Origin of the sequence: Pseudomonas fluorescens (assembly GCF_040448305.1) — a bacterium.
GTDB classification, from domain to species: domain Bacteria; phylum Pseudomonadota; class Gammaproteobacteria; order Pseudomonadales; family Pseudomonadaceae; genus Aquipseudomonas; species Aquipseudomonas fluorescens_BH.
Genome location: NZ_CP148752.1, coordinates 2239951 through 2355293, shown reverse-complemented (window position 1 = coordinate 2355293; position 115343 = coordinate 2239951). Strand labels below are relative to the sequence as shown.

Genomic DNA, 115343 nt, shown 5'->3' with positions numbered 1-115343 from the left:
CGCCGGTGCTGCAGTGGCCACCATTGCGCCCCGAAGCCTCGCCAATCACTCGCCCTCCTTCCAGCACCACCACACTGGCCCCCTTCAAGGCCAGGGCTCGGGCCGCCGACAGGCCGGTGAGACCACCACCGACGATGGCCACATCGACCTGCCCGGGCAATGCGCCGAGCTGAGCACCGGTGAATTGCGGTGCGGTATCGAGCCAATAGGACTCACTGCCCATGTCTAACCCCTTTTGCCTTGAAGAGTGCCCTGAGACTTAGAGACCGACCAACCCGGGCAATGCGCCGATATCCGGGATCTGGTGGTAGCCATAAACGGCATTCGCCGGCTGTTCATGACCACGAGCAACGAAGGCTTTGTTCTTGATCTTCATGTCGTTGGCCGGCATCAGGTCGTAACGGAAGCTCGAGGACACGTGCAGAACGTCTTCTGGGCCGCAGCCGAGGTTATCGAGCATGAACTCGAAGGCGGCCAAGCGCGGCTTATAGGCTTGGGCTTGTTGGGCGGTGAAGACTTTATGGAAAGGTGCGCCGAGCTTGTCGACGTTGGACATGATCTGCTCGTCCATCGCGTTGGAGAAAATCACCAAGGGAATCTTGTCGGCGATTTTTGCCAGGCCGGCCGGTACGTCGGCATGTGGCCCCCAAGTCGGTACGGCGTCGTAGTAGAGTTGGCCTTCACCCCGATACTCGACACCCCAACGCTTGCAGACGCGCGCCAGGGCGGTCTTGATGATCTCATCATATGGCCGCCAGTCACCCATCACCTGATCCAGGCGATAGGCGGAGAAGTCCTTGACGAACTGATCCATTTGCTCAAAAGGGACACGATCGGCGAACAGTTCGCGCGTCATATTTCCCATTTGAAAGTTGGTCAACGTGCCATAGCAGTCAAAGGTAATAAACTTGGGTCGAAGAAAGCTCATGAGTGCGGTCCTTAATGATTGTTGAGGTCATGACGGGGCAAGCAATTACTCCGCTCTGGAAGCATCGGAGCAACGCTGCATCACGGATTTATTACAACACCAAGAGACCATGCATAAACTGTTAAAAGTATAGGCTCCTTGGTACAAACCACCGTTTTGCAGGGCTTGCTCAGCAGACTTTGCGGGATGCTCCAGACTCGGGCGCTCCACCCCCTGTTCTTAAGCCTTTGCGGGCTTTTATGGTGCGTTTGTAAGCCACGCACAACGCCATGTGCGGCAGTATTTATGACTGGCGGTAGGAGAAAGAGAGCTTTCGCTGAGGATGCGCCCGCTGATTGTGCTGCGAGGTGAAGCGGGGCTGATTAGGAGTCATGCGCTATGGGACAACCTTGCTTCTATCAGCGATAGGCGTGAAATACCGGTCAAAGCAACATCTATATGCGTCGCGATAGCTCTACAAAGGCGGCGCATCGCACGATGCATCACCACGCCCCCACCTGCCTATCTATATGACCATCACCGCCACCGATGTGACTACGAATGCACTGACCAGGAATGGTCTCACTGAGCGGTTCATCAGAAGGTTTACTGACGAAATCGGATCAACTTGGTTTCATACAAAGTCAGCCTGACAGATACGGCAGATTCTCCCTTGCAAACCTCAAGAACAGCACATTTTATCTGGCACGCTTTGCTAGCTTATTGAGAAGACCCGGCATAGCGATGTCCTGGTCGCCACGGCGATGTTCTGGTGATTTCCACGTTCGGCTTGATCTTTGTTTCAGCGGCCTTGCAAGGTCGCGAGCCAGACCGCCCTCTGCTGCTTGCAGTGCCTATTACCGCTCAAGGGAGCCAGTTGGATGACAATACAATCTTCGAATAGCTACAGCGTTGATCCGCAAACGTCTCACAAGTTTTATATCAATGGCTGTTGGTCTTCCCCGGCGATCCCGGCAAGTTTGCCAGTGGTCAATCCGGCAACTGAAGAGGTCGTTGCGCAGGTCGCGCAAGGCTCCGCCGAGGATGTTGATCGGGCAGTAGCTGCGGCGCGTGCAGCGTTTCCTGGTTGGTCTGCTACCTGCGCAGAGTCGCGCGCGCTTGTCCTTGGAAAGATCCATGAGCTCATCCTTGAGCGAAAAGAAGTGCTCGCGCAGGCCCTCTCTCTCGAAATGGGCGCTGCCATCGGTTCCGCCCGGGCAATGCAAGTGCCTCTCGCGGCCGAACACGTTCGGGTCGCCCGCGACCTCCTGTCCACTTATCGTTTCCAGACGGTTGAAGGTGGAACCGCGATTGAACGCGAACCTATAGGCGTCTGCGGTCTCATCACTCCGTGGAACTGGCCGCTTTATCAAATCACCGCGAAAGTCGCCCCGGCTATAGCTGCCGGATGCACTGTGGTCCTCAAACCAAGCGAACTGTCGCCTCTGAGTGCCCTGCTTTTTGCACAACTGGTCCACGACGCAGGCCTTCCACCTGGCGTCTTCAATCTCGTGAACGGAAGTGGTCACGAGGTCGGCGCAGCGATGGCTGCGCACCCTGATATCGATATGATTTCGATTACCGGCTCCAACCGCGCGGGCGCGCTGGTCGCACAGGCGGCCGCCCATACGGTGAAGCGCGTCACACAAGAATTGGGAGGCAAATCCCCGAACATTCTGCTTCCCGACGCCGACTTCGCCAAAGCCGTCCCACTGGGCGTGATGTCAGCGTTCCGCAACGTCGGGCAATCGTGCAGCGCCCCGACAAGAATGATCGTACCTAAGGACAGGCTGGCAGAGGTCGAATCATTGGCTGCCGCCACCACCAATGCGATCATCGTGGGTGATCCGCGATCGGAAGATACGGTGCTCGGTCCCATTGCCAACGAGGCCCAGTTCAATCGTGTGCAAGCAATGATCGAGGCTGGCCTGAGTGAGGGCGCAAAACTCGTTTGCGGCGGACCAGGACGTGTGCCGGGTTTTGAAAAGGGCTTCTACACTCGACCGACAGTTTTCTCCGAGGTAGATACCGCAATGCGGATCGCCCAAGAAGAAATTTTCGGGCCAGTGCTGTGCATTATTCCGTATGAAACGATCGATGAGGCGGTCGTTATCGCGAACGATACGGTATACGGCCTGGGCGCCCATGTTCAGGCTCAGAACCTTGATCTGGCGCGTGCAGTGGCCTCTCGTATCCGCGCGGGACAAGTGCATCTGAATTACCCCGCCTGGAATCCAATGGCTCCATTCGGTGGTTACAAACGTTCTGGTAATGGTCGTGAGTATGGTATCTACGGCTTAGAGGAATACTTGGAAACCAAGGCAATCATTGGATTTGGCGGAACACTTGATAATACTTCCCGCACGTAAAACTCATTCAAAAGTTCGGTGCCGTCCAATTCGGCTATCCGGTAGTCGTCTTGCCTGAGATCAGGCGAGCCGAAAATCCGACTTTTCAATAAAACCAGCCAAAAGGACACTGGAAAGAGATGACATAAACCCGGTAGCCGCCGATGGATTGCAAGCCGTCAGCGGAATACCGGAATCGTCCCTGACGCCGTACGACCGTCCCGGCAGCCTTCAACTTCTTCCACAGTTCGGCTATGCGACGCTCGCCCTCCTCAAGCGCCTGCGCAGTGGTATGCACCGAGTAGTATCCAAGGTGTAGCGGATTGGGATGGGGTACAGCCGAACCCAAGACGAATACTGCGTCCCCTTGACGAGCGCAAGCCATCCGACACTGTGCCCAGCAGGCGGCTGATACACCCAACGCTCTCCTGGTTTTACAGTGACCAGCAAATAATTGACGCCCTCAGGCGCGGGGACGGGACTTTGCACGCCTTGGTAGTTGCCGAAGATGACATGAGCAGACTGCCCCTCATTGGTACCCACTGACTCGATATAGCGACTTTCAGGCTCACCGTTTTCGAGCTCAGCAGGCAAGGCAATCCCCAGTTGAAACCCCTGAATGCGAGGGACTTCCTCGGCAGTCAGCTCTTTGCCATGCCAGATACTTCCGCCGGCCCACATCCATTCGACACCACCGTAACCGATTGTCCCCTCCCCATTATCCGGATCGTTATAGCGCACACGTCCTTCCGTAAAAACCTTCACTGTGGCTTTGCCCGAATGGGGATGCAAAGGCATGCTGGACATCGCATGGATACCCTCTCCACTGACGTCAAAGATGCCGAGAAACACGAAGGACTCGAGAGTCTGACCCAGATCAGAAGGAGACTGGCGTCGTTCGTCCATTGAGGGAGTAGTGGTATGGCGAACGAGGACAGATTTTTTACGGGTGCGGCGCACCAGCCAAAAAATAAACCCGTCCTCACTGCCCTAGCTGTTTAAACCTCTGCAATGGCCTCGCGAACGAAGTCTTCGTAGGTGCGCAGTGAGTGCCCGATGATGGTCTGAAGCTGTTCTACGGTTCCTTCGGTTGCTTGCATGCCGAACGTCTGGATACCCGCCATCATCAGGCGCATGTCATAAGCCAACCAGGTGGGACCGTACGAAGCCAGCTGTCCTTCGAAGGCCGCTACTTCGTCACCGCCGTAGGCAATGTCGCGACCCAGGGCGGAGCTCCAGATCTTCGCCACGGAGGCACCGGTAAGTGCCTGCGGTCCGACTAACTCCAGCGTTACACGATCCAGGGCAGAAGACGCTTTGTCGCGTCGCAGCAACTCTGCAACGGCGACATCGGCGATGTCACGCGCATCAATCATCGAGACGCCCGCCGAGCCGATCGGCATCGGGTATACCGAGTAGTTCTGAATCGTCTGCTGGACCATGAGTTCGTTTTGCATGAAGTAAGCCGGACGCAGAATGGTTGCGGGGATGTCGAGGCTTTCGATCATGCGTTCAACCGTATGCTTGCCGGTGAAGTGCGGAACATTGGTGAACTTGTCGGCATGAATCACCGACAGGTAGACGATGCGCTCGATACCAGCCTCCTGAGCGAGGTTCAGCGTGATGAGGGCTTGCGTCACCTCATCGGGCGTAACGGCGTTGAGCAGGAACAACGTCCGCACCGACGACAGCGCGACGCGCATCGAAGGTACATCGGTGAGGTCTGCGACAACTTCAGTGACGCCGGCCGGGAAGTCCCGCTTACCCGATTGGCGCACAAGGGCTTTGACCTCGGCGCCCGCGTCGGCAAGGCCCTGAGTGATGAGTGAACCAATGGTGCCCGTAGCACCAATAACGAGAATGCTCATTTTTGAATCTCCTACAGTGAATACTTAGGGTGGGTCAGCGAGAGAAGTCCGCAACGACCTTGCCAGTCCGTGAAGCGCTGCGATTGCGTTCGATGGCCTCAGGGATGTCGGCGAAGCCAACGACCTTGCCGATCCTGGAATGCAGCGTGCCGCTGGCGATTTCCTGGGCCAGCGTCTCCAGCAATTCGGGGTCGGGCTTGTTCATGAACCAGAGGCCTCGGCGATTCGCCGGCGTGCGCGCCAGAATGTCAGGGGATGACGTGCCGACAATGACGCCGTTTTCCGCCAACACCTGCCACGAGCGATCCAGTACCTCACCCCCGACGTAGTCGAGCACCAGGTCAATGTCCTGGACGACGTCCTCGAAACGTTGGGATTGATAGTCGATGACATGATCCGCGCCGAGGCTGCGCACATAATCCAGGTCAGCCGTGCCCGCAGTTGCGAAGACCTCGGCGGCTGCCCGCTTGGCGTACTGCACGGCATATCCGCCCAGCCCACCGGCAGCGCCGTGAATAAGGATTCTCTGGCCTGGATGAATCGGACCCGCATGATGGAGGCTCTTCCAGGCGGCCACGGCTGCGACGGGTACAGCGGCAGCATGGACGTCTTCAAGGTTTTCAGGCGTAAGGGAGAGGCTCGCTTCACTGACGGTCACGAAATCGGCGTACGCGCCCAGTCCTCCCACCGCGCCCATGACGCGATCGCCAACACGAAAGCGAGAGGCACCGGGACCGACAGCCTCGACAACACCCGCCATTTCGGCGCCCAGTACTATTGGCAATGGAAGCGGGAAGGCATTTCTCACATGGCCTTCACGGACCTTCCAATCGATGCCGTTCACGCCGGCGGCTCGAACTCGAATCAGAACCTGGTCTTGTCCAGGTTCTGACTTGTCGATTTCGGCCACTTCCACGGCGTCAGCGCCACCGTATGCCCGGATCAGTACAGCGCGTTGCATGGTGCTCATAACAATTCCTCGTATCGAGTTCCGATGACGAGAAGATATGCTGTTGCACAGATAAAGCAGAGACACCAAAATACAGACACTTCGTTTCAAAAATGGAACACAATGAACCTGAACGCGCTGATCGATTTCACGCTCGTCGCAACGAATGAGGGGCTCGGAAAGGCGAGCCGTGCGAGCGGCATATCCAAAGCCACCTTATCGCGTCGCATTTCCGACCTTGAGGAACAACTGGGCGTGAGGTTGATCGAGCGCAGCGCACGCGGTCTTAAGCTCACCGAGGCTGGAAAGATACTGATGGCCAGAGCCGAAGGGCCGTTGGCCGAGGTGGCCGAAGCCATGACGGCGGCCCGTGAGGGCGTATCGACGCCTCGCGGACACTTGCGTGTTGCTTCCCCAGTTCTGTTCTCGCAGCTTGCGATGGGGCGCATCGGCGCAGAATTTTGTGCGGCCTACCCTGAAGTCACGATCGAGGTCGTGGCGGAGGATCGCGTGGTTGACCTCGTCGAGGAACAATTCGACGTCGCCATTCGGATCAACCCCAGCCCAGACAGCAGTCTGGTCGGCCGCTGCTTCGCCAAGGACCGGCTGGTTGTGGTGGCCGCGCCTGGAATACCGATGCCTACACCCGGCGCAATCAGGTCAGTTCCCAGCATTGTGGTTTCGAGTTTCGAGCCCACTAATTGGAAACTCGATGAAGGGCACTTGGTCCTGGAGCCCATCCCAAAGCTGCGGTTCTCTTCGTTCCTGATGATCCGCGATGCTGCTATCGCTGGCGGTGGTGCTGCCCTCATCCCACAGTCCATCGCATGGAACCAGCTTGCTAGTGGCGAACTGGTCCAGTGGGGTACGGTATCGGGTGTAGAACCCGAGCTCTGGGTCTTGCACACCTCCAGGCGCCTTGCTGCTCCGAAGGTTCGAGCATTCGTCGATTTCATGTGCGCTAAATACCCGGACATGTCTCTGGTACTAAAGGGATAGAAGACCGTTCACTGGTCACCGTTCAGGTCGCCTGTTGGCGGATGGGTATTCTTGCCGTAGCCAAGTTAAACGCAAGGAAGGTGTGACGATTTTGCACCCGCTGAAGGCTCTTCTCGCTGTCGTGCGGGAAGAAACTCACTAAGTTAATGCTATCTCATGTCATTCGCATGAGGCAGTTCAACCGCATCTCGTATGAAATACAAAAAGGCCCTTGAAGGGCCTTTTGTACTCAAACCAAGATCACTTGGTCAGCCAAGACTCAACGGTCGCGGAGCCGTGCTCTGCTTTCCACACCTTCAGAGTCTTGTGGTTGCCACCCTTGGTTTCGACGACTTCGCCGGAGTAAGGACTTTGGCAGCCCTTTACCGACCAAGCCCTAGGTGAGCTCTTTCGGGTTCCCGATCACGTATTTGTGTGCTGGAACGCCCCTCTTCCAGGCCAAAGACCTCACCGTAAAAGGTGCGTGCCGAAGCCAGGTTGTAAACGGGGATTGCGAGGTGGAAAGTCACTAGGCCTTTTTCAGGCCCTCGCCGGCCAAGCCAGCTTTCGACGCTCGGCTACTGCGTTGCGAACATTGCACGACTGGACGGGGGGTTCAAATCCCCAAGCTCCACAAAATAAGCGTTACAAATCAGTCAATTAGTGATTATCGCAAGTGCCTTTTTGTGCCTGGATGGGCCGTTTTTGCTCAGTAATGCCAGCTTAATGACAGCCTTCATCCAAAGGGAGCAGTGATAGATGGGGTCGGAAGTAGCGCGAATTCGTGAGCGGTCAAAAAGCCGAAAATTTATAGAGAGCTTGTATGAGTCGGCACAGCAAGCTTACGTCATCCATTATTCCTGCGAGTCGTTTTACGAGAATTCCACAGGTGGGTTGCTGGGCATCGCCTTCGAGCGAAATATGGATAGGGATTCGAACCCCTCCTTGCGTCCCTGTAGACCGCTTCAGGCCAGTAAATACGGCACTTTCGCCCTTTACTCATGGTGTCCTGCGGTCCATGGCGGCCCTGAATCTGCCCTAATTTTGCCCTAAACCTCTTCACCACTACCGCTGCTATGCTTGGGTCTTCCTCGGAAGGAGTCGACCCCATGCCAGGTGATTACTCACTACCCGATGTACTGGAAAGGATCTACCACAATCAGCTCGCTCTGGAGGCGGCGGTAATGGAGCTGACGCTGTGGGTGGAACAGCAGGACTCGGCTGAGGTAGGTAGCAATGTCCGTGGAGCTCTGGAAGCTGTTGGGGAAAACGCGGGCCACATCAAACAGGGCTTGGCCAAGCTCAGGGGCACGAATCTAGGCTAGGCATCAGCCTTCCCGAGACGATTAAGCCTAACGATTCCCAATATGATGTTTCTCGTTAGACCGCTTTCGCAAAATGCTGACGCTCGACACACACAACAGTGGGGCTGCATCTGTGCGTTCAATGATTAACGGTAACGCCGTGGGCTGCCGTGCTCCTCAAAGGTTAGGTCACAGAAAAGTTTATGACTCTCGATCAACATATCCAAATTTGGAACGCCATCAGCACTTGGGTTGCCGGGGTGGCCACACTGACCGCAGTTGTCGTCTCGCTACATCTTGCACGTCGAGCCGATCGAGTCCGCGTACGTATCTCTGTGGGCCAGAGGCTCGTATTCGCAGGTGATGGAACCCCTACGGAAGAACACGTTGGTTTCACCATCGTCAATCTTGGAGATCGGTCAGTTACCGTAAATGCAATTGGGTGGCACGTAGGGCCCGCCAAAGCATTCAGCCTCTCTATGGGCAGTACACGCAGCATTATCCAAAGCAGCTCACGCATGGCGAGCAAGCAAACTTCATGGTTTCACTTCTGGTTCTACCATCCTGGCCGAAAGAGTTCGCCACAGGCTTCGTACAAGATCTATCACCGAAAAACCTCCGAACGCTACGAGCCCAGATTCACACGTCTTTGGGTCAAACGATTCAAGTCAAACCAGAAGAAAACTTACTACAGCGGCTTCGCGACGCTGGGACCAAACACTTAATGTCGTGCCGACGCGCTCTGGCAAGCCCATTCCCACTGATCGTGCTTTTCTTGGTGGCCAGCGCTTGGGATACACGCCAGACTGCTTCACGCCCTGAGAAAGTCAGTCGCGAAAGGCATGAATGAGTCGTTTGCGGCCCATAGCGACAGACAGAAATCGGCCAATAGCGGCCCCCGCTCAGCGGCTGCTCACGACCCAGCTGTGTGAAAACGCATGCATCGTTTCAGTGTCTGCGTTGCTGGAGTGGGGGCTTCTTATTCGAATACCCGCCCCCTACACTCTGAACCTTTTCGAGCTCAGAGAGTTGGTGGCCATGCAGATCAGTGATTTCAGATCAGTGGATGATCTGAGCCATAAGGATTTTGAGTATTTCGTGAGGGATCTGTTGCTGGCCTCGGGTTGGCAGGACGCTGTCGTTACGGAAGCGGGAAGCGAATATCGACACGGGGACGGCGGCGTTGACATTTTTGCCTATCGAGGTGGGCGCAAGTTCGCAATAGAGGTCAAGCAACGCCATATCGATACTACGGTAGATGTCAAAGCTCTTAACCAGTTGGTTACCGGGGCGCGACTGGCCGATGTGAAGTATATGATCCTAGTCACCAATTCGTACTTCACTTCCGAAGTCAAGGTTCGGGCTTTGCGCCTTGGCGTCGAATTGATAGATCGCGATGAGCTGAAAAACTTGCTCATTGTCCGTGGTTCAGAAATTGGCCGAAAGATCAAACCGCGGGAGTACCAAGTCCAGGTCATTCAAGAGGCCATAGAAAAAATCGACGCCGGTAAGAGCAAGATCCTCATCGAAATGGCGACCGGCCTAGGTAAAACTTATACCGTGGCTCTGCTGATTAAGGCACTGCTTGAGCGAGGCAAAAGCGGGCAGAGAGTGCTGTTCATTGCTCACCAGATCGAAATACTTCTGCAATCTGTAACGGCGTTCAAGAACGTACTGGGGCTGGGCTCCTACAGCTTTTCAGCCTGCTTCGCCGGTGCCACGCCGGAAGACACCGATCTTGTTTTTGCCAGCTTCGATACGTTGTATGGAAAACTAAGTACGTTACCCCAGGGCGAGTTTGACTACGTCATTGTCGACGAAGCCCACCACACACCGGCACGGACTTACGCTGGAGTCGTGGAGCATTTTATGCCACGCCTGCTCATAGGTCTGACGGCCACACCTTGGCGAGCCGACAGCAAAAATGTGAATGACTTTTTTGGTGGGGCGGCCGGGCATATCGGCAAGTATGATTTGGTCTGGGCGTTGCAGAACAGAAAGCTTGCGTTCCCGAAATACATGGTTTTGCTGGATGATATCGACCAAGACAAGATCGACCAGCTGGGAAGTGGGTTGTCTGTCTCGGACCTTGATAAGCGACTATTCCTGCATAAAAAGGACCATGAAGTCGTCCGGCTAATAGAAGCGACAGTAAAAAATAAGCAACTGGAAGCCGTTAAGGGAATAGTTTTTTGCCGGAATATCAAACATTTGAAACACCTTCTCGGCTTCTTCGAGATGGGCACGGCCACCTGTGTCCATTCGAAGATGTCAGAGCAGCAGCGGCGGGAAAACATCCGACATTTTCGTGAGGATGACATTAAATATATTTTGGTATGCGATCTGTTCAATGAAGGAATCGATATTCCCGAAACCAACGTGCTTGTCTTCATGCGCTACACGGGATCCAAAACTGTTTGGCTGCAGCAACTGGGTCGAGGGTTGAGAAAAACCAACAACAAGGATTGTGTTCACGTTCTCGACTTCGTCGGTTCGCTGGACAGGCTCAAGGACGTTCAGCAGTTCGTGAAGGCCACTCAGAGCAAGCGACGAGTACTGGCGGCAGACGAAGATCTCGGCGAGGTCAGCGATTCACATCAGAGCCTGCATGACGACACGATCGAAGTTACCTATAGCCAATCTGCTGCTAGGGTGCTGGAATTGATCGAGCGTTTGAACTATCGCTTGAACAGTCGTGAGGCGTTGATCGAGCAGCTCAGAAGTTATCGACGTGCCACAGGCACAGTCCCGTCAATCGAAATGCTAGAAACAAGCTTGGACGATATCTCTGTTGACCAGATCGCCACACATTTCGACTCCTACATGGGATTTCTCTCTGCAGCGTTTGGTTTCCAAGCGGATGCATGGGCGATCACCGAGGCCGTTAATGCGGCACAGGCAGCCGACTTCGAAAAATTTGGTTTTTTGCCCAGCCCAAAGGCCATTGCCTTGCAGTTTCATTATAAAACCTTGCCATGGTTCACTACTGCAGAAGTGGCTCGTATCCTCCGCCCAATAGCAAAAAACGACCGCCATGACCTGACAGCCACCTCCATTGACCAGCAGGAAGAGGTGGAAGCCGTTCCTGAACCTAAATCAAAGGTGTCGGACATGACTCAGGACAGGCAGGAGGCTTTGCTGGCAATGTATCGTGGAACCATCAGAACGCGTGCGGATCTGGCTGCGTTGTCGAAGGAGCAACAGGAAGAAATCACCGGGGTGTTTCGTTCAACGTCGGTATTTCTCATGCGATTGAGGAGCGGGGAACATGCCTGATACGACGGCTGAAATAGACTTGGTGAGTGTCATCGCTGAGAAGGTAAAAGCGCTTGAAGGTCAGATGAATGCTGCGGGGTTGCTGCCGACTACGGAAGCCTTTCACAATGCGAAACAGCTCCTGTTCAAACTGGATACCGAAGCTTTTTTAAAGCTCAGAGAGTTGCAGAGCTTCTGGGAGTTACTTGCGCTTATGAAATTACCACCTGATGCCCTTTTGCCGGTCGCTGAGTGGAGGGGCGCCGCTGAACTGCCGTCGGTCGCTGAACCGATGGTGGTAGTCGAAGCACAGTCTATGGACGGTGAGGACTTCCCCGACAGTCCACCAGCGGCTGAAGTTCAGAAACTACCACCTCCCGAAACGCCGATCAGCGATGTTCGCCTGGGTGGACGTTTCGATAAGTTGATAGCTAAGATTTATAGAAGCGCGAAAAAAACTTCCGCCCAAGTGGTGCCAATAGAACGGCTAGCGGATATCTTGAGTTTGTCTGAAGAAGTACTGATGAAACTCGAGCGGGTTGGCAGTAAGTATCGAGAGGATTGGCGGGCACTGCAAAAGCTCTACACAGCACCGACGAGCGAATTTTCGCCCATGCAGCAACTGGAACCGTGCTATCGCGTGCACGATGACATGATCATCAACATCATGGTACTTGACCCGGCAGAACGAAGTGCGCTCTCTAAGCTTAATCGAACGTTAGGTACGTGGGATATCCAGACCATTTTGGACTTCGACGCTTCAGGCGGCTCTGCGATGGTGTCACTTGGCAAGACATCGATTTCCAGGGTGCTCAAGATTCAGCAACGGTTGATCAAGGACCTAGTGCACATTGAATCAGGTGCTTTGGATTATCGAAAAAACGAGAAGTCCTTGATTGCTCTCAAGATGCAGTCGTTTGATTCTGTGGCGGAGCTCGGTATCCATGTGCTGGCACGAGTGGATATTTATCTTGCCGAACTCGACGAAACTCGTCAGCTGATTTTCCAGCACCGCTGGGGCTTTGTGGATGAGTATCTGACGCTCTTAGAGATCGGTGAGAAGTTTGAGTTGTCCCGCGAACGCATCCGTCAGTTGGAAAGCGCGGTCAACGAAGATCTCAGGGCTGTCCTGATGCTCGACACCGACGAGGTTTGGCAGCCAGCACAAGCGATGACGTATGTCGACTTACGTCTGCATATGGAAGATTTATGCTCTTGCTTCACCAATACATCCCATTTCCATGAGTTTCTGGCGTATATCAGTCATGGCCGATTAGGAGTCCCATCGTCGCTGACTGAACCGTCGCCAGGTGTGCTGGACCGATACTTTGCGGTACATGGCACCACGACGTCCCAGGAGCATGTACTTCAGCATCTGCAGCAGTGCCTAAACCTCGAGGAAAAGCATGCCTACGACGCATTGTTTTACCTGCAGGCGCAGGACCAAGTCATGCTCAGCGACGGGCAGGTGCGCCCGTTGTGTCTTAAAAAGCATGATGCTGCAGCTGCGGTGCTGAGCGAGCATGCTAGCGGTTTGCCCTGGAAGGACATCGCCAGGCTTGCCAATAAAAAGGGCATTTCGAAGTACGCCTTTTCAGAACAGGGAAAAGGGAGCTGGCTTCAAGATTCGGACCTGATGTATGTATCGGGTACCGGGGTTTACCGCCATACTCGGTACATTAATTTCGCTGAGATTGACGACGAACTGATCTTCGATACGCTGCGTAACTATTTTGCCGGCGCATGTCGAGAGGTCGTCCATTTAAGTCAGGTGTGTGGGGAATCGGTCGCTCTCTCTAAATATGACTACTACATCGTCCGGTATATTGTAAAAATGAGAGGAAGCCCACATGGGTTCTTTTTCAATGGTAAGTCTCAAACTGATTCGGTTAGTGTGAACCCCGAATTCAAATTGTACTCCCAGAAAGATGTGATTTTTCAGGCGATGCAGTCTCGTAGGGAGCCGATGACTAAGACAGAGATTGCTCAACTGCTGAAAAGCAGGAGCTTGGAGCATGCTTCTTTCTATCTATTGGAAATGCTCGGTGCCAATCTTGTAGTCCAGATTGATCGTATGCTGTATACCAGTCCGGATTTGGCCTATGAAAAAATCGATCTAAATGCAATGCGCCAAGCCATCGAAGCGATTCTCCAACGCCACGAAAAGCCGGTCGACCCCTCGGTGATCCAGCATGAGCTGAACTTAAAGCACGGTGCGACCTACTCAAAGTACTTCTATGGCTCATTAGCGCGTTATTTTGCGCAGCAAAACTATTGGCAACGCCGACAAAACCTGTATTCAATCCAAAGTATTCCGTTCAAGAGCCTTACTGGTGCGATTGAATTTTTATGTAGTCAAGAAGCCAGTATGGAGGCGAGTATAGAGATTTTGCGGAGTCATATTGCCATTACGGATGAAGCTGCACGGACATCTATATATAATTGGAAGGGGGCCAAGGTTCGATTGCAGGCAGACCCCACACACATTAACGCGGATGATGAGACTAAATCTGGCGGAATAGAAACGTCCGGCAGAGGCGCGAGTTAGTTTGAGTCTTAGGGTTTCAGCGGAGGACTGCCTAGCTTGGCGGAGGTATCTGATCAACCCAGACGAGCTAGGTGAATGTGGCTACAAGTACCCGCAAATTGCCGATTTCTGCCTCTCGCCACCGTCAGTTCAGGGTCGGTTTCTGCCCGTCACGGTAGGCAGAAACCGGCCAGGAGCGGCCGGGTGATACAGACATGGCTGATGGCTAGCGCCACTTATACCGCTTTCGATTCTAGGGAGGCTCGCCGTCACCTGAAAAAATCAATTGTCGACTCAGAACTTTTGGGTAGGCCTCTCTACGATTACATCCATAATTTCGGCCTGTAGCAAATACTGGGGTGATTCATTTCAGCTGAGGAGTCGCACCAGATCCGAGCGGACACCTTGCCAAGGCTGGCCTAGGTTAACGGTACAAACTGCGACATCGAAGCCTTGAATCTGGTAGACCTCGTTTACCGCCTTATCGACCTGAGGGTAGATCAGCATACCTGAGAGTTTTTCGCCCTCACGACCTATAGAGTTAGTCAGGTAGCTCATCAACTGATAGAGGTTCTCGCTGTGAACCTTCTCCGCGCCCCAATACTCAGTCATCGTCCGCTGATAGTACTTCGCATCAATAATCTTTCGCTCCGAACCTCGCCTCAGCGAAATGTCCGTCGTCATCCGGGGCAAGAAAATCAAGTTCGGGTCAGTCATGCTCACCGCTTTCCAAGCAATGTGTTCGCGTTTGACATCCCAAGCTGGGATCTCAAGCCTGATGAAATTGAAGAGGAAGTCTTCGAATACCCGCGCCATCGCACGTTCGTCGCGGATAAAATCCCGAAACTGGTATGTCCCTGACGCGGGGTCGACTAAGGCTGACTCTTGGATGAGTTTGCAGACACTCATTAGAAATCGGTAAAAGCGGTTGTTCGAATGTAATTGAACTTGCCTGAAGGTTTGGCTCGTCAGACGTATTTCCCCGATATCTGGCAACGATTGGCTCAGCAACTTTACGTGCTTCTTCAGATCACCGTGAAGGTCCGGAACCTGGCTGAGTAGCCTCAGGGTGCTCTTTAGAATCCTGTTCGGTAACGTATCCGGACTTAATTCATCAAAGGAGCAAGCGGCGCGACCATGCGCTAACAAGAAGCGGCGCCCTGATCTCAACACGTCTATGCGGCCCCGCACACCCGCGAGATCGTCCTCGCGTCCTATGTAACTTTGTTCAAGGCCACGTCTCGCAAGATGCTCGACGCCCTGGCATAAAACGACCGCGAATAGGTCCACCAATTCAGTGCTAGGAACGTTCGATACATCTACGATTTCTCCCTGTTTGAGGTGGTTCCAGGCATAACAAAGCAGGTAGTAAAGATTCTGAACAGGGATCCGAGGCATATCCATTACTCAGGCTCCGAGTAACCGCTGCGCCCAATCCTCAAGTTTTGACGGATCGTCGAACCAGTACTCACGCAGTAACGGAATAATCTCCGAATGGATAACCTCGTGATACCACTCAATTTCAAGCGGGCCGCTCTGTGATGCGTCCGGACAAAAGTAGCTATGCCCAATACAGAAACCCTCGCCAAGGTTTGCCTTGTCTAGACGGATATCTTCATTTAGGGTGCAGATGTCCTGAGAAAGTCTGTCGATGGTACTTTCCACGACTCCGCGTTTCCGGAGAAATTCCTTAAATTGTACGGTCTCGAAGCCAGGGCTAATGTCCATGAACGCAAACCGCCGCCGCAGCGCGTAGTCAACCATGGAGAGTGAGCGATCTGCTGTATTCATTAACCCGACGAGGTAGACATTCGATGGCACGAAGAATTTTTCGTCGGGAGACTTAGAATAGGTCAATGGGACTGCCCATTCCGGCCCACGCTTGTCTCCCTCCATCAGCATCATCACCTCGCCCAGAACCTTGCTTAAGTTGGCGCGGTTGATTTCGTCGATGACGAAAACATAGTCGTTTTCAGAATCACGCTTTGCACGCTTGCAGAAGTCGTGGAAAACACCATTTTTGCGATGAAAACCTGTTCCGCTCGGACGATAGCCTTGGATGAAGTCCTCGTACGAATAGGCCTGGTGAAACTGCACCATGCCAATTCGATGCGGAGCTTTTATACCCATCAAAGCATTAGCCAGGCGTTTTGCCACAAACGTCTTGCCCACACCAGGCGGCCCTTGGAGGATGAGGTTCTTCTTGCGGCGAAGGCGGCCTACCATATTCCTAAACACCGACTCCGGAATGAAAAGTTCAGCCAGGGCGTCTTGAATGGAGTAATGCGTGGCGTCAACCGAGAACTTGCTATCTAAATGCACCTGACCCGATTCTTCGAATAAAAGACGATAGCGGTCGATCATCTCGTCGAGAGACTGGGTCAACGAATCGAAGTCGATCCCGCCCTGAACATCAAAGGACAAAGCCACCCGAGACTGGCCATACTTTTCCGCTGGGCGCCCAAAGCGCTCCAGAAAATACTCATTGACCGTCTTCGCCGACTCTACATCCTTCCAATGCTTGTTCGGCTTCTCGGTCTCGCTGATTCCATATGCGAGAATCAGTACACCTGATTGCTTGAAGAGCAGAAGAACAGGATATATCCCATTTGATGTCTTCTGGTCGCGCCCCAAAAAAGACACCCAAGGTACATGTGTTGCCACCCCTTGCCCGAAGCTGACTTTTGTGTCGAGCCCACGATATTGCTTCGGGTAATCTGCGGTTGTCAGCCTGGCAACCTCCTGCGCCTGCGCGAGAAACCTCTCCACCAACTTGCGGACAAAACTCTTTTCTACGATTTCAAAGCCAAGTTGACAAAGCAATTTGAATGCGGGTGAGTTTTCGCCACCGGAGAAGTCGTCTCTATCGTAGGTCTTGCCAGATGCGTTCTTCACAGCAAGTGACAAAACCAATTTTGGCGGATAGCGACGAGTCTTATGCAGAAGATCGTAAATAGTCGATTTTGAGCGCTCCGGAATATTATGTTGGTCAATCTCTACCAAAGCGTCCAGAACATGCTCGACCTTGACGACCTTGGTAACAGCTTCGAAGTCGGGCTGGCCCCAACGATCAGACAGCGGGGCACAATAAAAATCCAAGTCGCGAGTGCCATACACCAGCTCGAGCTCTTCCCGAATTTTGAGCAAGACCTTATCGGTCGCCAGAGGAGACATACGAGCAAGCTCTCCCCTACCCCCCCCTCCAAACGCGAGCACAACACTATCCCTTTCGCCGCCACTAAAGATGCGTTCGAAGGTGTCTGGAAAAAGCAGATAGACGAGCATGTGACGCAACTGCCTGGATTCGCTCTCTGCAATAGCCTGGAGCCACTCGCCAAACCGCCAACCATCTTGGAGAATCTCGGTACGGTCCTCTATGGAAAGCCTTTTGAAAGCAAGGCAGAAGTTGATGCAGTAGCTAAGCTCACGCCACCGGTAGTTGTTGTATCCTGCACCGGCACTACCAATGCCCGTCAGTATCGAGTCGTCGAGCCACTGGTTTGCCGAATCCGGAAGCTGCTCGTTTGACCATTCCCACGTTTTGCGAATTGTCTTCCGTTTCGAGTCCGCTTTAATTTTGCTGGGGCACAGAAGCATCAGCCAATTCATTTCCGCAGCAAGCTGTCGCACATTGGGCGGTGTCGCCTGCAACTGATCGTGTAGTTTTTCCCAATACGTCCCTTGCCCTTCATCGGGGTTGTTGATGAAGTGGGTTTCGAGAGATTCCATTCCATCCAGCGTCCAGAGTTTCCGCTCTGAAAATACCGACCCATCGCGCAAGAGAGCCGTTTCCCGCCAATGCTCGGCAGCAGCAAAAATTGGGGCAACATCCTTACCACCACAGTAGCGGCTCATGGGAACTCCTTTTGAGTCTCGGCTTTTTGAAAGGAGAGCATAAACGAACAACCCACCGATAACGCGAACCTGAACCCGTAAATCACTCCTTATGGCGTGATTCAGTTACTCCTTTAGGGCTTTGCGTCCACCGAAAAATGAATCGCTCCTAGCTTCACAGCCACGTTGACTGTCCGCAAAGGGAAGCTGCCCTTCGTGAAAGGCAGTTATCGGCCAATCGATGACAGACATATCGGCTCCTGGAGATGTATTCAGATTTGAGTGTATCTCTGCAAGCTAGTCAAAAGCCCTGCGAAATCGCGCTCCCATAGTGAAATATCGCGCAATGTGAGGTTTTGGTCTCAGTAAGACAGTTCGGTCTACTGGGCATCAGTGATCCCTGCTCTGAGACATGAACAACCAAGTGTGGCTAGTGAACCTTAGTAGTCATCAAAATTAGGTATCCCAAGGATCGTCATGCCATGGATAATGGTAAGGTGATATCACCATTTTTGAGGGAACAGAATTGATAATTCCGATGGATGTGACGATTGGAACAGGTGAGGCAAATTTTACTGATCTCGACTTCTATTATGGCGCTAAGGCATTAGAGGGAACTTCAGAGGTCGTTGCTCTAGTAGCACATACCATTTTAAATAGAACACTTGCAAAGCAAGTCCCCTCGATAGAAGGAATAAGAGCCAACTTCAAAAGATCCTTCATCGGATCTTTCGGGCAAAAATTTGAGCTGGCAATCACTGGCGCCGAACAAGTTCGAGTGCTGGAGTGGATTGGAGAAGATGGATTCTTCCAAATAATGAAACACTATATAGGCCAAGCCGTAGGTATCGACCATCAAATAATAAAGCCTATCGCAATAAGTTGGGCCAGAACCTACATTGAAGACGAAGTTGACTTAATTCAGAGAATTCGTGAACCTTTGCTGAGAATACATAAACCTATAGAAAACCAAGGCTACCGAATAGTTTTAAATAAAAGACGATCGCCAATTTCAGTATTCAATAACGACACGTTTCAGTATATATCGCATGAGTTCACAGAAGATCAACGCATTCAAATAACTGCTGTAATTACCAGATTTAACAAACTAACAGGAACTGGCCGTCTAATTTTATCAGAGGACGAAAAATCTGTAAGTTTCGCTCCTGCGAGAACCTGGCAAATGTTTCCTGCAGATCAAAGAAAAGTCTTTTCAAGAAACCTGCACCAGAACAATGGAGCTGATGATTTTTCGCCTTTAACATTGGAAGTCACCCGAGTTATGGGGCGAGATGACATAGTCAAGCATTACAAGGTCCATAGCGTCATCCTTGACTAAACAGGTATAGGACCATGAGAAAAGAAATAGTGATTGGCGCTCTGACGATAGCCGGAGCATTATTAATATACTCTCTAAACTTCAATGAAGGCCTTGGATTATCTTCTGACAAGGGTGACTGGGGTACATTTGGTGACTTTATAGGCGGACTTTCTAATCCAATTATAACTTTTATCACGATGTGCATGTTAATCAAGTCTATCGACCTGCAAAAAGATGCCAATGAAAGCATTATTGAACAAAACAATCATATAAAAAGCTCTGAGGAAAGGCAAAAGGAACTCGAAGACTTGAGATCTTTTGAGTCTACTTTCTACAGCCTTGCGGAAGTTTCCAGGCAAGAGTACGGCCGTCTTACCATAAAGGATTCATCCGGCAAAGAGCACTGTGAATCCTACGCTGTTAGCTATATCGAAGAAGAGATTATAAAACTATATAAAGACAACATCGAAATGGATGTACAGCCTGACTTCGAAGCGATGTTCGACAAACTAGACGAGCAATCATCGATGGGCCTCTTCTCTTCGGTGAGGAGCTTTTACATACTCTTTAAAATAACAACCGAAGTATGCCCTCCCCGCCACCAGGAAAAATATATAGAAATCTGTAACTATACGATGCCCGTTAGATTCCTGAACTTAGTATGCATAGCACAAGCATATTCCGGTTGGGGCATACTAAAACTGCTAGAGGATCGCGCCTTTTTCGAAAAGGAGGGGCTCAAAGAATATCTCAAAGCATGGCACGATTTGAAACAACAGCTCAACGATTAATCCGCGAGCTCACATTTGAAAATTTTTTGAAGAGTGCGTCTGACCAAGAAATTCAAACATCGAACCTAACTCACGGTGAAAAATGTCTAAGATACAAAATACGGGCAAGGATTTTGAGAGTTACGTCCAGTACGTCTACAGCACGCTACTCAATCTCCGCGGCGAAAAAACACAAGTATCTCGCCGAACCACCTTCCAACTACCCACCGGCGATAGTTATGAAGTTGATGTATACTATGAATTTACGAGGGTCGGCGTTCGACATAGGGTAGCTATCGAGTGTAAAGATTGGAAGCGCCCCATTGACCAAGGAAAAATCCTCGAATTTCACCAGAAGATTAAAAATATCGGACATGATGTTATTGGAATAGTTGTGTCTCGATCTGGCTATCAAGCAGGTGTTGAGATGGTAGCAGCTAGACACAATATATCACTGCTCACCGCGGACGACCTGCCATCACTTCCAGAGTTAGTAGGTCGGCAGCTCATCAGTTCTGGACTGCATGAACCTGATTTATTAGGCGAGCCTTTCTGGATTATCGCTGAACGGAGTAATAGTCCAACCCAGTACAGTACTGGAAGCTACCATGCTCCAGTGGCCGACGGCCGACCCACAGTCCCTTTATTTTTATCGAAAAGGTATGCAGAACTTTACTTAGCAAAGCTTAAGGCTCGGGAGCCATGGTCGGTTTACGGCATGCCGCAATACAAGTTGAAGGTATTCCTTGCGCTCGCGAAACTTCATGATTTGAATATTGCGATCGTTTACGCCCCCCCAGAATCAAACGGCACCATTTCTGCAGTAAAAGCTTCGGTGAGCGAACTAGAGCGCGACTTTATCGTTTGATCCCCCTGACAGCAGGCTGGAGCAGGCGCGTTACCGCGTGTACCGAGACGGTAAGGGGTTCGGTCAGCGCCGCGATGTACGCCGGCACATCGCCCGGCACGGGCCTCAACATCTGCTCGACCAAGACCATTTGCTCGCCGTAACCACCTGAGCGGTTGAAAAACCGATGTGGTGGAAATGTTGCGGAGTGATCACGAACGACAGTAAACGTACTTGGCAATGGCTTGGCTCCGTTGGTGATCGCCAAATGGGAGGGCCGCGCTGCGCACTGTCTAAAGTGCTACGCCAGCCTGAGCTTAAGAAATCCTGCCCAGGGCACTTTCGACATGAAGTACCTATGGCAGCCCTCTCAAACGCCAACTTCAACGACACCCTCACCACCTGGTTAAGCCGACTCGCTGTCATAAATTGTCTCAGCTCAGCTCAGCTCAGTTCTCGTCGAGGGAGGCTCGACTAGCAAACATGGTGTGTTCAAGGTCAGCCGACGGTTTGAAGGGCGATCTCATTCGCCGCAACTGGTCGCTTTGAGTTGAGCAATTATCCGGTCTCCCCCGGTGGTCAGCTCGTAGATCTTGCCCGGAATGAAATTGATGCCTTGGTGGTGGCTGAAATCGTCTGCATCTTCGATAGACGTCCAGGGATCGTTGGTGAGCATGCCAATGGCATAGAGTCGGTCATCTTTACCTCTGGCCAGCAGCGGGCCACCCATCTGGCTGGTTGTAGTTTGGCAATGGTGGGCGAAAGTGAAGCGGATGATACTCAAGCCCTCCGCCTTGCACTGGCTGTCGAAATACGGCTTGTCGGTGGCACCTAGCATGCCGGCGGCAGTCAGGGGCCGATCCTTCAACTGTTCCTTGCTCATCTGATACAACGGGATGACCGGGGCATCGGCTGGGAGTGCCTGGTCCAAACGGATCAAGGCCCAATTGTCGTTGGCGTCGTACATCTTGCCTGCATACCCGCCGTAGGCCACGACCCTACCAGCAAGCGACCTCGCGGATGCGTGAGCTGGACGAAAAGTCACCTGTGCATTGATACGGGCCAGATGCGCCGACGGGAACACTGCACTCTTGTTGGTCAGCACTAGACAGCGGCTTACCAAGTAACCACTCGCTGCCTGCGGCATGGAAGGCGTAGAGACTGTCCCTATTGCACCCAGTGCCAGGTTCAACCGATCGGTGAGATCGACTGGTTGGCGACGGTCACCCTCCAGCATTGCGTCGCTGGAGGCGACCACCATCGGTTTAGGCATTGAAGCCGGATCGTCAGCAGAGGGTTCTCCGGCCCAAAACTCTGGATCGAAAAGCATTTGTTCAGGCCGGCTGTGCATGTAGACGTCACGAAGTTGGGCGGCTACCTCACGGGTTAGGACCGCTGGCCGGAAGCCCACCGGATCGAGTATGGAGTCAGCGATCGTGAAGCCATGTCGGCGCTCCCATAGGAGTTCCAGGTAAAAGCCTTGGCGAGGCAAGCCTGCTTTGTAGAAATGCTCGATCAGCGATGCGAAGGCGTATTCCTCCTCGTTATCAGGCGTCTCGCCTGTCACCTTGCCGAGGAGCAACCGCTGTAGCGACCGAAGCCTGGTGCCCTCGTTGGCATCCCCCTCGATTTTCAGGACCAGTTCCAGACCTTCCTCAGTGCCTAGCGTCGGCGGCCACTCCACGCTGCTGGCATTCTCGCGGTACCGGTACATCCACGGCCAGTCGCGCATGCGTTCGCACTGTTCGGGGGTAAAGCTCCAGTCGGTCAGCGCGTAGTAGTGCATGATGCTGGGACGCAAATCATCCGGGTGCCCCATTTCTCCTAACAGGTGGCCCAGTTCGTGCGGCCACACGAGCAAACTTTCTGTTGCTGGAATCAGTTCGTTCTCCATATCTATCTCGCCGATGTGCACTTTTGGCTGCTCTCGACTCGACAAGTTATCGATAGCGGCGACACCATCGGCATCCCTTAGATCCTGCAGAGCGATTGGAAGGACCCAGGCCAATGCATTTGGCGAAGGGAGATCCCCCGGGACAAAGCCATTCGCCTGGTTGTCGACATTGACTCCGGTGATCTGCACGTGACGCATCCTGATGCCACATGAAGAAAGCAGGTCAGCTGTTGCCTGCAATTTCTTTTGTAGCCCATCATCGCTGTTGGCCAGTTTGCCGAAATTGACGACTGAAAGGTCGAACTCGACCTGATAGCTCACACCTGGGTTAGGTTGAATTTCAAGTCTGGATCGGCCGAAAACCACGACCTCGGGGTCTGCCTTATGCCATATGGTTGGTGGTGGTTCTACCAACCAAGACGGACGCCAGTAACGGTTCTTCAACCAATCCGCGCCCTTTCTCAGGTTGTCATGCTCATCGGCGGGTTCGCTCTCCGATACCGGCTCGCCATCCTTTTTCGGAGACGACAATTCGGGGACTTTCCCCAAAAGCAGTGAGTTAAGTCGCGCGATCTTAGTACGGTTGCCCTTGCTGGCTGGGGCTTCTTCCAGCGCCAACATGAAGTAATCTATCGCTGGGTAGCATTCAGCCGTGCATGTTTTCGAGTCTAACCCTTTACGTCCGATGTAGTGCTGGGCTGCCCGCTCAAACCAACCAAGCGCCGCTTGCTTGTCGGCAGGAACGCCAAGACCACGGTGAAGCAACATTGCAAAGTTGAGCTGAGCCGGGACGTCCCCGGCAGCGGCAGCTTTCTTGAACCATATCGCGGCCTTCTCCGGATCGCGTTTGATCATTTCTCCATTGAGAAGGTATTTGGCAACCGTCCTCATCATTTTGGGGTCGTGATGGTTGGCTGCTTTGATAAACCATTGTTCTGCTTGGTCCGGATCGGCCGCAACGCCAAGACCTTTACCATAGAGTTCACCTAAGGCCAACTGCGCCAATTCACTGTTCTGCTCGGCCGCTTTGAGATACCAAATGCGGGCTTGTACATGGTCTTTCGCCGTACCTTGCCCTTGTTCATAGGCAATGCCCACCGACGCTTGGGCCGTGGCATGACCCTGACGGGCGGCCTTCATATACCATGTAAAGGCCTTCTGCTGGTCGACCGGCACGCCATAGCCCCTCTCGTAGATAATTCCCAGGGCAAACTGGATTGAGGCGTTACGGGTGGAGTTCTCGGCTCGCAGGCAAGGCGCCAAAGCCTGATCACGGTGACCGCCATTGTAAAGACGCGCGCAATCCTCTGAATCGTCTGCAAGCACTGCGGCAGCACAACAAAGCATTGAAAGGGCGAGAACGAGGGGGCCACAGAAGAATTTTGCCATGATGCAACGTCCCGCATAGTGAATGCCGCTCACTCCTCATCAACACGCTAGTACAGTACTGAGCCTCCTGCACATACCAGTGTCGGAAAATGGAACGCAGGGTAGTCCCTATACCCGCTCAACTCCTTTGGCGGCCGAGTGGATGTGTGTCTGAGACTATTTGAGTGAAGGTAGCCCTCGGAAAACAGGCGGCTTTCGGCCAAAAGCAGTCGGTGAACAGATTAGTGGCAATTCGGTAGCGTCGACCTGCTACGCTGAATCTTTGTCGCAGTTGAGCTTGCCGTCATCCATGTCACTTTTCTCTTTGGGTTATGCCGCGCTTGCTGCGACGCCCCTCCCAACTAGACAAGGGCTTACAGGACGACAAGGAACGTTATATAAAAAAGGAAAGTATCATGAACCCCATTCTCAAAATAATTACTTGTATGCTCGCCATAAGCATTATAAGCGGCTGTTCCTCTACGATACTGGAGAGTAAGCCATATAAAACATACTCAATTGGGAGCACCGTCACTGCGAGTGTTGGAATGCCATTCATCGAGGCTCAAACAGGAACGATTACAAAAGTCAAGCGCTGGGTCGGCGTGCTAAATTCGCCAGACGGATGGAAAGTTGATGACGTATACTCATCCGACTTCATAAAAAAAGAGCTTGTTTATTCTGGTAAATCCGGAAGTACAATTGAGATTGGTTACCGTGAGTACAGAAGCGGGCTTGCTGCGCCAGCATTTTTTCAGTCAGTAAAATACGACTTAAATGAGTCCAAAGTGATCGGATTTCAAAATTTTCAATTTAAGGTTGATTCGGCGGACAATTCATCAATTAGTGTTGTAATTATCCGGGATTGACGCGTTGCGCTCTTACAGAGGGTTCGTGCCGTTCGCTTTCCTCACTTGGGACGGGCTAAATCCTCCCCTTGACCTGAACGTTATGAATGTCTGTAAAGGGTCGGATAGCGACGGTCTAGCGTCGACCGTCGCGATGGGTGGTCAGACTTCCGTCTGTTCTGCCATTTCCAGGGCATCATCGACCTCGATTCCCAGGTGTCTGACGGTACTTTCAAGCTTCGTATGCCCAAGCAAGAGTTGAACTGCTCTCAAGTTCTGTGTTCTGCGATAGATCAGCGATGCCTTGGTTCTCCGTAGCGTGTGAGTACCGTACATGGTTGGGTCAAGGCCAATGGCTGCCACCCACGCTTTGACTATTCGAGCGTATTGTCTGGTGGATAGATGATCTGAGTCGTGCAATCGGGTTGGAAACAAGAAGTCCTCGCTGCGGAGGCGAGCCTGACGCATCCAAGCCTCCAGGACCGTTCGGGTTTGCTCAGTAATTTCAAATTGCACCGGGTGCTGGGTTTTCTGCTGCATCACGATGGCCCGTGACGACACATGTTTCCCCATGGGCTATGTCTCGTACTCGCAGCTTGGTTAAGTCACAAACACGCAGTTTGCTGTCGATGGCCAAGTTGAAGAGCGCCAAATCTCGTGTCTTCTCAGCAAGCTGAAGTCTTACCCGAATGGCCCAGATATCTCTGACTCGGAGCGGGGCTTTCTGCCCGACAAGCTTTCCTTTGTTCCAAGGCTGATGGCTGTATGTAGCGATACCGTTCATGGCTTGTCCTCCACATTGAGGGAGGACAAGGGTGGATCAGTCATAATGAGTGACGGTCGCTGTCCGGCCAGAAGCGGTCTCTCATTGTCTCTGCTAAACCAAGGTCAATTCATGAGTTACAAGCCCAGATAGTCAATCAAATGGGGAATACTCATCTCGTAATGCACAAAGGTACCGTCGATAAAGGTCTCTGGCGCCTCCCAAAGATCTACAGTCGCATCGGTTGCCTGCATCTTTAAATTCAGCGATTCCACTTGGCTATCGAAGCTGGGTATCAGGGCGAAGAACGCTTCAACGTCCCTTTTGGCAAGGGCGTTAATCACATCTCTGGAAACCCCGGAGATGTAGTATCCCCTTGGATTAAAGCAGGGGGTGCGCCGAGGTGGTGGAATCACTGCACGATCACTGTCATTGGTGAAAATACGGTAGTAGGCCACGCCAGATTCTTCGAACACATTATGGGAAAAAGCGGCGTCGGGATTGTCCCAAACATCACCGATGTACCCCAAAAAACCCAATGCTCTGATTACGTCTTCGTAGTAGTTGCGTAAAAACTGCGCCGTGTTGAACGGGCGGCCGTCATCTGGGAATTCGGGATCGACGTAACACAGTCGAGTCTGATTGCTAGATTTTTGGTCGCGAAATGATACGAGTGTTGTGAACGATTTTTGCGGAGCGGTTAATCCCGATTTTATCAGGTGTGCGGCGCCAAGTTCGCACTGTCCGACTCCCTTCCTGAGCTCTGTTTTTATTGATGTGGACTCCAGATTACCCTTGGCTTCGATGAGCCAATATCCGCGAGAGTTTTGACAGCCGACAAAGTCTGGTTTTGACAAGTTAGAGGTAATCCGCGGAACACCGGTGGTATCGCAAAAGTGATCGAAGTCGACCAATGCCGGCACTTTTAGGCAGTCCTGTGCGAACAGAAAGGACAGGCCTTGAGCGTATTCTCCTATAGTTGAAGTCTTGGAAAAGTCTCGCAGTCCATATTTCCCAAAAAATCGCTCATTGAGTCTTAAATTACGTTCAGCTCCCGTGGCGTGTGAAACCATATGTCGCTGTAGCGCTGAAATTTGTTCGAGAACGACGAACGGTAATACGAACCGCTTGAGCGGCTGGCAATGCTGCGTTTTAGCGATCGCGGTGGCCAAGCGAACCAAGCTAACTCTTAGTCCTCTGGGCTGGCATCTGATAGGATTTATTTTCGATTTGCTCAGAGCTAAAACGTCAGAGTTGGCATATTCATAGGTATCTAAAAAACAGTTCAACAGCAGCATGTATTGATGACCCTCTGTTGTTAATGAATCGCCCCGGGTTTCGTAGGCACATCAAAATGACCGCTGCTGGCCGAAAGCAGATCTACTCCAAGCAAAGAAACTGCCTCCCTCTCCCATTGACTCTCTACCAACTGAATCAGGCTGACATCACTGCACTGGGGTATCGAGCGTCAGAAGCAGCCTCCAACGCCCTACTACCGAATCCATTGGCCACCCCTAAACATCAGGCAAAGCACCTCGAAGCATTCCCCTCAATTCAGGATCAACCACATAAATAAAAACCCCCTTCTTGGCTCGGGTCATTAACACGTAGTAAATATTGCGAATTATCCGAGCAAATGTAGCTTTCTTCTCTTCCTGGGAACCGCTGTGGGTGTTCATGTATCGCTGAAGGCCCGGGTCTTGTTGGGCTGATCTGCGAGCGCATACGCGACCGTTTCTGTATACGAGGTCTTCTCCGATCACTACGCCCACGTAGTCGTATTCGAAGCCTTGGACTGTGTAAATTGCGCCTACTTCTTTGTGCAGGCCAGGGAAGCGGTTCCAGGTGGCGTAGGATGCTCGAGCATTCCAACGGGCTGTCCAGTCTCCAATTTCTATGTCGTGCCCGATTCCCGGTTTTTGTTCGGTAGCCCAGTACCAGCAGTAGCCTGCAACGATGCGGCAACTGGTGTTGTCTTGTGCTCGCACCGTCAGGAGTTCTGTCATTTGGTGTGGAGTGTCGACGACTTTGACTTCAAAGCTTTCTGTCGAGTCAAACCGGGTGATTTTGCCTGCGTTCAGGAAGTTGTCGACCCACTCAATGTAGGCGCCTGCATCCTGGCAACGCAGTTGTTTGACGAGTGATACCTCAAGAATATGCTGGCCAGCCTCTTCTGCTGCCTGCTGAATGTCGTGGCTGCGGCAATTTTCCTGCGGTTGAAGCCATTGGTTGTCATCTATAAAAAAGACGGTGAGCCTTTTATCTCTGACGATCTGAGGCAGCTCTCTTTTATTTAAGCGGTGCGCCTCGTCGACCATGTAGTACTCGGTCCTTCCGTGACCTCTGGCGTAGAAATCAAGTTGTCTGATGCACGCACCGATCGCAGCTGAGCGCGCGTAGTACAACGGTTGTTTGCCCCGCTCCATAAGGTGCCTGATCAGCAACATGGCCAGTACTGTTTTGCCAGTTCCAACGATGCCCTTGACGATGACGCAGGTGGGTTGTTCGACTTGGTCCAGAGTGGCTGCGATGTTTTTGAATGCCTGAATCTGCTCGGCCGTTGGCTTGAACAAGGCGCTGCAATTTAGTTTGTCGCTGAAGTTGGAGATGAAGGATCGAGAATATTTGATCTTTGGTGATACCAGGCGCTCAACGATTGGGCTTTCGGTCTGAAGCTGGCTCAATAGTAGGCTGGCGTCCTGGATGCCCTGGTTGCGTGTCAGTAAGTACGTTTCGCGCAGGCATCCGTCAAAGTGAGGTAGCCGAAGCAATTCGTCATCGCTCTCGGTGTATTCGTGCAAATAGGCCAGTGAGTGGAAGGTGGGAGTTTCGCCTCCGAAGTCCAGTTGATGCTCGAGCGCCGCGCGATAGACGTGAGCCTGTTCGCAAGGATGGTCAGTGGGGTACGGGGGGGTGGCGTCGACCGTCAGCCAGCCCATATCGAAAGTTTCGTTGAGGCGAATTCTTCCCTGGGACCATTGTTTTAGCTCAATCACAATGATGTGCATTTTACCCGAAGCATCCGCCCCAACCAGTACGCAATCAGCGCGTTTCTCGCCGAGAGGCATGAGGTATTCGATCAGAATATGCCCTGCGATTGGCAGTGTCTGAAGTAATGTCGCCAATTTAGGCAGCGAGTTGGCCCACGATGCTTTTTCCTGTGGGGAGACGCTTCCTTTGCCGTACGCCTCAGAGAAACGTAATTCCAGGTGGCAAGCGAAATCAGGGTGTGTGGCCTTCTCGCAAAATTCCTTGATGGTTAATTTTTCCAGTACTGCCCTGTCCATAGGCTAAAGAACCAACTCATATTTAAGTGCAAGGGCCTCCACGCTGGGCGCATTGGCTTGGGTGGCGGGCTGTTTGATACGTTGCCCCTGATATTGCTCATAAACAGTGCCAAACAACGTCTCGTGAAGCTCGATTCGGCCATCAGGGGTGATTTTCAATTGGCCAAGGTCAAAGAGTGTATGAATGTCAGCCCGCAGCAAAAGACCGTTTTGAACCGTGTTAGATTCTGTCCCCAGGTAAGGCGCGATGTGAGCGGCTTCGAGCACACTTTCCACATCACAATCAGTGATCACGCATTTGCTGTTATAGGCCGCCAACAACACTTTGCGGAACTTGGGTTGCCCCTGACGTCGCACAATTTCCTGGAGTACTTTTTTCCGGCCATCGACCATATCTCTGGGCGCAAAAGCGGCTGAGACGTCGGCCTCTTTCTCGGCCAGGCCAATCTCGCGTGCGATATGGCCCTGTGGGATATGCGCTTGGAAAACCTGCGCCACAAACGTTTCCAGGTTGCCAAAGTGCTTAACAAGGGCTTGGGTCTTGTCGTCCGAGATGCGAGTGAAACCTCGATAACCCTTGTTCAGATAATCGACTGCGGGAGCACTCAGTACGTCGACTGCAATGTTCTGCGGCGAGCTGAGCAGGTACATGTACTCCCAGGTTTTACCCTCGTCGTCATTGCCCCAGATGCGACTGGCTAGCGGCTTATTGTGGAGTTTGCCAATGACCGTGGACAGAAAGTGATACTGGTTGGCGTAAACCGTGAGTACCAAATCTCCGACCTGCATGGTCGTCCAGGTGCGCTGGTTAACAGGCCCTGGCACTGCGCCCCAGGCATAAAAACCTGTTTGATCCGGCATCAGCGATCGGTAGTACCCAGTTTGCTCCTGGCCCAACGCCTCCAGCATCCAGTCGAAAGACACTGGGTTCAGTATGGAGTCCGTCAAATGAACGCGCGCTTTCTTATCACCAGCAGTGAAGATAAATATTTGGCGCATCGGTCAGTAATCTGAGTACTTGTCGGACTTGCCTTTCACCACACCAGCCGGGTACTTGGCATCGTTCAGCTTGAGTTTTTCTTGGGCCGCTTTAAGTGGGTCAATACCCGTGACTGAACAGAAACGCATCAAGTAGATAAATACGTCGGCCACTTCATGGGCGACAGCTTCTTTTTTGCTCTCCGACAGTGAGGCGTAGTCTTCATTGCCCACTTGCCACTGGAAGATCTCCATCAGTTCAGACGCTTCCACACTCATGGCCATGCTGAGATTTTTGGGGGTATGAAACTGGCCCCAGTCTCTGACTTCGGAAAATCGATCAATCTCAAGACGTAGCGATGCCAGTTGATCTGCCGGGGGGATGGAGCTACTCATGGGCGGGTCCTATGACTCAAACCTGCTGCGCTGCTCATCACAACCAACAGGCTTGAAGCGGGAATGGGGCAAGCTAGAGCTATTACAGACGGATTGAATGCCAGCTCGATGGATGGTCAAACGATATCTCGTTGCCATCACCCCGTCCATCGTGTGCCGTTGAGATTGTCCGTCGGGGTTCCTGTTAGGGTTCGCACCAGAGTGAATCGCCCCTGATTGAGAAGAATCCTCAGACTGACTGACTCATGTAAATGCCTCCCAGTTCAAGGCGCCTCTTATCAGATGGTAGTAATGCAAGGATTTACCCAGAAATGCCACCGCTGCGAGCACAGTCATGACTGGGATGAGGTTCATGAATATCGAGACTTCTGACGCACCTAGGTGAGCTACAGCGGTCATCCAAGCAATAGGTGCGATCACTGAATCGGCTATAGCCGCTTAGAGAAGGACTACACTCAAGCCTTTGGCGGCGCTCAGCATCGACGGTGAACTAATCACGTCGGACCACAACTTCAAGCGGCACCTCACCACTGGCGGCTTATGAAACTCGTACTCTCCCGCAAAGGTTTCGACTCCTCCGCCGGCGGAGTCCCTAGCCCGCTACTGGAGGGACGACCAATCTCGCTCCCCATCCCCACACGTATGCCGACGCCCATCACCTTCGGCGACCTGAGCGAACCGATCCCGACACTTATCGAACAGCTCACCCGAGGCCGATACACGAGAGCAACTCCTTGCCACCTCGATCCAGATCTTGATCCCCGCGTGCGCCCTCGCGCCCCTGGATGGCGCGGCGCGCTCGGTCAACTTGCCGCAGCTCAGAGTCATCTCGCCGGGCAAGGTGTCGGCGTTGGCGATTTGTTCCTCTTCTGGGGCCTGTTCCGGCCGGTGACGCAAATCCAAGGCCGCTGGTCATACGAGGGGCAACGCGAACATCGCGTATTTGGGTGGCTGCAAATCGGGGAGGTCTTCTCTCTGGGGGTCGATGGAACGCACGCGGCTGAGCGCTACCCTTGGCTCGAAGAACACCCGCACACCAGGGCCGGCTGGAAGGAAAACAACACGCTTTACATTGCCGCCGACCGTCTGATGCTGGACGGGCGCATAGCCCAGCGGCCGGGCTTCGGCCTGTTCAAGACGGGCTTTCGACTGACCGAGAGTCATGCGCCGCGTCCGTCCATTTGGTCGGTACCTGACTGGTTGAACCTGGCACGCGGCGGAGTCGGCCTGACCTATCACCCATCGCAGCGCTGGGCGTCGTCCGGGACTCTGGAGGCCGCCGCACGTGGTCAGGAATTCGTCGCAGACATCACGAATCGTGCCGATGCGCTCGCGTGGCTCGATCAGCTCTTTGCGCAGGAGGCATGTTGATGCGAGTCCACACGTATGTGATCGCAACGGACGCGGGCTCCGCGCCAAACTACGATCCGCCGGCCGTTACGCTGGCTGTCTGTAAGCCGCGCATCCGCAAGAAGGCAAAGGTCGGCGAGATCGTGCTCGCATTTGCAGGTTCGGAAGTGAATCCCACCTCCCGCCACAGCGTTGTCTGGGCCGGCATCGTCTCTGAGGTACTGACCTTCACCGAATACTGGAGCGACCGCCGTTTCGCCTCAAAGAAACCTGACCGTACCGACGTACCGGACAATTTCTATAAGCCTACCGGTAACGGCGGCTTCGCCTGGCAATCCAATCCCGTTCACGGGCCTGAGGCCCAAGTTCGCGACACCGGCGGGCTGAACGTCCTCGTGTTCGATCATGCTTGGCGCTTCGGTGCCTTCGGTCCCCTTCTACCGGAGGACTTTGGTCTGCGTATGATCAACATCCGGCGCGGGGAGAGGGTTGCCGATCTCACCGACTCCGTGTGGCAGCGCCTCGAAACCTGGCTGAATGCCCAGCCGCAAATCTCCATTGAGGTTGCCTGTAACCGCAAGTCGAGTCGCGGTTACAGGGCCTGCGCGCTGTCGGTCTCACCGCAGCCAGTCCCCCCAACACGACGGCGATGCTGACAGGCGGCAGCATCTACAGGGAGTTCTCTTTGAGCTAAAGGGCAGTAATCCACGCCCAACGTGCGGACGCGCATGGTCTCTACTGGGTGTCGCGGCAGGATGACACCGCAGTCGCCAACGTGCAGTTTGGCGACAGGGGTTCCAGCGGGGACAATAATTCCGCAAGGAGATGAACGCGACCTGCTCGACGATGAAGCGGCTACACGGACCTCATTTCGCTAGCGGAAAAATCGGCGTGCTCATAGTCCCTAGTGAGTAACTGAAGACATTTCTATTATGGGGAGTTGTGGTCGGTAGTGCCTAAACCGAAATGGATGCAGTGAACTACGGCACCGCGGTGCTGGGCCTGATCAACAGCGAACTACCCAACATGGCATCACCGGCATTGCATGAAAAGCAGCCGCAGGGATTGCCGGTGTAGTTCCTCGCCAAACAAGCCGCAGATCTCAGGCTTTCAACTCAGGGCCCACGACGCTAACGTATCGCACCGTGTTCATGGAGCTCCACCGTATGCAGTACCTCAACCTAGACCGACGCTTTGTTCAACGAACGAAGTACGACCAGGAGGAACTGCTCAAGGCAGAAATCCGCGATCGGAAGTTGTCGTGGGATGACGTTCTGGCGAAACGCTTTGCAATTGTCGTCGCGCCGGCCAACTTCGGTAAGACCACTGAGCTCAAAGAACTGGCGAACCGTGAACGGCAGACGGGGAAACATGCTGTTTTCGTGGAGCTGCGCAAGGTGCTCGACCGCAATAGCCTTGAAGAGGCGCTGCATCCGTCGGAGGTTACTGCCTTCGAGACCTGGCAGCAGGTCTCAAGCGCACCCATTACCTTGCTCATAGACTCATTGGATGAGGCCTCTCCCACCCAACGCCAGGACTTAAATCACGCGCTGAGGAAGGTGCGCCAGGCGTTCAACTGGCCAAACAGCAACGCTCGCTGGTTAATTTCGACTCGCCCTGCCGTGCTTTCACTCGATGTCATGGGCCAGTTGTCTACTATTCTCGGAGTCCCCATCGAGGTCACTGGTACGGAGGATGACGACTTAACGGGGCTCCTCGATGAACATGCAGAGCGAGCAACAATAAATAGATCAACCACCCAGGAGCCCTTGGTAATTTTTTCCATGGCCCCGCTCACCTCCAGGCAAGCCGTCACCTACCTGCAGAGTAAACATTCGGTTAGCGCTGCGCCCACACTCCTTGAAGTGGCGCGAAAGCGGGGGCTGCCTGGGTTCACAGAAAGCCCGGGCGGGCTTGACGTGATTGCCCACCTCGATCTGGTGAGTCGACCACCGGAGAGCCTGACGGATGTATTCAGGCGTGTGGTGCAGGCTGTCGAAAATCAGCAAAGCGGCGATCATCGGCTGACTGATGCCGGGCCACCCTCAGCGCAAGTGGAAGTCGTACGCAGAATCGCAGCCGCTTCACTCGTGTGCCAGCTTCAAAACGTCGAGATGCCTTTGGGCCAACTGACCGCTGACGAGACAGTCCTGTCGGCGAAACTGATAGCAGGTTCGCTCCTTCAAGAATCGGCCTTAACGCAACTTCTGAACTCGCAGCTTTTCATTGATGCCGGACATCACCAGGTCAAACCCTATCCTGAGGAACTGATTCCGTTTCTAGCAGCGCAGCACTTTGCTTCTCTCGTTCATTCGCCAGAGGATGCCAAACGCCTTGTCAATGCGTTTTCCTGGCATGCCCCCACCGGCGAACAGGGCGTACACCGTCGATTGCTGGCAATGTTGGGATGGCTCGCAACCTTGAGCAATTACTGCCGCACCGAGCTATTGCAGCAGGACCCGCAAGTGGTCGCCTTTTTCGGAGACCTGCGAAACAGTGACATCCCGAGAAGCGATGCGCACGAGGCGATCAGACGAAGCATTCATTCCGTGTCCACACAAGGTGATCGAATTGGTCGCAATTTCTTCCGACTCACTCCCGAGAATTACTGGCAAGTAGGGGCCGACAGCAATTTACCGTTGATCAGCGAGTTGTTCGAGCACTATGGTTCAAACCTTCGCGTACGGAGTGCTCTGCTCGACATTGCGACTCACAGCCAGTCTGACATTCTCCGCCAACAGGTTTTAAAGGCTTGCCAGGGCGACTACGCCCTACTCCTGCAACAGAGAATGGACCTCTATTATCTACTGGGCCTTGGTGTCGACGAGGACCTAACGGGCCTGGCCGAGGCGCTGACAACCCAACGTGACCTCAATGAAGAGCGGGTCTCGATTTCAATTACCCATCTTGCCTGGACGCATCTCAAAGTCTCGCAGATCGTTACCTTGATCGAATGGCAGTTCAGTGGAAGTCAAGGGGGCTATCGCATTGCCTCCACCATCAGCGGACCTGTTTTCGACGCTGCAAACGACTTACAGGCATACCGGCTGACGCGGTCCCTTGTAATCCGACTCGCCCGAATCGGTCGTACACCCGGGCGCAAAACGCCTGTCTATGTCGACATACCAAACCGGAAGCTAGATCTGGTTATTGATGTCCTGGCCTCGCTAATAACAAGGTCCGCGACAGTCTATGAATCACGTGTAGCGCTATTGTGTCTCATCATACGACGCTTCTTCCGCAATACTTTTTGCGGGTCGACCGACCTGTCTAGGATGCGCAAGGCATTACAGAAAAACAGCCCTCTGCGCCTAGCAGTGCTACGGAAAATTCTCACGTTGGAGCCTGATGACGATCAGCTCCGCGGCGCCCTCTTCGGTCTTGGCCGGATCTGTACCCCCACCCTCGAGGACGCTACAACGCTCGAATCAGACCGATTGCGCGAAACGATTCAAACTGTTGAGGCAACAAATTCAACGGCCATGCTGTCGCGCCCCCCTGCCAAAATCAAACGGCAGAGCCGGTTGGGCATTGACAAGCCCACACTGGCGAACCTGCACAAAGAAATTGAACAAATACGCGACGGTTCCGCTCGGCATTCTATTGCTTTGCTTGCTGGGTGGCTGCTTCAGGACCATTCAACGTCCCGCTATGGCGAGGTCAGCTTCGATCCCGTGAGAGAAGCCGGCGGGGCTGATCTGGCCGAAGCGTTCAAAGCTGGTGTGACCAGACTTTGGCGAGAGCAACTACCAATGTTCAAGGAGGATGAACCTCGTTCGTTTTACCACATCACCGCTGCCGGTTTGCAGGGGCTGCACCACGAGCTCCGCGATGGCTCCAGTTTGCCCGCCATGTCGACTGCCGAAGTAATACAGGCCATTCAATACGCGGTCTTTGAGATCAACGGCTACCCACATTGGTTCTGGCCATTGGTTGAAGCACACCAGGACGTGGCGATCTCCGAGTTCCAACAACTGGTTGGCCGGGCGGGTATGGGGGCCGTTTCCTACGAGCATGCAGAGGAGTTGCTCATTTCCCTAAATGAGACACCGGAACGTATTCGAAGGGAATTGGCACCTGCCGCTTGGACCTTTTTGACTACACATCCGGTGAACCGTAACCACACTGTAGAGTCGATTCTCAGGCAGGTAACCAATGTGTCCGGCACCACAACTCAAAATCAGTTCGAAACGCAGGCGTGGGACCGCATACAAGCGGCCTTTGGCTCTGGCGCACTCGAAGGCTCTGCTGATGCTGAGTTCACAAACGACTTCCTAGAACCCCAGCAGCGTAGTGCCGCTTGGGGCGCCTACTGGCTGATCGGCTACCCAGATTCATTCACATACCATCTTGAGCAGTGGCTCACTGAGGACAAATCTCAAGCCCAGGCATTTGTGCTCGAGTTGGCGGCATACTTCGGTCAGGATTTTGGCTCGAAATTGATTGGGCTAGCTAAAACGAGCGACCATGGGGTCGACGCTCTCGCAGCACTTTACAAATGCACCCTTGAGGTCGTCCCGCCTGAGGACGACGCGCCCCGTCCTAGTGGTGTTGTGTACACACCTGGACGTCGGGACCATGCTCAGCAGTTACGCGATGCGCTCATCCCCGCAATTGCTGCAGCCGAATCGACCAGAGCATATGAAGTCCTTGATGCCATCCGAAAAGGCGCAGCTAGCAACCATGCACAGTACTTGAGCAGCGTACTGTTCGACATGCAAGAAGCGCGGTTCACTCGACCACCACTCGCACAACGGGATTTTGACCAGTTTGATCGCGATTTTAAGCCGGCGGTAAACGGCACACTCTCGCTGGCTCTGGCCGTTCAGGAGGATCTGCTTGCCGTGAAGTACAGCATTGAGAAAGGCGAATTCAGCCTGCGCCGCTTCTTCAGTGCCATCAAGTTTTCGCGAATCGATACAGACAAGGAAGGCCTGGCGCTGGAAGCCGACTTCCAAGCCCTGCTTGGGAGCGAAATGAACCACCTTGCGGGGTCACGCTACACGGTCACGCGTGAGCCGGAGACTGCAGAAGCCACCAGACGGGACGTGTTATGCCGGAAAGGGACTGACTACGCTTCTATTGAACTCAAAATGTCCATGCGCTGGACCGTATCCCAGTATTTGGAATCACTGGAATATCAGCTGGTGGGTCAGTACATGCGAAACCGCAATGCGACCACGGGGTTCTTGGTCATTGTTCTGCAGAAGGACAAAACCTGGAAGGACCCAACTTCCAAAAAGCGCATTAAATTCAGCAGACTGCTTGAGCTGCTGCAAGCCAAGGCCATTGAATTGGAAAGACAGAATCGTAGGCACTTTATTCGAGTGATTGGGATCGACGCAACGCCCCCGAAAAGCTTTCGAGACGCCTGAGGGCACCAGCGCCGACTAAGGGTTCGTGGCTGCCCATTCCATTGAGGCCAACCTCCTACCCGGGGTGTTAGCGATCGAGTGAAAAGCGCCAGCGCCCTAGTGCAGCTTAGCGCTCTTCTCTTCCTCTGCCCCGGCTTGCTCAATCAATCTGTTCAGGAAGGCGAGATGTGCGTCGCAGTCGATCTCCACAAAGGTTTCATTAGCCTCAATAGCAAGAAACTTCTGGGCGAACTCTTCGCTGTACTCACCCCCATCGTCTGCCAACTCGGCATCTGCGGCCGAGCGAAACACCCACGCTCCATCCCGCTCGTGGGCAGCCAGACTACCCTGCTCCTGTAAGGTGCACAGTGCCTCAAGGAACTCCTCCTATGCGGGCGACCGGTACGCTAGGCTGGCGCGCGCCCAAAGACTTTGAAGCTCAACACCGTCTGGCTCTTGGCTAACGGTGGCCAGAATCGACTGGGCCAGGGATTTCTTGTCTTCCATCAGCACTCCTTCCTAAAATTGAGTAGCGCCCCATGCCTGCGGGGAGGAGTTTCCTGTCCACTCAGCTTGCTACCTACAGCGTGGCCGAGCCGTCGACGCGCACCGTGGCGAGAAGCCAGCCGGATGCCACCAAGGAACAGGTGCGCTGTGAGAGAATAAGTAGATTGTCCGCGCTGCCAGGGATAGGTAATGAGTCTCTTTGAACGTCTGTTCACATTCAGTCAAAACGATACCCGCTCCCCCTTTGAGGACTTCCTCACTGAGGTGCTAGCCGAATGGCTGCGCCAGGTCACCCTGTCCGGTTCTCTCGCAGATGTGCTGACCGGCATGTTCAAAATGCGTCCGGATCAGCTTTGCAACGCAGCCGACCTCAACGCAATTACTTGGGAAACTCAGCACATCGTTGGCCCGGGACACCGCGCAACCGGGAAACGTCCAGATCTCATCGGACGCGGCCCTGATTTCTTTCTGATCATCGAGAACAAAATCTCGGCGGGCTTCACTCAGCACGAAGACCACTTGGGCGAGTTGGAGCAGCTCCCTCTTTACGAGTCCTACTGGGAGGAGCGGAGTGAGAGCCATGGCGGCACTTTATTGCTCACACACACCACGTTGCCCCCCAAAGGCTGGGCCCACCGCACGGTTTACTGGCGGGATCTAGAACAGCATCTGCGCGCATTTTCAGGCTCCAGTCCTAGTTCAAGAACCTCGGCCCTAGATTACCTCACCCGGCAACTGACCTTATTCCTTGGAGAAAATGGCATGAATGGAACCCGCATTGCTTTGGAAGACATCACAGCCTTCCCCGCCTACCAACGGCTCACACAAGGTCTAACCGGACTCGGCAAAATCGCCGAAAACCACCTGAAGCTGGCGCTCCAAAATGTGGACTTATCCGAACTCAAAGCCCCACGCGGTGGTGCCAGCGGTGACTTCATCGCACCGTCCTTCTTTGGCTGGACGTTATCCAATGGCGGCTTCAAGACCCATGACGCCTGCCTGGTACTATGGAGTGGAACCGTCGCTGGCGAGATGTACCACTACATCAAACCCGCTACCGCGGGCATCCCGGAACTCTCTGTCGGTATCGGCCTGTGGTGTGATCCGATTACTGATGACGATCGGGCCCACTTGGATGCGATTGTCCGCCAACTGAATCTCATGCCGGCAGTTCAGTGGGACCTGTGCATCTATCCCCGAAATGACGAAGGCCCAGTCATCCTAATATCCGCCCGGCGCTCGCTAATCGATGCGCATGTTCAATCTGCAGGCGGCGACTTGGACGACATCGCAGGGGAGTTTTACCAAGTGCACTGCGCGGCGTTGCTCCATGTGCTGACCATGCCAATGCCCAACAGTGACAAAAGTGTCGAGCAGTACCTGTACCATCTGACCTATGCGGAATGACCGTCTTTTCTACATCGAGGAACCGGGCCGGCGGCGCTGGCTGGCCCATTGGACTCAGAGAGCGACTACTGGCACCTTCTGGCACCATTTGATTGAGCGCAGAGCCTCCTCGGTAGGGACATGAAGAGATTGCCTAGCAAAAATGATGACGGCTGATCGTCTTCTGTGCCCAGGTTACGTAACTCAATGGTTGTGTTCGGTCTCCCCTGCTGCTTGATTTCGACCATCAACCCATGCGGCTGTAACAGGTAGCCGGTCAACCCACACCGCAATGGCGGCTAGTGCGAGAAACATGAGACAACAGAGCATAGGTATCGACTACGCGACCGAATACCTAGTTTTGAAATATTACGTTTTCGTACTGAGTACTTATCGGCTACCCGACTGATTATTCGCTTGCTATTTATTAGTTTGCTTAAACGAGTAGATATAGTAGCACTGATAGCAATAAACTCTCTCAAAAGCGATAATCAAATAAAACCACCAACACATTGATTCAATTACAAATTACCTAAAAGCACGCGAACAGATCCGCGAAGATCTTGCTTGACAAACAAGTCACCAAGTCACCAAAGAACACTTAGCGACTTAATTTTTGATGGCTTTCGATACGAGCTATTTTCACTTAGAGTGATTTTCGCTTTTTTAGCCTTCTTTTTAATATAAATAAATAATTATTAAATATTTATATATGGATAAGAAAGAATAGCCAGAAGTAGCGGCACAAGATTCAGCCCTGCGAATGCAACTGAGTCCTTCTTGCCGGCCCCCTGCAGGCAATCGGAGCCTTGGGAGGTTGTTGGCGCGGGGAAAACCGGCTGTTTCACCCTGAATCGCCCAGCGATCAGAGTGGTGTCACGTCGAAGATGTGGTGATCCCTGACAGTCACGAGTTCCAACCGACAGCATGTACCAATCGGCCCAAAGAATTTATTCGCATTGATACCATCAAGCTTGCTTCCATCGGAATATACGAAGTCTTGAACAACCTGGTTCCAAATCAGATCCTCAAATACCTGCTTGTTCTCCTTCAGCCACTTCATGAACTGAATGGTCATCGGGGAGTTTCTTGTGGGGCGACTCGTGCCATTAGAGCTTGGCCGGTGAGCAATAGGCTTGAACGCCCTTATTGAGCTCACGTCAAACTCCATGGGGACCGTGCACATTTTTCTATCGCCATCCCATAACTGAACTGCCAGGTTGGCGCTCGCCGTCGGCAATTCTTCAAGGACTCGTGGGACAGCTGAGAGTGCAACCTTGAGAGAAGGAAACGCCGGAAGCACGTGATTGCCTAAGTTGACAGCTCTGCCGATTTTCGTGATGCGAGTCTTTGCAACTCGCGCCCAGCCAAACACGCCTGTCGGCAGTACGCAAAGATAACGCCGCCCAGGGCGAACACCCATAATCCTTTTCTGATAGACGAACAGTTCTGTACCTTCTACATTGACAAGCGTATCCCCCAAGTCCCACTGGTCAAGACCACCCCCTTTGTTGATTTTCAGGGTTGGGCTGAGGTTGATGTCATCTTGCCAAACCTTCCCATGCTTCACTGTTGCTGACCTGGGGGCGTTTCCGACTGAATTCCTCACTCGGATTCCAATTTTGCGCAGCGCACTCTGACGTTTCGCTTCTGCTTTCTGCTGGGCTTTCAGCGGGCGCTCAAGCTCGTTGGCCTCAATTTCGTGCTGGCGATGGTCACAGGCATCACTGAAATCACGATAGGCTTTCCTGAGGTCAGGCAGCGCCTTGATCATGTCCTTGACCATTTCGGGCGAGATCTTCTTGGCCTCGCTGAGCCAGGGCTCAACGAGGGCTCGCACCGTTTCCTGGTCTTTTTCACCCAAGATGCACCCGCTTAACTCTCGGTTCAGCTTGCTGCCTCGATTGGTCAGGTTCTGACTGCCAAGCGTGGCGAAACTGTCTCCATCCATTACGACCTTGGCATGAAGGTTCCTCAGGTGGAACACCTGATATCCTTCTTGAACTAATTTGGCGATTGATTCAATTTCCGATGACCCCGAGGCGAAAACGCTGGCGTCAAACAACGTGTATATCCGCGAATCTAGCCTTCCCTTAACCAAGGAAAATGCTTTATCCCCTGTGATGTAGGGGGAGAGGATGATGAGTGGAGTCTTTGACTTCCGGCAATTGCTCCGCCACAGAGGGGCGATGTCGGTCCTAAACTGCATGCATTCGTACCTTCGAGGGCTCCCGAACATACGACTAGACTGGCTGGTTTTGGAGAAGAGCGCCAGTGTGATCAGTGGCTATGCAGTACGCACACTGGAGGTTCCGTCACTGACTGCAAACCAGCCCCTAGACCCCAGCAATACCTGAAAACGACTGCCATCCCATTTTCCGTGAACACAACACCGGGCCTGCTGGTATGCTTCCTAAGAGGCCCGAAACGCCTCGAGCGATTACCGGCTTCGCTCTATGTCCTGTTCCGAGGTGGCGGCCCGCAAATACGCTCGGACCAGTGTAGTGCGGGTGGGCACAAGGCCTCCAATAATATGGGGAGACGCTTGTACATGACGGAAAAACCCGATTTGACACCTTCATAGTTCTAGCGTACATGGGTCGCCTGTCCGGGCCTGGGATGCGGTTCGGTAAAGGGCCAGTTCACGGTAAACCGTGGCCTGCCCGACGCCAAGCTGCTTGGCAATCTCGACCTTAGTCACGCCCTCGCCCGCCAAGCGCAGTATGGCCGCGCGTTTTTCTTCGTGGATTGGCTTACGCCCCTTGTACTTGCCGGCCTTCTGCGCTTTGTCGATCCCCTCGCGCTGCCGCTCCAGCATCATTTCCCGCTCAAACTGGGCAATCCCACCCAACACGGTCAGGATTAACTTGCCGGTGGGCGTGCTGGTATCCAATCCCAGATTGAGAATCTTGACCTCAACCTTCTTCAGCTCCAATCGGTGCAGTGTCTGCAGCAGGTCGGTGATCGAGCGGGCCAGCCGGTCGAGCTTAGTGACCACAAAGGTATCCCCCACACGGGCAAACTCAATGGCCGCTTCCAGCTGGACGCGCTGGGCCACGGACGACACCTGCTCTTTAAATATTTTTTCACAGCCACATCGTTCCAATTCGCGCAACTGGGACTCAAAGCCAGCCTCTTGTTCGATCGTTGAAGTACGTGCATAGCCTATATCCATGGGTTTTCTCCCACATATGTTTAAGGCTCTGTGATAGCGCACCTCCCAAATAAGTTAACCCTCTTATATGAGAGGTTTAGGTAGGGTTTCGTCTGCTATCACGGGGGCCGGCTCTATTTGGAAAATTGCATAGCGTAATTTGTCCCACTGGTGGGTTCTCGCTAATGCTTAGACGATCAGCTCGCCTAGGCTGGCGCGTTCCTTCGCGGCCGTTTTCACCAGTAACCGTGCCTCGATGGACGCAACACGCGAACGGGTCGTATCTGCTGCTACCCAGAGCGCGGCGCTGTTAATTTTTTCGTGAGCGAACCATTTAATGCAGTCCTTGCTTAGGCAATCCGGATTGCTGTCCCAGGCACTAATAAGAGCGCCCCCGGAACCCTCCCCTCGATATGACTGGCACATCACACAAAAAGCCACTACCCCAACATCTAAGCACAGTTAAAAATATCAAGAAATATATAATGCAGCACCAACTAGATTATTTAGAAATACATTGAAAATGTTAATCGATATATGTAATAAAAAGTATTAACGCACCATCAAACACCCCACCCACGACTTTTTACTACTGTTTTTTTCAAACCTGGAAGTACAGACCAACCCACCACTTCCAGCCAATAAAAAATCCCAACGGTACACAGTACAATTTTCAATAAAAAACACTACAAAAAAATGAAAAAAACATGCCGGCCACCAGCAACCACAAGAGCACATCAAGACCCAACAACAAAATATTTATCTATAATAATCAATATATTAAGAAAATAAAACGCTCTACAACACACTAAAAATCGGTACCTGAACTATGATAAAAGAGCGTTAATCCACACACCGAATAATAATAAATTGGGGCCATTAACATGAATACTAATAACAAGGTCTCTACCGAACCAAGCTGGAATGCTAATGGCATGGTGATTAAAGCAATAAAACCCGACTGCCTAGCCTTCGAGAATTTGACGAAAGATCCTGCAACGCGGGGCACCCAATGCCAGGAATCTACCCTGATCTACGACTCCTTGGCATTGCGTTACAACAAGGCCGAACCGGGTGATCTGCTAATGGTAGAGCTGCCGAACAAGCCGAGTACCAGCAACTTACGCAAAACCATCGAGAATCGCGGGATGAAGGAAGGCGACTACCGCTTGTTCCGTCCGATGCGTGACGAACGCGGCAATCCCTTCCCAAAAAACATGCGTCCTTTGGTTTTGCAGCGCATCACCGACAAAATGATGCGGACCGTACAGCCTCACCAGGCTATCGCTGCGAGGATGGCCGAAGAAGCCGAAAAACGAGGGGCTTCATACAACTTCGCGCAAGGTGAAAATCCAGTAAAACCGGGCCCTGCAGAGGAGATTTCGGCAGGAATTCAAGACATGGTTAATACTTGAGAACGTAAGGATTGATTGCGGGTGACCGTCCCAACTGAGAGGACGGCACTCAAGTTTGATGCTCGGCTTGTCCGGCAATTTTGCCTCTTCACTTCGGTACTAGAGACGGAGCCCCTTGGTTTTCAAGGGTGCGACCTGGAAACCAAAATGACAAAAAAGCCTCCCAGCACCACCGGGGAAAGGATGACTGCTGACGAACGCTTGGCGTTCATCCGCCGCATCGCCAAAACCCACTGTTTGTCCCACCTAGACCTCACAAAATACACCGGATATCTGCTTGACACCGTGTCTGGCTGGTTTACCTCATGCAACTCTCTCCGCCACCGACATGTCTCTGCCCGGGCGGTCGACCGCCTGCTGCTGGAGTTGGCCTTGGGGCATGTCAAAAGTAGCAAATCAGCGGGGGGGGCATAAGCATGTACCACTACTACCAACGCTCTGAACATGACGCCTGGTTCCTACTGCGCTGCCCCCCTGGCGAAGACCCGGTGGTACTGGCCAAAGCGCAAGGCGCGAAGAAACTGACCATCCTCGCGCTGAACCAGATGGTCAACGACGGCACCGAGGCCGAACTGCCGCGCAACCGCGACAAGATCGGCTACCGTGGCCCGCTGTATTTTGACATCGACTGCAAGGATGACCTCGGCCAAGCCATCGCCAGCGGGCAGGAACTGATCGGCAAGCTGACCCGCATGGGCGTGCCGAAAGGCTGCATCGAAATCTTTCTCTCGGGTAGCAAGGGCCTGCACATTCTAGTCAATGAGACGTTTTTCACGAGCAAACGCTTCATCCTGCGCCTGCCGGAAATCTACAAGGAAATGGCCCGCGGCCTGTTCGTCAGCGGCCTCGACTACTCGGTCTACTGCAGCGGCCGGGGCAACAGTTTCCGCATCGTCAATCAACAACGCTATGACGGCAACTACCGGGTACCAGTTACGCCGGATGAACTGGCTGATCTGACCGTTGACCGCTACCGCGAGTGGGTAAAAACGCCGCGCACCGTCGAGGTCGACGCCCCGCAAGGGCAGGTGGCGGAGGAGTTGCGGGCCTTGTTCGATGAATCCAAAAAGCGCGTCACCGCCAAGCCCAAACTGGTGATCATCGCCTCTTCCGCCGACATGGAAGCGATCCGCGAGCCGGTACCGGCGTGTATCCAGATGCTATGCGACAGCGACTCGCTGAAGGCGGATGCGTCGTACAACCAGGTCGCGACCCAGTTGGCCGCCTACATCGTGCGCGCCGGGGTGTCGCAGACGGTGGCCGAAAGCTTGGCGGCGCGGCTGGCCAGCAGTGCCAAGTCGAGCAAGTACAACACCGCCAAGTTGCGCCGCGATCACATCGAGGCGCAGATCCGCTACGTCGAACACACCCCGACGTTCGGCTTTGGTTGCAACGCGATCCGCGCCCTGCTCAGCAAGCGTCCGTGTGAAGGCTGCGCGATCGAGGCCGGGGCCAATCGCGGTGGTGATCAGGACGCCGGCCTGTGCGCCGTGGTCGAACCCGATGGCTATTACATCCGGCAAGGCGACGGCAAGCGGCGGATCTGCAACTTCACCCTACAGCCGATCGACGTGTTTATTGACGTGCCGCAAAACGGTACCCGGCCGCGTCGTATCGGCACCAGCATGTCGGTCCTGCAAAACGGCAACGACCTGGGCAAGATTATTTTCAAAGAGTCGGCTTTCAGCAGTCGCTCAGCGTTCCTGAAGGAACTAGAGGGCATCGAAAACCTGACGTTTCAGGGCACCGACCTCGACGTACAGAAAATCAAAATCGCTGTCTTTGGGGAGGCTCAGGACGTGGGAGAAATTATTCAAGTCTACGCCGCCGGGGTCCACCTGGATTTCGTCGATGACATTCCCCTGTTCACGTATGTTGAACCTGATATGTCGGTGAACACGGTCAAGGTACGCGGCACCCACCAGTTCCTCGGCAACCTGCTGGCCCGTCCTTATTTTGCCGACACCAGCATATGCGAGAAGGGAGATCAGGACGTTGACCAGGCATTGTTCCACCTGCTCAAGATCAACCAGAAATACGAAGTTGGCCTGCTGATCGGCTGGTGTGTCGCGGCACACGTCAAGACCCACTTAATGCGCCTATTTAGCCAGTTCCCGAGCCTCTCGCTGTGGGGTAGTGCTGGCGCCGGCAAGTCGAAGACCGCTGGCCTGATCACATGGCTCAACGGCACCGACTACATGGTCAAAGACTCCGGGGTCAGCGCACCGTCGACCTCGCCCTACGGCATGCTGGATTACCTGTCGAACACCACGACGGTTCCTCGCATCATCGAAGAGTTCAATAAAAGCAAGATGACCAGTAAGGCATACAAGGATGTGGGCGAACGCATCAAGCAGGCATGGAACGGCGAGGCAACCCTGAAAGGTCGGTTGGGAGGGCCCGTCATGGGCCGCACCAATGCAGAAGCCTTCGCCATCCCGTTGTCGGCACCGTTGATTGTCATTTCAGAGCAAGAGATTGAGATGCCGGCGTTGCAGGAACGCAGCATTCGCGTTCATCTGACCAAACTCAAACGGAAGTACTGCCGGGAACACTTCCGGCGAGCTACCGATGGCTGCGAACACCTGCGCAGACTAGGTAAAGCGATCATGGCCACCAGCTTGACCATGTCACTGGAAGAGATCAAGCAACTGATGGAAAAAGCCTCGCTGCAACTTCCAGAAGACATGGACGACCGGCCGCGCTACTCGTATCAGGTGGTCTTGGTGGGTCTGTGGATACTCTCGGAGGTTTGTGGGCAACTTCACCTGTTCAAAGCGTTGTCTGAGTTGGATACGGTGATTAAGGCATTAATCGAGCGCTATGGCGAGGATGGCGATGGCTATGTACAGAGTGAGATTGACCTGGTCATGCAAAAGATCGCGATCATCGTGGCCGTTTCCCAAAGCACTGCCGAGACGGGGCAGGGCCATGTGCATCTGGTGGAAGGCCTACATTACTCGGTAACCCCGGAATACCTGATCCTCGACCCGGTGCTGGGCCATGCCGCGTACTCCCGCTACTGCACACTGGAAGAACGCATCGCGCCGGTGATCAGCAGCGCTGGCCAGTTCACCAAGCTGATCAATGAAGAACCCTATTTCGTGAAGTCCGCGCCGCACGCCGGTATGGCCGGTGGCCGTGCGATGCTCTACCTGTCGCTCAAAGAGCTGCAGGCGAAAAACATCGACATCAGCCTGCTCGGCTGGGGAGGTACGAATGCAAACGCCACCTTTAGCTGAATACTTCCAGCGCGTCGGCATTGATCGCTATCCGGCGTTGGCCCCGTTCGTGCAACTGGACAAGAAACCGTTCAAGTCCAAAGTGCAAAAGCCAAGCCTCTGCGTGCATAACCAATGGTACGGACCGCCCCATGAACCGGGCAGTGGGAAACAATACCGACGGTGGGGGCTGCCCCACATTACATCTGCATGGGCAAGCCCTCCACGCAGAGGTCAATCATGTTGCACTCTGAAGGCCCAAATGCTTGAGCAGGGCGAGAGTGTCGAGTTTTGGCGCGACTGGAAAGCCGAGATCATCCCGTCCTCTTGGGAGCCAGACGAATACTTCGAAGAGATGGCGCTTGAGCAACAGGCAGAGGCGAAACGCCTTCGCGCCTTGGCGATCGAGTACGGCGTCCAGAAAGAGGAGTTGGTCCAGGCACTGAAACTCACCCGTGAAAATCTCCGTGCGTGCCAAGGGACCATTCATCTGGCTGGCGGTTTCGATCCGGCCTACGTGAACGACGCGCAAGGCGCAATGAAGATTGCAGATTGCAGATGCCGCCATAGCCAAAGTAACCGCCTAACTCCCCCACCTTCTGCCACCACGCGCGGTATGGAGCAAGACGCACATGGCCAATAACAGCGCAGCCCAAGTTTCAGCCCCTCCCCCGCGCTTTATCCGCCTCAAGCACGCCTACGGCTACCTCGGCATGTGCCGGGACGAATTCAACAAGTCCGTGCGACCCAATGTTCGCGAGTTTCCCATCGGCACCCAGGGCGTTGCGTTCGACCGGATCGAGCTCGACGAGTGGGCGGATGCCTGGATCGCAAGCAAGTCAGTTGAAAAGGTGGCGAAACAGGACAACAATCGGCCTCGCAGCGAGCGCCATGTGGAAGCCAAAGGAGCAGAACCATGGCCCAAAAAGCAATTACAGGCCTCCAAAAAATGCCGAACGGCATCTGGAAAATCGACAAAAAATACCGAGGAGAGCGAATTCAAGAGAGTACTGGCACTTGTGACCGGGCAGAAGCCGAGCAGTACCTGATCCACATGCTGGAGAAGTTGCGGCAACAGAAGGTCTATGGCGTCAGGACGGTGCGGACATGGCGGGAAGCTTCCATCAAGTTCCTGCTTGAGGTGAAGGATCAAGCTTCGATTCATATATCAGCAACTTATATGGCGCAGCTAGACCCGTTTATAGGTCACCTGCCGATCACGCACGTCGACGACAACAGCCTGGCGTCTTACATTCGCTCGAAGCTGGCACCGGAGATCGGAAAGCCGGTAACGAACAGGACGGTGAATATCGCCCTTCAGCGGGTGATTAGGGTGCTGAACCTGTGTGCACGGAAGTGGCGGGATGATGAGCGCCGGCCTTGGCTAGACGTGGTGCCAATGATCTCGCTGCTGGATGAGAAGACGACCAGTCGCAAGCCCTACCCGCTCTCGTGGGAAGAGCAGTCGATCTTATTCGCCGAACTGCCCGCTCATCTGCAAGCCATGGCGATGTTCAAGGTCAACACGGGATGCAGGGAGCAGGAGGTGTGCAAGCTTCAGTGGGATTGGGAGATTGCCGTGCCAGAACTGGCGACGAGCGTATTCCTGATACCGGCAAGGTTTGGCGGCAGGAGTGCTCGGGCAGGAGTGAAGAACGGCGATGAACGCCTGGTAGTGCTGAATAACGTGGCCAAGTCGGTCATCGAGAAGCAGCGAGGCAAGCATCCGCTGTTCGTGTTTCCGTTTGGCAAGCCAGATGGCGAAGGGAATGAAACGACTGTGCACCGCATGAATGACTCGGCATGGAAGAAGGCGCGGGTCAGGGCTGCGAAGAAGTGGCAGGAAAAGTACTTGAGGCCAGCGCATGACGGATTTTTGCGAATCCGCATCCACGACCTCAAGCATTCTTTCGGTAGGCGCTTGCGTGCCGCTGGTGTGACCGAGGAAGACCGGAAAGCTTTGCTCGGACACAAGAACGGCAGCATCACTAGTCACTACTCGGCAGCAGAGCTGGATCAACTGATTGCAGCGGCAAATAAGGTATCAGCAACCGACTCACGCGCACCAGCGCTGACGATCCTGAAAAGGAGGCAGGTATAGAAAAACCCCTAGGGTCACTCGGAATGTCACTAGAGTAGAAACGAAAAAGCCACCAAAAGGCGGCTAAGTCATTGAAAAATATGGTCGGGACGGAGTGATTCGAACACTCGACCCCTAGCACCCCATGCTAGTGCGCTACCGGACTGCGCTACGCCCCGACTAGGCGTGAAACCTGTTCCTCATCTCGAGGAACGCTCAAGAATATATCGCAAGCTTTTGAAAACTGGAAGTATTTAAAAGCAGGAATTTATTTCTTGAGTACCACCAGAACATCTTCGAGCTCGGCGATCATCTGGCGGATCATTTGCTTGTATTGGGTAGTGTCGTCTTTGGCTTCATCGCCGGACAAGCGCAGGCGCGCTCCGCCGATGGTGAACCCCTGATCGTAAAGAAGCGCGCGGATCTGCCGGATCATCAGCACGTCCTGGCGCTGATAATACCGGCGGTTTCCGCGGCGTTTGACAGGGTTGAGTTGAGGAAACTCCTGCTCCCAGTAGCGCAGCACGTGCGGTTTTACCGCACACAGCTCGCTGACTTCACCAATGGTGAAGTAGCGTTTGCCCGGGATGACGGGGAGCTCGTCGTTATGACTTGGTTCCAGCATAAGCCTCAACTCGGGCCTTCAACTTCTGCCCTGGACGAAAGGTGACCACACGGCGAGCCGTGATCGGGATTTCTTCCCCCGTTTTCGGATTGCGGCCAGGCCGCTGGCGTTTGTCCCGAAGGTCGAAATTGCCGAAACCGGACAATTTGACTTGTTCGTTGTCTTCAAGAGCGTGCCTGATTTCTTCAAAAAACAGTTCGACCAATTCCTTGGCCTCCCGTTTGTTCAGGCCCAGCTCTTCATACAGACGTTCCGCCATCTCAGCTTTCGTCAGAGCCCCCATACGTCACTTCCTTAACGTGGCGTTCAACCTTTGTTCGAGCGAGGTGAGGATGTTTTGCGTTGCGGTATTCACCTCATCGTCATTAAGAGTGCGCGATGGATGCTGCCAGGTCAAGCCGACTGCAAGGCTTTTTCTATCAGGATCAATGCCTTTACCCTGATACACGTCAAATAGCCTGAGGTCTGTCAGCCATTCGCCTGCATTTTCACGGATTACGTCCAGTACAGCCGTGGCTGCAACGTCTTTGTGAGCAATCAGTGCAAGGTCACGACGCACTTCAGGAAAGCGCGATAACTCGTGGAATTTAGGCATTTTGCCCGACGCCACTTCCGCCAGAACCAATTCGAAGACGAAGACCGGACGGTCGAGACCGAGGGTTTTCGACAATTCAGGGTGGATCGCGCCAACGAAGCCGACCAGACGACCGTCACGCTCGATGCGCGCGGTTTGACCCGGGTGCAGCGCGGGGTGCTTGCCCGGCACGAAAGTGAACGCATCCAGAGCACCGGCGAAGCCCAGCACCGATTCCACGTCAGCCTTGACGTCGAAGAAGTCGACGGTATCGCGACCCTGCGCCCAGCCTTCCGGCAGGCGACTGCCGCAAACAACACCCGCCAACATCGGCTCTTGTTTCAGACCTTCAAGCTGGCCAACGAAACGCAGGCCGCTTTCGAACAGACGCACGCGATCCTGCTGACGGTTCAGGTTGTGCTGAAGCGCCTTGACCAGACCCGGCCACAGCGACGAACGCATGGCAGCCATGTCATTGGAGATCGGATTGGCCAGCAGCAACGGCTCCACACCCGGATTAAACAGTTCGAACTGTTTCGGATCGATGAAGCTGTAGGTAATTGCTTCCTGATACCCACGGGCAACCAGCAGGCGGCGCAGTTCAGGCAGGTCGCTACGGGCTTCTGCCTTGGCTTGCGGCGCCAGACGCGCTTGCGGGTAACGAACCGGCAAACGGTTGTAGCCATACAGGCGTGCCAGTTCTTCGATCAGGTCGACTTCCAGGCTGATATCGAAGCGATGGCTTGGCACTTCTACACGCCACTGCCCTGCCCCGTCGGCAGTAATGGTCAGGCCCAAGGCATTGAGCAGACGCTCCACTTCGGCCGAATCCATTTCCATACCCAGCATCTGGGTAATGCGCTGCGCGCGCAAAGTGACCGGCGCAATTTTCGGCAGGTGCTGTTCGCTGACGGTCTCGATGATCGGACCCGCTTCACCACCGGTGATTTCCAGCAGCAAGCCAGTCGCGCGCTCCATGGCTTCGCGGGCCAGTTGCCAGTCCACGCCACGCTCATAGCGATGCGATGCATCGGTGTGCAGGCCATAGGAACGGGCCTTGCCTGCTACGGCGATCTGGTCGAAGAAAGCGCTTTCCAGGAACACATCACGGGTGGTCGCGGAAACACCGCTGTGCTCGCCACCCATGACACCAGCGATTGCCAGTGCGCGGGAGTGGTCGGCAATCACCAGCGTATCGCTACGCAGGCTGACTTCCTGACCGTCGAGCAGCACCAGCTTCTCGCCCTCTTCGGCCATGCGCACACGAATGCCACCGTTGATTTCGGCGAGATCGAAGGCGTGCAGCGGCTGACCCAGTTCCAGCATCACGTAGTTGGTGATGTCGACGGCAGCGTCGATGCTGCGCACATCTGCACGACGCAGGCGCTCAACCATCCACAGCGGCGTAGGCCTGGACAGGTCGACGTTACGAATCACTCGACCGAGGTAGCGCGGGCACGCGGCGGGCGCCAGCACTTCTACCGAACGCACTTCGTCGTGCGCGGCAGGAACCGAAGCCACTACCGGACGGACCACAGGAGCGGCGTACAGCGCGCCGACTTCACGGGCCAGACCGGCCAGGGACAGGCAGTCACCACGGTTCGGGGTCAAATCGACCTCGATGCTGGCGTCTTCCAGGTCCAGATAAACGCGGAAATCCTTGCCTACCGGCGCATCGACCGGCAGCTCCATCAGGCCGTCATTACCTTCACCGACCTGCAGCTCGGATTGCGAGCACAGCATGCCATTGGACTCAACGCCACGCAGCTTGGCCTTCTTGATCTTGAAGTCGCCTGGCAGCTCGGCGCCGATCATGGCGAAAGGAATCTTCAGGCCCGGGCGCACGTTTGGCGCACCGCAAACAACCTGGAAGGTTTCCGAACCGTTGCTGACCTGGCACACGCGCAGTTTGTCGGCGTCCGGGTGCTGCTCGGTGCTCAGCACCTCGCCAACGACCACGCCACTGAAAACACCGGCGGCCGGCGTAACGCTATCGACCTCAAGACCGGCCATCGACAGACGAGCAACCAGCTCGTCGCGACTTACCTGCGGGCTAACCCAGCCACGCAGCCATTGTTCACTGAATTTCATCCTGCTCTCCTAAGAATTCGTTACGACTAGCGAAATTGCGCGAGGAACCGCAAGTCGTTGTCGAAGAACAGACGCAAGTCGTTCACGCCGTAACGCAGCATGGCCAGACGCTCAACGCCCATGCCGAAGGCAAAGCCCGAGAACTCTTCCGGATCGATCCCGGACATGCGCAGCACGTTCGGGTGAACCATGCCGCAGCCCATCACTTCCAGCCAGCCGGTCTGCTTGCAGACGCGGCAGCCTTTACCGCTGCACATCACGCATTCCATGTCGACTTCAGCGGATGGCTCGGTGAACGGGAAGTACGAAGGACGGAAACGTACCGCCAGTTCCTTTTCGAAGAACACCCGCAGGAACTCTTCGATGGTGCCTTTGAGGTCGGCGAAATTGATGTCGCGATCGATCAGCAGGCCTTCGACCTGGTGGAACATCGGCGAGTGGGTGATATCGGAGTCGCTGCGGTATACACGGCCTGGGCAGACGATGCGGATCGGCGGCTGTTTCGACTCCATGGTGCGGACCTGTACCGGCGAGGTATGGGTGCGCAACAGCATGTTCGCATTGAAATAGAAGGTGTCATGCATCGACCGGGCCGGGTGGTGGCCTGGGATGTTGAGCGCTTCGAAGTTGTGATAGTCGTCTTCGACCTCAGGGCCTTCGGCGATGCCGTAGCCAATACGGGTGAAGAACTGTTCGACGCGTTCCAGAGTGCGGGTAACCGGATGCAGACCACCGGAGGTCTGACCACGGCCAGGCAGGGTCACGTCAATGGACTCGGCGGAGAGTTTGGCAGCCAGATCGGCTTCTTCAAACAATGCCTTGCGCGCATTAAGGACCTCTGTGACACGCTCCTTGGCAACGTTGATCAGCGCACCGACCTGCGGACGCTCCTCTGCCGGCAAATTCCCCAGGGTCTTCATCACCTGAGTCAATTCACCCTTCTTGCCAAGGTAGTGAACCCGGATTTGCTCCAGGGCATTGATATCTTCAGCGCTTTGCACAGCCTCTAGAGCTTGAGAGACGAGCGCATCCAGGTTTTCCATGTACAGACTCCAGATACAAAATAGGGGAAGAGCTTGAAGGCTCTTCCCCTATTTATGACGTTTAACACCTGGCCCCACAGATGCGAGGCCGGGTGACTGTCGGGGGTACTTAAGCCAAGGTGGCTTTAGCTTTCTCGACAATCGCAGCAAACGCCGCTTTTTCGTTCACTGCCAGATCAGCCAGAACCTTACGGTCGATCTCGATGGACGCTTTTTTCAGGCCGGCGATGAAACGGCTGTAGGACAGACCGTTGATACGAGCACCAGCGTTGATACGAGCGATCCACAGAGCGCGGAACTGACGTTTTTTCTGACGACGGTCACGGTAGGCGTATTGGCCTGCCTTGATTACCGCTTGCTTGGCAACACGGAATACGCGGGAGCGTGCGCCGTAGTAGCCTTTAGCAAGTTTCAGAATTTTTTTGTGACGCTTACGGGCAATGACGCCACGCTTTACACGAGCCATGAGTTACTTCCTCTATTCTTGACTAAAATTAACGAAGGCGCAGCATGCGCTCGACTTTTGCCACGTCAGACGGATGCAGCAAGCTGCTACCGCGCAGTTGACGCTTACGCTTGGTCGACATTTTGGTCAGGATGTGGCTCTTGAAAGCGTGCTTGTGCTTGATACCGTTAGCAGTTTTCAGAAACCGCTTAGCAGCACCACTTTTGGTCTTCATTTTTGGCATGTTCGGATACTCCGCATTCAGTTGATAAACATAATCAGAAGGCCTGCCGTGCCCTGTTGATTACTTCTTCTTTTTCGGGGCGATGACCATGATCAGCTGGCGTCCTTCCATCTTAGGATGCTGTTCGACCGAACCGTACTCGAGCAAGTCACCTTCAACTCGCTTGAGGAGTTCCATCCCCAGCTCCTGGTGGGCCATCTCACGGCCGCGGAATCGCAAGGATACCTTGGCCCTGTCCCCATCACTCAGGAAACGTACCAGGTTGCGCAGTTTTACCTGGTAATCCCCTTCCTCCGTCCCTGGACGAAACTTGATTTCTTTAACCTGAATCTGCTTCTGGTTTTTCTTGGCCGCAGCAACCTGCTTCTTCTTTTCGAAGATCGATTTGCCGTAGTCCATCAGTTTGCAAACAGGTGGTACTGCATCGGCGGAAATCTCCACCAGATCCAGCTTGGCCTCTTCAGCCTTAAGAAGCGCGTCTTCAATTGACACAATCCCAAGCTGTTCACCTTCAGCACCAATTAACCGAACCTCGCGGGCCGAGATATTCTCGTTGATCGGGGCTTTCGGTGCAGCTCGTTTATCTTGTCTCATTTCACGCTTAATAATAATTACTCCGAATCTGGGCGACCACGCCGGGAAACCGCTTGCGCGAGAAACTCAGCGAACTGGGCGACGGGCATCGAGCCCAGGTCAGCACCTTCACGAGTACGCACAGCGACAGTCTGCATCTCGACTTCCCGATCTCCGATAACCAAGAGATAAGGAACCTTGAGCAAAGTATGCTCGCGGATTTTAAAGCCGATCTTTTCATTTCTCAAGTCAGACTTGGCACGAAATCCGCTTTCGTTGAGGGTTTTTTCAACTTCAGCGGCAAAATCGGCCTGTTTATCAGTGATATTCATCACCACTGCCTGGGTCGGCGCCAGCCACGCGGGGAACGCGCCCTCGTAGTGCTCGATCAGAATTCCGACGAAACGTTCGAAGGACCCCAGGATCGCCCGGTGCAACATGACCGGGTGCTTGCGGCTGTTGTCTTCGGAGACGTATTCGGCTCCCAGACGGACAGGCAGGTTAAAATCGAGCTGCAGGGTACCACATTGCCAGACGCGACCGAGGCAATCTTTCAGCGAGAACTCGATCTTCGGACCGTAGAACGCACCCTCGCCCGGTTGCAGATCGTACGGCAGGCCCGCGCTATCAAGGGCTGCGGCCAGTGCAGCTTCGGCGCGATCCCAAAGTTCGTCGGAACCGACGCGTTTTTCCGGACGAGTGGACAGCTTCATCTCGACATCTTTAAAGCCGAAATCGGCGTAGACGTCCATGGTCAGCTTGATAAACGCGGCGGACTCGGCCTGCATCTGCTCTTCGGTGCAGAAGATGTGGGCATCGTCCTGAGTGAACGCGCGCACGCGCATGATGCCGTGCAAGGCACCCGATGGCTCGTTACGGTGGCATGCACCGAACTCGGCCAGGCGCATCGGCAACTCGCGGTAGCTTTTCAGGCCCTGGTTGAACACCTGCACGTGGCAAGGGCAGTTCATTGGCTTGATCGCGTAGTCGCGGTTTTCCGACTGGGTGGTGAACATGTTGTCGCCGTAGTTGGCCCAATGCCCGGATTTCTCCCACAGGCTGCGGTCAACGACTTGCGGCGTCTTGATCTCGAGATAGCCGTTGTCGCGCTGAACCTTGCGCATGTACTGCTCGAGCACCTGGTACAACGTCCAGCCGTTCGGGTGCCAGAACACCATGCCCGGCGACTCTTCCTGGGTATGGAACAGGCCCAGGCGCTTGCCGATCTTGCGGTGGTCGCGCTTTTCGGCTTCTTCAATGCGCTGGATGTAAGCGGCCAGTTGTTTCTTGTCCGCCCATGCGGTGCCGTAGACGCGCTGCAATTGCTCGTTCTTGGCATCGCCACGCCAGTAGGCGCCGGACAGCTTGGTCAGCTTGAAGGATTTCAGGAAGCGGGTGTTCGGCACGTGCGGACCGCGGCACATGTCGACGTATTCTTCGTGATAATACAGGCCCATGGCCTGCTCGTTCGGCATGTCTTCGACCAGGCGCAACTTGTAGTCTTCGCCACGGGCCTTGAACACTTCGATCACTTCGGCGCGCGGAGTGACTTTCTTGATCACGTCGTAATCTTTCTCGATCAGCTGCTGCATGCGCTGTTCGATGGCCGCCAGGTCGTCCGGAGTGAAAGGACGTTCGAAGGCGATATCGTAATAGAAACCTTCGTCGATGACCGGACCGATGACCATCCTGGCGGTCGGGTACAGCTGCTTGACCGCGTGGCCAACCAGGTGGGCGCAAGAGTGGCGAATGATCTCCAGCCCCTCTTCATCCTTTGGCGTGATGATTTGCAGCGACGCGTCGCCGTCGATGATGTCGCTGGCGTCGACCAGCTTGCCATCGACCTTGCCGGCAACGGTGGCCTTGGCCAGGCCAGCACCGATGGATGCGGCGACCTCGGCTACGGAAACCGGGTGATCGAATGAACGTTGACTGCCGTCGGGAAGAGTAATAGTTGGCATGGCGCCTCCTCTCCTAGTGGTGACCCCTACCAAAGGTCACGTGGGTTGGGATGAGCCAGTACAAGATCCGGTCCAGGCCGTTCAATGACGAACGCCTGCCTTACAGCGGCAGGAGCCTTGCGGCCAACCGGAAAACCGAACCAGAGTGACTGGGATTCAAATCAGGGTTAATCGTGCATCTGCCGCTACCGGGACTGAAGGTCCGTCGGAGCCTGCAAACGCCCGAGCCACGCATGCTAGCACAGATGAACGGTTGCCACGGTGCGCAGGTTTTGCAGCGGGGTAAATTGGCTGTTTTTATGCCAGAGTGCTGAACTTGAAGCGCACTATCCCCCTCAGATAACAAGATATATGACCCACAAGGAGTATCTCAGCATGCGTCTGAATCGTTTATTTGCCGTAGTCGCCCCCGTCATTCTCCTGCTGCCACTGGCCGCCCATGCAGAATGGCCGAAAGGCGAACGAGAGAAATACATGGCTCAGTGCGTTCCTGCCGCTGCCGAGAAGATTGGTACGCCAGCAGCGAAATCCCACTGCGCCTGCGGTGCCGATGCCATCAAATCGTACCCTGCCGCCGATATTCAGGCCCTGATGAACAACACGGCCAGCGACACATTGAAGCAGCAGGCACTGAGCAAAATTGCAGCCTGCAAGGCCACCAAAAAAGAGCAAAAATAAGCCCGCCCCCACGCTTTCAGTCCCTGAAATACTGTTAAAAAGCTGCTGAAACAGGTCCTTTCGTACAATTTATTCAGGTTTTTCAGCTTTTTTTATCGCCTTAACTTTCGGCCGAAAGCCTTATAGAACGGGGCTTTCAGCTGCTAAAGGACACAAAGAAAATACGACTGGATGGCAAACAGTGCGTCCGGGGGGGTCCCAAAGCGAACATTTCGACTATGATACTCGGGTGTGCCCAGTTGGCCTGAGCAGCACAGTACTACTGAAAATATATGTTTCTTGGAGATACACCATGTCTAATCGCCAAACCGGCACCGTTAAATGGTTCAACGATGAAAAAGGCTTCGGCTTCATCACTCCTCAAGGTGGCGGTGACGACCTGTTCGTACACTTCAAAGCTATCGAAAGCGACGGTTTCAAAAGCCTGAAAGAAGGCCAGACTGTTTCCTTCGTGGCTGAGAAAGGCCAAAAGGGTATGCAAGCTGCTCAAGTTCGCCCAGAGTAATTTCCAGGCGCACTAAAAAAACCCCGTCCATGTGACGGGGTTTTTTATGGGTGAAACAAAAGCCGGGCGATCAGCCGCAGTTGACGCGGGTCACTACCCGGCTGGCATCGGTGTTCAGGTTCAGGCGATCGGAACGGTACTCCAGCGTCACCATATCGGTTGGCAGCAGGAACCGTGCACTTTGCGCCCCTGCGCGGGTACGCGCCTGTTCGAGCAGCTGCGGCGACGCCTGTTTACCGATGGTGAACTCGGCAGCCTTTGCCTCACAGCGACTGTGACCCGTGTCAGACGTCGCAACATCAGTGGTTGCCGACTCCGTAGAGGCAGTGCTGCAACCGGCCAGCGTGGCAACGGCCAACAAAGTACCCAATGACGCGAGCTTCCAAGGCATGAAGCCTCCTTTTTCAATGATTGAGCTGAGATCGTGCGACAACCAGACTGGCGTTTGGTTTCACAGGGAGCACTAGGGGGCGTTCTCAATTAGTTTCCCTACCGCGCCGGGTCTGCTGTTGTGCAGGGCAAGGCGTGAGAAGCGCAGTTTGGTCATTCCAAATCAGCTTCGAGCAACACAGCCCTGCACAACAGCAGGCCCGGCCCTTCGGGTTGTGCCTTAAAGCTGGCCATGCTGCGTTGCAGGCCTTGGAAAGGGAACAACCATTCCCAGCGGCCTACGCCTTGCCTGGCCAGCTTTAAGGCGACAACGCGGAGGGGAAACTAATTGAGAACGCCCCCTAGCACCCTGCCCATGATCCGGACGAGCCGCGATTCTGCCTGAGCGCCGCCCTGCCTTTAATCATTGAATCGTGACTGAATATGAAAAACGCTCAATAGATGTCGATATAGTCGAAAGGCGGATTGGGCCAGTTCTCTTTCAAGGCATTGAAGATTTGCATGACCCAGACTTCATCGCTGGCCGCGACCCGCCCGACATAACCGGAGCCCTTGGCCCAGGTTTCGAGCCGGAACAACAACCCGTCGATATCGGTACCGCCCACGACGCCCGAGGAGATGTAGGCAATGCCGCCTTTGGTGACCCGCAACTGGGTGTGCTCATCGTCACTGGCGCCGGCCAGCAACTGACGCACCGCCTCGAGGGTCAGGCCATCCGGGGAGTTCAAATCGATCTGCACAGCGCGTTCCTTGAATATTCGTCAGAGACCAAGTGTCGCACAGCCCTCCTTTCATGCCTAAGTCGACGTGTCAAAAGCCCCGCAAAATGGTTAACTCGGCACTCAGACTTCCCCGACCCCACGAGTGCCATCATGACCACCGTAAGCATCGACGCTGACATCAAGGCCAAGTGGCAAGACGGCCACAGCTCCTACAGCCCAGGTAGCACGGAAGAGCTCGCCATTATCGGTATCGACCTGCTGGTCAGGGACCTTGGAACCGAAGCCGCCCAATCGTTCATCGAGCAGATCTTCGAGAAACATCTGTCGGACCAAAAGACCTAAGCGGTTAGCGCGAGGGAGTGAAACCACCTGCGGGAGATGATGCTTACTTCAGGCGGGCCAGGCGCTCGGTCAGCAGATCGAAGAAGCCCTGGGCGTCGCCGCTTTCTACCCAAAAGGCGTTCTTTGGCGCTTTCAAGCCGTCATACCAGTCAACGATGGTTTGTCCAAAGGTCGGTCCTTCGCGGCTGTCGACCACCACGTTGACCGAGCGACCGCTGAACAATTGCGGCTTGAGCAGATAAGCGACAACCGTGGCGTCATGCACCGGGCCGCCTGGAAGGCCGTAGTGCTCCATGTCGCCCTTGATGTATTCATTGAGAATGTCGCTCACCAATCGGCTGGCGTTGTTATTCAGCGCGGCAATCTGGTTCAGGCGCGCTTCGCTGGTAAGGATCTTGTGGGTCACATCCAGCGACAGGTAGGTCAGCTTCACGCCACTGTTGAGCACCACTTCGGCCGCTTGCGGGTCGGCGAACAGGTTGAACTCGGCCACCGGCGTGATATTGCCGCCGTTGAAGTGCGCACCGCCCATGACCACCACTTCCTTGATACCCTGAACGATACCCGGCTCCTGGATCAGCGCCAGGGCCAGGTTGGTCTGTGGGCCTAGCATGGCGATGGTAATGCTGTGGGGCTCGGCAGATTTCAGGGTATCGATCAGATAAGTGATGGCGCTGCCCTTGGCCAGGCCTTTCCTGGGCTCCTGCACGGCAATGCCCGACAACCCTTCCGTGCCATGAATATCCTCGGCATAGATGGGTGTGCGCACCAGGGGTTTGGGCGCCCCCGCATAGACCGGAACCTCTTCGCGCCCCGCCCACTCCCGGGCCAGTCGCGCATTGCGCGAAGTCTTGTCCAGGCGAACGTTGCCGGCAACGGTGGTCAATGCCCGGACATTCAATTCGTCCGGCGATGCCAGGGCGAACAACAGGGCAACAACGTCGTCAGCCCCCGGATCGGTGTCGATGATCAGGTCGATCTTTGGTGCCGCGTGGGCGTTCGTTGCGGTCTTCAGGGACAAAAGCAGCAGGCTCCAGAGCAATGGGTGCAGTTTCTGAGCATAGCGATACGGGGCGCACGCCTTGTACCGGGAACATCAAAACGCAGACAGCCCATCAAAACGTAACGCCGGCGACCAGCACAATGTTGCAGTACGGTTGGCATTCGCCTGTACGAACAATCGCTCTGGCTTGTCGGCTCAGGACCTTGAATTGCTCATGGGTGAGCAACTCACGCCGACCCAACACACCTTCGCCATCCAGCGCTTCCAGCGCGACCAGGGCCGACGGCTTTTTATCGAAGATTTCCTGAGCCAGCACATGGCTTTCGACCTGCATCTCGCTGAGCACGACCTTCAAGGTGCTGACAAAATCCGGAATGCCATGGGTCAGGGCCAGGTCGATCAATTCAACGCCCGGTGGAACCGGCAGGCCCGCATCCCCGATGACAACCAAGTCGCCGTGTCCCAAAGACGCGATCAGTCGCGACAGCGCAATGTTGAGCAGAGGTGTCTTTTTCATGGAGTTTTAAACGCCTGTACATCGCTCAAGGCGGGAATCGAAGGTTGCGCGCCGGCACGGGTAACCGACAGCGCCGCAGCCACCTGCCCGAAGCGGATCGCCTGCACCTCATCTTGACCCGCGGCCAGCGCCGCAGCGAAACCGCCCACAAACGTATCGCCGGCCGCCGTGGTATCGACAGCTTTTACCACGGGCGCAGGGAAATGCTCGAAGCGTTGGCCATCGGCAAACAGCGAACCTTGCGCACCGAGGGTGATGATCACCTTGCCGGCGCCCAGGGCAATCAGGCGGGTCGCCGCCGCTTGCGCGGTGTCCAGGGAGTCCACCGACAGTCCGCTCAGGGCCGACGCTTCGCTCTCGTTGGGAATCAGGTAATCGATGGACGCGTACCAGTCCGCTGGCAGCGGACGGCTGGCCGGTGCCGGGTTGAGGATAACTGTCTTGCCCAGTTCGCGGCCGCGCTTGAGCGCATGTCCAACAGAAGCATCGGGCACTTCCAGCTGACAGATGAGCACGTCCGCCGCGCGTATCACCGAATCAAAACGGTCAATGGCTTCAGCGGTCAATGCACCGTTGGCACCGGGGACGATCACGATTGTGTTCTGACTGCTGTCATCGACCACAATCAACGCCACGCCGCTGGAACCGTCAACGGTGCTCACCGCCTGGCAATCGATCTGCTCGGCCAACAGCGCGCCGCGCAGCGCCTCACCATAAGCGTCGTTGCCCACGCAGCCGATCATCGACACCCGGGCTCCCAGCCGCGCCGCAGCCACGGCCTGATTGGCACCCTTGCCGCCGGATACGGTGGTAAACGACTGACCAATCAGCGTTTCACCGCCCCTGGGCAAGCGTGGCGCCCGGGTCACCAGGTCCATGTTCAAACTGCCTATTACCACTACTTTTGCTGGCATACATTGCTACTCATCAATTCTGTTTCGGCGGCGCTGCTGGTTCAGCGGCTTTCTGTTTTCAACGGCTGTCTGTTTTCAACGGCTTTTTGTTTCAACGGAATTGGGCAAACACGCCGGCCAGCGGCGCCGTAGATTCACGCATGACGATACTCGGCGTCACGATCCGCTGATCGGTCGCCAGGCCCGGCGTGGCGATTCGCCGTAAAAGCACTTCGGCAGCCATTTCGCCGAGTTGCAGGATCGATTGCCCGACCGTGGTCAACGACGGGTAGACATACCGACTCATCTGGATATCGTCGAAGCCGATCACCGACAACTCGCTCGGTACGCGAATATTGCGCTCGGCGGCGGCCCGCAGCACGCCGATGCCGATCATGTCGTTGGCGGCAAAAATGGCGCTGGGCGGATTGCTTTCCAACAGAATCGCGGCGGCACTGTAACCGCCGGTGCTGGTGAAATCGCTTTCCAGCATGCGCTCGGGAGAGACTTCGACGCCCGCCTCCTTCAAGGCCCGGCGATAACCCGCCAGACGCATCTGCGCCACACTGGTGTTTTCCGGCCCGCTGATGGTGGCGATATCCCGGTGGCCCAACTCCAGCAGGTGCCGGGTCGCCAGATACGCGCCGTATTCATGGTCGATGCGCACCAGGTCCGCATCGACACCGTCCAGTCCGCGGTCGACGATCACCATCGGAGTGCGGACGCCTTTCAGGCCTTGCACCAGGCCACTGTCGCCGCCGGCCGAGGCGACAATCAGGCCGTCGATGCGTTTTTCCAGCAGCACACGCAGGTAGCTGCGCTGCTTGTCCGGATTGTCGTCGGAGTTGCACAGGATGACGCAGTAACCGTTTCGCTCGCAGTAATCCTCGATCCCCCGGGCCAGTTCGGCGAAATACGGGTTGAGGCTATTGGGCACCAACAGGCCGATGGTCGCCGTGGTCTTGGCCTTGAGCGAACGGGCCACGGCACTGGGGACGTAGTCGAGGGTCTGGATTGCCGCCTCGACCTTGATCCGGACTTCTTCACTGACCGGGCGGGTCTTGTTCACCACATGGGAAACCGTGGTGTAGGAAATGCCGGCAAGGGCTGCCACATCTTTGATAGTCGCCATGACTCAGGTCCGCCGGCTTGCGCGTTGACTGCGATAAGTATCCAGCACCACCGCCACCACGATCACCGCGCCGGTAATGATGCGTTTGGTCGGCTCGGTTGCCCCGATCTGCGCCAGCCCCGCGGCCAGCACGGAAATGATCAGGACGCCAAAAAACGTGCTGATCACCGAACCGCGCCCGCCCATCAGGCTGGTCCCGCCGATCACGACGGCCGCGATCACCTGCAACTCAAGACCGGAGCCGGCATTCGGGTCAGCGGCTTCCAGGCGAGAAATCTGGAACAACGCGGCAATACCGGCCAGCAACCCCATCAGGCTGAAGACCAGGATTTTGTATGGCTTCGGATTGATCCCCGCCAGCCGTACGGCCTCTTCGTTGGTGCCGATACCGATCAGGTAACGACCAAACACCGTGCGGGTCAACACGGCCTGGGCAATGAAAATGATCAGCAACGCGATGATGAACGACGGCGAAATGCCGAAGGCGATCGGATTGGACAACCAGGCGAACGCATCGCCGATGTAGGCCGTACGCGAACCGGTCATCTGGTACGCCACCCCGCGAGCCATTTCCAGCACGCCCAGGGACACGATGAACGACGGAATCCGCCACGCCACCGTGATCGAGCCGGTGATGGTACCGGCGAGCGCCGCGACAGCCATACCCAGCAGCGCCGCCGGCAGCACGCCCCAGCCCCAGCCAAGAATCGCCACGCTCACGGTCGAAGCCGCCAGCGCCAGCACCGAGCCTACCGACAGGTCGATGCCACCGATGATCAACACAAAGGTCATGCCGACCGCCAGCACCATCAGGTCCGGAATCTGGTTGGCCAAGGTGCTGAAAGTATCGTAGGACAGAAAATGACTGCTCAGCACCGAGAACAGCACGATCATCGCCAACAAGGCACCCGCCAGCCCCAGATAGGTGCCAAGGCCGTAGAAGTTGCCACTGCGTGTGCCGGCGAAAGAAGCGGTTTTCATGGAAGATCCCTAGGCGCGGCTTCAATGAGCTGCGCATCACGTTTTTGGTAGCCGGCGAAAGCAGCGGCGAGCAACTCATCCTGGGTCCAGTTGTCGCGATCGAATGTATCGATCAGCCTCCCCGCCGACAGCACGCCGATCCGGTCGCAGATCAGCATCAGCTCGCGCAAGTCGCTGGAAACCACCACCAGCGCCTTGCCCTGGCGGGTCAATTCGCCGAGCAGGTTGTAGATATCGAACTTGGCGCCGACGTCGATGCCGCGGGTCGGTTCGTCGAACAGCAGCACCGAGCAATCGCGCTCCAGCCAACGGCCGATGACGACTTTCTGCTGATTGCCGCCGGACAGCTCGGACACCAACTGTGCCGGACCGGAACTGCGAATGCGCATGGCATCGATCTGACGCTGGGCCAAGGCGTTTTCGCCATCGTTGTCGACAAAGCCCGCACTGGAGATGCCGGGCATGTTGCCCAAGGCGATATTGGCGCCGATCGATTGCGTCAACAAAAGGCCTTCGCCCTTGCGATCTTCAGTGATCAACGCGATGCCATGCCCGACCGCATCCACTGGCGAGCGCACATTGATGACCTGCGCCGGCGCCCCCAGGGCAATCGTGCCGCTGTCGGCGATATCGGCACCGAAGATCAGACGCAGCAATTCGGTGCGCCCCGCGCCGATCAAACCGGAAATGCCGAAAATCTCTCCGGCACGGACTTCGAACGACACGTCGCGAACCTTGTCGGCACGGCTCAGGCCCTTTACCGTCAACACCGGAGCGCCGATCTTGCGCGCCCCCATATCGATATGTTCGCCGAGCTCGCGACCGACCATCAGCGTGACCAGTTGCTCGCTGTTGTAGTTGGCCATCGGCTCGACACAAACCAGGTTGCCATCGCGCAGCACGGCAATACGCTGCGCGACTCGCGCCAGTTCTTCGAGGCGATGGGAGATGTAGATGATCGATACGCCGCGAGCCTGCAGGCGAGTGATCTGCTCGAACAGCATTTCGACTTCGCGTGCAGTGAGCATCGCGGTCGGCTCATCGAGAATCAGCACATGACAATCGCCAATCAGGTTGCGGGCGATCTCCACCATTTGCTGGTGGCCGATGCCCAGTTCGCCGACGAGGGTGTCCGGGTCAATGGCGTCGAGCCCGACATGCGCCATGGCCTCGATGGCAGCCTTGCGCAACTGCTTGCGACTGATCCAGCCACCTTTGCTGGGCAGGTTGTCGAGAAACAGGTTTTCCGCCACCGACAAGGTCGGCAGCAGATTGAGTTCCTGCATGACCATGCGGATACCCAGCGCTTCAGCCTGAGCCCGGCTGCCCGGACGATAGTCCTGCCCCTGAAACTGCATCTGGCCGGTGGTCGGCGTGACCAGCCCGCCAATAATCTTCGAAAGCGTGCTTTTGCCTGCACCGTTCTCGCCGGTCAACGCCAGCACTTCCCCGCGCATGAGCGTCAGGTCGATGCCGGTAAGAACCGGTTGGGCGTAGGTCTTGCCGATACCGCTGACCGAGAGGACAGCGTTCGGAGCGCAAACTGACATAAAAACTCTCCATACGCTCGTCCAGCTGGACGAGCGCCGTTATGTCGCCAGAAGGCTACTTGGTGACCAGCTCTACCGGCGTTTCGATCACGCCATTGGCGCCGCCGTCGACCTGCTCGCCCTTGAGAATTTTCAATGCAGTCTCGATGCCGAACACCGCCTGTCTGGCCGCGAACTGGTCCGCCGTGGCCAGCACGCGACCGTCCTTGAGCATTGGCTGGATGGCATTGATGTTGTCGTAGCCGACCACCTGCACCTTGCCGGCCTTGCCCGCGGCGCGCACGGCAGATACCGCACCGACCGCCATGCTGTCGTTGCCGGCCAACAGGGCCTTGGTTTGCGGGTATTCGCTGAGAATCGATGCGGCGACCTTGTTGCCCTTGTCGATCTCCCAGTCACCGGATTGCAGGGACACGACCTTGATCTGCGCCGCCGCCATCGCATCCTTGAAACCTGCGGTCCGCTGTTGGGCATTGGTGGTGGTGGACACACCTTCGATGATGCCGACTTCGTCACCGGCCTTCAGCTGTTTGGCCAGGTAATCACCCACCAGCCGTGCGCCCTTGCGGTTGTCCGGGCCTACGAACGGAACATTGATGTTTTTGCTTTTGACGACGGCGGGGTCCAGCTGGTTGTCGATGTTGATCACGGTGATACCGGCATCGATGGCTTTCTTGATCACCGGGACCATGGCCTTGGAGTCTGCCGGTGCAATCACCAGTGCATTGACCTTGGCCAGGATCATCTGCTCGACGATGCGCGTCTGGCCCGCGGTGTCGGTTTCATCCTTGATGCCGTTGGAGATGAGCTCGAATTCGCCGGAGTGATCTTTCTGGTAGGCCTTGGCGCCGTCTTCCATGGTCAGGAAGAACTCATTGGCCAGGGATTTCATGACCAGTGCGACTTTCGGCTTTTCAGTGGTTTCAGCAAAAGCCGAGGAGACAGGCAATGCAGCGGATGCGGCAGCCAGCATAGCGACAGCGAGAAGACGTCCAGCGAATGGCAGCTTCATGGGTTCACTCCGATCTTATGATTATTGTGAGCAACGCTTGTGCTGGCGTAAGCTTCACGACCCAGCGCGATGAAAAGTCATCACTGGCGTCGCGCAAACGTTTGCGTAAACCAAACTATGCGAACCCTGCCGGTATTTGTCAACGACCGGAAAAGTGCTTTCACGGATGTTTAGCGAAAAACGGCATTCAGTTCATGCCGTGGTGTTGACCACCGATCCCGTGCCAGAACCCTTGGCCAGTTCTTTGATCAGGCTCGCGCTCACTTGCAGGATGGCGCCGTTGGTGTCGGCAACCTGCCCCTCAATGGCCGCTACTGCGGTGGTCTTGGCTTGCGGAGTCGGATAGGACGCCGCCTGGGCTTGCGCCAATTGCTGCTGTTGCTCGCGCAATTGCTGCTGCAGCTCCTTCAGACGCTTGAGCAAGACCTTCACCGTGACGCTGGTGTTATCGCCGGTTTGCGATTCGGCCTGTGCCCCGGCACTTTCTCCCAGACCTACCGGGCCTGTCTTGACCTGAGTGCCGTCGCTTTTCTTTGTACCCAGCGCCTGAGCAGCCGCATCAGCTGTCGCATCGCCTAAAGCACGAATGGTCGTCGCAGACTTTCCCCCGATGGTGATGCCCGCGGCATTTGGGAAGCCAATAGATAACGACATGTGAACTCCTGCAGAAAAAGATCCCTTGAAGGAGCATCGACCGACGTACGCGTTTCTTTAGTCGTTAACGACGATTTGACGCGTTGAAATCTTAAACATGGCTGCCATCCGTTTCGGAGAGCCGAACGCGAAAGTTAAACATGTTCGGTAATCCGGACGCCAAGCCCCGAAACCGCCTCCGGACACAAACAGCAATACCGTTACAAATCATTAAGTTAAGCGTGTTTTTTCGATTCAGGGTATTACTGGTACAGATCCTGCTCTTCCTCTCGCACCCCCGGCGTTCAGATTCGCTTGGGTCGTATCTAGATGAACTTGCATCTGCACCGTCTCACAACTAGAAGAGAAAAATAATGACATCTGCACTCAAGACCTTTGTTCCGGGCGCCTTGGCCCTCCTGCTGCTTCTGCCCACTGCCCTTCAGGCCAAAGAAGCCGAACCCCAACAGAAACTGGCCAACGTAGTAATCCTGGCCACGGGTGGCACCATTGCCGGCGCGGGCGCCAGCGCCGCCAACAGCGCAACCTATCAAGCGGCGAAAGTCGGCATTGAACAGTTGATTGCTGGCGTTCCTGAACTGAGCCAACTGGCTAATGTTCGCGGCGAACAGGTCATGCAGATCGCCTCCGAAAGCATCACCAACGAGAACTTGCTGCAACTGGGTCGCCGTGTCGCCGAGCTGGCCGACAGCAAAGACGTCGATGGCATCGTGATCACCCACGGCACCGACACCCTGGAAGAAACCGCATACTTCCTGAACCTGGTGGAAAAAACCGAGAAGCCGATCATCGTCGTGGGCTCCATGCGCCCGGGCACCGCGATGTCCGCCGATGGCATGCTGAACCTGTACAACGCGGTGGCCGTGGCCAGCAGCAAAGACGCGCGGGGCAAAGGTGTGCTGGTGACCATGAACGATGAAATCCAGTCGGGTCGCGACGTCAGCAAAATGATCAACATCAAGACCGAAGCGTTTAAAAGCGCCTGGGGTCCGCTGGGCATGGTAGTAGAAGGCAAATCCTACTGGTTCCGCTTGCCAGCCAAGCGTCACACCATGGATTCCGAGTTCGACATCAAGACCATCAAGAGCCTGCCTGACGTCGAGATCGCCTATTCCTACGGCAACGTCAGCGATACCGCCTACAAGGCCCTGGCTCAATCGGGCGCCAAAGCCATCATTCACGCCGGCACCGGCAATGGCTCGGTCTCCTCGCGGGTAGTCCCGTCCCTGCAAGCCCTGCGCAAGGACGGCGTGCAGATCATTCGCTCCTCCCATGTCAACGCTGGCGGTTTTGTATTGCGCAACGCCGAACAGCCTGACGATAAATACGACTGGGTCGTGGCCCACGATCTGAACCCGCAGAAGGCGCGGATCCTGGCAATGGTCGCGCTGACCAAGACCAACGACAGCAAAGAACTGCAACGGATGTTCTGGGAATACTGATTCGCCCTCGCCCGACCGGTTCCGGTCGGGCACCCCGTGCGCCATTCGCCAGCCTTGGCGATTGGCTGCCGCTGGATCTGACAAAAAAACTCCCTTCGTCTTACGCCAAACGGAACAAACCGCTGTCAGAGGGTTTTCTTGTTTTTTAAGCAGTTGCGAAATGGCCTACAGTTAAATACTGTATGCACGTACAGCTTAATAAGGATAATTCCGTGGACACCACCTCCTCTTCTCCTGACACCTATGTACGCATGGGCCTGCGCGTTCAGAAAATCATCAACTCTCCCACCGCACAAAAGGCCAGGGCAGCACTGATCTTCCGCCTTCCTGACGAACCGGTGGATGAATGGGAACGCTTGCTGGAAGAAATCGACGAGAACGACAACGTCACCCTCGCCTATCGCGACGATGGCGGCGTGCAGATTTTCTGGGTCTTGCCGAAGGAAGATTGAGTCGATGAGTGTCCGCTGGTTTGCTTTGCTGTTCCTGTTTTTTGTCGTGGGCGCGCAAGCCGACGCTCCGCGCACCTTCACTGAAGCGAAAAAGGTGGCGTGGAAGCTCTACGCTCCCCAGTCCACCGAGTTTTACTGTGGCTGCAAGTACACCGGCAACCGGGTGAACCTTGCCGCCTGCGGTTATGTGCCACGTAAAAATGCCAAACGCGCAGCCCGCATCGAGTGGGAACATATTGTTCCGGCCTGGCAAATTGGTCATCAACGCCAGTGCTGGCAAGAGGGCGGCCGCAAGAACTGCACCCGCTACGACCCGGTTTACCAGAAGGCCGAAGCTGATTTGCACAACCTGGTGCCCAGCATTGGCGAGGTCAATGGCGATCGCAGCAACTTCAGCTTCGGCTGGCTGCCCGAGCAGTCGGGGCAATATGGTTCCTGCCTGACCCAGGTCGACTTCAAGGCAAAGAAAGTCATGCCCCGCCCTTCCATTCGCGGCATGATCGCCAGGACCTACTTCTACATGAGCAAGCAATACGGCTTGCGCCTGTCGAAAAAGGATCGGCAACTGTATGAAGCCTGGGACAAGACCTATCCGGTACAGGCCTGGGAGCGCCAACGGAACCAGAGCGTGGGGTGCGTCATGGGACGCGGCAACGAGTTCGTCGGCCCGGTAGACATGAAGGCCTGCGGTTGAATCCAGATCAATGAAACAAAAAAGGCCTCGGAGCCAAACACCCCGAGGCCTTTTTTGTTTCTTCAACGCCTGCGCTACAGAACGTTATTGAGCGACCGGACGCTCAAGCACCAGCAATTCGATGTTCTGCTTCTTCGCGCGAGTGAGCGCCGCGCGGACTTCATCCTGCTTGGCTTCGGCTTCGGCTTTCGAATTGAACGGCCCCATCAGGACTCGGGTATTTCCATTCTCCTTGACGACGCTGGACATGAAGCTGTGCTCGATCAGCCAGCCACTCAGATCGCTGACCGCTTGAGGGGTTTCACCTCGCACTTCAAGATCCCATTGCGGGCCGGACACTGGCGCGGGTACGGCAGCCATGGCCGGCTTAGGCTTCGGCGCATCCACACTGCTGCCCTCACCACATCCCGCCAGTGCCAATATCGCGATTACCAAAACCATTTTGCGCACGACGCTTCCCTCCAAATGCATAAAGCGGAGATTTTAACATCCATGAATACTTCGCGAGTGCCGTAAAATGGGCTCAAAACAACGAGATTGATGGTTGCGGCCTCTGTATAGTTACGCCTTGGGAATTAATGCCGCGTCTGCGCGTCAGAAAGAGGCACCCAAACCGTGAGACTTCGCACTAATCTATACATACCACCGACCTCTGCACTGTCCGAATCAGGTGCCCCACAAAGCAATCAAGGAGAAGACCATGCTGATACTCACCCGCAAAGTCGGTGAAAGCATAAACATTGGTGATGACATTACGATCACCATCCTGGGCGTAAGCGGCCAGCAAGTCAGGATCGGCATCAACGCCCCGAAGGACGTTGCAGTGCATCGTGAAGAAATTTATCAGCGCATTCAGGCCGGCCTCACCGCCCCGGAAAAGCCGCAACCCTGAATTCTGCTGCAGTCAGTAGCCAGCCCGTTCAGCCCGGAACCACGGCTGGCTAAAGATTCATCACCCCCATCGCCCTCCGCCTGCGCTCCCACTCAAACCTCAGGGGCCGATACTAGCGGCAAGCTCCACTCTTTTGCTGTCAGACGTTTCTGGTTTACCCCAGGGAAGGACGCGTTCGCTGCGTGGTTAACCAAGCATCACGCCACGTGCCATGCCAGTCGCCGCCACCACCATCAGCAGCACCAGCAACGCCTCGATATGACTGATCCGTGCAAACAGCTTCGCCCGGCCGGTATCGATCGCCACTTTACGGCTCAGCGCTATCCGCCATTTGATCAGCGTCACCATGGGTGCAATTTCCAGCAGCAAGATCAGGACAAACAGCGTCATCTTCAGATGAAACAGCGGCTGATGCAGGTAATAGTCCGTGCCTTTCTCGTACCCGCCAAAGGCTCGCATCCCCCCACTGATCAGTAAAACGACAGCTGAAATACCCCAGATATTGTCCGCCATCAGAACACTGCGCACTTCTGCCGCCCCGTCGGCCAAACGCCGAAAAGCCGTGCCTCGAACCAACACCGCCCAAAATCCCAGGGCCAATGCCAGAAGATGAACCGCCGCCAGAAACCAGTGAGTCAGCATCGAGAAACTCCTGCCAGGTCGAAGTTGTATGAGCCTGTCAGTAGTAGCCCATGAAATGGCTGCTTGCACGGCACCTGTGGACAATGTCCGGAACAAAAAATGACAGACCAACTAGACTCCACTGCGCTGGCATTGAGCGTCCGTGGCAGTACCGGCCCCGACAGCAACTCACTCTCACCGCATTGGACTGAGTAAACAAAATCATGTGTGAATCATGTGATTCAAGCTCTGCTTCAAACACAACAGGCCGTCGTCGTTTTCTACAATTTGCCGGATTGAGCGCAGGCGCCCTGCTGCTGACCGGCACACTGCCCGGCAAGATCCTCCAGGCAGCCGAAAAAACGTCAGCCCCACCCAAACCTCAAAACGTAATCAGTCCCGATATGGCGTTGAAAAGACTGATGGAGGGCAATGAACGATATGTAAGCGGTACTTCCAAGACGCATGACTTCAAGGCGGAGCGAGAGGCCCTGGTGTCCGGTCAGAATCCGTTCGTGGCCGTGCTGAGCTGCTCTGACTCGCGCATCGCTCCGGAATATGCGTTTGACACCGCACGAGGCGATCTTTTCTCCATCCGCGTCGCCGGCAACTTCGTTACCCCGGAAGGCTTGGCCAGTCTTGAATACGGGGTTGCCGTGCTTGGCGCCCCGCTGATTCTCGTACTTGGACATGAGAGCTGCGGCGCCATCGAGGCCGGTATCAAGGCCGTCAAGGATCAGACGATTTTCCCCGGCCATATCCCGAAACTGACTGACGCACTCAAGTCAGCCGTCGAGGCAGTACTCAAGCAGCCCGGGAACCTGATGGAAAACGCCACCGCGCAAAACGTCAAAAATTCGGTCAACAGCCTGAAACAGGCCTCGCCACTGCTGACTGATGCGCAGAGCAAAGGCGCGCTGAAGATCGTGGGCGGTATCTATCGTCTGGCAAGTGGCAAGGTAGAGCTGATCGTTTGACCCACAACGCGCACATCACCAGCATCGGTGCATATCCGCACATGCGAAGAGCCCAGCGCGACGGCTGGGCTCTGGTTATTTTCGATTTTCCATCATTTTGTCGGCGAGTGTTTTGGCCCTCTCGATCAACAGGTTCTGCCTGTCTTCGTGAGTAGCCCCGCCAACAACCGGGGCAGTCAAATTGCTTTCGGCAATCAATGCAGCGCAGAAGTATTGATCCCAGACAGCCTTGTCCACAGATGCCGGTTTGATGATTTGATCGACGTTCATAGGCGGCTCCTTTCAATGAGGCAGCACTACTAGTTTACGCCCGAATGACCAAGAATCCTGGCCATCACTCTCAGTGGTCCGCCATTCGTCGCCTGCCAAAACACAACGAGGAATTCGCCCGCATCCGTGGCTTGTGGCTTGCACAGATCGCGTGTTGCAGCGCCGGAGCTTCGAGATACCGTCCTACTTTACTTGTCCGGGCATCTCATCTTTCAAACACAGCGAAGTGACTGCCAACTGGATGCCAGGCTCAGCAAATAACACGCAATGACTTGTGGATTGAAAATCCATGAACTAGACATAACCCCACAGTCAGCTTCCCCCAAAGATCGGTAATGATTCTTGGTACCTACTCACTTATCCGGCTTGACGAATGGAGATGCATGTTCATGAAAAACCCACTACCGAAAGCCCTTGGCGGTACGGTGATATTGCTGGCGTCATTCATATCCACTTTCACCCACGCAGCTGATATCACTCCCGCTGAAATGAAGGCTATCGCCACGGAAGGCTACATCTACGGCCTGCCCATCGTGATGAACTACGCGATCATGTACGACTATGCCGTAGACAAACACTCCGGACAGTTCAAGGCGCCGTTCAACCAGATTCATAACCTGCACCATGTCGCGACCTACATGGACACAGCTGTAATATCGCCAAACAGCGACACGCCCTATTCGATGTTATTCATGGACCTGCGCAGCGAGCCAATGGTGTTATCGGTTCCGGCGGTAGAGAAACCGCGGTATTACTCGGTTCAGCTCATCGACGGCAACACCTACAACTACGGTTATATCGGCAGCCGCGCCACCGGCAACGAAGCTGGCGACTACATGGTAGTCGGACCCGACTGGAAGGGTGCGACCCCGCCGGGCATCAAGAAGGTTTTTCGTTCCGGCACGCAATTCCCCTTTGCGCTCTTTCGCACCCAGCTCTTCAACCCGGCTGACCTGCCGAACGTAATAAAGGTCCAGTCAGGCTACAAGGCACAGCCGCTGTCAGCCTTTCTCAAGCAACCTGCGCCGCCTGCCGCGCCGGCGATCGACTTCCCGAAGATCAACACGGACCTCGCGAAGACCGGCTTCTTCAAGTATCTCGACTTTGCCTTGCAGTACGCCCCGGCCTCACCGGATGAAGTGGCGATCCGGGAGAAACTTGCCCGGATCGGCATTGGCGCTGGCAAGGACTTCAACTTCCAGGACCTGTCCGCCGAGCAAAAGGCCGCAGTGGTTCAGGGCATGCAGGCCGGGCACGCACAGGTCGAGGAAGGGATCAAGAATCTCGGCACGAAGATCAATGGCTGGAACATTGTCGGTGCCGGCGGCGACAGCGCCTTCTACAACGGCGACTGGCTCAAGCGTGCCGCCGTCGCGCAAGCGGGCATCTATGCCAACGATGCCGAGGAAGCCACGTATCCGCTGTCCAAAACCCTGCCCGATGGCGAGCCGCTTGACGGCAGCAAGCACAACTACGCCATCACCCTGCCCGCCGGACAATTCCCGCCAGTCAACGCCTTCTGGTCAGTGACCATGTACGACGGTAAATCGCAACTGCTGATCAAAAATCCGATCAATCGCTACCTCATCAACTCGCCGATGCTGCCCGAGATGAAGAAGAATGCGGACGGCTCGTTGACGCTGTACATCCAGAAGGATTCACCGGGCACGGATAAGGAAAGCAACTGGCTGCCCGCACCGAATGATCTGATCTACCTCGTCATGCGGCTGTATTGGCCGAAGACGCAAGCGCCTTCCATCCTGCCTCCCGGCAAAGGGACGTGGAGTCCGCCCGAGATCGTCAAAGTCAATTGAGCAAGTTGTTGTACCGCCACCCACTCAGGGGCCAACAAAAGGATACGGGGAGTCGGATGCGAAATAAGCGCATTCGATCCGGTCTTAACACAGGGTCATACGTCAATTATGACCCTGTAGCCCTGTTTGCAGAATTGACTACCAGCGCACGCCTTTAAAGGGATTCCATCCCTGCTCACATTTCAACAAAAAAGGGCCCACCTTTCGGTGACCCCTTCCAGACCGCCCGGTAGAGCGGATTTTTTTGTTAGGCACGATGGCCATTTGGTTGATAGCTGAAAGCTACTTCACCACATACCTCGCACCCTGTGGATCGTTAAGTTTTGCCTGCAATATCCCCCACTCGCGCTGAATGATCGAATAAGGAATGAAAATGCTGATCCTCTCAGCCCCCTTTACGCCGGAGTTATTGCTCACATCGTTCAGAGTGGTTGAATAGAAACCGATATTGATGCCGACAACACAGCCGTCACTGGTGAGGACCGGCCCACCCGACATGCCCTTGACCAGCGGGGCATCATGGATGGCATAGAGATCACCGCTGTGTTCATCGGCATTGACGAACGGCGTTTGATACACCTTGCCTTTCCCGGTAGCGGTCATTAGGTAAGGACTCGCCCCAACGGCTGTGATGCTCTCGCCCACACGCGGTGCGCGCCATGATGGGTAGCGGCCGCTGGCCTTGTGCTGGATGAAGACGAGATCGCAGCCTGTGCTGCAGCTGTACTTCACGTTGGGGATGAACGGAGTGTGGCGGGTGGTTACCGCATAGTCATCGTTCCATTGCACGGCCGAGGCCATGTATAGATACGGTGCGGGAAACCCCGAATAGACTGAAAAGTATGAATCATTGGCAGGACCCGAAAAGTCGGGTTTTACGATGCCGTTGCATCCTGCAGTTACAGCTCCAATTAAAAAGTAGGTCATGATCTTGATCATGATATATCACCGACTTAATTGGGAGAATGTGACTGTTTTTTGTTGTCAGTATTTTGGCTTTTGTCGGGTTGCAGTACTCCTCGCCGCTTGTTCTAGTTGGACGTTTTCTTACTTATGGCTGAGTTTGTAATGACGCGTATGAATAAATCGTGCTAAGGCCAATCGCTTTTCGATCAACTCCAAAGTTCAAATATTTGGCGCCTGAAAAATGTTAAAAACGAGGAAAAAAAACAAGAGTTTCTATAGACTCCTTCATTAGTGGTGCCTGCCTGAATCAATCGCTATGCCTGCCACCCACAAGAGCGACAAGAAGCCTGATGGTAGTCCGATCGTCCTGCACCGCAGTAGCGCCGCAACTGGCTTTATATTTAGCCAAGTTGGACACGACTCATCCAACTTAGAAAGCTTGAAAAAACCTTGTCTTGGGGTCGACATAACTTGAGGTTAATATAACTGATAGTAAATCAACTCAGCTGACTGAAATTATTCCACATGTAAAAGGCCTGATTGATCCCGACCAGGAAACTTCTCTTATTCCTTTCGTACCTCGTGGCACAAGCAGTTGCTGCTCTCGGCCCATCTGGCGGAACCGTGCTACTTTGGGCTTGAACGTGCGTAGCAAGCACCCTGGTGATTCCAAGGGGAGTAATTATCCAAGACGAGTCCCCCCCTGGTATCTATCCTCCTATGGCAAGCGGGATCAAACGTAGACTTTGTGACATCTGAAAACTTCTCGACCTTTACCCGCACCGGCCTGCCAGTTGCAATAGATCACGCCGTAATCGGATGGGGCACTCGTGGTGACCGTTAAACCGACTGCGCAACTAACACATCTAACAATGCTTCGGTTGCACGCGACAATAACGGAGACGGCTGGATAAACCGTGGGCCGCATAATGTCCACTGGCATGCGAAATGAAGGCCGGAACTATTTCAGTGAAGTTCTCGAAGGAACATACAAAAGAGCGCCCACTTATTGCACTATTCTACATTGCTTTCAGGGAGACATGAGTTGGACAAGTGCAAGCGGTCAGATTACTGCGGATGGCGGCTCGCTAGAAACTAATGCGGGATCGTGTTTGATCTAAAGTCTTAACCAGTTTTTCGCTGACCAGGGAGCCGACATGGTTACATGTTACGGGCTCTCGCAACATGATTGGAGTGTGGCGAGGCCTCACTCGCGCGGCAGGGCCTACAGCCGAACCAGATGCCTGGGTCACCAGGATCACCGGGGACTTTAACAGCGTCGGTGTTATGCAGAAGCAGAACTAACTGGCTTGTCGCCTGCATCTTGCCTGAATGGGTGCCCACCCTGACCAGTTGCTGGCCATTCAGTAATCCATCTGAAACACACCAGGCCGGGCGAGCGGTCATGACTTTACCCAGCGCAGCGCCAAGTGTCCCGAACACAATCCTGAACAAAATTAACATTGAGCCTGCAGTTGATTGGCGGACGAAGACTGCGTGTGAATACTTATCGACACACCAATCGGCGAAACCCGGCAGGACGGGGCTCGCTTCCTTGCCGGGCGGCATGCGCCGGTGTCGTTCACGTGCCAAAACGACATGGGCATTGTCGCTGCTGCCTGCCAGTCGTTCGTCTTCGACAACAGTGCGTTTTCGATCTGGAAAAAAGACGGCAGCCTGGACGTTGATGGGTACATCCGCTGGATCGAGCAATGGCACCTGGCGTTTTGAGTGGGGCTTTTGCAAAAGTTTTGCAAATCGCAGAATCGAGTAGGAGGCGGCTTCACAGCCGCCGTCCTCTCACACCACCGTACGTACGGGTCCGTATACGGCGGTTCAGGTTATGCGGTTAAGCCGTTTTATCGTATCCAGTATTGGGACCAGCCCCAGGCTGTCCCACAGCTTCTTCGGCAGCGCGTGATTCATATGTGACGCTCCCGAATTCCACCATGGCCCGCGCCCGTTGAACGCTGATTTGCAGGCGCGTGTTTCGCTGATCCCCAGACGTATCAGGTTGCGCGCCCTCGTTGGGCGCTGCTTCCATTGACGCCAAATGACACAGCGAAGTTTACGGCGCATCCAGCCATCCAACTCCTCAAGGGGGCGGTTGCTCTGGCTGAGCTTGAAGTAACCCGCCCAACCACGTAACACCGGGTTAATCCGTTCAATGACGCTTGCCATCTTGTGGCCCCGCGCTCCGCGCAGCAGTTCTCTGAGCCGATCGCGCAAGCGATTCAGGCTCATCGTAGCTACTTTCAGCCTCGGCTGTTTATGCAGGCTCATCCCGTAACCCAAGTAATCACACGCCCACGGCCGTGCTACTCGGCTCTTTTCTTGATTCAACGTCAGTTTCAGGCGTTGATTCAGGAAGCGCTCAACCCTGACCAGCACTCGCTCGCCAGCACGACGACTGCGCACATAAATGTTGGCGTCGTCGGCATAGCGTACAAAACGATGGCCCCGCCGTTCCAGTTCGCGGTCGAGTTCATTGAGCAGGATGTTCGACAACAACGGTGAGAGCGGGCCGCCTTGCGGCGTCCCTTCCTGCCGTCGGCTGGCGATCCCGCCCGACATCATTCCCGCTTCGAGATAACGACGGATCAGCATAAGCACACGTTTATCTTCGATTTGACGCTCGATGTAGACCATCAATACATCGTGGTTGACCCGATCAAAGAACTTCTCCAGATCGAGTTCCACGCACCAGCGGTGGCCCGCCGCCACATGGGCGCGGGCGGTTTCGATGGCTTGATGAGTGCTTCTGCCCGGACGAAAGCCGTAGCTGTAGTCCGAAAACAGCGGATCGAAGATTGGCGTGAGCTGTTGCAGCAGCGCCTGCTGGATCAGGCGATCCACGACGCTGGGGATACCCAGCTGTCTTGTGCCGCCTTTGGGTTTGGGGATATCGACGGCGCGTACACCTTGCGGGTGGTATTCGCCGGCCAGCAGCCGAGTCTTGAGGATCGGCCAATACTGTTTCACGTAGCCCGCCAGCTGGTCGACCGTCATGCCATCGGCACCCGGTGCGCCCTTGTTGCTGACCACGCGTTGATACGCACGCTTGAGGTTGGCGGGTGCAAGCACCCGCACCATCAGCGTGTCCGGCTCCGCGTTCGTCCACGCCACAGACGCCGTCGATGTTTGCGCCCTGTCAGCCTTCATCCTCGGATACCGTCCAGGACCTGGGGTAACAGTTTTCTCTTGGAGAATATTCTGCGTTTCAACATTCGACGAGACTCTGACGCCTACTGGCGGCATAACCTGTTCGGCCCTTGGTGACGCGGTAATCCGCCACTTACTACGGCCTCAGCTGACTTCTGTGGGCTCATCCCGTCGCCTCTCGACGCTCGGTAGCACAGTGGCAAACCCACAGATCTCCCAGGGTAATTCGCGCGACCTTCCTGCTTATGCCTGTCGGATCTACGTCACAGCGTTCCGTGCAAGTATTGGGCTTTGAAGATATTGGCCTTCTTACCCCGCTGCGCCGCCTCTATCCGCTTCCTGTTCGTCAGGCCAGCATTTTGCCTCGGGCTTCCTTCAGATTCGCAGTCGCCCGCGACACCCTTGCCTCTGGCTAACACTTCCCCTTGCCGGGTGTGTAGAGGACTTTCACCTCCAAGTCACCAGCGTGGCCACCACAGCCAAGCTGGTTGCGCTTCGCGCAACGCGCCATGCCTGGCGCACCAACAAAAAAGGGCCCACCTTTCGGTGAGCCCTTCTAGACCGCCCAGCAGAGCGGATTTTGTTTGGTAGGCGCGATTGGACTCGAACCAACGACCCCCACCATGTCAAGGTGGTGCTCTAACCAACTGAGCTACGTGCCTGCTGTGAGGCGGCATTCTACGGAATTCCGGAGGGGTGTCAACACCTTTTTTCGAGCTAACCCTATGAATATGCAAAATATTTAATTTTGCGCGTGCAAAGAAGATTTTCCGGGTGGCTGGCGGGCGATTTTCAACTCGGGTAGGATCGATGCACTCGTAAAATATATTAAACAGAGGCTGCCGGATGGCTAACACTCCCTACCCCGAGTCCTACTACGCCGCATCGGCCAATGCGGTTCCACCGCGCCCGGCGTTGCAGGATGACGTGGAGACCGATGTCTGTGTAATTGGCGCCGGTTATACGGGGCTGTCCTCTGCCCTGTTTCTGCTGGAGAACGGCTTCAAGGTCACGGTGCTCGAAGCCGCCAGGGTGGGTTTCGGGGCGTCCGGGCGTAATGGCGGCCAGATCGTTAACAGCTATAGCCGCGATATCGATGTCATCGAGCGCACGGTCGGTCCCAAGCAGGCCCAGTTGCTGGGGCAGATGGCGTTCGAGGGTGGGCGAATCATTCGTGAGCGAGTCGCCAGGTACAACATTCAGTGTGACTTGAAGGACGGTGGCGTGTTCGCCGCGATGACCGCCAAGCAGATGGGGCATCTCGAATCCCAGAAGCGCCTGTGGGAGCGTTTCGGACATACCCAGCTTGAGCTGATGGATCAACGCCGCATTCGCGAAGTAGTGGCTTGTGATCAGTACGTCGGCGGGATGCTCGACATGAGTGGCGGCCACATCCATCCGCTTAACCTGGCGCTGGGTGAAGCGGCGGCGGTCGAGTCCCTGGGTGGCACGATTTACGAGCAGTCGCCCGCTGTGCGCATCGTGCGCGGCGCGAATCCGGTGGTGCACACGCCGCAGGGCAAGGTCCGGGCCAAATTCATCATCGTCGCCGGCAACGCTTATCTGGGCAACCTGGTGCCGGAACTGGCCGCCAAGTCGATGCCTTGCGGTACACAGGTGATTACCACCGAGCCATTGGGCGAAGAACTGGCGAAGACCCTGCTGCCCCAGGATTACTGTGTCGAAGACTGCAATTACTTGCTCGACTACTACCGCCTCAGCGGCGACAAGCGCCTGATTTTCGGTGGTGGCGTGGTGTATGGCGCGCGGGATCCGGCGAATATCGAAGCGATCATCCGGCCGAAGATGCTCAAGGCATTCCCGCAACTCAAGGACGTGAAGATCGATTACGCGTGGACGGGCAACTTCCTGCTGACGTTGTCGCGTCTGCCCCAGGTCGGACGGCTGGGCGACAACATCTACTATTCCCAGGGTTGTAGCGGCCATGGGGTGACCTACACGCATTTGGCGGGCAAGGTGCTGGCCGAAGCATTACGCGGCCAGGCAGAACGTTTTGATGCGTTTGCCGAGCTGCCTCACTACCCGTTCCCGGGCGGACAAATGCTGCGTACCCCGTTCGCGGCGCTGGGCGCCTGGTACTACGGATTGCGCGACAGGTTCGGGTACTAAGCGGCACGCAATACATTGTAGGAGCGAGCCGGCTCCGGGCGGCGATCCGACGATATCGGTCTAGCAGCCAACGAATATGTTGGATGCTACGACCTCATCGCGAGCAGGCTCGCTCCCACAGGGGTTTTGGGTTAGAGACGATCTCGTGGGATACCGCTTCGAATCCGCAAGATATCGGCCAGCACCGCCAAAGCAATCTCTGCCGGCGTCTTGCTGCCCAGGTTCAGCCCAATGGGCGCATGAATCCGCCCCAACTCGACATCCCCCAGTCCACCAATACGCCGCAAGCGCTCGAAGCGCTTTTGCGAGGTCTGCATGGAGCCCATCACACCGATGTAAAACGCTTCGGTGCGCACTGCCTCCATCATCGCCAGGTCATCGATGCGTGGATCGTGGGTCAACGCCACCACCGCCGTGTCGCTGTGACAGCCGCCATCGGCGATGAACACCGACGGCAGTTGGCGCCGAATCTCCACGTTTTCCAGCACGACGCCTTCCAGCACTTCGTCCCGCGGGTCACACAGAATCACCTCGAACCCAAGCCCCACGGCAAACTCCGCACAGGCCTGGGCGACACTGGAATACCCCGCCAGCAGCAAGCGCTGGGCCGCGCCGACGCGCACGCGCACCCGGTCGATTTCACGTTCGATTCGCACACCCTGTTCACGATCATCGAACAGGCTGCGCGCACCGCTGAGCAAATCAACCTCGCGGATCAACCGACGCCGGCCCAGCAACGCCGACTCAAGCTCCCGCAGATGCGCTTGCACCTCGCAATCGGCGTCAAGCTTCTCGACCAGCACATCCAGCACCCCGCCACAGGGCAGGCTGACGCGCGAGCGTGGATCGTCGCCTTCGCCGTAACGAACAACGCTGACCGGCTCCAGAAACGCGCCCTCGGCGACTCGCTCGAGAAAGTCTTCCTCGACACAGCCACCGGACAACGAGCCAATCCAGTGCCCCTGCGTGTTCACCGCCAGCAGCGAACCCGGTGCGCGCGGTGCCGAACCATAAGTGGCCAGCACCGTACACAACCAGATGCGCTGACCGGCCGCCGACCACTCCAGCGCCCGGCGTATCACTTGCAGATCCAGATGCTGCATATCAGTGGGCCTTGTGCTCGAGCGGCGGCGCATCGGCCCGCAACTTCTGCACGTCGTTTACAGCCAGATCATTCGGCTGACCGCCCCAACCCTGACGCAGGTAGTTCAGTAGATCCGTAAGTTGCGCGTCGCTCAACTTGTCGACAAATCCCGGCATCGGTTGCATGTGTTCGAACCCGGAGAACTTCTGCTCACCGATACCGTCGTCGATCACCCGTACCAGGTTGCGCGGATCTTCCAGGCGCAGTGTGGTGTTGCCACGCATGGCTACCGCGATGTGCGGCTTGCCCTCGCCACCTGGCGCGTGGCAACCGGCGCAGACATTCAAATATTCCTGACGGCCGCGCTGGGCGCTTGGGCTCAGCTTGTCGAAAGGCACTTCAGTGAGGACTTTCGCCGCTGGCGGCTGATCGCCGAGCAGGAACGTCGCCATGGCGGCCAAATCCGGATCAGTGAGGCCCTGAGTGCTGTTGTGGAACACCGGGAACATCTCGTTGAACATCGTGCCCTGGGCGCTCATGCCGTGCTTGAGGAACGAGCTCAGGTCCTGATGATTCCAGCCTCGGGCCGCCAGGTCAGTGGCCAGCAGGCTCGGTGCCAGATAACCATTGAGAATGCCACCGGTCATGCGCTTGTCCATCTGCATCGCACCGGGCAGACCGCGAGGCGTGTGGCACTCGCCACAGTGACCCAGCACGTCGACCATGTACTGGCCGCGTTTCCAGGCTTCGCTCTTGCCTTCGGCAGGCTCCAGCTTCACGTCCTTGCCGTACATCATGTTCCAACCCATCAGGCCCAGGCGCACGTTGAACGGGAAGCTCAGGCTGGTGACCGGCGCGGCGCGCTCGATCGGCTCGACGGTTTTCAGGTAGGCATGAATCGCGTCGGAATCTGCACGCGGGATCAGGTGATACGAGGTGTACGGCATTGCCGGATACAGGTTCGCGCCATCGCGGCGCTTGCCTTCGGTCAGCGCGGCGAAGAACTCGTCATCGTTGTACAGGCCGATGCCGTGCTCTTTGCTCGGGGTGATGTTGGTGCCGTAGATCGTGCCGAACGGCGACACGATCGGCAGGCCGCCCGCATAGGGCGCGCCACCCGGTGCGGTGTGGCACGCCATGCAGTCGGCGGCGCGGGCGAGGTACTCGCCTTGCTTGACCTGCGCATCATCCGCGTGAGCCGCTACCACAGGCGCAGCCAGACCAACCGCCAACGCCAGGCGGCTAAGTAGAAGCTTCATGCTTAACCCTCCTTGACCAGGCCGAGATCGGTCAGCACGTTGCGGGTGGCGCTGTAGTAGCGCACGTACCCGGTGCAACGGCAGATGTGATGACCGAGGCTGTCCTCGATGACTTTTTCCAGCTGGCTCTTGACGATTGGCTGGCGCTGCAGCTTCTCCACCAACACCGTCGCGGCGTTGACGAAACCCGGTGCACAGTAGCTGCACTGGAAGGCGAACTCATCGACGAAGCGCTGCTGGATCGGGTTCAGCTCGGTGACCTTGCCCTGCTCGTCGCGGGTCGCATGGCCTTCGATGGTCCGGACCTTCTTGCCTTCGAAATAGTGTGCGCCAGTGATGCAGGTGCGCACTTCTTCGCTGGTGCCGTCCGGGTTGTCGACGATCACCACACAGGCGTGGCAGATGCCCTGGCCACAGCCCAGGCGCGAACCGGTGAGGTTCTTGTATTCGTGCAGGTAGTCGATCATCGGCAGGTCATCAGGGATGTCCACCGGGCCGACGGATTGACCGTTGAGGGTCAGTTGAAGCGGACGGTTAGCCATTGAGGGCCTCCTTGATGCGTGCAGAAGTGATAGGCAGGTCGCGGACACGTTTACCGATGGCATGGGCCACGGCGTTGCCGATGGCACCGACCACCGGGATCATCACTACCTCGGCGATGCCCTTGGACGGGTCGCTTGGCGACAATGGCGGCAGGATGTCCGCCGTCTGTTTCCACACCGCGACGTGGCGCGCCATCGGCAGGCGGTAACGGTTGAAGTTCCAGTCACCCTCCCCCGGCCCGCCTTCGTACAGCGGCATCTCTTCCATCAGCGCGTGGCCGATGCCCATGGCGATCCCGCCTTCGAGCTGGCCCCTGACCAGTTCTTCCACCAGCACCCGACCGCACTCGACCCACGAGTGATGGTTGAGCACCGACACTTCGTTCGAACCCTTGTTGACCTTCACTTCCACCAGCGTCGCGACCGGGCTGTAGTAAGTCACCGCCGCGTTGTTCAGCTGGGTCGCCGGGTAGGCGATGCCCTGCCGATCCAGCAGATGGAAACCGGCGCTGTTCATCTGCGCCTTCTTCGCCTTCGGTGCACCGTCACCGTACTTCACGGCCAGGCCGTCGAGCGGCAAGCGCTCACGCACGCCGTCGATGCTGAACTCGGCCTCGGCCCAGCTCCAGCGGTTGAAACCGTGCACGGTGGCACCGCTCACCAGGCCACGCTCGTGAACGCGCTTGGCGAGCATGGCGAATGGCAGTGGCTCCATGCCGTTGGCGGTGAGCTTGCCGTCGACCCAATGGGCGTCTTCGCGGCGCACCACGTAAGGGTTGGCCTGGCCGCCGTAAGGGCCTTGGCGCCAGATCTCCATCGCCGCCGGCCACAGGCCGTGGTTGAACAGCACGCGCGCCGCTTCACGGGTGGCGTGGCTGAAGTAGTACGCCGAGTTGGTGGCCGACGAAGCCGAAGCGACCTTGCCGACCCAGCGTGGATTGCGCAGGAAATTGTCCTGCTCGGCCTGGCTCATGATGTACGGGTTGCCGCCACTGACCAGCTGCAACTCTTTCCATTCGGTTTCGCCGGTCTTCACTTCGTGCGCCGCAATACCGAGGAAATCGGCCACGACCATGGCCTGGGAGGTGGACATGCCGGTGCCGATTTCGATACCGATGTGGCGCAGGCTGATGCGACCTTCGGCAGTGAATTCAATGCTGGCCATCGGCGCTTCGGAACCGGTGCCGAAGTCTTTCTGGCAGATGGCGAAACCCACCCCGTACCAGTTGTCCGGATCGGCGGCTTCGCGTTGTTTCTTGATCGCGTCGCGGCTTTTCCAGGTGTCGTGGACGGCCGCCTTGTCGAGAATCTCGTGCAGGCGCAAGGCACCGGCCGGGATCGCGCCCTGGGTGTTTTTCATGCCCGAGCGCAATGCGTTCTTGCGGCGCAGCTCAATGGCATCGACACCCAGGCGATCGGCGATTTCGTCGACCATCATCTCGGTCGCCGCCATGCTCTGCAGGGTGCCATAGCCACGCATCGACCCGGCTTCAACGGCGCGGGAGTGATAGGCCGTGACCTGCAGATCGTTCTGCGGCATGTAGTAGATCGACTGGGCCGCCGTGGCGCCCACCGCCGCCACCGACGGGCTGTAGTTGATTCGCCCGCCACCGTCGACACTCATCTCGGAGCGGAAAATCTTGAAGCTGTGGTCGGTCTTGTCCACCGCCAGTTGGTAGCGGATATCGAACGGGTGACGCTTGATGCCGCTCTGGAACTGCTCGTAGCGGTCGTTGGCCAGGCGCACCGGCACACCGGCGCCGTACAACGCCGCCAGCGCTGCGTAGTAGACGAAAATATTGTGGTCCTTGGAGCCGTAACCGACGGTGTAACCCGGGTGCATGTTCAGGTTGGCCAGGCCGAAACGCGACGGCGCGATCATCTTCGCGGTCTCGGTCGCGGTTTCCAGCGGACACTGGGTGGCGACGACGAAATGCAGGGTCTTGGTGGCCGGGTCGTACCAGCCATTGCCGTTGTCCGGCTCCAGGGCGGCCGGTTCGATCGACGGGGTCTTGTAGCGCTCGTCGAACACCAGCCAGTTGTCCGGCGGCGTATCGATCTGCTGCTTCATGCGCTCGGCGTAGAACAACCCGCGCTCGGTCAGGTTGCCGTGCAGGTTCGGCTGGGAGTTCCACACCGGACGACGGTTTTTCAGCATCGGGAACAGGATCGAATCCTTGAGGCTGGCGAACTCGTCTTCGTCCGCCGAGGTCGCGCCGCCAACGCGCACGTAGCGGAAGCTGCCGTACGGATCGCCTTCGTAGAACGGCGCTTTCTCGCCGTAGCGGATTGCCTTGTCATTGAACTTGAGTTGGTTCTTGGCCTGACGGAAGCGCTCGAAGTCGTTCCAGATCAGGATCGCCACCGGATGCCCGATGAACATCGGCACCTTGCCGGCCGGCAACAGTGGATCCGGGGCGTGCTCCTCAGGGAACACGATACCGTCCTTGACCAGGTCTTCGGCGGTGACGATGCGGTCCGGTTGTAACTCGGCACCGAGCCACGACAGGTCGATGCCAGCAAAGATGTGGTCGGCCTTGATGGTTTTCAGCAGCATGGCGTGGCCTTGCTGCTGCGGCCAGCCCGGCATGTCCTTGGCGCGGATGTCGCGGGCAAAGACCTTGCTGCCGCAGACCTTGGACAAGGCATCGTTACGGGCGCGCGCCTTGCCATTGTTGCCGAGCCACTGCTCGGACGGCACGGTCACGCTGTTCTCCATCAAGGCAGCCAGCGCCTGGCTGCTCAATGGCGTGAGCGTCACGCTCACACCCGCTACCAGCCCGCCCTGAAGGAACGAGCGCCGGGATATATCACGGTTGGACATGGATCATCCTCTGGGCGGTTATGGAGCCCGCCCTTCTGGTTATGTTCTGGAAATCTCGAGTCTTGCAGAAGCCCTTTTCGACGATGCAAAGGGCTGTTGTTGACAGTGCAAAGCTGACCGAAAGGTTAAGTTTATAGGCTTATGCCTTCGCGGAAAACCAAAAACTGACCAAGGAATCAAAAAACCGCGACTTTTCGACGCAGCAGATCGATGAACAACCCCAACTCCCGGCTGATGTGCTCGCCCTTGCGCAACAACAACCCGAATGCGCCATCTGCACATCCAGTTCCACCGGCAGCGCCACCACCAGGCCCATTTTAAGATAGTCGCGCAATGCGGTTTCCGACAGCACCATGATCGCGTCGGTCAGCTGAATCAGTTGCTGCATGGAGTACACCGAACTGCACTCGATGATGTCTGCCGGCAACGGCAACGCCAGTCGCTGCAACGCCTGATCCAGACCGATGCGCGCCGGACTGGTTTCCGGTTGCAGGATCCACGGCCAACCGCTGACCAGCTCCGCCATTTCCAGTTTTTTGCGCCGCGCCAGCGGGTGGCCTGCGTGCACCACCACCAGCAAGCGTTCGTTACCCAATTGCTCGAAGACGTAATGCTCACTGTCGGTGGCGGCATTGCGCCGGGCGATGGCAAGGTCGATGCGGCCTTGTTCCAGCAACTGGATCACCTGGTCGCTGGTGTCGCCCATGATGCGAATCCGCAACTGCGGATTGAGCGCCTTGATCTCGGCAATCGAATCCATGACCAGGTCCGGCGCCGCGCCCATGATGGTACCTATCGACAGATAGCCGTAGCCGCCCTGCTGCCGCGCCATCAGGTCCTCGGCACAACGGTTGAGGCCACTGAGGGCCGACTCGGCGAAACGGATCAGTTCCTGGCCTAGCGCCGTCGGGCGCATGCCGCGCGGCAGACGTTCGAACAGGTCGCAGCCAAACATGTCTTCTATTTCATGGAGCATGCGGGTTGCCGCCGGTTGCGACATGTTCAGGCTTTGCGAAGCGCGGTGCAGGTTCTGGCTGCTGCTGAGCGTCACCAGCATGTGCAGATGCTTGTAGCGCAGGCGATTGAGCAGGCTGCGGGAGATGGTCGGCGTGGTCATGGCGGGCCTTTTTTATCGATACCTTGAGGGTATCAGTTGTTAGCTAGATTCGATTTGTAACGCATCGATCAGCGGCCGTACAGTCTTCCCCATAAGAACAAATGCCCTACCAAAGGAAAACTGCGATGAAGACTCTACCCGCGCCTCTGCTCGCCAAAATTTCCTGGCGGCTACTCCCGTTTCTCCTGCTGATGTACATCATGGCCTTCCTCGACCGCGCCAACGTCGGGTTCGCCAAACAAGCCTTCCAGGCCGACACCAACATCAGCGATGCCGCCTTCGCCTTCGGCGCCGGCGTGTTCTTCGCCGGCTACGCACTGCTCGAAGTGCCAAGCAACCTGATCCTGCACCGCGTCGGCGCCCGCCTGTGGATGTGCCGGATCATGGTCACGTGGGGCCTGGTCTCCGCCGCCATGGTCTTCGCCCACACTGAAACCAGCTTCTACATCCTGCGCTTTCTGCTGGGCGTGGCCGAAGCCGGTTTCTTCCCCGGAGTGATCCTCTACCTCACCTACTGGTTTCCCAGCGCCGTGCGCGGCAAGGCCATGGGTTTCTTCTATTTCGGTGCGCCGCTGGCGTTCATCTTCGGCAGTCCGCTGTCCGGCCTGCTGCTGGAACTGGACGGCTTTGCCGGTTTCCATGGCTGGCAGTGGCTGTTTGCCGTTGAAGGCCTGATGGCCACGGCGGTGGGCATCTGGGCCTACTGGTACCTGGACAACCGTCCGGCCGATGCCAAGTGGCTGACCGTCGAGGAACGCCAGCAAGTGCAGAGCCTGCTCGATCAGGAAGACAGCCATAAACAGAATCATGGCCGCAGCCTGCTCAATGTGATCTGCCAACCCTCGGTGCTGTACCTGTGCCTGATCTACCTGTTGATCCAGGCCAGCGTCTACGGCGTGGTGTTTTATCTGCCGAGTCAGGTTGGCGGACTGCTGGGGACCAAGGTCGGGCTGATGGTCGGCCTGGTGACGGCAATCCCGTGGATCTGCGCATTGATCGCCGCCTACCTGATTCCCGGCTACAGCGACCGCACCGGCGAACGCCGCCGCACCGCCTGCCTGACCTTGTTGATGGCCGCCGCCGGGATCGCCTGCTCGGTGACCTTCAGCAACCCGCTGCTGGGGATCATCGCCCTGTGCTTTGCCGCCTCCGGCTTCATCGCTGTGCAACCGGTGTTCTGGACCTTCCCCTCCAGCTACCTCGCCGGCAGCGCCGCCGCGGCCGGGATCGCCCTGATCAACTCGTTCGGCGCCCTCGGTGGCTTCATCGCCCCGGTGCTGAAGAACTGGGCCGAAGGCGCCTTCCATTCACCGGCAGCAGGCTTGTACGTGCTGGCCGCTACCACCGTCATCGCCGCGTTGCTGGTGCTGGGCATACGCGCGCCCGGCCATAAAGCCTCGAACAAACCGGCCACCGTTTAAACCTGAGGAGTCACACCATGGGCATTCCAACCATCAAACACGTCCGCGCTTTCACTCTGCGAGGCGGCGGCGCGGATTATCACGACCAGGCCGACGGCCACTGGATCGACGATCACATTGCCACGCCGATGAGCAAATACCCCGAGTTCCGCCAGAGCCGCCGCACCTTCGGCATCAACGTACTCGGCACCCTGGTGGTGGAAATCGAAGCCAGCGACGGCACCGTCGGTTTTGCCGTGACCACTGGCGGCGAGCCTGCCGCCTACATTGTCGAAAAGCACCTGGCGCGCTTCCTCGAAGGCGCCCGGGTCACCGACATCGAAAAAATCTGGGACCAGATGTACCAGTCGACCCTGTACTACGGGCGCAAGGGCATCGTCATCAACACGATTTCCGGCGTTGACCTGGCGCTGTGGGACCTGCTCGGCAAGATCCGCCAGGAGCCCGTGCATCAGTTGCTTGGCGGTGCGGTGCGCGACGAATTGCAGTTCTACGCCACCGGCGCCCGCCCGGACCTGGCGCAGAAAATGGGTTTCATCGGCGGCAAGATGCCGCTGCACCACGGCCCGGCCGAAGGCGAGGAAGGCCTGCGCAAGAACCTCGAAGAACTGGCCACCATGCGCGAACGTGTCGGCCCGGACTTCTGGCTGATGCTCGATTGCTGGATGAGCCTGGACCTCAACTACGCCACCAAACTGGCGGTCGGCGCCCACGAATACGGCTTGAAATGGATCGAAGAAGCCCTGCCGCCGGACGATTACTGGGGCTACGCAGCCCTGCGCAACAACGTACCAAAAGGCATGCTGGTGACCACCGGCGAACACGAAGCCACGCGCTGGGGCTTCCGCATGCTCCTGGAGATGGGCTGCTGCGACATTATCCAGCCGGATGTCGGCTGGTGCGGCGGGATCACTGAACTGGTGAAGATCTCGGCCCTGGCCGACGCCCACAACGCACTGGTCATCCCCCACGGCTCTTCGGTGTACAGCTACCACTTCGTCGCCACCCGGCATAACAGCCCGTTCGCCGAGTTCCTGATGATGGCGCCGAAGGCCGACGAAGTAGTGCCGATGTTCCACCCGCAATTGCTCGGCGAACCGGTGCCGGTCAATGGCCGCATGCGCCTGTCCGCGCTCGACCAGCCAGGTTTCGGCGTGACCCTCAACCCCGAATGCCAACTGCATCGGCCGTATAACCGCTGAGAAAGGAGTTCGACATGAACATGCCGCACAACGCGTTCAAGGCCGCGCTGAACAGCTCAGCGACCCAATATGGCATCTGGGCCGGGTTCGCCACTGGCTACGGCGCCGAGATCGTCGCCACCACCGGTTACGACTGGATGCTGATCGATGGCGAGCACGCACCCAACACAGTGCCCGGCGTACTTGCCCAGTTGCAGGCCGTGGCGCCTTACTCGACCGCGCCGGTAGTGCGCGCGGTGAATGGCGATGCCAACCTGATCAAGCAACTGCTGGATATCGGCGCGCAGACGCTGATGATCCCGATGGTCGAAACCGCCGAGCAGGCACAGGCACTGGTGCGCGCCATGCACTACCCGCCCCACGGCATTCGCGGGGTCGGTGGTGGCCTGACCCGCGCAACCCGCTGGGACGGCGTGCCGGATTATCTCAATACAGCCCACGAACAACTGTGCCTGATCGTGCAGGTGGAATCGCGCACCGGCGTGGAAAACGTCGCAGCGATTGCCGCCGTCGAGGGCGTGGATGCGGTGTTTATCGGGCCGGCGGATTTGTCGATCGGCCTGGGCCACGCCGGCAACCCCGGCCACCCGGAAGTCCAGGAGCGGATTCAACACGCGGTGAACGCCACGCTGGCGGCCGGCAAGGCCTGCGGGATTCTCGCCCCCAACGAAGAAGACGCCCGCCGCTACCAGCGCTGGGGCTGCCAGTTCATTGCAGTGGCCATCGACATCAGCCTGCTGCGCCAAAGCGCCATGGCCACCCTCGCCCGCTACCGAGAACCCGCTACCACCCTAGCGCCGTCACGCACTTACTGATCTGCCAAGGAGTCGCACCATGTCATCCGTGCCTGTTTACGAAAACTTCATCGACGGCCAGTTCGTGGCCAGCGCTGCCCATCTCGATGTGATCAACCCGGCTACCGGCGCCCTGTTGTCGAAAGTCCCGGTCTCGACCGCCGAGGACGTCGAGCGCGCCCTCGCTGCCGCCCGTGCTGCCCAGAAAGGCTGGGCGCGCAAACCGGCGAATGACCGCGCCGGTTACTTGCGCCGGATCGCCGCCAAACTGCGGGAAAACGTCTCGCACCTGGCACGCACCATCACTCTGGAACAAGGCAAGATCAGCGGGCTGGCGGAAGTCGAAGTCAACTTCACCGCCGACTACCTCGACTACATGGCCGAATGGGCCCGGCGCATCGAAGGCGAGATCATCACCAGCGACCGCCAGAACGAAAACATCTTCCTGTTGCGCAAACCGCTGGGCGTGGTGGCCGGGATCCTGCCGTGGAATTTCCCCTTCTTCCTGATTGCCCGCAAGATGGCCCCGGCCCTGCTGACCGGCAACACCATCGTCATCAAGCCCAGCGAAGAAACCCCGAACAACTGCTTCGAGTTCGCCCGACTGGTGGCCGAAACGGATCTGCCGCCCGGTGTATTCAACGTGGTTTGCGGTGACGGCCGAGTCGGCGCGGCATTGAGCGGACACAAAGGCGTGGACATGATCAGCTTCACCGGCAGCGTCGACACCGGCTCGCGGATCATGGCCGCCGCCGCGCCAAACATCACCAAACTCAACCTGGAACTGGGCGGCAAGGCGCCGGCCATTGTGCTGGCGGATGCAGACCTCGACCTGGCGGTCAGGGCGATCCGCGATTCGCGCATTATCAACAGCGGCCAGGTGTGCAATTGCGCCGAGCGGGTGTACGTCGAACGTAAGGTGGCGGATCAGTTCATCGAGCGCATCGCGGCAGCAATGAGCGCGACCCGCTATGGCGACCCGATTGCCCAGCCGGACGTGGAGATGGGCCCGCTGATCAACCGCCAGGGGCTGGACAGCGTCAACCGCAAAGTCCGCACCGCGTTGAGCCAGGGCGCAAACCTGATCAGCGGCGGACAGATTGCCGACCTGCCGAATGGCTTCCACTTCCAGCCCACCGTTTTGGCCGGTTGCCGCGCGGACATGGAGATCATGCGCGAAGAGATTTTCGGTCCGGTGCTGCCGATCCAGATAATCGACGACCTGGACGAAGCCATCGCCCTGGCCAACGACTGCGACTATGGCCTGACTTCGTCGATCTACACCCGCGACCTGAGCAAAACTCTGCAGGCGATGCGTGAGCTGGATTTTGGCGAAACCTACGTCAATCGCGAGAATTTCGAAGCGATGCAGGGTTTCCACGCCGGCGTGCGCAAGTCCGGCATCGGTGGCGCGGATGGCAAGCATGGGCTGTACGAATACACCCATACCCACGCGGTCTATCTGCAAGGCTGAGCCACGCCCTTTCTGTGAAGGGTACGCGCCTATGCCATCGCTTAGGCGCCTGCCCCATCCCCCTGGAATGAGCATCTCATCGGCATTTCCCCGGACGTAGCAATGGGCAGGTCGAACAGTACTCAGCGGGTTCGGTGGCCAGGTAATAAAAGCAACAGGTTCGGCGAAAGCGAATGCTGCGCTGCCCTTCGTCCACCAGCGTCGGCGGTCGGCGGAAATGGCTCAGCGGGTTGTAATCGAGGCCGAACAACGCAGGTTCGGCTTGTGTCAGCAACCAATTGAAGTCCGCTTCACAGCGCTCGCGAATTGAAGAGTCTTCGATTTTCGCCATGCGCTTTTCATACAGCGAATAAATACGCACGGCGGTGTTTTCCCAGAGGATGCGCCGGGAAACACCGCTGACCCGATTGAAGGTTTGCCACAGCGGTTTCAGCAGCCCGGCGAACAGTCCCTGCACCAAGGCTTCCCGCCAGGCCTCGCGTTCATTGGTCCCATACGTCAGCGGCTGACCGTGATGCAGCGGCATCGAAGACGTCCACAACCCGTCATCGTGGCCGTATTCAATCACCGAGTTGTCGAGCGTCAGCAATAGCCCTTTGTCATACGCCGACATCGCATACAAACAGGCGCCGGTCGCCAGAAACGACAAGCGCTTGCCCAACAGCGAGGCCGTGATCGCCCGGGTTGGCGAACCGATCACCGGGCCCAGCGCATCCAGTAGTTGCTCGCACACGTCTTCCTGCAACAAGTCTCGGGCCTTCATTGAACGCAACGGGTCGCGCTCGTCGCTGTCCTTGAGTCGCAAGCCGCCGGACAAAAGCGCCCACTCCAACGCCGTGAAATGACAGGCCAGATTCATTGCGGCAACTCCCGGCCAAACGGAATGCACAGCGGCGTTGCGAAGAACGGATCGGGAATGATTCGGCAATTGAGGTCGAACACGGTCTTGACCAGGGCCTCGGTCAACACCTCGTCGGGCCGCCCCTGGGCAAAGGCCGTCCGGTTGTGCACCGCAACCATGTGGTCGGCGTAACGACAGGCCAGATTGAGGTCGTGCAGCACCATGATGATGGTTTTGTTTTCGAGCCGGTTGAGGTCGCGCAACAGGTCCAGCACTTCGATCTGATGCGCCAGGTCGAGAAAGGTGGTGGGTTCGTCGAGCAGCACGATGCCGGTGTCCTGGGCCAGGGTCATGGCAATCCACGCGCGTTGGCGCTGGCCGCCGGACAACGCGTCCACCGGTCGGTCCGCCAGGGCCTGCAGACTGGTTTGCGCCAGCGCGCGGTTGACCATGGCTTCGTCTTGCGCCGACCACTGTTGCATCCAGCTCTGATACGGATAACGCCCCAGCGCCACCAACTGCCTGACGGTGATGCCCTCCGGCGCGCTGGGGGTCTGGGGCAAAATGGCCAACTCCCGGGCAACGGCGGCCGTGGATTTTTGCTGGATATCCACACCGTTGAGAATCACCGAGCCCTGCTGCGGTTTGAGCAGTCGGGCGAAGGATTTGAGCAAGGTGCTTTTGCCGCAGCCGTTGCTGCCGATCAGTACCGAAATCTTGCCCTGGGGCAGTTGCATGTCCAGCGCGTCAATAATCACCTGGCGCTGATAACTCAGGGTCAGGCCGCGACTTGCAATCGACGTCATACGTTGAATTCCTCAATGACGCTGTTTGATCAACAAATAGAGAAAAAAGGGTGTGCCCAGCACGGCGACAAAAATCCCGGCCGGCAGATCCAGCGGCAAAAACAGCACACGCCCGGCGAGGTCGGCCAGCACCACGAGGTTCGCCCCGACCAACGCCGCCATCAGCGCCTGACCGCCGAAACCCGGGGCCACCAGACGCTTGGCAATGTGCGGCGCAATCAGCCCGACAAAGGCTATCGCCCCGCCCCAGGCAATCGCCGCACCGGCCAATGCCACGCTCACCAACAACAGACCGGCGCGCAACCACTGCACGCGAACGCCGATGCCCTGGGCCAGAGAGTCATCCAGTTGTTGCACCATCACCTGCCGGGCCAGCAGTACCAGCAACGGGCAAATACCCAACAACCAGCCACCCAGCGCCAGCGGCTCCGGCCAGCTGGCGCCGTACACGCTGCCGGTCAGCCAGACATACGCCGACAGGGTCGTGGTCAGCGGACTGAAGACCAGAATGAAGGTGGTCGCGGCGGTCAACATCGCGCTGATGCCGACCCCGATCAACACCAGGCGCAGCGGTGAAGCCCCCTGTTTCCAGGCCAGCAGATAGATCGCCAATGCCGCCAGCCCCGCGCCGGACATCGCCGCCAGCGGCAGATACTGTTGACCCAGTGCGACGGAGAAAAACGACAGGTACAGCACCGCTGCCGCACTGGCGCCGCTGGTGATACCCAGCAGGTCAGGTGACGCCAGCGGGTTGCGGATGATGCTTTGCAGAATCAGCCCCGACACCGCCAACGCCGCCCCCACCAGCGCCGCCAGCAGCATGCGCGGAAAGCGCAGTTGCTCGACGATGAACGTCAGGCTGGGGTCCTGGCTCGACAGCAAAATCCGCAGCACCTGCATCGGCGAGAGCATGACTTTGCCCAGCGACAACGAGCCGAGCATGATCAGCGCCGTCACCATTAACGCCGCCAGCAACCGCCACAACGTGGCGACATTGATCCGCCGGGAAAATCCGCTACGGCGCCAGGTCAGGACCTTATCCATAACGACCTCCGCGCCGGGCCAACAGAATGAAAAACGGTGCGCCGAACAACGCCGTCATCACCCCAACCGGCACCTCCTGCGGCAGGATCAACACCCGCGACAAGGTATCGGCCAGCAGCAGGACAATCGCGCCGAGTAGCGCACTCCCCGGCAGCAACCAACGGTGATCGATGGACAAGCCCTTGCGCACCATGTGCGGCACCAGCAAACCGATAAACCCGATGCTGCCGGCCAATGCCACGGCACTGCCCGCCAGACCGACCACCAGCACGCTCATCAGCAGCCGGATCAAACCGGTGCGCTGCCCCAGGCCGGTGGCGATCTCCTCGCCGGCGTTGAGCACGTTGACCTGCCCCGCCAGCAACATCGCGCCGAACAGCCCAAGTACGCCACAGATCAGCATTGGCGCGGCGACCGACAGGCTGCGCTCGGTCAACGAGCCCGCCAGCCAGAACAGCACTGTATCCAGCCCATCCTGATTGACCACCAGCAACGCCTGGCTGAACGCGGAGAACAATGCGGCCATCGCCGCACCCGCCAGCACAATGCGCAACGGACTGAGACTGCCCCGCCCCATGTTGCCGATCAGCCACACCAGGCTGCCAGCCACGGCCGCGCCGATGAACGCGCACCACAGCCAGGCATCCGGGGATGACAGGGAAAACAGCGAGGAACACAGGATGATAAAAAAAGTCGCGCCGGCATTGATCCCGAACAAGCCGGGGGACGCCAGCGGATTGCGCGTCAGCGCCTGCATCAAGGCCCCCGCCACGGCCAGGCTCGCGCCTACGGCCATCGCCATCAAGGTGCGCGACAGGCGTGTGGTGGTCACCAGCACATGGCTGACGCTGAGCGGGTCGGGATGCACGAAGGCTGCGGCAATTTGCGACAACGGAATCCAGGTCGCTCCGACCGCCAGGCTCAGCACGCTGCTGAGCAGCAACACGACCCCGGCACAGCACAGCTTCAAACCATTGCTCATCAGGTCGCATCCGCCGTGACCAGCCGCGCAACATCATCGAGCATCAGGTTCGCCCCAAGCATCCCGCCCGACAGGCTCCAGGCCACCCCGTCGACCCGCCACACCTGCCCCTGTTGCGGCGCACGCATTTGCTGCCACAGCGGATGCTGCACCAGGCTTTCATAGTTTCGCTGCACTGCCGGTTTCTCTGCGCGCAAGAAGACAAAGAAAATGTCGGCATTGACCACCGCCAGACTTTCCTTGCTGGTGAGTTTGATCGATACCCCGCTCGCCGCCCGACTGGCCTCACTCCACCCCAACCCCAGTTCAGTGACTACCGAACCTGGAAAACTGGCCGGCAAATAACTGCGGATATGGTCTTCGCGGACATCCAGAATCGACACCGTAGGCGGCCAGCGCCCGGCAAACTTCTGCTGCAGTTGCCGGCGCAGTTGTGCCGTGCGCAGCTGCCAGCGGGCCAACACCTCGTCAGCCCGCTGCTGGCGGTGCAAGGCCAGGCCCATCAACGCCAGGGTCTTTTTGAATTCGAACACCTCTTCCAGCATCACCACCGGAGCGATCTGCTTGAGCAAGGGTGCGATGCGCTCATGGCGAAAGCGCGAGGCGATGATCACGTCCGGCTTCAGCAGCGCGATGTCCTCAAGGCTCGGCTGGGTTTCCAGGCCGACATGGGGCACCGCCTCCAGCGTCGAGCGCAGATAGCGATAGGTGGGTTTTTCACTCCAGGAATCGACGATGCCGCACGGCATGATGCCCAACGCCACGGCGCTGTCGGTGGCGCCCTGAAACAGGGTGATCACCCGCAGCGGCGCGGCATCGGCCAGAGCCCACGCCGACGGAGTGAACCTGAGTGCGAGCATGCCCAGGGACAGGCGCAGCAGCGTGCGCCTGGAGGGCGTGTTGATCTGTTCGTTCTTGAGCGGGTTAGTGAGGCTGGGCATGCTCTGGTCCTCTGCAATCGATGCATGACGCAACTCGGCAGCGCCCTTCCCTGTGGCGCAACGCACGGTTGAATCGATTCAGAAGTCGACGGTCGCCGAAAGCAGGTAGGTTCGTGGCGTCGCAAGCGTCAATCCAGGCTCGCTGTCATCCGAGGCCCCGGCGGAACTCCAGTAGCGCTTGTCGGCCACGTTCTCGACATTGGCACGCAGGGTGATGTTCTTTTCTTCGACCTTGAAGGCGTAGCGCGCGCCCACGTCGAAACGCGTCCAGGCATCGATTTCCTTGTTATTGGACTGGTCCAGATACTGCGAGCTGGAATAGATGCCGCGGCTGGTCAGGGTCAGGCCTTGTACATTCGGCACGTCCCACTCGGCCCCCAGGTTGACGTTGTATTCCGGTGTGGCGGGAGCGCGGTTGCCGTCAAAGGTGCCGTTGGTGGTATCGGTCAGCTCGCTGTCGATGTACATGACGCCGCCGAGCAGGCGGAAGCCTTTGAGCGGCTCACCGAACACACTGACTTCCACACCCTTGTTTTCCCGTTTGCCGTTCGGGCCGAAAACCCGCGTCGTGGCGTTGGTTTCATAAGCCGGCTGCTTGATCCGGAACACCGCTGTGGTGATGGCGAACGCACCTGCGTCATATTTGGCACCGACCTCGACCTGCCGACTGATGAACGGGGGGAAGATCTCGTCTTCGTTCACCGAGGTCGACGGCGCGATCTTGCCCTGGCTCAGGCCCTCCATGTAGTTGGCATACAACGAGAGCTTATCGGTGGCCTTGAACAGGATGCCGCCCGAGGGCGAAACCTTTTCTTCGTCGTAGCCCGTGTCGCCTTTGACATTATCCGTCCAGTCGTCGACCTGCACTCGCTGCCAGCGGGCGCCGAGGGTCAACAGCACTCGGTCATCGAAGAAACCCAATGTGTCGGACAACGCCACGCTGCTGGAACGGTTCTCGGTATACACCTCGGAATCAAGGCGCGTGGGAGTGATGGGTGTCGGTGTTTGCACCGGGTTGTAGATGTTGCTCGGGGCAGCGGCATAACGGGCGCCGCCGTTTTCGAAGTCCATGTAGAAATAGCTGGCAGCCAGGTTGATTTCATGGCTCACCGGACCGGTATGGAACCAGTTGCGTACCCCGGCATTGGCCGTGCGGACATTTTCGTCACGGGTGAAGTCACGTGGCAGAACAATGAAGTTGCCCGCGTCGTTGGTGACCGCTACGGCGTGCCGGAGGAAGTCATGATTGCTTTTACGCGCGCCCGCACCGGCGTACACCATGACGGAATCGCTGACATCGTACTCGCCGGTCACCGTTCCGAAGGTGTCCTTGGTCCGCGCCTTGCTCCACGGCTGCGCATAGTTGTGGCGAACATCGCTGGCGTGCGGAACCTGAGCGTTGGCGCCCACCTGCACACGTTCCTGCGGGGCGTCGGTGTCACGCTCGTTATGTCCGACATCCGTCGAGAGCCGCAGGCGCTCACCGCGAAAGTCCAGGCCCAGCACAGCCATCTCGCGGTCAACACTCTGGTGATCCCATTCGGTGTCGCCGGACTGCTTCACGCCGTTGAAACGAACACCGAACATGTCCCCCTCACCAAAGCGCCGTCCGATGTCCACGGCCCCGCCGACCTGGCTGTCGGAAGCGTAGTTGCCGGTAAACGAAGTAATGGGCACGTCGGTGGCGCGCTTGGGCACCACGTTGATCCCGCCACCCACGCTGCCCCGCGGCGAGATGCCATTGATCAGCTGGCTCGGGCCTTTGAGGATGTCGACGCGATCGGCCATTTCCATGTCGATGGTGTACGTCGGCAGGATGCCGTAGAGACCGTTGTAGGAGACATCACTGTTGAACAGGCTCATTCCGCGAATGGTGAACTGCTCATACCGCCCACCCGCCGGGTTGGTGGCGCGAACCGAGGGATCGCTGGCCACGAGGTCGCCCAGGGTACGCGCCTGCAGGTTTTTCACCAACTCACTGGTGTAGGTGGTCTCGCTGAACGGCGTCTCCATGAAGTCCTTCGAGCCCAGCAAGCCTTGCGATCCACGGCGTGCCACCTGCCCGCCGACATACGGATCACCGTGCGCCGTGTCCGCCGTCGCGTAAATAGAGGTAGCGCCCAATTGCAGGCTGCTGCCTGTTGGCACCGGGGTCAGCATGTACGCCTGTTCGCCCACCGGCTGCAGTTGCAGACCGGAACCCTGCAGCAGTTGGGCGAAGCCCTCCTCCACCGCGAAGTCGCCGGACAGACCGGGGCTGGTGCGCCCGCTCACCAGCCCCGGGTCCACTGACAGATTGACCCCGGCCAGCCCGGCGAAACGGGTCAGCGCAGCGTCGAGGCTACCGGCTGGCACCTGATAGCTGCGGCGCGGCGCGTCTTCGGCCCAACCGGCAGTGATGAACAACGGACAGGCACTCAGGCTCAACAACAGACTCAAGTGCAACAACGGGCGCAACCTGGATGGAGCCGGACGCATACTGCTAGACATCACTGCGGGCATTGTGAATCTCTCTGATTTCGTTTCGCTTACCTTGAATGACAAGCGACGCGAAAAAAGGGGACACGCTTTAAACACTATTTTTGCGCGGCACCAGCGTTACCCAGTAACGCGTACGCGAATGCACCTCCAGCGGCAGGCTGGCCGCCAGCAGCGCCAGAATGCGATCGGTGTCTTCAAGGCGGAAACTGCCGGTGATGCGCAGCGATTCCAGCTCGGGTTCCCAACGCAACACGCCCGGACGATAGGTGCTGAGTTCGCGCAGAAAATCCCCCAAGGGCTGGTTCTGCGCCATCAGCACACCCTCACGCCAGCCTGGGGCCAGCACGTCGAATGGCTCCACGACACCGGCACCCGCCGCTTGAAGGCTGACCTGCTGGCCACCGCGCAACGAAAAGACCGGTCCGTGCAGAGGCTGCAACTGCACCGTGCCTTTGAGCACCGACACCTTGCAACCCGTCTGCCCCTGACGAACACACACCTCGCCCTGACTGACGACCACTTGCCCGAAGCGCGTGAGAATCGTCAGCGGCGAGACCCCGGGCACATTCAGCGCCATTTCGCCATCCACGAGGGTCAGGCGTCGGTGCTTCAGGTCGAGATCGACGGCACTGGCAGTGTTCAGTTGCACAAAGCTGCCATCGGCCAATTGGACTTTTTTACTTTCCCCGGTGGCGGTCCGCAGGTCGGCACTCCAGGCATCCAGAGGCAACTGTCGACTGATCAGCCAGGCGGTCGGCAGCAACGCCACCGCGCCAACAGCGCGCTTGAGCACGGTACGTCGACTGGCTTGTGGCCGGTCCAGGCTGGCCATAGCCAAGGCCGATGGCAGGTCGGCAAAGCGTTGGCGCAAGAGTTGCACTTTCTGCCAGGCCTGCTCGTGACTGCAATGACTATCGCGCCAGCTCTGCAGCTGCGCCCGGTCCTGTTCATTGGCGCAGCCGGATTCCATGAGGGCCAGCCACTGCGCAGCGGCCCGCACGACTTGCCGGGCCTGGGCCGAAGGTGCCGAACCGTTCACAGGTCCACCAGCAGGCAATGTTCGTAGGCTTGAGCCATGTAGCGCTTGATCGTGCGTTCCGATACTTGCAGACGCTCGGCAATCTCTTGATAGCCCAGGCCTTCCAGCTGACTCAAGAGAAACGCTCGGCGTACCGGGCCCGGTAAGCCATCGAGCAATTCGTCCAGGGCTTGCAGGGTTTCCAGCAGGATCCAGCGTTGCTCGGGGGACGGCACGCAGTCCTCGGGCAGCAACGCCAATGCATCGAGATAGGCTTGCTCCAGGCTGCGGCGCTGGTAGAAGTTGGCCAGCAGCCGCTTGCCGACTGTCGCCAGGTAGGCGCGAGGCTCTTGCAGGTCGGCGATGCGCTGAGAACTGGCGAGCAAACGAACGAAGGTGTCCTGGCTCAGGTCCGCCGCGTCGCTGCCATTGCCCATGCGTCGTCTCAACCATCCCTCGAGCCAGCTCCGGTGATCGCGGTACAGGTCGTGGAAGGTTTGCTCCGGCGGCAACGCTGCATCACTCATCTAAAGAAACCCTGCGCGAAGAAATATTATAAATGCGACTCATTCTAATTAGTGTTGAGAGGTCAAACCAAGTCCTTTGTGCGATTTGCACCCGGTAAATGCTTGAATAATTTGATGACGAGCAGATATTTCGGCCGCGCGGTGCCGGTTTATCAAGGCTGTGAATTATTGAGGGGGAATTTCAGGAGGTATCGCAATTCACTGGCCATCCGCGCTTGGTCGGCAGATGCGAAACCGTGAGGGTCGTGAGGAGGGAGAAAAAGCCAAATCGCAGACACAAAAAACCCCGGTCTTTCGACCAGGGTCTTTGCTATCGACTCGAAGTAACCAGTGGTTTCTTCGTAGCTCCAAGGCGTTCAGTGGGCCTCGGGGCAGATATGGCGCAGCGGACGGGACTCGAACCCGCGACCCCCGGCGTGACAGGCCGGTATTCTAACCGACTGAACTACCGCTGCGTATCGCTTTGAGCTGACGCTCAATTAACTCGTCTGATTAAAAGCTCTGAGACTTTTCAATCTCTCTTTTAATCTCGAATCAGGGCATGCCTGGCTCGGAAAATATGGCGCAGCGGACGGGACTCGAACCCGCGACCCCCGGCGTGACAGGCCGGTATTCTAACCGACTGAACTACCGCTGCGCGTCGGTGGAGGCATTTCAGCCTACCTCTTGCTTTCGCAAGTATCCCGGAAGTGGTGGGTGATGACGGGATCGAACCGCCGACATTCTGCTTGTAAGGCAGACGCTCTCCCAGCTGAGCTAATCACCCGTTTGCATCTCCGAGGCCGCGAAATTTACGCAGGTAGCGAACCTAAGTCAATAGCAGGATTGAAGTTTTTCTGAAAAAGACAAAATTATGTATATGCAGTAAGTCCGCTTTCGTCGGAACGCCGCCCGGAGCAAGCCCGCTCCCACAGGGGAATGCATTCCAAATGTGGGAGCGGCGGTGCGACGATTCGACTTGCTCGCGAAAGCGGCAGCACATTCAACATCAATCCCGGAGCTTACTCGCTGTAAATCATCTTCTTGGTCATGCCGCCATCGACCACGAATTCCTGGCCAGTGACAAACCCGGCGTTCCTCGACAACAGCCAGGCCACCATCGCCGCGACATCCTCGACCGTCCCTACCCTGCCCGCCGGATGCTGGGCATGATCGGCTTCGGTCAACGGTTCGGCACGTCGCACCCTGGGGTCGCGCGCATCGATCCAGCCAGGGCTGACCGCATTGACCCGGATCTCCGGGCCAAGGCTGATGGCCAACGCATGCGTCAGGGCCAACAGACCGCCCTTGCTCGCCGCATAGGCCTCTGTGTCAGGCTCCGACTGCCCGGCGCGGGTCGAGGCCAGATTGACGATGGCACCGCTGTGAGCGCGCAGGTACGGCGCACAGTGCTTGGCCAGCAACATCGGCCCACTGAGGTTCACCGCCAACACCCGATTCCAGTGAGCCAGGTCGAGGCTTTCCAGGGTGATGTTGTGCGGATCGGCAACCGCTGCGTTGCATACCAGCGCATCCAGGCGCCCGAACTGGCCGAGCACCTCGGCCACCCCAAGTGCGACTTGCCCTTCATTCGAGACATCCATGGCGATGAACCAAGCGTTATCGCCCAGCACTTTCGCCACTTTCGAACCGCGCTCCCGGTCCAGATCGGTCAGCACGACTTGCCAGCCTTCGCTGATCAGCCAGGCCGAGATCCCCAGGCCAATGCCCCGCGCAGCACCGGTCACCAGCGCTACGCGGCCATTTGAGCCAGTGGTCGGCACAGACAACTCGATCACAACGCAGCCAGGCCGCGCGCCAGATCGGCTTGCAGGTCCGCCACATCTTCCAGGCCGACCGCCACGCGGATCAGGCTGTCACGAATGCCCGCCGCTTCACGCTCTTGCGGCGCCAGACGACCATGGGACGTGGTGCTCGGATGGGTGATGGTGGTCTTGCTGTCGCCCAGGTTGGCGGTGATCGAAATCAGGCGCGTGGCATCGATAAAGCGCCAGGCGCCCTCTTTGCCGCCCTTCACTTCAAAACTGACGACCGCACCAAAGCCCTTCTGCTGGCGCAGCGCCAGTTCGTGCTGCGGATGGCTCTTGAGGCCGGCGTAATGGACTTTCTCGATACCTTCCTGCTGCTCCAGCCACTCAGCCAGTTGCTGGGCGTTGGCGCAATGGGCCTTCATCCGCAGGTTCAGGGTTTCCAGGCCCTTGAGGAAGATCCAGGCGTTGAACGGGCTCAGGGTCGGCCCGGCGGTACGCAGGAAGCCGACCACCTCTTTCATCTGCTCGCTACGACCGGCAACCACGCCGCCCATGCAACGACCCTGGCCGTCGATGAACTTGGTGGCCGAGTGCACGACGATGTCCGCGCCCATTTTCAGCGGCTGCTGCAAGGCCGGGGTGCAGAAGCAGTTGTCGACCACCAGCATCGCGCCTTTGGCGTGGGCGATTTTCGACAGCTCGGCGATGTCGACCAACTCGGCCAGCGGATTGGATGGAGACTCGACAAACAGCAATTTGGTGTTGGCCTTGATTGCCGCATCCCAGCCGGACAAGTCCGCCAGGGCCACGTAATCGACCTCGATACCGAAACGTTTGAAGTACTTCTCGAACAGGCTGATGGTCGAGCCGAATACGCTGCGCGATACCAGAACGTGGTCGCCAGCGCTGCACAGGCTCATCACCACCGCCATGATCGCGGCCATGCCGGTGGCAGTCGCCACGGCTTGCTCAGCGCTTTCCAGGGCGGCAATGCGCTCTTCGAAGGCGCGTACGGTCGGGTTGGTGTAGCGCGAGTAAACGTTGCCCGGCACTTCCCCGGCAAAACGCGCGGCGGCGTCGGCAGCGGTGCGGAATACATAGCTGGAAGTGAAGAACATCGGATCACCGTGTTCGCCTTCCGGCGTACGGTGCTGACCGGCACGTACGGCCAGGGTATCGAACGCTACGCCTTCGAGGTCGCTGTCCAGCCGACCGGCATCCCAATCCTGACTCATGCTGTCACTCCTTTCCCTATTCTCGTAAATGAAAAGCCAGATACAAAACCGGCCCCTCAGGGCCGGTAGTCACTCAGTTGTTGTACAGATCGATGATCGCACTGACTGCCTGCGTCTTGACCTTGGAGGCATCGTTGCGTGCCTGCTCGATCTTGTTCAGGTAAGCCTCGTCGACGTCGCCGGTGACGTACTGGCCGTCGAACACCGCGCAATCGAACTTGTCGATCTTGATCTTGCCGCCACCGACCGCTTCGATCAAGTCAGGCAGGTCCTGATAGATCAGCCAGTCGGCGCCGATCAGGTCAGCCACGTCCTGGGTCGAACGGTTGTGGGCGATCAGCTCGTGAGCGCTCGGCATGTCGATGCCGTAGACGTTCGGGTAGCGAACCGCTGGCGCCGCGGAACAGAAGTAGACGTTCTTGGCGCCGGCTTCGCGGGCCATCTGGATGATCTGCTTGCAAGTGGTGCCGCGAACGATGGAGTCATCCACCAGCATCACGTTCTTGCCGCGGAATTCCAGCTCGATGGCATTGAGCTTCTGGCGTACGGATTTTTTCCGCGCGGCCTGGCCCGGCATGATGAAGGTCCGGCCGATGTAGCGGTTCTTCACGAAGCCTTCGCGGAACTTCACACCCAGGTGGTTCGCCAGCTCCAGCGCCGCGGTGCGGCTGGTGTCCGGAATCGGGATGACCACGTCGATGTCGTGATCCGGACGCTCACGCAGGATCTTCTCGGCCAGTTTCTCACCCATGCGCAGGCGGGCCTTGTAGACCGATACGCCATCGATGATCGAATCCGGACGCGCCAGGTAGACGTGTTCGAAGATGCACGGTGTCAGGGACGGGTTGGTCGCGCACTGACGGGTGTACAGCTTGCCCTCTTCAGTGATGTAGACCGCTTCGCCTGGCGCCAGGTCGCGAATCAGGGTGAAGCCGAGCACGTCCAGGGAAACGCTTTCCGAGGCGATCATGTACTCGACGCCTTCGTCGGTGTGACGCTGACCGAAAACGATCGGGCGGATGCCGTGCGGATCGCGGAAGCCGACGATGCCGTAGCCGGTGATCATCGCCACGACGGCATAACCACCGACGCAACGGTTGTGCACGTCGGTGACGGCGGCGAAAACGTCTTCTTCGGTCGGCTGCAACTTGCCGCGCTGGGCCAGTTCGTGCGCGAACACGTTGAGCAGCACTTCCGAATCGGAACTGGTGTTGACGTGGCGCAAGTCAGATTCGTAAATCTCCTTGGCCAGTTGTTCAACGTTGGTCAGGTTACCGTTGTGCGCCAGGGTGATGCCATAAGGCGAGTTGACGTAAAACGGTTGAGCTTCTGCCGAAGTCGAGCTGCCCGCGGTTGGATAACGCACATGGCCAATGCCCATGTGACCGACCAGGCGCTGCATGTGACGTTGCTGGAACACGTCACGCACCAGGCCGTTGTCCTTGCGCAGGAATAACCGGCCATCATGGCTGGTCACGATACCGGCAGCGTCCTGGCCGCGGTGCTGGAGGACGGTTAGCGCGTCATACAGCGCCTGATTGACGTTCGACTTACCGACGATACCGACGATGCCACACATGCGACGCAACCCCTACTTAATGGATCTGAACTGAGCACTACTCACTGAGGCGTTTTGGCCGTCGGCAAGAGTTGCTCCTTGAACGGAATATCAGCGGGTACGCTGATTCCGCTGGCAAGCCACTGACTGCTCCACCCGAGGATCAGGTTTTTGGACCAGTCTGCAACCAATAGAAATTTTGGCACGAGCTGTGACTCTTTCCACCACCCGTCCTGCTGTACCGGCCCCAGGCTCAACAGCCCGACGGCGATAACCACCAGCAACCCGCCACGCGCGGCGCCGAAGGCCATGCCGAGGAATCGGTCGGTCCCGGAGAGCCCGGTGACGCGAACCAGTTCGCCGATAAGATAATTGATCATTGCGCCTACGATTAAAGTGGCGACAAACATGATGGCACAGCCCGTTATTATACGTGCCGATGGCGTTTGAATGTACCCGCCGAGGTACTCGGACAGTGAGCCACCGAACATCCAGGCTACGACTCCTGCGATGATCCAGGTCAGCAGCGACAGTGCTTCTGTGACGAAGCCGCGGCTCAGACTGATCAATGCGGAGATGGCGACGATTGCAACGATCGCCCAGTCAACCCAGGTAAATGGCACAGTGCAGCCTACAGACGGATAAGGCGGCGCATTTTAGCAGAGCCCATGCTTATCGGTAAGCTGCGATTGTCAGTGCATTTCAAATCGGGGCGATAGTTTTAGCCACGTTCCGGCTGAAAGCGCACGACAAACCCCTTGAGGTTCTGCTGGCGATTCAGCAAGTCACGCAGCCGGTCGGCTTCAGCGCGCTCGATCAGCGGTCCGACAAACACCCGGTTTTTGCCATCGGCGGTACGGATGTAGGCGTTGTAACCCTGGCTTCGCAGGGTTTTCTGAAGCTTTTCTGCGCTTTCACGATTCGACAGGCTGGCCAGTTGCACCGACCAGCTGACAGACAAACCATTGGCATCGACACGGCTTTGCGTGGTGTCCGGCTTGCCCGGTGCCGCCGTGATGGGCTGGGCAGGCGCTGTCGCAGGTTTAGCGGCCAGAGCCGGGACCGGCGCGGGTGCAGGCGGCTTGGCTGCTGGCGCTGGAACTGCAGGCGCTGGGACCACTGGCGCAGTTGGCACCGCCGATTCCTGCTGGGCGATTTCGTCATCGCTCGGCACGGGTTCCTGAGGCAAGGCTTGCGGCTCGGGCACAACCACAGGCTCGACCTGTACCTGGGGCATCGCCGGCGCCTGCGGGGCCACAGGCGCTTCGACCGTCACCTGGCGCTGTTCGTCCTGGCGGGAAAACAGCATCGGCAGAAAAATCACCGCCAGCGCGACCAACACCAGGGCGCCAACCATGCGCTGTTTGTATGCCTTATCCAGCAATGCCATTCGCCGCGTCCTCCGTGGAGCGCCGGGCCAGCCATTCAAGGGCCTCGGCGACACAATAAAATGATCCGAACAACAGGATTTCGTCGTCGCTCGTGGCCTGCGCGCACTGCCCTTCCAGGGCGGCCGCGACACTGTCGTATGACGCGACCGAAGCCCCAAGACCTTGCAACGCATCGTGCAAATCCGCAACCGGACGCGCCCGAGGCGAATCCAGAGGTGCAACGGCCCAGTGCTGGACACTAGCATTCAATTCGCCGACAACACCACCCAGGTCTTTGTCCGCCAGCAGCCCGAACACCGCCAGACGCTTGCCGACCGGCGGACGACTGGCCAGGCGACGAGCCAGATACTCCGCCGCATGGGGGTTATGCCCCACATCCAGCAATAGATTCAAGCGCTTGCCCTGCCACTCGAACGCGCGGCGATCCAAACGACCGACCACCTTCGTTGCCCGCAGCGCCTCGATAATCTGCGCATCCACCCAAGGCAAGCCGAGCAGCAGGTAAGCCTGCAACGCCAACGCAGCGTTTTCCATCGGCAGATCGAGCAATGGCAGGTCGCGCAGTTCAACCGAGCGCCCTTGCGCATCGACACCGCGCCATTGCCAGTGGTGATCGGTCACACCGAGGTCAAAATCGCGCCCCCGCAGGAAAAACGGGCAATTGAGCTCGCGCGCCTTGTCCAGCAGAGGTTGTGGAGGATTCAGATCGCCGCAGAGCGCAGGCGCGCCCTGACGGAAAATACCGGCCTTCTCGAAGGCCACGGACTCTCGGGTATCACCGAGGTAATCCGCATGATCGACGCCAATACTGGTGACCAGCGCCATGTCGGCGTCCACCACGTTGACCGTGTCCAGACGACCGCCCAGACCGACTTCCAGCACCACCGCATCGAGCCCGGAGCGCTGAAACAGCCAGAATGCCGCCAGAGTGCCCATTTCGAAGTAAGTCAGGGAAGTGTCGCCGCGCCCGGCCTCTACCGCGGCAAAGGCCTCGCACAACTCGGCATCCGTGGCTTCGACGCCATTGACCGTTACCCGCTCGTTGTAGCGCAGCAGGTGCGGGGAGTTGTAGACCCCCACTTTCAAGCCCTGGGCCCGCAGCAAGGACGCCACGAACGCACAGGTGGAACCCTTGCCGTTGGTCCCGGTGACCGTGATCACCCGAGGCGCCGGCTTGCCCAGTCCCATGCGGGACGCTACCTGCTGCGACCGCTCCAGGCCCATGTCGATGGCCGAAGGGTGCAACTGCTCAAGGTAGGCGAGCCATTCGCCAAGGGTACGTTGGGTCATAGGCTGGCAGGTACCGGTGGAACCACGATCGGCTCGATGGGTGCAGCCACGAACTTCGGCGTCGGCAGGCCCATCATTTGCGCCAGCAGGTTACCCAGGCGCGGACGCAGTTCCTGACGGTCGATGATCATGTCGATGGCACCGTGCTCCAGCAGGAACTCGCTGCGCTGGAAGCCTTCCGGCAGTTTTTCACGCACGGTCTGCTCGATCACGCGCGGACCGGCAAAACCGATCAACGCCTTCGGCTCGCCGACAATCACGTCGCCCAGCATCGCCAGACTGGCGGAAACGCCGCCGTAGACCGGATCGGTCAACACGGAGATGAACGGGATGCCTTCTTCACGCAGACGAGCCAGCACCGCGGAGGTCTTGGCCATTTGCATCAGGGAAATCAGTGCTTCCTGCATCCGCGCACCGCCGGAAGCGGCGAAGCAGATCATCGGGCAACGTTTTTCCAGGGCGTAGTTGGCGGCGCGTACGAAACGCTCACCGACGATGGCGCCCATCGAACCGCCCATGAAGGAAAACTCGAACGCCGAGACCACGACCGGCATGCCCAGCAAAGTGCCGCTCATGGAAACCAGTGCGTCTTTTTCGCCGGTCTGCTTTTGTGCAGCGGTCAGGCGGTCCTTGTACTTCTTGCCGTCGCGGAATTTCAGACGGTCAACCGGCTCCAGGTCCGCACCCAGCTCGGCACGGCCTTCAACGTCGAGGAAGATGTCGATACGGGCACGGGCGCCGATACGCATGTGATGGTTGCACTTGGGGCAAACGTCCAGGGTCTTTTCCAACTCCGGACGATACAGCACAGCCTCGCAAGACGGGCATTTGTGCCAAAGACCTTCAGGCACCGAGCTCTTCTTGACCTCGGAACGCATGATCGAAGGGATCAGTTTGTCTACTAACCAGTTGCTCATGCTTTCTTTCTCCAGTACCGGTGGCCCGAACGCTCTGGTTCGCAGCCCCGTGTATGCCCTAGCGCTAAATTCATGTGTGCGAAGAGGGTCGATGGACTGCCACGGTCAGCGCGAAACATGACCTGCGTGCAACCACAAACCCTCGGATCTGCCTGCTGTGTGCAGTGCATCCGCTTTGTACAGTGCAGTGGACGGCGGCAGTCTGCCAGCCGTCACATCAACAGGTGCTACCGCGTACCGCTTTGATAAATGCCTGAATCCTTGCGTGATCCTTGATGCCCTTGCTCGCCTCTACCCCGCCGCTGACATCCACGGCATAAGGCCGGACGCGGGCAATCGCTTCGGCGACGTTATCCGGCGTCAGACCGCCCGCCAGAATGATCGGCTTGCTCAAGCCGTGCGGTATCAGTGACCAGTCAAATGCCTCGCCGGTTCCTCCGGGAACGCCTTCGACATAGGTATCGAGCAGGATTGCGCTGGCACTGGCATAAGCATCACAGGCCGCGGCGATGTCATCACCCGCCTTGACCCGCAGCGCCTTGATGTACGGGCGGTGCCATCCTTCGCAATCCTCTGCGCTTTCATCGCCGTGAAACTGCAGCAGGTCCAGGGGCACCGCGTCGAGGATTTCACCCAATTCGCAACGGCTCGCATTGACGAACAAGCCCACGGTGGTCACGAACGGCGGCAGCGCCTTGATGATCGAGCGCGCCTGCTGGAACGTCACCGCACGGGGGCTTTTGGCGTAGAACACCAATCCGATGGCATCCGCCCCGGCCTCGACGGCTGCCAACGCATCCTCTATGCGGGTAATCCCACAGATCTTGCTGCGAACGGCTGACATGTCGACACAACTCCAAGACAAATCCGGAAAGTCCCGGATGGTAACAAAAGCGTTCGAGGGCGTCAGCCGCCAAGTTCCGAGAAACCGGTCAGGAAGTGTGGACCGATGTAACGCTCAGGTAATTCGAACTCGTCACGGTACTCGACCTGAACCAGATACAAACCGAATGGATGCGCGGTCACGCCACCGGTCCGACGAATCCGGCTCTCCAGCACCTCTTTCATCCACTCCACCGGACGCTCTCCGGCGCCAATGGTCATCAGCACGCCGGCAATGTTGCGCACCATGTGATGCAGAAAGGCGCTGGCGCGAATATCCAGCACGATCATCTTGCCGTGACGGGTGACGCGCAGGTGATGCAGTTCCTTGATCGGCGACTTGGCCTGGCACTGGCCGGCGCGAAAAGCGCTGAAATCATGGGTGCCGAGCAGGTACTGGGCGGCCTCGGCCATGCGCTCGACGTCCAGCGGACGGTGATTCCAGGTCACTTCTTCGTTCAGGTGCGCCGGACGGATCTGATCGTTGTAGATCACGTAGCGATAACGCCGGGCAATGGCCTTGAAGCGCGCATGGAAATGCGCTGGCATGACCTTGGCCCAACTGACACTGACGTCGTGGGGCAAGTTGATGTTGGCGCCCATGGTCCAGGCCTTCATCGAACGCTCGACCTGGGTGTCGAAATGCACCACCTGCCCGCAGGCATGCACCCCGGCGTCGGTACGTCCGGCGCACATCAGCGAAACGGGTGAGTCGGCGACTTTGGACAAGGCGTTTTCGAGGGTTTCCTGCACGGTGAGCACCCCGGACGCCTGGCGCTGCCAGCCGCGGTAGCGCGAGCCTTTGTATTCGACGCCCAGCGCGATCCGGAAAAAGCCGTCGGCTGCCATTTCGGCGGCCGGGTTATCTATATTTGCCAAGGAGGGACAGCCTGATGATGTACCAAAGGCGGGCATTATAAGGCCGACTGGAGGGGATGCCAGTACAACTGAGGGACTGGAGTGAATGTTAGGGCCTCTTCGCGAGCAGGCTCGCTCCCACAGTGATTGATGCCTGGCATAGAACCCTGTGGGAGCGAGCCTGCTCGCGAAGGGGCCACAGCAGACGACATCAACTCATCGGCCAAATAAAAACGGCAGCCTCAATGGGCTGCCGTTCTGTTTACAACCTACCGACCACTCAAGCCAGGCGCGAAAGCATTTCCTCGGCTTCACTCTTCTGCTCGGCACTGCCTTCGCTTACCACCTCATTGAGGATGTCGCGAGCGCCATCGCTGTCGCCCATGTCGATATAGGCCTGAGCCAGATCGAGCTTGGTAGCGGCTTCGTCAGTACCCGAGAGGAAGTCGAAGTCATCATCGTCACCCAGTGCTGCATCAGCCTCGGTAAACGTCGGCTCGCCGATACTGCTGGACAAGCTCTCCAGCTCGGCGTTGACATCATCCAGCTCGGCTGCGAACGCATCCGGTGCGTCCATTTCGTCGGCCAGCGACAGATCGAAATCGGCCGGCAATTCCAGGTCATCCAGCGCGACCTCGGGAATAGCCGGGGTTTCGGTAGCCGGGAAATCCTTCACACTCTCGTCCAGATCCAGCAGGAAATCATCTTCAGCCAGCATCACTGGCGACGGTTGCGCACCGAGATCCAGGTCCAGGTCGAAGTCCGACAGATCGTCGAGGTTTTCCTTGATTTCAGTCTGTTGCTGCAACACCGACTCAAAACTCAGATCGTCGTCCAGCGGAAACTCGTCCAGGCCTGCCAGCGCCGTCACTTCAGGCTCCGGCACAGGTGCAGGCGCCACAGGCGTAATCGCGTCCAGATCGTCCAGGCTCAGATCGAAGGCGCTGTCGAGGTCATCCTCGAACGCCGCTGGTTCTGGCGCCGGTGCTTGCGGCTCATCGAGCAACAGATCCTTGACGTATTGCGCGTCCAGCTCGGCAGCAACGGCGGCTGCGGCGATACCACCGGCAGCCACCAACGCCATGGCCGGGAAGCGGCTTTTGAGTTTTTCAACCTGGGCGAAGTTGTCGCCATTGGCCACCAACTGACGCTCCTGGCCGACGAACGCATCGCGGTCGCCTTGCTGGCCGTAGACTTCCATCAGTTTCAAGCGCAAGTCGCTGCGCTTCGGCTCTTGCTTGACGCCGTCCTCCAGCAACGCGGCAGCCTGGTTCAGGCGACCAGCATTGATGTGCGACTGAGCCTGGCCCAGCACGTCGTCGGAACGCTCGGCGGCCGGAGACACCAATGGTGCGGCGATCGGCGTGGTCATCACCACCGGAGCAACCACCGGCGCTGGCGCGGGAGCAGGCGTCGGGGCAGTCGCCAGCTTCACGCTCGGCGACGGAACTTCAAGGCCTTCGAAGCTGCTTTCCGGCAAGTCGAAATCGGCCGGGAATGGCTGCTCTTCGGCCAAGGCACGGGCCATGCGCATATGCTTTTCGGCTTCTTGCTGGGCTTTGCGGCGGCGCGCCAGCAACAGCAGCAGGAGCAGCAGAATCACCGCACCGCCACCCACCAGGCCCAGCAGCGCAGGATTGGTCAGCAACTCATTGAATTTCTGATCGTCGGATGCTGCCGGTGTTGCCTCAACGGGCTTCTCGGCCGGCGCCGCAGTTGCCTCGGGCGCTGGTGCAGTGTCAGCCGGACCAGGCGCTGCCGGGTTGGCAGCCAGTTCGGCCGACATCGCCGGAGCTGTCGCAGCCGCTGGTGCACCCGCAGCGCCCTCGGTTTGCAACTTGGCCAGCTGATTGTTCTTCAACTCGATCAGGCGTTGCAGCTTGTCCACCTGACTTTGCAGATCGGCCATGCGGCTTTGCAGTTCGGCGTTATCACGACGGCTGCTGTCGAGGCTTTCCTGGGTCACCGCCAGCTTGTTGCTGAGGGCCTTGGCATCTCCCGCAGCCCCTTTGCCAGGGTTCTTGCCGGACTCGGCAGACACCAGGCTCAGCTTGTCGGTAGTCGCTTGCGCCGGAGCACCATCGGTACGAGCGCGACTGGTGGCGTCAAGCTGTTGCTGCCCTGCCCCGGGTTTCGCTACGTAGCGACGCCCCTGGCGCCATGCGGTGTTCTGCGCAGCCACTTCGGCAATGGCCTTGGCTTGCGGCAGGCCCGTGCTCTGTGCCTGGTCCGGCAGGCGCAACACCTGGCCGATTTTCAGGCGGTTGATGTTGCCGTCGATAAAGGCATCCGGGTTCAACGCCTGGATGGCCAGCATGGTTTGCTGGATCGAACCACCATTACGCGCCTTCGCGGCGATTTCCCACAGGGTATCGCGCAGCGTGGTGGTGTATTGGGACGGTTTGGTCGCACCGGTGACGGGCGCGGCAACCGTTGACGTTGGTTGCGCAGCCGCTTCAGCGGTTTGCGGCGAGAATTTGGATGGATCGAGCAGCACACTGTAATCGCGCAGCAAACGACCGTTCGGCCACATGACCTGAACCAGGAACTTCACCATGGGTTCGGAGAGTGGCTTGCTGGAGGTCACGCGCAGGATGCTTTTGCCGCTGGCGTTGAGCACCGGGGTGAAGGTCAAGTCGTTGAGAAACGCCTGGCGGTCGACACCGGCCTTGGCGAAATCGTCTGGTGAGGCCAGGCTCGGCACCACTTCGGCGGCGGTGAGGTCCTTGACATCGAGCAGCTCGATTTCCGCTACCAGCGGCTGGTTGAGCGTCGATTTCAGGGTCAGTTCCCCGAGCCCGAGGGCATGCGCCATACCGGAGGACAGCGCCGACGCGGCCGCTATTGCTAACACCAGTTTGCGAACTTGAACCATTAGCTCATCCTTAGTTTGAACATTCCTCGGCCAGCGAGAAGGTATTGATAGTCGCTGCCGTAAGGCATTGCGCGCAACGGCGTGGGTCGTCGCGCGCGATCATTTCATTGATGCCCGGCAAAGCCACGCAGGGTGGCTCGCCTTCAGCACTCCGGCAAGCATAGGCTCGCGCGGAATCATTCGACAAATTGTTGCAAAGTATCTTTTACAGCAGGTCTTTAAGCAACAACTCGGCCAGCTGCACAGCGTTGAGCGCCGCGCCTTTGCGTACGTTATCTGACGTCAGCCACAGATTAAGTTCCGACGGGTCGTCAATCCCCTGGCGAACCCGACCAACGTAGACCACATCCTGCCCTACCGCATCGCCCACCGGGGTCGGGTAATCGCCGGCTTCCACCAGCTCGATGCCGGGTGCGTCTTCCAGGGCTGCATTGACTTTCCCCAGGTCGATTTCACTCGCGGACTGCAGGGTCACGCTATAGCTATCGCCAAAAAACACCGGGGCTTGAATGCAAGTGACGGAAATCTTCAATGAAGGCCGCGCCATGACCTGGCGCAGCTCACGCACCAGGCGTTTTTCCAGCAGCGTATGACCTTGCTCATCCGGTTTGCCGACCTGGGCCAACAGGTTGAAGGCCATCTGCCGATCAAAGAATTTCGGCTCCAGCGGCCGCACATTCAGCAGCTCGGCGGTCTGCCGGGCGAGTTCGCTCACGGCTTCGCGACCCTGGGCCGATACCGCGAGGCTGGCGGTCAGGCTGATGCGCTGCAAATCGAGCAAATCCATCAATGGTGCAAGCACCACCGCCAGGGTGGTGGCCGACGGGCTTGGGCTGCTGACCTGAAAGGGTTTTTTCAAGCCGGCCAACACCTGGGCGTTGGCCTCAGGCACGACCTGTGGCGCCTTTTCGGCCGGCAGGGCACCGGAGAGATCGATCACCGAGCAACCGGCGTCTGTCGCCCGGGAAGCAAAACTCAACGAGACCGCCGGGCCGGCGGCAAAGAATGCCAACTGCACCTTGCTGAAGTCGAACTCATCGACCTCCCGCACCCGCACGTTCTTGCCGCGAAACGGCACCGAACTGCCGGCCGATTCGCTGCTGGCCAGCAGGTGAAGGATGCCGATCGGGAAATCGCGCTCTTCGAGTATCTGCACGAGTGTTTCGCCGACAGTACCGGTGGCGCCGATCACGGCAATATCAATGGACTGGCTCATGGTTTGACCTCTGGCGAAACGGGGGGAGCGGCACTTTACCGGGTGGGTGGGATACAGGCAATTCCGCCGGGGCTTGTGGTGCCTGTGGCGGCCCCTTCGCGAGCAGGCTCGCTCCCACAGGGGTATGCATTCCAATGTGGGAGCGAGCCTGCTCGCGAAGGCGTCGGGCCTGACAACATTTCTTCGATAAAAAAACCCGCGCCTCTTTCAAGGCGCGGGTTCTTTCATTGCATCAACCGATCAACGCTCAAGCAGGATCCGCAGCATGCGACGCAGCGGTTCGGCCGCACCCCACAGCAACTGGTCGCCGACGGTGAACGCGCCGACGAACTGCGAACCCATGTTCAGCTTGCGCAGACGGCCAACCGGGATGTTCAGGGTGCCGGTGACCTTGTTCGGGCTCAGCTCCTGAATGCTGGTCTCACGGCTGTTCGGTACCAGCTTGACCCAAGGGTTGTGCTGGCTGATCAGCCCTTCGATATCAGCGATCGGTACGTCTTTGTTCAGCTTGATGGTCAGCGCCTGGCTGTGGCAGCGCATGGCGCCGATACGCACGCAGATGCCATCGACCGGGATCGGGCTCTTGAAGCGACCGAGGATCTTGTTGGTCTCGGCCTGGGCCTTCCACTCTTCGCGGCTCTGGCCGTTCGGCAGTTCCTTGTCGATCCACGGGATCAGGCTGCCGGCCAGCGGTACGCCGAAGTTTTCGGTCGGGTACGCGTCGCTGCGCATGGCTTCGGCAACACGACGGTCGATGTCGAGGATCGCGCTGGCCGGATCGGCCAGTTGATCGGCAACAGCGGCGTGGG

The 115343-nt window shown here is 57.1% G+C and carries 96 protein-coding genes, 5 tRNA genes and 4 pseudogenes (2 of these 105 only partly in view); 33 read left to right on the top strand and 72 right to left on the bottom strand.

Annotated elements, in window-relative coordinates; all coding sequences use genetic code 11:
- Positions 1-223, bottom strand: the 5' portion of a protein-coding gene (locus tag WHX55_RS10745; protein ID WP_150752412.1) for an FAD-binding oxidoreductase. The gene continues 1052 nt to the left of window position 1, outside the view; only the first 223 of its 1275 coding nucleotides appear in the window; its start codon is at positions 221-223; its stop codon lies beyond the left edge, outside the window.
- A gap of 36 nt (positions 224-259) precedes the next feature.
- Positions 260-928: a haloacid dehalogenase type II gene (locus WHX55_RS10740; protein ID WP_150752413.1), complete on the bottom strand. Its 669-nt coding sequence runs from the start codon at positions 926-928 to the stop codon at positions 260-262.
- 860 nt (positions 929-1788) lie between these two features.
- Here WHX55_RS10740 and WHX55_RS10735 point away from each other — a divergent pair.
- Positions 1789-3276 carry an aldehyde dehydrogenase family protein gene (locus WHX55_RS10735; protein ID WP_150752414.1) on the top strand — a complete coding sequence of 496 codons (1488 nt, stop codon included), beginning with the start codon at positions 1789-1791 and terminating at the stop codon, positions 3274-3276.
- 231 nt (positions 3277-3507) lie between these two features.
- Here WHX55_RS10735 and WHX55_RS10730 read toward each other — a convergent pair whose 3' ends face one another.
- The 3 genes from WHX55_RS10730 to WHX55_RS10720 form a co-directional block, all read right to left on the bottom strand.
- A complete protein-coding gene (locus WHX55_RS10730) occupies positions 3508-4107 on the bottom strand; it encodes a pirin family protein (RefSeq protein WP_263597473.1) in 600 nt (199 codons plus the stop codon).
- A gap of 146 nt (positions 4108-4253) precedes the next feature.
- Positions 4254-5123, bottom strand: a complete 870-nt coding sequence (locus WHX55_RS10725) for an NmrA/HSCARG family protein (RefSeq protein WP_150752415.1) — start codon at positions 5121-5123, stop codon at positions 4254-4256.
- A 34-nt stretch (positions 5124-5157) separates the two neighbouring features.
- Positions 5158-6093: an NADP-dependent oxidoreductase gene (locus WHX55_RS10720; protein ID WP_150752416.1), complete on the bottom strand. Its 936-nt coding sequence runs from the start codon at positions 6091-6093 to the stop codon at positions 5158-5160.
- Between the two features lie 102 nt (positions 6094-6195).
- Here WHX55_RS10720 and WHX55_RS10715 point away from each other — a divergent pair, with 102 nt between their 5' ends.
- A complete protein-coding gene (locus tag WHX55_RS10715) occupies positions 6196-7071 on the top strand; it encodes a LysR family transcriptional regulator (RefSeq protein WP_150752417.1) in 876 nt (291 codons plus the stop codon).
- Between the two features lie 240 nt (positions 7072-7311).
- Here WHX55_RS10715 and WHX55_RS10710 read toward each other — a convergent pair.
- Positions 7312-7479: pseudogene (locus tag WHX55_RS10710) on the bottom strand (transcriptional regulator); the annotation flags it as partial.
- A 2-nt stretch (positions 7480-7481) separates the two neighbouring features.
- Positions 7482-7580 (bottom strand): annotated as a pseudogene (locus tag WHX55_RS10705) (glyoxalase); the annotation flags it as partial.
- A 579-nt stretch (positions 7581-8159) separates the two neighbouring features.
- Between WHX55_RS10705 and WHX55_RS10700 the strand changes: the two are divergent.
- The 3 genes from WHX55_RS10700 (at position 8160) to WHX55_RS10690 (ending at position 14157) form a co-directional block, all read left to right on the top strand.
- Positions 8160-8375, top strand: a complete 216-nt coding sequence (locus WHX55_RS10700; protein ID WP_150752418.1) for a hypothetical protein — start codon at positions 8160-8162, stop codon at positions 8373-8375.
- 1017 nt (positions 8376-9392) lie between these two features.
- Complete coding sequence (locus WHX55_RS10695; protein ID WP_150752419.1) at positions 9393-11630, top strand: DEAD/DEAH box helicase family protein; 2238 nt, start codon at positions 9393-9395, stop codon at positions 11628-11630.
- Positions 11623-14157, top strand: a complete 2535-nt coding sequence (locus tag WHX55_RS10690) for a sigma factor-like helix-turn-helix DNA-binding protein (protein WP_150752420.1) — start codon at positions 11623-11625, stop codon at positions 14155-14157. The genes WHX55_RS10695 and WHX55_RS10690 overlap by 8 nt, the downstream gene beginning before the upstream one ends.
- 348 nt (positions 14158-14505) lie before the next feature.
- Here WHX55_RS10690 and mcrC read toward each other — a convergent pair whose 3' ends face one another.
- On the bottom strand, positions 14506-15540 hold the full coding sequence (gene mcrC, locus WHX55_RS10685) for a 5-methylcytosine-specific restriction endonuclease system specificity protein McrC (RefSeq protein WP_150752421.1): 1035 nt from the start codon (positions 15538-15540) through the stop codon (positions 14506-14508).
- 3 nt (positions 15541-15543) lie between these two features.
- Complete coding sequence (locus WHX55_RS10680; protein WP_353742547.1) at positions 15544-17991, bottom strand: AAA family ATPase; 2448 nt, start codon at positions 17989-17991, stop codon at positions 15544-15546.
- 517 nt (positions 17992-18508) lie between these two features.
- Between WHX55_RS10680 and WHX55_RS10675 the strand changes: the two genes are divergently transcribed.
- From WHX55_RS10675 to WHX55_RS10665, 3 genes are all read left to right on the top strand, one after another.
- The gene (locus WHX55_RS10675; protein WP_150752423.1) at positions 18509-19309 is read left to right on the top strand and encodes a hypothetical protein; all 801 of its coding nucleotides are present in this window, start codon (positions 18509-18511) and stop codon (positions 19307-19309) included.
- Positions 19310-19323: 14 nt separating this feature from the next.
- Complete coding sequence (locus WHX55_RS10670; RefSeq protein ID WP_353742546.1) at positions 19324-20082, top strand: hypothetical protein; 759 nt, start codon at positions 19324-19326, stop codon at positions 20080-20082.
- Between the two features lie 82 nt (positions 20083-20164).
- A complete protein-coding gene (locus WHX55_RS10665) occupies positions 20165-20929 on the top strand; it encodes a restriction endonuclease (RefSeq protein ID WP_353742545.1) in 765 nt (254 codons plus the stop codon).
- A gap of 502 nt (positions 20930-21431) precedes the next feature.
- On the opposite strand, the gene WHX55_RS10660 is transcribed toward WHX55_RS10665, so the two are convergent.
- A complete protein-coding gene (locus tag WHX55_RS10660) occupies positions 21432-24191 on the bottom strand; it encodes a tetratricopeptide repeat protein (protein WP_150752425.1) in 2760 nt (919 codons plus the stop codon).
- A gap of 395 nt (positions 24192-24586) precedes the next feature.
- Here WHX55_RS10660 and WHX55_RS10655 point away from each other — a divergent pair, with 395 nt between their 5' ends.
- Positions 24587-25039 (top strand): hypothetical protein, encoded by a 453-nt coding sequence (locus WHX55_RS10655; RefSeq protein WP_081015034.1) that lies wholly within the window; start codon positions 24587-24589, stop codon positions 25037-25039.
- Positions 25040-25180: 141 nt separating this feature from the next.
- Here the strand turns inward: WHX55_RS10655 and WHX55_RS10650 are convergent.
- From WHX55_RS10650 to WHX55_RS10625, 6 genes and pseudogenes are all read right to left on the bottom strand, one after another.
- A pseudogene (locus WHX55_RS10650) lies at positions 25181-25802 on the bottom strand (tyrosine-type recombinase/integrase).
- 116 nt (positions 25803-25918) lie between these two features.
- Complete coding sequence (locus WHX55_RS10645) at positions 25919-27079, bottom strand: hypothetical protein (RefSeq protein WP_353742544.1); 1161 nt, start codon at positions 27077-27079, stop codon at positions 25919-25921.
- 216 nt (positions 27080-27295) lie between these two features.
- Entirely contained in the window at positions 27296-29068 is a 1773-nt protein-coding gene (locus WHX55_RS10640) for a DNA/RNA helicase domain-containing protein (RefSeq protein WP_150752427.1), read from the bottom strand.
- Between the two features lie 3 nt (positions 29069-29071).
- Complete coding sequence (locus WHX55_RS10635) at positions 29072-30067, bottom strand: HNH endonuclease (RefSeq protein ID WP_224794409.1); 996 nt, start codon at positions 30065-30067, stop codon at positions 29072-29074.
- Between the two features lie 3 nt (positions 30068-30070).
- Positions 30071-30442, bottom strand: coding sequence for a nucleotide pyrophosphohydrolase (locus WHX55_RS10630; RefSeq protein ID WP_150752428.1), 372 nt, complete (start codon positions 30440-30442; stop codon positions 30071-30073).
- A 243-nt stretch (positions 30443-30685) separates the two neighbouring features.
- Entirely contained in the window at positions 30686-30841 is a 156-nt protein-coding gene (locus WHX55_RS10625; protein ID WP_150752699.1) for an EamA family transporter, read from the bottom strand.
- Positions 30842-30982: 141 nt separating this feature from the next.
- Here WHX55_RS10625 and WHX55_RS10620 point away from each other — a divergent pair, with 141 nt between their 5' ends.
- From WHX55_RS10620 to WHX55_RS10610, 3 genes are all read left to right on the top strand, one after another.
- Positions 30983-31813 (top strand): hypothetical protein, encoded by an 831-nt coding sequence (locus tag WHX55_RS10620; protein WP_150752429.1) that lies wholly within the window; start codon positions 30983-30985, stop codon positions 31811-31813.
- Positions 31813-32448, top strand: a complete 636-nt coding sequence (locus tag WHX55_RS10615; RefSeq protein WP_150752430.1) for a hypothetical protein — start codon at positions 31813-31815, stop codon at positions 32446-32448. Before WHX55_RS10620 ends, WHX55_RS10615 begins: the two co-directional genes overlap by 1 nt.
- A gap of 510 nt (positions 32449-32958) precedes the next feature.
- Entirely contained in the window at positions 32959-37167 is a 4209-nt protein-coding gene (locus WHX55_RS10610) for a hypothetical protein (RefSeq protein WP_150752431.1), read from the top strand.
- A gap of 96 nt (positions 37168-37263) precedes the next feature.
- On the opposite strand, the gene WHX55_RS10605 is transcribed toward WHX55_RS10610, so the two are convergent.
- The gene (locus WHX55_RS10605) at positions 37264-37458 is read right to left on the bottom strand and encodes a hypothetical protein (protein ID WP_150752432.1); all 195 of its coding nucleotides are present in this window, start codon (positions 37456-37458) and stop codon (positions 37264-37266) included.
- 384 nt (positions 37459-37842) lie between these two features.
- Between WHX55_RS10605 and WHX55_RS10600 the strand changes: the two genes are divergently transcribed.
- Positions 37843-39060, top strand: a complete 1218-nt coding sequence (locus WHX55_RS10600) for a hypothetical protein (RefSeq protein ID WP_150752433.1) — start codon at positions 37843-37845, stop codon at positions 39058-39060.
- Positions 39061-39904: 844 nt separating this feature from the next.
- Here WHX55_RS10600 and WHX55_RS10595 read toward each other — a convergent pair.
- Together WHX55_RS10595 and WHX55_RS10590 are read right to left on the bottom strand one after the other, a co-directional pair.
- Positions 39905-41104 (bottom strand): phosphatidylserine/phosphatidylglycerophosphate/cardiolipin synthase family protein, encoded by a 1200-nt coding sequence (locus tag WHX55_RS10595; RefSeq protein ID WP_150752434.1) that lies wholly within the window; start codon positions 41102-41104, stop codon positions 39905-39907.
- A gap of 513 nt (positions 41105-41617) precedes the next feature.
- On the bottom strand, positions 41618-42214 hold the full coding sequence (locus WHX55_RS10590; protein WP_150752435.1) for a recombinase family protein: 597 nt from the start codon (positions 42212-42214) through the stop codon (positions 41618-41620).
- An 863-nt stretch (positions 42215-43077) separates the two neighbouring features.
- Here WHX55_RS10590 and WHX55_RS10585 point away from each other — a divergent pair.
- The 5 genes from WHX55_RS10585 (at position 43078) to WHX55_RS10565 (ending at position 48930) form a co-directional block, all read left to right on the top strand.
- On the top strand, positions 43078-43608 hold the full coding sequence (locus WHX55_RS10585; protein ID WP_353742543.1) for a hypothetical protein: 531 nt from the start codon (positions 43078-43080) through the stop codon (positions 43606-43608).
- A 416-nt stretch (positions 43609-44024) separates the two neighbouring features.
- Entirely contained in the window at positions 44025-46850 is a 2826-nt protein-coding gene (locus tag WHX55_RS10580) for a hypothetical protein (RefSeq protein ID WP_353742542.1), read from the top strand.
- A complete protein-coding gene (locus WHX55_RS10575) occupies positions 46828-47472 on the top strand; it encodes a hypothetical protein (RefSeq protein ID WP_353742541.1) in 645 nt (214 codons plus the stop codon). Before WHX55_RS10580 ends, WHX55_RS10575 begins: the two co-directional genes overlap by 23 nt.
- Complete coding sequence (locus WHX55_RS10570) at positions 47462-47878, top strand: hypothetical protein (protein ID WP_353742540.1); 417 nt, start codon at positions 47462-47464, stop codon at positions 47876-47878. The genes WHX55_RS10575 and WHX55_RS10570 overlap by 11 nt, the downstream gene beginning before the upstream one ends.
- The gene (locus WHX55_RS10565) at positions 47779-48930 is read left to right on the top strand and encodes a tyrosine-type recombinase/integrase (RefSeq protein WP_353743037.1); all 1152 of its coding nucleotides are present in this window, start codon (positions 47779-47781) and stop codon (positions 48928-48930) included. Before WHX55_RS10570 ends, WHX55_RS10565 begins: the two co-directional genes overlap by 100 nt.
- 81 nt (positions 48931-49011) lie before the next feature.
- Here WHX55_RS10565 and WHX55_RS10560 read toward each other — a convergent pair.
- The 9 genes from WHX55_RS10560 to thrS form a co-directional block, all read right to left on the bottom strand.
- A tRNA-Pro gene (locus WHX55_RS10560) sits at positions 49012-49088 on the bottom strand.
- 89 nt (positions 49089-49177) lie between these two features.
- Positions 49178-49534, bottom strand: coding sequence for a MerR family transcriptional regulator (locus WHX55_RS10555; protein WP_003179985.1), 357 nt, complete (start codon positions 49532-49534; stop codon positions 49178-49180).
- On the bottom strand, positions 49515-49817 hold the full coding sequence (gene ihfA / locus WHX55_RS10550; RefSeq protein ID WP_002553164.1) for an integration host factor subunit alpha: 303 nt from the start codon (positions 49815-49817) through the stop codon (positions 49515-49517). The genes WHX55_RS10555 and ihfA overlap by 20 nt, the downstream gene beginning before the upstream one ends.
- Before the next feature lie 3 nt (positions 49818-49820).
- The gene (gene pheT / locus WHX55_RS10545) at positions 49821-52199 is read right to left on the bottom strand and encodes a phenylalanine--tRNA ligase subunit beta (protein ID WP_151213189.1); all 2379 of its coding nucleotides are present in this window, start codon (positions 52197-52199) and stop codon (positions 49821-49823) included.
- A 26-nt stretch (positions 52200-52225) separates the two neighbouring features.
- A complete protein-coding gene (gene pheS, locus WHX55_RS10540; protein WP_007975711.1) occupies positions 52226-53242 on the bottom strand; it encodes a phenylalanine--tRNA ligase subunit alpha in 1017 nt (338 codons plus the stop codon).
- 109 nt (positions 53243-53351) lie between these two features.
- On the bottom strand, positions 53352-53708 hold the full coding sequence (gene rplT / locus WHX55_RS10535; RefSeq protein ID WP_007905879.1) for a 50S ribosomal protein L20: 357 nt from the start codon (positions 53706-53708) through the stop codon (positions 53352-53354).
- A gap of 28 nt (positions 53709-53736) precedes the next feature.
- Entirely contained in the window at positions 53737-53931 is a 195-nt protein-coding gene (rpmI, locus tag WHX55_RS10530; protein WP_002553160.1) for a 50S ribosomal protein L35, read from the bottom strand.
- Between the two features lie 60 nt (positions 53932-53991).
- Positions 53992-54543 (bottom strand): translation initiation factor IF-3, encoded by a 552-nt coding sequence (infC, locus tag WHX55_RS10525; RefSeq protein WP_172668659.1) that lies wholly within the window; start codon positions 54541-54543, stop codon positions 53992-53994.
- Entirely contained in the window at positions 54543-56465 is a 1923-nt protein-coding gene (gene thrS, locus WHX55_RS10520; protein ID WP_353742539.1) for a threonine--tRNA ligase, read from the bottom strand. Before thrS ends, infC begins: the two co-directional genes overlap by 1 nt.
- A 375-nt stretch (positions 56466-56840) precedes the next feature.
- Here thrS and WHX55_RS10515 point away from each other — a divergent pair, with 375 nt between their 5' ends.
- Both WHX55_RS10515 and WHX55_RS10510 read left to right on the top strand, forming a co-directional pair.
- Positions 56841-57143, top strand: coding sequence for a hypothetical protein (locus tag WHX55_RS10515; RefSeq protein WP_150727146.1), 303 nt, complete (start codon positions 56841-56843; stop codon positions 57141-57143).
- Between the two features lie 292 nt (positions 57144-57435).
- Positions 57436-57648, top strand: a complete 213-nt coding sequence (locus tag WHX55_RS10510) for a cold-shock protein (protein ID WP_003179963.1) — start codon at positions 57436-57438, stop codon at positions 57646-57648.
- 70 nt (positions 57649-57718) lie between these two features.
- Here the strand turns inward: WHX55_RS10510 and WHX55_RS10505 are convergent, their stop codons facing one another.
- Together WHX55_RS10505 and WHX55_RS10500 are read right to left on the bottom strand one after the other, a co-directional pair.
- Positions 57719-58039: an I78 family peptidase inhibitor gene (locus WHX55_RS10505; RefSeq protein ID WP_150727145.1), complete on the bottom strand. Its 321-nt coding sequence runs from the start codon at positions 58037-58039 to the stop codon at positions 57719-57721.
- A gap of 433 nt (positions 58040-58472) precedes the next feature.
- A complete protein-coding gene (locus tag WHX55_RS10500) occupies positions 58473-58778 on the bottom strand; it encodes a hypothetical protein (RefSeq protein ID WP_150727144.1) in 306 nt (101 codons plus the stop codon).
- 132 nt (positions 58779-58910) lie between these two features.
- Here WHX55_RS10500 and WHX55_RS10495 point away from each other — a divergent pair, with 132 nt between their 5' ends.
- Positions 58911-59102 (top strand): hypothetical protein, encoded by a 192-nt coding sequence (locus WHX55_RS10495; RefSeq protein ID WP_150752671.1) that lies wholly within the window; start codon positions 58911-58913, stop codon positions 59100-59102.
- Positions 59103-59145: 43 nt separating this feature from the next.
- Here the strand turns inward: WHX55_RS10495 and WHX55_RS10490 are convergent, their stop codons facing one another.
- The 8 genes from WHX55_RS10490 to WHX55_RS10455 form a co-directional block, all read right to left on the bottom strand.
- Positions 59146-60123 (bottom strand): nucleoside hydrolase, encoded by a 978-nt coding sequence (locus tag WHX55_RS10490; protein ID WP_224794431.1) that lies wholly within the window; start codon positions 60121-60123, stop codon positions 59146-59148.
- 94 nt (positions 60124-60217) lie between these two features.
- Positions 60218-60622: a D-ribose pyranase gene (gene rbsD / locus WHX55_RS10485; protein WP_150727141.1), complete on the bottom strand. Its 405-nt coding sequence runs from the start codon at positions 60620-60622 to the stop codon at positions 60218-60220.
- Positions 60619-61536, bottom strand: coding sequence for a ribokinase (rbsK, locus tag WHX55_RS10480; RefSeq protein ID WP_353742538.1), 918 nt, complete (start codon positions 61534-61536; stop codon positions 60619-60621). Before rbsK ends, rbsD begins: the two co-directional genes overlap by 4 nt.
- Positions 61537-61627: 91 nt before the next feature.
- On the bottom strand, positions 61628-62647 hold the full coding sequence (locus WHX55_RS10475) for a LacI family DNA-binding transcriptional regulator (RefSeq protein WP_150727139.1): 1020 nt from the start codon (positions 62645-62647) through the stop codon (positions 61628-61630).
- A 3-nt stretch (positions 62648-62650) separates the two neighbouring features.
- Entirely contained in the window at positions 62651-63628 is a 978-nt protein-coding gene (locus WHX55_RS10470) for an ABC transporter permease (protein ID WP_150752675.1), read from the bottom strand.
- Positions 63625-65178, bottom strand: coding sequence for a sugar ABC transporter ATP-binding protein (locus WHX55_RS10465; RefSeq protein ID WP_353742537.1), 1554 nt, complete (start codon positions 65176-65178; stop codon positions 63625-63627). The genes WHX55_RS10470 and WHX55_RS10465 overlap by 4 nt, the downstream gene beginning before the upstream one ends.
- 55 nt (positions 65179-65233) lie before the next feature.
- Positions 65234-66190, bottom strand: a complete 957-nt coding sequence (locus WHX55_RS10460) for a sugar ABC transporter substrate-binding protein (RefSeq protein ID WP_353742536.1) — start codon at positions 66188-66190, stop codon at positions 65234-65236.
- Positions 66191-66382: 192 nt separating this feature from the next.
- Positions 66383-66844 carry a hypothetical protein gene (locus WHX55_RS10455; RefSeq protein WP_353742535.1) on the bottom strand — a complete coding sequence of 154 codons (462 nt, stop codon included), beginning with the start codon at positions 66842-66844 and terminating at the stop codon, positions 66383-66385.
- A 353-nt stretch (positions 66845-67197) separates the two neighbouring features.
- On the opposite strand from WHX55_RS10455, the gene WHX55_RS10450 reads away from it, so the two are divergent.
- From WHX55_RS10450 to WHX55_RS10440, 3 genes are all read left to right on the top strand, one after another.
- Positions 67198-68286 carry an asparaginase gene (locus WHX55_RS10450; protein WP_353742534.1) on the top strand — a complete coding sequence of 363 codons (1089 nt, stop codon included), beginning with the start codon at positions 67198-67200 and terminating at the stop codon, positions 68284-68286.
- A gap of 182 nt (positions 68287-68468) precedes the next feature.
- Positions 68469-68738 carry a DUF1654 domain-containing protein gene (locus tag WHX55_RS10445; RefSeq protein ID WP_150727134.1) on the top strand — a complete coding sequence of 90 codons (270 nt, stop codon included), beginning with the start codon at positions 68469-68471 and terminating at the stop codon, positions 68736-68738.
- Positions 68739-68742: 4 nt separating this feature from the next.
- Complete coding sequence (locus tag WHX55_RS10440) at positions 68743-69432, top strand: endonuclease I family protein (protein ID WP_150752679.1); 690 nt, start codon at positions 68743-68745, stop codon at positions 69430-69432.
- Positions 69433-69516: 84 nt separating this feature from the next.
- Here the strand turns inward: WHX55_RS10440 and WHX55_RS10435 are convergent, their stop codons facing one another.
- Positions 69517-69882 carry an SPOR domain-containing protein gene (locus tag WHX55_RS10435; protein ID WP_150727132.1) on the bottom strand — a complete coding sequence of 122 codons (366 nt, stop codon included), beginning with the start codon at positions 69880-69882 and terminating at the stop codon, positions 69517-69519.
- Positions 69883-70132: 250 nt separating this feature from the next.
- Between WHX55_RS10435 and csrA the strand changes: the two genes are divergently transcribed.
- Positions 70133-70324 (top strand): carbon storage regulator CsrA, encoded by a 192-nt coding sequence (gene csrA / locus WHX55_RS10430; RefSeq protein WP_053161267.1) that lies wholly within the window; start codon positions 70133-70135, stop codon positions 70322-70324.
- Between the two features lie 186 nt (positions 70325-70510).
- Here the strand turns inward: csrA and WHX55_RS10425 are convergent, their stop codons facing one another.
- Positions 70511-70966 carry a DUF2214 family protein gene (locus tag WHX55_RS10425; protein WP_150752680.1) on the bottom strand — a complete coding sequence of 152 codons (456 nt, stop codon included), beginning with the start codon at positions 70964-70966 and terminating at the stop codon, positions 70511-70513.
- Positions 70967-71169: 203 nt separating this feature from the next.
- On the opposite strand from WHX55_RS10425, the gene WHX55_RS10420 reads away from it, so the two are divergent.
- Entirely contained in the window at positions 71170-71922 is a 753-nt protein-coding gene (locus tag WHX55_RS10420) for a carbonic anhydrase (RefSeq protein WP_150752681.1), read from the top strand.
- 75 nt (positions 71923-71997) lie between these two features.
- On the opposite strand, the gene WHX55_RS10415 is transcribed toward WHX55_RS10420, so the two are convergent.
- The gene (locus WHX55_RS10415) at positions 71998-72192 is read right to left on the bottom strand and encodes a hypothetical protein (RefSeq protein WP_150727129.1); all 195 of its coding nucleotides are present in this window, start codon (positions 72190-72192) and stop codon (positions 71998-72000) included.
- A 389-nt stretch (positions 72193-72581) separates the two neighbouring features.
- On the opposite strand from WHX55_RS10415, the gene WHX55_RS10410 reads away from it, so the two are divergent.
- Positions 72582-74006 carry a DUF1254 domain-containing protein gene (locus WHX55_RS10410; protein ID WP_150758610.1) on the top strand — a complete coding sequence of 475 codons (1425 nt, stop codon included), beginning with the start codon at positions 72582-72584 and terminating at the stop codon, positions 74004-74006.
- Positions 74007-74288: 282 nt separating this feature from the next.
- Here WHX55_RS10410 and WHX55_RS10405 read toward each other — a convergent pair whose 3' ends face one another.
- The gene (locus WHX55_RS10405; protein ID WP_151213192.1) at positions 74289-74945 is read right to left on the bottom strand and encodes a serine protease; all 657 of its coding nucleotides are present in this window, start codon (positions 74943-74945) and stop codon (positions 74289-74291) included.
- Positions 74946-76511: 1566 nt separating this feature from the next.
- Here WHX55_RS10405 and WHX55_RS10400 point away from each other — a divergent pair.
- Positions 76512-76643 (top strand): hypothetical protein, encoded by a 132-nt coding sequence (locus WHX55_RS10400; protein ID WP_257605448.1) that lies wholly within the window; start codon positions 76512-76514, stop codon positions 76641-76643.
- 105 nt (positions 76644-76748) lie between these two features.
- Here the strand turns inward: WHX55_RS10400 and ltrA are convergent, their stop codons facing one another.
- Positions 76749-78170: a group II intron reverse transcriptase/maturase gene (gene ltrA, locus WHX55_RS10395; protein ID WP_353740848.1), complete on the bottom strand. Its 1422-nt coding sequence runs from the start codon at positions 78168-78170 to the stop codon at positions 76749-76751.
- Between the two features lie 489 nt (positions 78171-78659).
- Positions 78660-78736 (bottom strand) — tRNA-Val (locus tag WHX55_RS10390).
- Positions 78737-78920: 184 nt separating this feature from the next.
- Between WHX55_RS10390 and WHX55_RS10385 the strand changes: the two genes are divergently transcribed.
- A complete protein-coding gene (locus tag WHX55_RS10385) occupies positions 78921-80204 on the top strand; it encodes an FAD-binding oxidoreductase (RefSeq protein WP_150727127.1) in 1284 nt (427 codons plus the stop codon).
- Between the two features lie 131 nt (positions 80205-80335).
- Here WHX55_RS10385 and WHX55_RS10380 read toward each other — a convergent pair whose 3' ends face one another.
- The 5 genes and pseudogenes from WHX55_RS10380 to WHX55_RS10360 form a co-directional block, all read right to left on the bottom strand.
- Positions 80336-81307, bottom strand: coding sequence for an XdhC family protein (locus tag WHX55_RS10380; RefSeq protein WP_150759172.1), 972 nt, complete (start codon positions 81305-81307; stop codon positions 80336-80338).
- A gap of 1 nt (position 81308) precedes the next feature.
- The gene (locus WHX55_RS10375) at positions 81309-82547 is read right to left on the bottom strand and encodes a cytochrome c (protein ID WP_150759171.1); all 1239 of its coding nucleotides are present in this window, start codon (positions 82545-82547) and stop codon (positions 81309-81311) included.
- A 2-nt stretch (positions 82548-82549) separates the two neighbouring features.
- Positions 82550-83089 (bottom strand): (2Fe-2S)-binding protein, encoded by a 540-nt coding sequence (locus tag WHX55_RS10370; RefSeq protein ID WP_007982256.1) that lies wholly within the window; start codon positions 83087-83089, stop codon positions 82550-82552.
- Positions 83082-85913 carry a xanthine dehydrogenase family protein molybdopterin-binding subunit gene (locus WHX55_RS10365; protein WP_151213194.1) on the bottom strand — a complete coding sequence of 944 codons (2832 nt, stop codon included), beginning with the start codon at positions 85911-85913 and terminating at the stop codon, positions 83082-83084. The genes WHX55_RS10370 and WHX55_RS10365 overlap by 8 nt, the downstream gene beginning before the upstream one ends.
- Before the next feature lie 176 nt (positions 85914-86089).
- Positions 86090-87030 (bottom strand): annotated as a pseudogene (locus WHX55_RS10360) (LysR family transcriptional regulator).
- A 125-nt stretch (positions 87031-87155) separates the two neighbouring features.
- Here WHX55_RS10360 and WHX55_RS10355 point away from each other — a divergent pair.
- From WHX55_RS10355 to aldA, 4 genes are read left to right on the top strand one after another with little or no spacing between them, the layout of a single operon-like run.
- Positions 87156-88451: an MFS transporter gene (locus WHX55_RS10355; RefSeq protein ID WP_150727122.1), complete on the top strand. Its 1296-nt coding sequence runs from the start codon at positions 87156-87158 to the stop codon at positions 88449-88451.
- A 17-nt stretch (positions 88452-88468) separates the two neighbouring features.
- Positions 88469-89653: an L-rhamnonate dehydratase gene (rhmD, locus tag WHX55_RS10350; protein WP_151213196.1), complete on the top strand. Its 1185-nt coding sequence runs from the start codon at positions 88469-88471 to the stop codon at positions 89651-89653.
- A gap of 14 nt (positions 89654-89667) precedes the next feature.
- On the top strand, positions 89668-90468 hold the full coding sequence (locus tag WHX55_RS10345) for an HpcH/HpaI aldolase/citrate lyase family protein (protein WP_353742533.1): 801 nt from the start codon (positions 89668-89670) through the stop codon (positions 90466-90468).
- Positions 90469-90487: 19 nt separating this feature from the next.
- Positions 90488-91921 (top strand): aldehyde dehydrogenase, encoded by a 1434-nt coding sequence (aldA, locus tag WHX55_RS10340; RefSeq protein WP_353742532.1) that lies wholly within the window; start codon positions 90488-90490, stop codon positions 91919-91921.
- Between the two features lie 76 nt (positions 91922-91997).
- On the opposite strand, the gene WHX55_RS10335 is transcribed toward aldA, so the two are convergent.
- The 23 genes from WHX55_RS10335 to asd form a co-directional block, all read right to left on the bottom strand.
- Positions 91998-92780 carry an IucA/IucC family C-terminal-domain containing protein gene (locus WHX55_RS10335; protein ID WP_353742531.1) on the bottom strand — a complete coding sequence of 261 codons (783 nt, stop codon included), beginning with the start codon at positions 92778-92780 and terminating at the stop codon, positions 91998-92000.
- Positions 92777-93568 carry an ABC transporter ATP-binding protein gene (locus WHX55_RS10330; protein ID WP_150727118.1) on the bottom strand — a complete coding sequence of 264 codons (792 nt, stop codon included), beginning with the start codon at positions 93566-93568 and terminating at the stop codon, positions 92777-92779. Before WHX55_RS10330 ends, WHX55_RS10335 begins: the two co-directional genes overlap by 4 nt.
- Before the next feature lie 12 nt (positions 93569-93580).
- Positions 93581-94612 carry an iron ABC transporter permease gene (locus WHX55_RS10325; protein ID WP_353742530.1) on the bottom strand — a complete coding sequence of 344 codons (1032 nt, stop codon included), beginning with the start codon at positions 94610-94612 and terminating at the stop codon, positions 93581-93583.
- On the bottom strand, positions 94605-95594 hold the full coding sequence (locus WHX55_RS10320; protein ID WP_353742529.1) for an iron ABC transporter permease: 990 nt from the start codon (positions 95592-95594) through the stop codon (positions 94605-94607). Before WHX55_RS10320 ends, WHX55_RS10325 begins: the two co-directional genes overlap by 8 nt.
- The gene (locus WHX55_RS10315; RefSeq protein ID WP_353742528.1) at positions 95594-96535 is read right to left on the bottom strand and encodes an iron-siderophore ABC transporter substrate-binding protein; all 942 of its coding nucleotides are present in this window, start codon (positions 96533-96535) and stop codon (positions 95594-95596) included. Before WHX55_RS10315 ends, WHX55_RS10320 begins: the two co-directional genes overlap by 1 nt.
- Before the next feature lie 78 nt (positions 96536-96613).
- Positions 96614-99037, bottom strand: coding sequence for a TonB-dependent receptor (locus tag WHX55_RS10310; protein ID WP_353742527.1), 2424 nt, complete (start codon positions 99035-99037; stop codon positions 96614-96616).
- A 67-nt stretch (positions 99038-99104) separates the two neighbouring features.
- Positions 99105-100055 (bottom strand): FecR domain-containing protein, encoded by a 951-nt coding sequence (locus WHX55_RS10305; protein ID WP_353742526.1) that lies wholly within the window; start codon positions 100053-100055, stop codon positions 99105-99107.
- A complete protein-coding gene (locus tag WHX55_RS10300) occupies positions 100052-100561 on the bottom strand; it encodes a sigma-70 family RNA polymerase sigma factor (protein ID WP_150727112.1) in 510 nt (169 codons plus the stop codon). Before WHX55_RS10300 ends, WHX55_RS10305 begins: the two co-directional genes overlap by 4 nt.
- A gap of 378 nt (positions 100562-100939) precedes the next feature.
- Positions 100940-101016 (bottom strand) — tRNA-Asp (locus WHX55_RS10295).
- A gap of 105 nt (positions 101017-101121) precedes the next feature.
- A tRNA-Asp gene (locus WHX55_RS10290) sits at positions 101122-101198 on the bottom strand.
- A gap of 53 nt (positions 101199-101251) precedes the next feature.
- Positions 101252-101327 (bottom strand) — tRNA-Val (locus tag WHX55_RS10285).
- A gap of 235 nt (positions 101328-101562) precedes the next feature.
- Positions 101563-102339, bottom strand: a complete 777-nt coding sequence (locus tag WHX55_RS10280; RefSeq protein ID WP_150756472.1) for an SDR family oxidoreductase — start codon at positions 102337-102339, stop codon at positions 101563-101565.
- Positions 102336-103547: an O-succinylhomoserine sulfhydrylase gene (locus tag WHX55_RS10275; RefSeq protein ID WP_046038188.1), complete on the bottom strand. Its 1212-nt coding sequence runs from the start codon at positions 103545-103547 to the stop codon at positions 102336-102338. The genes WHX55_RS10280 and WHX55_RS10275 overlap by 4 nt, the downstream gene beginning before the upstream one ends.
- A 73-nt stretch (positions 103548-103620) precedes the next feature.
- Complete coding sequence (gene purF / locus WHX55_RS10270; protein WP_007975670.1) at positions 103621-105126, bottom strand: amidophosphoribosyltransferase; 1506 nt, start codon at positions 105124-105126, stop codon at positions 103621-103623.
- 41 nt (positions 105127-105167) lie between these two features.
- Positions 105168-105728 (bottom strand): CvpA family protein, encoded by a 561-nt coding sequence (locus tag WHX55_RS10265; protein ID WP_110661803.1) that lies wholly within the window; start codon positions 105726-105728, stop codon positions 105168-105170.
- Positions 105729-105826: 98 nt separating this feature from the next.
- The gene (locus WHX55_RS10260) at positions 105827-106495 is read right to left on the bottom strand and encodes an SPOR domain-containing protein (RefSeq protein WP_150759160.1); all 669 of its coding nucleotides are present in this window, start codon (positions 106493-106495) and stop codon (positions 105827-105829) included.
- Positions 106479-107786, bottom strand: a complete 1308-nt coding sequence (gene folC, locus WHX55_RS10255; RefSeq protein ID WP_353742525.1) for a bifunctional tetrahydrofolate synthase/dihydrofolate synthase — start codon at positions 107784-107786, stop codon at positions 106479-106481. The genes WHX55_RS10260 and folC overlap by 17 nt, the downstream gene beginning before the upstream one ends.
- The gene (accD, locus tag WHX55_RS10250; RefSeq protein ID WP_008047319.1) at positions 107783-108703 is read right to left on the bottom strand and encodes an acetyl-CoA carboxylase, carboxyltransferase subunit beta; all 921 of its coding nucleotides are present in this window, start codon (positions 108701-108703) and stop codon (positions 107783-107785) included. Before accD ends, folC begins: the two co-directional genes overlap by 4 nt.
- A 217-nt stretch (positions 108704-108920) precedes the next feature.
- On the bottom strand, positions 108921-109547 hold the full coding sequence (locus tag WHX55_RS10245; protein ID WP_353742524.1) for a phosphoribosylanthranilate isomerase: 627 nt from the start codon (positions 109545-109547) through the stop codon (positions 108921-108923).
- Positions 109548-109609: 62 nt separating this feature from the next.
- Positions 109610-110434: a tRNA pseudouridine(38-40) synthase TruA gene (gene truA / locus WHX55_RS10240; protein WP_032829430.1), complete on the bottom strand. Its 825-nt coding sequence runs from the start codon at positions 110432-110434 to the stop codon at positions 109610-109612.
- A 289-nt stretch (positions 110435-110723) separates the two neighbouring features.
- Entirely contained in the window at positions 110724-113318 is a 2595-nt protein-coding gene (locus WHX55_RS10235) for a FimV/HubP family polar landmark protein (protein WP_353742523.1), read from the bottom strand.
- Positions 113319-113523: 205 nt separating this feature from the next.
- Complete coding sequence (locus WHX55_RS10230) at positions 113524-114534, bottom strand: aspartate-semialdehyde dehydrogenase (RefSeq protein ID WP_353742522.1); 1011 nt, start codon at positions 114532-114534, stop codon at positions 113524-113526.
- 240 nt (positions 114535-114774) lie between these two features.
- Positions 114775-115343 carry the 3' portion of an aspartate-semialdehyde dehydrogenase gene (gene asd / locus WHX55_RS10225; protein WP_007975660.1) on the bottom strand. Its footprint extends 544 nt past the window's final position, so only the last 569 of its 1113 coding nucleotides appear in the window; its start codon lies off the right edge, out of view; the stop codon is at positions 114775-114777.

Excerpts from the sequence above, each read along its gene's own strand:
- csrA (WP_053161267.1), top strand. The coding sequence starts at position 70,133 with ATGCTGATACTCACCCGCAAAGTCGGTGAAAGCATAAACATTGGTGAT.
- WHX55_RS10300 (WP_150727112.1), bottom strand. The coding sequence starts at position 100,561 with ATGAGTGATGCAGCGTTGCCGCCGGAGCAAACCTTCCACGACCTGTAC.
- WHX55_RS10675 (WP_150752423.1), top strand. The coding sequence starts at position 18,509 with ATGGATGTGACGATTGGAACAGGTGAGGCAAATTTTACTGATCTCGAC.
- WHX55_RS10600 (WP_150752433.1), top strand. The coding sequence starts at position 37,843 with ATGAGTCTCTTTGAACGTCTGTTCACATTCAGTCAAAACGATACCCGC.
- WHX55_RS10610 (WP_150752431.1), top strand. The coding sequence starts at position 32,959 with ATGCAGTACCTCAACCTAGACCGACGCTTTGTTCAACGAACGAAGTAC.
- rbsD (WP_150727141.1), bottom strand. The coding sequence starts at position 60,622 with ATGAAAAAGACACCTCTGCTCAACATTGCGCTGTCGCGACTGATCGCG.
- folC (WP_353742525.1), bottom strand. The coding sequence starts at position 107,786 with ATGACCCAACGTACCCTTGGCGAATGGCTCGCCTACCTTGAGCAGTTG.
- WHX55_RS10380 (WP_150759172.1), bottom strand. The coding sequence starts at position 81,307 with ATGCAGCATCTGGATCTGCAAGTGATACGCCGGGCGCTGGAGTGGTCG.
- rplT (WP_007905879.1), bottom strand. The coding sequence starts at position 53,708 with ATGGCTCGTGTAAAGCGTGGCGTCATTGCCCGTAAGCGTCACAAAAAA.
- rbsK (WP_353742538.1), bottom strand. The coding sequence starts at position 61,536 with ATGCCAGCAAAAGTAGTGGTAATAGGCAGTTTGAACATGGACCTGGTG.
- accD (WP_008047319.1), bottom strand. The coding sequence starts at position 108,703 with ATGAGCAACTGGTTAGTAGACAAACTGATCCCTTCGATCATGCGTTCC.
- rpmI (WP_002553160.1), bottom strand. The coding sequence starts at position 53,931 with ATGCCAAAAATGAAGACCAAAAGTGGTGCTGCTAAGCGGTTTCTGAAA.
- WHX55_RS10720 (WP_150752416.1), bottom strand. The coding sequence starts at position 6,093 with ATGAGCACCATGCAACGCGCTGTACTGATCCGGGCATACGGTGGCGCT.
- WHX55_RS10335 (WP_353742531.1), bottom strand. The coding sequence starts at position 92,780 with ATGAATCTGGCCTGTCATTTCACGGCGTTGGAGTGGGCGCTTTTGTCC.
- pheS (WP_007975711.1), bottom strand. The coding sequence starts at position 53,242 with ATGGAAAACCTGGATGCGCTCGTCTCTCAAGCTCTAGAGGCTGTGCAA.
- WHX55_RS10445 (WP_150727134.1), top strand. The coding sequence starts at position 68,469 with ATGCACGTACAGCTTAATAAGGATAATTCCGTGGACACCACCTCCTCT.
- WHX55_RS10635 (WP_224794409.1), bottom strand. The coding sequence starts at position 30,067 with ATGCGCCAAATATTTATCTTCACTGCTGGTGATAAGAAAGCGCGCGTT.
- WHX55_RS10630 (WP_150752428.1), bottom strand. The coding sequence starts at position 30,442 with ATGAGTAGCTCCATCCCCCCGGCAGATCAACTGGCATCGCTACGTCTT.
- WHX55_RS10365 (WP_151213194.1), bottom strand. The coding sequence starts at position 85,913 with ATGTCCAACCGTGATATATCCCGGCGCTCGTTCCTTCAGGGCGGGCTG.
- WHX55_RS10405 (WP_151213192.1), bottom strand. The coding sequence starts at position 74,945 with ATGATCAAGATCATGACCTACTTTTTAATTGGAGCTGTAACTGCAGGA.
- WHX55_RS10495 (WP_150752671.1), top strand. The coding sequence starts at position 58,911 with ATGACCACCGTAAGCATCGACGCTGACATCAAGGCCAAGTGGCAAGAC.
- WHX55_RS10555 (WP_003179985.1), bottom strand. The coding sequence starts at position 49,534 with ATGCTGGAACCAAGTCATAACGACGAGCTCCCCGTCATCCCGGGCAAA.
- WHX55_RS10665 (WP_353742545.1), top strand. The coding sequence starts at position 20,165 with ATGTCTAAGATACAAAATACGGGCAAGGATTTTGAGAGTTACGTCCAG.
- WHX55_RS10740 (WP_150752413.1), bottom strand. The coding sequence starts at position 928 with ATGAGCTTTCTTCGACCCAAGTTTATTACCTTTGACTGCTATGGCACG.
- WHX55_RS10375 (WP_150759171.1), bottom strand. The coding sequence starts at position 82,547 with ATGAAGCTTCTACTTAGCCGCCTGGCGTTGGCGGTTGGTCTGGCTGCG.
- WHX55_RS10275 (WP_046038188.1), bottom strand. The coding sequence starts at position 103,547 with ATGAGTCAGGATTGGGATGCCGGTCGGCTGGACAGCGACCTCGAAGGC.
- WHX55_RS10670 (WP_353742546.1), top strand. The coding sequence starts at position 19,324 with ATGAGAAAAGAAATAGTGATTGGCGCTCTGACGATAGCCGGAGCATTA.
- WHX55_RS10680 (WP_353742547.1), bottom strand. The coding sequence starts at position 17,991 with ATGAGCCGCTACTGTGGTGGTAAGGATGTTGCCCCAATTTTTGCTGCT.
- ihfA (WP_002553164.1), bottom strand. The coding sequence starts at position 49,817 with ATGGGGGCTCTGACGAAAGCTGAGATGGCGGAACGTCTGTATGAAGAG.
- WHX55_RS10470 (WP_150752675.1), bottom strand. The coding sequence starts at position 63,628 with ATGAAAACCGCTTCTTTCGCCGGCACACGCAGTGGCAACTTCTACGGC.
- WHX55_RS10235 (WP_353742523.1), bottom strand. The coding sequence starts at position 113,318 with ATGGTTCAAGTTCGCAAACTGGTGTTAGCAATAGCGGCCGCGTCGGCG.
- WHX55_RS10230 (WP_353742522.1), bottom strand. The coding sequence starts at position 114,534 with ATGAGCCAGTCCATTGATATTGCCGTGATCGGCGCCACCGGTACTGTC.
- WHX55_RS10735 (WP_150752414.1), top strand. The coding sequence starts at position 1,789 with ATGACAATACAATCTTCGAATAGCTACAGCGTTGATCCGCAAACGTCT.
- WHX55_RS10460 (WP_353742536.1), bottom strand. The coding sequence starts at position 66,190 with ATGAAGCTGCCATTCGCTGGACGTCTTCTCGCTGTCGCTATGCTGGCT.
- WHX55_RS10465 (WP_353742537.1), bottom strand. The coding sequence starts at position 65,178 with ATGTCAGTTTGCGCTCCGAACGCTGTCCTCTCGGTCAGCGGTATCGGC.
- WHX55_RS10575 (WP_353742541.1), top strand. The coding sequence starts at position 46,828 with ATGCAAACGCCACCTTTAGCTGAATACTTCCAGCGCGTCGGCATTGAT.
- WHX55_RS10620 (WP_150752429.1), top strand. The coding sequence starts at position 30,983 with ATGAAACTCGTACTCTCCCGCAAAGGTTTCGACTCCTCCGCCGGCGGA.
- WHX55_RS10655 (WP_081015034.1), top strand. The coding sequence starts at position 24,587 with ATGAACCCCATTCTCAAAATAATTACTTGTATGCTCGCCATAAGCATT.
- pheT (WP_151213189.1), bottom strand. The coding sequence starts at position 52,199 with ATGAAATTCAGTGAACAATGGCTGCGTGGCTGGGTTAGCCCGCAGGTA.
- WHX55_RS10425 (WP_150752680.1), bottom strand. The coding sequence starts at position 70,966 with ATGCTGACTCACTGGTTTCTGGCGGCGGTTCATCTTCTGGCATTGGCC.
- WHX55_RS10510 (WP_003179963.1), top strand. The coding sequence starts at position 57,436 with ATGTCTAATCGCCAAACCGGCACCGTTAAATGGTTCAACGATGAAAAA.
- WHX55_RS10700 (WP_150752418.1), top strand. The coding sequence starts at position 8,160 with ATGCCAGGTGATTACTCACTACCCGATGTACTGGAAAGGATCTACCAC.
- WHX55_RS10260 (WP_150759160.1), bottom strand. The coding sequence starts at position 106,495 with ATGGCATTGCTGGATAAGGCATACAAACAGCGCATGGTTGGCGCCCTG.
- WHX55_RS10645 (WP_353742544.1), bottom strand. The coding sequence starts at position 27,079 with ATGCTGCTGTTGAACTGTTTTTTAGATACCTATGAATATGCCAACTCT.
- WHX55_RS10330 (WP_150727118.1), bottom strand. The coding sequence starts at position 93,568 with ATGACGTCGATTGCAAGTCGCGGCCTGACCCTGAGTTATCAGCGCCAG.
- WHX55_RS10565 (WP_353743037.1), top strand. The coding sequence starts at position 47,779 with ATGCCGAACGGCATCTGGAAAATCGACAAAAAATACCGAGGAGAGCGA.
- WHX55_RS10505 (WP_150727145.1), bottom strand. The coding sequence starts at position 58,039 with ATGCCTTGGAAGCTCGCGTCATTGGGTACTTTGTTGGCCGTTGCCACG.
- WHX55_RS10385 (WP_150727127.1), top strand. The coding sequence starts at position 78,921 with ATGGCTAACACTCCCTACCCCGAGTCCTACTACGCCGCATCGGCCAAT.
- WHX55_RS10440 (WP_150752679.1), top strand. The coding sequence starts at position 68,743 with ATGAGTGTCCGCTGGTTTGCTTTGCTGTTCCTGTTTTTTGTCGTGGGC.
- WHX55_RS10725 (WP_150752415.1), bottom strand. The coding sequence starts at position 5,123 with ATGAGCATTCTCGTTATTGGTGCTACGGGCACCATTGGTTCACTCATC.
- WHX55_RS10625 (WP_150752699.1), bottom strand. The coding sequence starts at position 30,841 with ATGACCGCTGTAGCTCACCTAGGTGCGTCAGAAGTCTCGATATTCATG.
- WHX55_RS10590 (WP_150752435.1), bottom strand. The coding sequence starts at position 42,214 with ATGGATATAGGCTATGCACGTACTTCAACGATCGAACAAGAGGCTGGC.
- WHX55_RS10345 (WP_353742533.1), top strand. The coding sequence starts at position 89,668 with ATGAACATGCCGCACAACGCGTTCAAGGCCGCGCTGAACAGCTCAGCG.
- WHX55_RS10615 (WP_150752430.1), top strand. The coding sequence starts at position 31,813 with ATGCGAGTCCACACGTATGTGATCGCAACGGACGCGGGCTCCGCGCCA.
- WHX55_RS10310 (WP_353742527.1), bottom strand. The coding sequence starts at position 99,037 with ATGCCCGCAGTGATGTCTAGCAGTATGCGTCCGGCTCCATCCAGGTTG.
- WHX55_RS10245 (WP_353742524.1), bottom strand. The coding sequence starts at position 109,547 with ATGTCAGCCGTTCGCAGCAAGATCTGTGGGATTACCCGCATAGAGGAT.
- WHX55_RS10400 (WP_257605448.1), top strand. The coding sequence starts at position 76,512 with ATGGGCATTGTCGCTGCTGCCTGCCAGTCGTTCGTCTTCGACAACAGT.
- purF (WP_007975670.1), bottom strand. The coding sequence starts at position 105,126 with ATGTGTGGCATCGTCGGTATCGTCGGTAAGTCGAACGTCAATCAGGCG.
- WHX55_RS10415 (WP_150727129.1), bottom strand. The coding sequence starts at position 72,192 with ATGAACGTCGATCAAATCATCAAACCGGCATCTGTGGACAAGGCTGTC.
- WHX55_RS10515 (WP_150727146.1), top strand. The coding sequence starts at position 56,841 with ATGCGTCTGAATCGTTTATTTGCCGTAGTCGCCCCCGTCATTCTCCTG.
- WHX55_RS10410 (WP_150758610.1), top strand. The coding sequence starts at position 72,582 with ATGAAAAACCCACTACCGAAAGCCCTTGGCGGTACGGTGATATTGCTG.
- WHX55_RS10585 (WP_353742543.1), top strand. The coding sequence starts at position 43,078 with ATGAATACTAATAACAAGGTCTCTACCGAACCAAGCTGGAATGCTAAT.
- WHX55_RS10450 (WP_353742534.1), top strand. The coding sequence starts at position 67,198 with ATGACATCTGCACTCAAGACCTTTGTTCCGGGCGCCTTGGCCCTCCTG.
- WHX55_RS10695 (WP_150752419.1), top strand. The coding sequence starts at position 9,393 with ATGCAGATCAGTGATTTCAGATCAGTGGATGATCTGAGCCATAAGGAT.
- aldA (WP_353742532.1), top strand. The coding sequence starts at position 90,488 with ATGTCATCCGTGCCTGTTTACGAAAACTTCATCGACGGCCAGTTCGTG.
- truA (WP_032829430.1), bottom strand. The coding sequence starts at position 110,434 with ATGGCAGCCGACGGCTTTTTCCGGATCGCGCTGGGCGTCGAATACAAA.
- WHX55_RS10715 (WP_150752417.1), top strand. The coding sequence starts at position 6,196 with ATGAACCTGAACGCGCTGATCGATTTCACGCTCGTCGCAACGAATGAG.
- WHX55_RS10320 (WP_353742529.1), bottom strand. The coding sequence starts at position 95,594 with ATGAGCAATGGTTTGAAGCTGTGCTGTGCCGGGGTCGTGTTGCTGCTC.
- WHX55_RS10420 (WP_150752681.1), top strand. The coding sequence starts at position 71,170 with ATGTGTGAATCATGTGATTCAAGCTCTGCTTCAAACACAACAGGCCGT.
- WHX55_RS10570 (WP_353742540.1), top strand. The coding sequence starts at position 47,462 with ATGGCCAATAACAGCGCAGCCCAAGTTTCAGCCCCTCCCCCGCGCTTT.
- rhmD (WP_151213196.1), top strand. The coding sequence starts at position 88,469 with ATGGGCATTCCAACCATCAAACACGTCCGCGCTTTCACTCTGCGAGGC.
- WHX55_RS10315 (WP_353742528.1), bottom strand. The coding sequence starts at position 96,535 with ATGCCCAGCCTCACTAACCCGCTCAAGAACGAACAGATCAACACGCCC.
- WHX55_RS10660 (WP_150752425.1), bottom strand. The coding sequence starts at position 24,191 with ATGGCAAAATTCTTCTGTGGCCCCCTCGTTCTCGCCCTTTCAATGCTT.
- WHX55_RS10640 (WP_150752427.1), bottom strand. The coding sequence starts at position 29,068 with ATGGACAGGGCAGTACTGGAAAAATTAACCATCAAGGAATTTTGCGAG.
- mcrC (WP_150752421.1), bottom strand. The coding sequence starts at position 15,540 with ATGGATATGCCTCGGATCCCTGTTCAGAATCTTTACTACCTGCTTTGT.
- WHX55_RS10690 (WP_150752420.1), top strand. The coding sequence starts at position 11,623 with ATGCCTGATACGACGGCTGAAATAGACTTGGTGAGTGTCATCGCTGAG.
- WHX55_RS10370 (WP_007982256.1), bottom strand. The coding sequence starts at position 83,089 with ATGGCTAACCGTCCGCTTCAACTGACCCTCAACGGTCAATCCGTCGGC.
- WHX55_RS10455 (WP_353742535.1), bottom strand. The coding sequence starts at position 66,844 with ATGTCGTTATCTATTGGCTTCCCAAATGCCGCGGGCATCACCATCGGG.
- WHX55_RS10325 (WP_353742530.1), bottom strand. The coding sequence starts at position 94,612 with ATGGATAAGGTCCTGACCTGGCGCCGTAGCGGATTTTCCCGGCGGATC.
- WHX55_RS10355 (WP_150727122.1), top strand. The coding sequence starts at position 87,156 with ATGAAGACTCTACCCGCGCCTCTGCTCGCCAAAATTTCCTGGCGGCTA.
- thrS (WP_353742539.1), bottom strand. The coding sequence starts at position 56,465 with ATGCCAACTATTACTCTTCCCGACGGCAGTCAACGTTCATTCGATCAC.
- ltrA (WP_353740848.1), bottom strand. The coding sequence starts at position 78,170 with ATGCCGCCAGTAGGCGTCAGAGTCTCGTCGAATGTTGAAACGCAGAAT.
- WHX55_RS10475 (WP_150727139.1), bottom strand. The coding sequence starts at position 62,647 with ATGGCGACTATCAAAGATGTGGCAGCCCTTGCCGGCATTTCCTACACC.
- WHX55_RS10580 (WP_353742542.1), top strand. The coding sequence starts at position 44,025 with ATGTACCACTACTACCAACGCTCTGAACATGACGCCTGGTTCCTACTG.